Here is a 114486-nt window from a genome sequence, read left to right as displayed (position 1 = left end):
AGAAAGAACGAATAATGACAGAAAAATAACTGGAAACATTTCAACCCACCACATTCCAATGGATAAATATGTAATTCCGTTGCCGTTAATATACATTAATGTACCAAGATTAACCAGCAAAAAATTGCTTGTATAAATACCAAAAAATAAAATTAAATTAATAATTGCATACATTGTTCCAATATCTGAAAATATATATGGAATCAATTTTTTAAAGACATATTTTATTAAATATATTAAATTTCCCTCAGGTCTTTTAAGATTAATCAGGCGCCTGATATAAAATGGAAACCATGAAATTCCTGCACCTATTATTATGCCATAAATTGACGGTCTTATAATGTACATTAATATTAATATGAACACCATATAAGGCATGCTGAATAGGGATAAATTAAAGAGTCCTATTATTTTACTATAAATCCTATTTCTTAAATAATAACCGGGGAAGGAAATTATAAATCCTATTAAAAGGGCAAGAAAAACCGAGGAAAATGTTAAGGTTAAATCCAGTTTTAGCGTGGCCAGCATTGCCGGAAGTAAATTTATTCCAAATATTGAGGTACCAAAATAATAGTGCCATCCATCAGAAAATTTTGGCGGGCTTGGAAATAAAGTTTTATTGTAACTAAATTCAATAAGGCTGTATATACTTTTAACACCAAGATAATAGGGATATAATTCATCAAGAATGTAAAAAATAATATAAAGTAAGAATACTGCAAGAAATACAATAAGTTCAAGGTTCCAGTTTCTAATATTCCTCTGCATTTTTTGTGCCCCCAAGTATCATTATATCCATCATTAAATTAAAGACAATAACCATTGAAGAGAATATGAAAGCTGAACCAAGCATGCCCATCAATCCCGAAGGAAAATCAATTATTGAATATATAAAAAATTCACCAAGGTTCATGTATGAAAAAATGTATGTAACTATTATAATTCCACTTAAATAAATTCCGAAGATTGTTTTGTACTCATGAAGCATAATATACCTTATATTTCTCTTAATATGATAAATAAAATTATCATCATCAACATTTTTTAAAATTCTGATCCTAACATATTTTTTTTTGTATTCAATTGTTGTAAGCCTCTTAATAAATATGGTAAGATACAATGCCACCGGTATAATAATTGAGACAAATGGCATTACAAACCTTAATAAATAATAGTAAAGGAATCCTAATGATCCATGTATAATCGCATCAAAAAGTATAATATCTGTTGGCCTTGTTATTATTATACCGTTGTTTGCATAGATAACCCATGAATATTTTGCTGCATAGTATTCAGGCATTATATATCTGTATGGTAATATTCTATATACCCCAGAAAGTATACCTATAAAAACTATTGGTAAAATAAAATATAAAACAGTTACAGGAAAAATATTTATATCAAGTCTCTGATCTTTCATGGATCTGAATCCAAGGAAGAAGCCTATTTTATATGAAATTACAAGTATAACAATAAATGCCAGAATTATTAAAAAAAGTGTTTCAGGCAGCATTTCCATTATACCTGTATGGGTACTCCCAGAATATATCAAATTGGATGTATTTCCGAGCCTTAATGTTATTAAATCATATATAAAATAGAAATACTGTATAAAAAGAGGTTTGTTTAATCCAAGAATGTTATTTGCGCTGGACAATGAGTTATAATCTGCATAGATATATGAAGACGGAATTAATTTTTCAATAATAAAAAGCACAAGAGTAACGCCTATAAAAACTGAAAGATATTTTATTAACAGTGTTTTACAGGCTTTTTTCCACATAAAATGCGCAATACAAAAACCACATTTAAATTTTTATGTTTTTCAGGATGCCATCAATTTTCATTCAGCGTATCGGTAAAAAAGGTCATTAATACATCATCAACGTATTTATTGTCTATTATAAACTGATGTTTTCTGACACCCTCGTATTCAAATCCGATTTTTCTGTAGGCCTTTATGGCATTTACATTTGTTGAAAATACCTCCAGATTTACCTTTTTTATGCCCTCCTTTTTTGCCCATTTCAGTGCCTCAAGAATTAACCTTGTACCTATCTTCATATGCCTGTATCCAGATCTAATTGCTATGCCCAGATTGGCGGTATGCCTGTTTTTTTTATAAAGCCCCCTCTGCAATGTTAAAACACCAATGACCATTGAGCCATTGAGGCATATTAATGTTAACTCATCGGGATTTTTTAGCCTTTCCTGCTCCCCCCTTTCAGTTAAAAGATAATACTCGCTTACAAGGTATACCTTTTCATCCATAACGCTCTGCATGCAGTTTATTATTCCACGAGCATCTGCCGGTGTTGCCCTTCTAATCTCAAGATCATTCTTTTGGGATTTTTTCCATAACATCATTATTTACTCTCCAGAATATTTTTTATATCGTTATATATAGATTCTATTTTATCTATAACATCCCTGCCGTATTTTAATATTTCATCACGCCGGTCGAGAAACGTTGAGGTAAGTATTGCCCCCTCCCTTGATGCCTCTATAATCCCATCACGTTCAAGTATCCTTAATGAATATCTTATTTTATGTTCTGGTATGCCTGTCTGCTGGGATATTTTAATTATCCCCAAAGGCTGCTCATGCAGCAATGTTTTAATTATCAAAACATGCCTGTTAAGCGTATCTGCGTCTTCATTTATTTCCTTGAAAATAGAGTAATCCTCCATGGTTAATGTATGACAAGGCTTTATATATTATTATCTAAATTTTATCATTATCAATTGAATACAGAATCTTATCGTCTTCCTTTATTGTAAATCTTGATGTTGTGCCCAGAAGTTCCTTTAATTTTTCTATTCTTTCATTTATATACTCATCATATTTTGATGGGTCATTTGAATTTTCTCTTATCTTTAATGTGTTTTTTAACAGTGCTATCTGCAGCTTTATCTCAAATTTCTTTCTATCGCTAAATGAATCTATATTAAAGGTTTTTGACATTTAACCTGTATCCCATTATTATTTTATTAACTTTTTCTAAAGAATTATCTTTTATGATTAAATACACATGTATGTTTAATCTTAAAAAAATCAGTGAATTCGCCTACGAACTGCCAGAGGACCAAAGTATGAAAGTTCCTGGTATAATTTATATAAATGATACACTTTTAAAAAATTTTACAAATGATGAGCCAATAAAACAGGTTAGAAATGTGGCATCGCTGCCCGGGATAGTCAAGGCATCAATAGCCATGCCGGATATACATATGGGTTATGGCTTTCCTATAGGCGGGGTTGCAGCCTTTGATTATGATAACGGCATCGTATCTCCCGGCGGCGTCGGTTATGATATAAACTGTGGGGTAACCCTAATTAAAACAAATTTAAAATATCAGGAAGTAAGAAATAAAATTGCTGATATTATTGAAAATCTTTATAAATCAATACCTGCAGGGATAGATCATAAGTCAAGCCTTAGATTGAACCAGCAATCATTAAGCAATATACTTTCTGAGGGCATTTACTGGGCGTTGGAAAATGGATATGCAACAGAAAATGATATGTTAAATACTGAGGAATCCGGAAAAATTGAATGTGATGCATCCTATGTAAGTGAAAAGGCAATGGCCCGCGGTATTAATGAACTTGGTACTCTCGGGGGTGGAAATCATTTTCTTGAGATACAGCGCGTCAGTTCAATTATGGATGATAAAACATCCAAAATGTTTGGAATGGAACCCGATCAGGTCACCATTATGGTACACACAGGTTCACGTGGACTTGGTCATCAGGTGGCAACTGATTTTATAACTGAGATCTTGAATTCTGGGGAAGGTATAAAAAATGAAAATGATAAACAGTTAACATCAGTGTACATATCATCAAAAATAGGGCAGCGTTATATAAACTCCATGAATGCAGCTGCCAATTTCGGCTTTGTTAACAGGCAGATAATTACATATAAAATAAGAAAGGTTTTTGAGGAAACATTCAAAAGAGATTATGAATCACTCGGTATGGATATACTCTACAGCCTTGCACACAATATGGCAAAGCAGGAATATCATATTATAGAAAATACCAAGAGGAAGCTGCTTGTTCATAGGAAGGGTGCCACAAGGGCATTTCCGGCAGGTGTTGCAGAAGGAAAATTTTCAAGTACAGGATATCCTGTTATAATTCCAGGTGATATGGGCACAGCCTCCTATGTTCTTGTTGGTACCCAGGAAAATATGAAAAATTCATTTGGAAGCTCATGCCATGGTGCAGGAAGGGTCTTAAGCAGAAAGGCATCCAATGAAAAATTCACACCGGAATCTGTTCTAAGGGAACTCAATGATAGGGGCATATATATAAGGGCAGCAACAAAAAAGGTTATAACCGAGGAATCACCAGAAAGCTATAAGGATATTGATGAGGTTATAAAGGTTGTTAATGGGGCTAACATCGCAAGGCCTGTACTGAAATTAACGCCGCTTGCAGTCATGAAAGGATAATTTATATTATATTTTTTCTCGTAATTTCTGTTATTCTTTTAATTTTATCATAAAGTTCCATGAATTCTGGAACTGTTAGCTGCTGTGCAGCATCACTTAAAGCCTCCTTTGGATTTGGGTGAACCTCTATTATCAGCCCATCAGCACCAGCCGCAGTACCCGCCATGGCCAGTGGTTCCACGTATCTGTTTATGCCTGCCGGATGGCTTGGGTCTATTAAAACAGGGTATTCTGTTTTTTCATGCAGAACCGGAACTGCAGATACATCAAGTGTAAACCTTGTGGAGGTCTCGAATGTCCTTATACCTCTTTCAACCAGCATTATTTTTTTATTACCGCCAAGTGCAAGGTATTTTGAAGACCCTATCAGCTCATCAATTGTATTTCCGAAGCCTCTTTTAAGAAGTACTGGCTTATTATATTTACTAACTGCCTTAAGAAGAGAAAAATTCTGTGAATTTCTGGAACCTATCTGTATTATATCTGCATATTCCTCAACAAGTGGCAGGTTTTCCTCATCCATAACCTCGGTAATTATTGCCATGCCTGTTTCCTCCCTTGCCCTTGCCAGAAGCTTCAATCCCTCCTCACCAAGTCCCTGGAAGGATTCCGGCTGCGTTCTTGGCTTGAATGTACCCCCTCTGAGAACATTCACACCGATTTTTTTGAGGTCCCTGGCAACGCCAAGTATCTGCTCCTCACTTTCCACTGAACACGGTCCGGCGATCATGAGGAATTTATCATCTGTTAATTCCAACTCGTCATTTATTTTTATGTCAATCATTTTTACCACTAGCTATTTTATTTATTAAACCTTCACCTGAAAGCAGTGCTGTTCCTATAAGAAGCCCGTCATATTTCTTTATTGGCAGGGCCTCCACATTTTCCAGGGAAATACCGCTTTCAAGGACCAGTGGCAAACCAAATTTTTTTAGGAAGTCATATGCATTTTCTGATTCATCTTCTATTTTTAATGTTTCAAGATTTCTTCTATTGTAGCCAAGCAATACATTTTCATCTGGGTATATATTGCCAATTTTTTTCATATCATGTATTTCAAGGAGCACCTCCATATTTAATGAGGCCCCGTACCTTATAAATTCCCTTATTTTATTGTAGTCAAGGAAATCTGCTATCAGCAGGAACACATCTCCACCGATCATGTAGGATGATTTTATCATATCCGTGCTAGATATGAAATCTTTAATTAATATTGGTTTGCTATAGCATTGCACGGATACAGCATCTAACTGATTCCCATTGAAATAATGGGGCTCCGTTAAAATACTGAATCCTGCAACGCTTTCCTTAATCTTATTATAGTATTTAAATATATCATTATTAACAATATTGTTGAAACCTGATGGTGATTTCCTTTTATACTCAGCTATAATTCCTGGTTTTATTTTAGAACTTTTTAATGAATCCTTTAGGCTCAATGTATTTCTAATGCGTTTATTGTCCATAATTAATTCTCTACTGTAATTCTCCCTGTAAATATCATCCACTATCATACTGCATCAATAAAATTTTTTAAGACCCTATATCCATCATTTGTATAGTAACTCTCGGGATGGAACTGGACTCCAAAAAAGTGGTTATCGCGTGAATGGAAACCCATTATCTCGCCATCAGTTATGGATACCGCATCAACTATAATGTTGCTGTTTTCAGTAACGACTAGGGAATGATACCTTATTGCATTAAACGTTTCTGGTATACCATTATAAATGATGCCTTCTGAGTGTTTAATGGCATCTATCTGCCCATGCATAATTCTTTTTGATAGCCTGATATCTGAACCAAGATAATAGGCTAGTGTTTGATGCCCAAAGCATATTCCAAGGAATTTCTTATGCCTGTTATTATCTATAAATTCGTACAGTTTTCCACGGTCCTCTATATTTTTTGGATTGCCTGGGCCCGGGGATATTATTATGCCATCATAATCTGATTTTTCAGGGCTTATCATGTCATTTTCCAAAATTTTTACATCAACCCCCATGGATGCAACATACTGGTATATATTATACACAAAGGAATCGTAATTATCAATTATTAATATCCTTTTCATATAAACCACCTATAACAGTTAATGCCTTGGAATACATTTCATGAATTTCATTTTCTGGGATAGAATCCTTAACAATACCTGCACCTGCCTGTATATATGAACCATCTTTATTTTTATATAAACTCCTTATTAGGAGTGCCATATCAGCATAATTCTTGCCGACAATCCCAAGTGTACCGGCATAAGGCCCTCTGGGCTTTTCCTCGTATAAATTTATGAGCTGCATGGCACGCTTCTTTGGTGCTCCGCTTACAGTGCCTGCAGGAAAAACTGCCCCAAGTATATCACCAAGTTTTTCTGTTTTTAATTTGCCGGTAACCTGGCTAACTATGTGCTGTACTGTTGAAAATTTTTCTATGGTCATGGATTTTACCACCCTTACTGAACCAGGTATGCATATCTTTCCAAGATCATTCCTTGCCAGATCAACAAGCATCCTGTGCTCCAGAAGCTCCTTTTCATCACTTAATAGTTCTTTTTCAAGTCTTAAATCCTCGATTTCGTCATTACCTCTTTTTCTTGTTCCAGCAATTGGGTCTATCATTATTTCATTTCCATTTAATGTAAACAGGTTTTCCGGTGAGCTACCTATTATTTCCATATCACCAAATTTGTAGTAATAAACATACATTGATTTATCATATTCCAGAAAATTCCTGAGCAGGCTGATCGCATTAAAACCATCAACATCAAATCTCTTTGATATTACCATCTGCAGAAGTTCACCATTTTTTATTCTATTTATTATCTCAGAAACAATTTTTTCCATATTATTATCCATTATGCTCTCATTTTTTATTTTTTTAGTACTGTTATTTCTCACAATTTTTCCTGTATAAACCTTTTCAGGGATAAGCATGGCCACAGATGGCCATGATGATTTTTTAATCCCTATATCCGGATATATTGAATCAACAAAATCATATGTAACAAACATTGGTACCATGGAAGAATTTTTTAAATATTCATCAATGCAATTTAACTTATCAATTGCATTTTCATTTATCATGATGGGATTCTTATTAGATACAAATAAATATTCAGTACCATTTATTCTGTCCGCATCAAACCTAACAAAGTATGCAAAATTTTTATCAATACATTTTTTAATACTGTTTAAGAGCATTTTTTTCACCTAGTTTTATGAAAAGTTCATCTATCCTTTTTTCCGATTTTTTACCTATTTCACTTTCAAGCGAACTGCTTAAATCTATAAACTCCGGATTTAATGATAAAATATTAGAAACATTTTCAGGGCTTATTTTCCCTGCAAGTCCAATACCTGTAAGATCAATATTTCTTAGATCATCCATGCGATTTACTATACCTGATCTATCCTCTAAGAGTATATAATCGGATCCTGCCTTTTTATATTCATCTATTCTTTCTAAATAATCATTTTTTGAAATGTCTATTACCGAAATTACATTCTTTTTAAGAACATTTTTTATATATTTAACATCTCCCGGAGAGTGATCAAAATGAAGCTGTATAATATCCTCATTGATTTCATTTGCATCAGGCATTGATGTATATACGCCAACCACGCCGGTTTTCTTAATATTTTTAATCTCTTTTATTAGATCCTCTGTACCATGCCTTTTAACAGAATAATCAAGAATGACCCCTATAAATTCAGCCCCTTTTTTAATTGAGTATTCAGCATCATGCACATTTGTAATTCCACATATTTTTACCTTCAATTAAACACCTCCTTTATTTTATTCTTTACAGATCCAGAGCTGATATGATCAAGCACAATTGAATATGCCTCATCCATGGTACCGGCATAATTATTTATTATAAGTGCAGGAGCAGCATTTATGGCTATAAATTCAGACACCTTTTTGTTTTTACCAAGCATGCCATCCACTGCCATTCTAAAGCTTTTTTCCGGATCCACTGAAATAATATCATCATAGGCTATTTCCATATCAAAAAAATTCCGGGGCCTTATTTTATATGACTTTATATACCCATCAATGATGTAAAGTATTGAATCATCAAATGGGGATATCTCATCCATTCCATCCATTCCAAAAACAACCACCCCCTTCTTATGGTCATGAAGAATTACATTCGCATACATATCTGCTATTTTCTCATCATATGCACCTAAAACCAGATTATGTGGGTTAAGGGGATTTGTTAGGGGTCCTAGTATATTAAATACAGTCCTGAATCCAAGACTTTTCCTCACCGAGGCAAATTTTGCAAAGTTCTCATTGTACTCCGGTGCAAGTATGTAAACATAATTTTTTGCATTAAGATTATTGATTATTTCACCCTCATCCATTTTAAATTTATAACCTAAATATTTCATAAGATCGGCACTTCCGTGGCTTCCTGTGGCGCCAAAATTACCATGCTTGGCTATTTTTATGCCGATCGATGCAAGTACAATACTGGCAGCAGTACTTACATTAACGGTATTTTTTTTATCACCTCCAGTACCAACTATATCTGTTAAATTACTGTATTTGATATTTATTCTGGCCATAGATCTTAGAGCATCTGCAAATCCTGAAATTTCCTCAGGAGTTTCGCCCTTATTGTGCATAAATGTTAGAAACTGCGCCTTGAATTCATCGGGCATGTTTAGGGCCCTTATTAACAGTTCTCTTGCCTCATCAAATGTTAGATTTTTATAATTTTCAAAATTAAAATCATCATTCATCATCCAGTACACCCCTTATTTTATTTATATAATCTAAAAATCCCTTCTTATCATTCTTTTCCAGCATTTTTTCTATGTAACTTCCTATGGCAACTCCCGATCCACCGTTTTTCATCAACTGTTTTATATCATCCTCAGTTTTTATTCCAAAGCCATACGTAATCTCCCTGCCGGGCAAAAGCTGATTTATCCTTTCTGTTGTATAATCTATTTCATATGGTATATCTATACCTGTGGATGGCTGAAGTCCATAATAAATCCATGAACTTGTCATTTCTGCTATTTTCTTAATTATATGATCGGGCGTTGATGGTGAAAAAAAGGGTATGTATTCAAAATTTTTATTATTTAAATACGATATTTTCTCCTCGGCCTCTGAATAATAATCTATGATAAGGTCTGGAATTATGATTCCGGAAAAACCTCTTGATATTAAATAGGATATAAAATCCTCAAATTTTGGCCCTATATCAGAATAATATGATAGTGAATACATCTTAATACCGTTGCTTTTAAAATACTGGAATATTGGTTTATAAAACCCATCATTGAAATTCTGATTTCCAACCCTGTGTGTTATCCTTATTGTTGGCCCATCATATCTGGGGTCGTCTGATGGGAATCCAAACTCAATATAGTTTATTTTATTCACTGGCATTGCCATTAAAAAATCTTTTAATGTATTGTTATCCGGATATCCAAGTGTGAAATATGGTATTAGATTTTTCATATTACCTCACTGGAAAATGGATAAATCCAAAAGGCCATGCCCGCTCACATTCACAACTATTGTTTTCTTCTCATTTTTATGAGCTTTTACATAATTTAGCATTGTTGCTATTGCGTGACCAGATTCAGGTGCTGCTATTATTCCCTGCGTATTCGCAAATGTTCTTATGGCATTTTTTACCTCTTCCTGATTTACCTCATCACTTTTAATTCTGCCCTTATTTATTAAAAGGGATAATGAGGGTGATGCACCATGGTATCTTAAACCACCCGCATATATTGTGGGTGGAACAAAATCTGCACCAAGTGAATACATCCTAACCTCCGGCAGAACCCCGGCAGAGTCCATCAGATCATATTTATAATCTCCCTTGGAAAATTTGGGGACCTCATCTGCTGTTGTGGCAATTATCTCAGTATCTGGATGGTCAGGTATAAATGGAAATGTAAAACCTCCAAAATTACTGCCACCACCAACGCATCCTATTAAAACATCTGCATGCTCTCCAACAAGTTCAAGCTGTTTTTTGGTTTCAAGCCCAATTACGCTCTGGTGTGTAAGTGCACTATTCATTACACTTGCGACCATGTACCTGTAATCGTGATCAAGGGCATATTCCACAGCCTCACTTATACCTATTCCAAGGGTTCCCGGATGGTCAGGGTTCTCACTTAATATTTTTCTACCGTATTCGGTCAGGTTTGAGGGGCTTGGAACAACGTTGCCGTTATAAAGGTTCATGACTATTTTTCTAAGTGGCTTCTGTATAAAGCTGACCTTAACCATAAATATCTGCGCTGGAAGCTTATATAATGATGCAGCCAGGGCTGTTGCCGATCCCCACTGCCCGGCACCTGTTTCTGTTGTTACACCATTAACCCCCTCGTTTTTTGCATAGTATGCCTGTGCAATGGCTGTATTTATCTTATGTGAACCTGTGGCTGTGGCGCCCTCAAATTTGTAAAATATCTTCCCGCCATAATCCAGATACTTTTCCAGGTTTTTTGCCCTTATTAACGGTGTGGGCCTTCCTATTTGCTCGTACTGTTCTATTACCTCATCCGGTATTTTTTCATATCTTTTAAATGTAAATTCCTGCCTTAAAACCTCCTTTGGCAGTATTTTATTAAGCAGATTTATGGATGAAAATTCCGCCTTTGAATCCTTTGGTGGCGGAAGTGGTTCTGGCAGGTCCGGAATTACATTGTACCAGTTTTCTGGTATTATCTCACTATTAATTGCTGATATCATGAATGGTATATTTATACATAATATATAATCATTATTGAATATTATTTATGTATAAATATTTAAATTTTGATGCTGGTATGTATTACAATGGACCCGGATAAAAAACTCCTTATGTTGATAATCCTAAATCCATGTTTTTTGAGTAATTCTGACACCTGATTTGGTGAATAAAATTCTCTTATAGATTCTGAAAAATATGAGAATGCATCAGTTTTTGTTAATGCGTCTCCAATCTTTCTTAGTATTTTATGAAGATAAAAATCAAATAAAAACCTGAAATACATGTTATCAGGCTCATATATTTCCATTATAATAAAAAAGCCCTGTTTCTTTAAAATTCTGTGTGTTTCATAAAAATAATTATTTATTTTATCCTTAAGGGGCCTTATTAAAAATGCTGATGCGGCCAGATCAAAATAGTTATCGGGAAAATCTGTTTCAGTAGCATCAGCCCGTAATTTTATTAACCTTTTATTTTTAATCTGGTCTAGCATTTTTTGACTTATATCAATGGAATAAATTCTGCCATCCCTAAATTTTGATGTAAGAACATTGCTTAATTTTCCCGTACCAGCCCCGGCGTCGAGTATGAATGAATTTTTTGGAAGCCTTATTTTTTTTACCATAGCATTTCTCCAGTACATATCCATGCCCAGGGTTTCAATGGTTGTAATCCTGTCATAATTTATGCTAATATTTTCAAAGTTGTACATTATTAAACAATAATTATAAGGCATATTATTATATTTACAATAATTATATACCAATACATGGAACCAGAAATATTTGTAAATTTTAAGCATTACGAAAATGCTGTTGGTAAATCATGCGAGGAACTATTAAAGGATTTTAACACACTTAAAAATAAAAATATCTATTATTGTCTGTCCCCAATAGATTTAAGATTGAAGACTGAATTTACCGGCCTTAATATATTCTCTCAGACAGTTGATGCCAATGGTTATGGCGCTTATACAGGTTCTATTTCAATGGAATCATTAATCGATATAGGAGTAAATGGCTCATTATTAAACCATTCAGAGAGACGAATGGCAAAATCAGATATAATTAAAATAATAGAAAAATCAAAAAAGCTTGATTTCAAAATTGTTCTTTGTGTGGAGAGCCTTGATGAGGTTAGAGAGTATTCAAAATACGATCCCGAGTATATAGCATATGAGCCACCGGAATTAATAGGTGGTGATATTTCTGTTTCAAATGCCAAACCTGGCATAATAAAAAACGCATCCGAAATATGCAATGATAGGAATATTAAACTCCTTGTCGGTGCTGGTGTTAAAACATATGAGGATGTAAAAAACTCAATGAATCTTGGGGCTTATGGAGTTTTAATTGCATCTGGTATAATCAAAAATCCGAAACCAATAAATAAGTTAATTTCATTAGGCAATTTATAATACTGGTGAAGTCATGGCAAATCCAAAGAAAGATGAACCAATTTTCGTTGAACCACCGTTCGATAAAAAAGGTTACCTGAAATATGAAAGGGAAAGGGCAAAGGCCATTATATTTGTCTTTTTAATAGGTTTGGTTGTTGGTATATTATCTGCATTTTTTGAAATATACGGTTTCTGGTATCTTGGCGTCCTTTTGCTAATAGCAATTTTATATTTTTTAAACAGAATTATCAAATTTTTGAAAATAGGTTTGCCAAAACAGACCTCACATAAAATATATATGTACGGTGAATTAATAATAACATGGTTTATATTCTGGATAATCGCATTAAATCCCCCAGTGCACCTAATTTCAGGCCCAGAAATAGTAAACTTGCAGTTTGAAAATAACAATCACTGGACAAATTTAACAGAGGTGAGTGGAAAATATGACATACCATTTAATGGTACAACAACGGATCACCTGAGGTATCATACAGACTACAAATATCCAATAACAGCAATATACATAAATGAAACCAGTTCGGGGATAACCAGGCCTGTTAACTATACTGAATCAAATAATGATGTATACTTTAATTTAACTTCTGTAAGCCCTGGAAGCACATATTATGTTCATATTACAGAAAAATCTTCATACAAGAGTACCAGTGAGACATTTAAATTCTTTATAACCTCATAATAATAGAAAAATAAATAATCTTAATTGTAATTATGAAACTGCGCAGGTGTGGTGTAGCCTGGTAGCACGGAAGCCTTCCAAGCTTTCGACCCGGGTTCAAATCCCGGCACCTGCATAAATATAAAAGTTTGGTTCTGTACCATATTTTGTGTAAATATAAACCCCGGTTAATAATGAAATATTCACAATATACTTTCTTGTTTTCGGAAGGTTTCTTAACGATGAAAATAAATACCATCTCAGGCTTTATGCATATAAAAATTATCTAATTTTTATATTTATTGCATTTTCAATAACCATGATACTATTATCTATGGAATTGTATTGCTCAATTTTTACCTTTATAATACCAACGATAATTTTGGATTATTCATTGAATTATCTTATGGCCTTTTATTATATAAAATACCAGGAGATCCTAAAAACTAACCTTATTTTTTCATCTCATCCCCGAACTTCTTTAACAATTCCTGGTCCTTTAGTATCTCCTCTAAAACATTCTCTATTACTTTAGATTTAAATGATTTCGGTGCAGCCTCAATTATCTTCTTTGCAATTCCTTGTATTGCCTCGGATGGCAGTATTTAGCATCCTCAGGATTTAATGCATTGCACCTTGGGCACTTCTTTGGCATCGGCTCAATGATTTTATTCTCATCTATTTTAATGCCATAGGCCTTTAATATTGCATTGTCCTGGTCCCTCATTGATAAATGTATATATGTTCTTGTCTGCCTTGACCCATGAACCCATCCCATCTGTGATTCCAATGGTGCCTCTGCAACCTTTGATGCCAGAATCTCCCTAGCATTAGGTAGCTCACCCACAAACTTTAAGAATAAAATATGTGATAACCTCATTAAGTATCATATAATATTATAAAAAAGGCAATCCCTGAAGCATTTGCCAACGGGATAGAGGGTATTGGGGTGTATCCAGGAAGTTTAAGCATCAAAGAGATGATAACTTCCAAAGGTGTATGTTAACATGGTTAACAGAAACTGTAACCTACATAGTATGAATGGAGATCATAAAATGATAAAATTAAAAAGAATTTACTTGCCATATTCGCAGGATGATGGATTTAGAATACTTGTGGAACGTCTATGGCCGCGTGGTATTAAAAAATCAGAGGCACACATAGATTTATGGCTAAGTGACATAGCGCCATCAAACGATTTAAGGAAATGGTTTAACCATGAGGATTCAAAATGGGATGAATTTAATAAAAAATATTACGAGGAGCTCTCAAAAAATAATGCAACAGAAACCCTAAAAGATATAATTAGGGATCATCATGTTGTAACATTTTTGTATTCCTCAAGAAATGAGATGCATAATAATGCGGTTTCACTTAAATATTATGTTGAAAAATACTTATAGCTGCAAATATGCATATCCCATAAGCTGTTTTTCAACAATTTCCTGGACACCAGCATCAACTATGCCGATTCCAATATCTGTCGCTATCAAGTCCTCATCAATATTCTGTTCTTTCAATGAATTTCTGCATGCATTTATTTTTATATTCATATCTAAGAGTTCCTTTATCCTGTTAAGTTCCGGATAATCTTTTAATAGCGATTTTACCGCATTTCTTGTAAATACAACCTCTATAAATGCATCGGGCATTGCCTTCCGTAAATTTTTAATCTGCTTTATTATGGCGTTTATATTATTTATATCATTGCCGTTTACTATAATATTCTGCATGGTTAACATTATTATAAAATCATATTTTTATATTTTTATGCACCAAAGTCTTTATAATTAAAAATAAATTAATATATGCGTTAAAAATGCATAGAGGATGAATTCTAATATTACTGCCAGGATTGAAAAGGGCCAGAGGTATTCAGATATTATTTCTGATAGGGCAAAGCATTTAATAATTGCTGCAAAACAGAATGGCGTTTTACATGACCTTGATGATACAGCCAGCGAATCAGGAGAAGTTGAATTAATTAATATATACTCCGATGATGGTCTAAAAATATTAAGGCATAGCACCGCCCATTTGCTTGCAAACGCTATTGTTGATTTATATCCTGGTGCAAAGCCCAATACAAGCAATGAGGATTCTGATGTATTCTATTACGATTTTGATATGCCACCAATATCAGTGGATGATTTCCCAAAAATAGAGGAAAAAATGAGGGAAATTGCATCAAAAAATTTAAAAATAGAAAAAATAAGGCAGGATAAAAATGCAATGCTTGAGATATTTAAGGATAACCCTTATAAAATAGATAAAATAAATGAAAACCTTAAGGATGGTGAAATATCCAATATTTACAGACAGGGCAATTACATTGAATTCTGCCGTGGCCCGCATGTGCCGTCAACAGGGTATATAAAAGCCTTTAAACTTTTGTCTGTTGCAAGCACCAATTATGAGGGTGATATAAACAAGCAAAAAATGGTGAGAATTTATGGCACATCATTCCCTGATCAGAAAATGTTAAAAGATTTCCTTCAAAGAAGGGAAGAGGCAATGAAAAGGGATCACAGAAAAATTGGCCAGGAAATGGACTTATTTTTATTTGATGAACGTGCCCCTGGCTTTCCATTTTACACGCCAAATGGCGCAATCATAAGGAATGAACTAATAAATTACATGAGGGAACTTAATGAAAAAAATGGCTGGGAGGATGTCTGGACACCGCATGCATACCGTGACATCATATGGAAGGAATCAGGTCATTACGATAAGTACAAAAACGATATGTTTCTGTTTAAATTGAGCAACGGGGACGATTATGGTCTTAAACCCATGAACTGCCCCGGGCATATAGCAATATACCAGCGTTCTGTTCACAGTTACCGTGAAATGCCCATTAAATATTCTGAGGCCGGCACAGTTTACCGTTATGAAAAATCTGGTGAGATGGGTGGTCTTACAAGGCCAAGGGCATTTACCATAGATGATGGTCATGGATTTTTAAGACCGGATCAAATTTTTGATGAGGTATCATCTCTCATAAAAATAATCCCTGATGTTTTTAGGACAATAATGGGGGAATCTGAAATATCATACGATTTAAGCACTATAGATAAATCAAACCCACAGAATTACCTGCTATCATACATTTGCAGGGATTGTGGTGAAAAATTTGAAATGAGGGCTGCATCAGGTGTATTAAAATGCCCTAAATGCGGTTCAACAAATCTGGAGGTTGATTTCTCAATGTGGGATAATGCCACAGATAATCTTAGAAGCGCACTGGAAGATCTAAATTTAAAATACAAGGAAAATCCAGGGGATGCCGCATTTTACGGCCCAAAAATTGACATACATGTTAAGGATGCCCTTGGAAGATTCTGGCAGCTTTCAACAATACAGCTGGATTTCTTCATGCCCATAAACTTTGATTTAACATATGTGGATTCAGATGGCAAAAAATCAAGGCCGGTTATACTTCACAGGGCCATTTATGGAAGCTACGAAAGATTTATTGCAATCCTTTTAGAGCACTTCAACGGAAAGATGCCGACATGGCTTTCCCCTGTGCAGACCTATGTGGTTCCTGTATCTGAGAATTATAACGATTATGCCTCGTATGTCCACAGTGAGCTTGTTAAAAATCATATAAGATCCAAACTCGACCTTTCTGGAAATACCATATCTAAGAAAATAAAACTTATAAGACCAATGAGGGTTTCATATATTATAGTTGTTGGTGAAAAGGAAAAAATAAGCAATACAGTCTCTGTTAGAAACCGCAAGGATAAAACAAGGTCATATAACCTTCAGGATTTTATTTCTGAAATTAACATGGAAATAAAAAACCGCAGCATTGATCAATTATTTTAAATATAAAATATATTTTATACATATTTAATATATACATTTATGTCAAGAATACCGGAGGAGTTAAAATACACAAAAACACATGAATGGTTCAGTGTGGATGCAGGTGTGGCAACCATAGGCATAAGTGATTATGCACAGCAGCAGCTTACAGACATAGTATATATTGATATGCCAAAGCCTGGAGACGACAAAAAAATTGGGGATGTGCTTTTAACAATTGAATCCGTAAAATCTGCAGAGGATGTTTATTCACCAGTTAACGGCAAGGTTATAGAGATTAATATGGAACTCGAAAAGTCACCTGAACTTGTAAACGAGGACCCATACAAAAACTGGATAGTGAAAATAAAACTTGACGATGAAAAGTATAATTTCCTAACAGCAGAGGAATACAAAAAATATATAGGAGAATAAAAGAAATTATTATGAACAGAAAGGATAAATATTATATAAAGGCTAAAAAGGATAATTTACGCAGCAGGGCAGCATTTAAATTAATGGAGATACAGGAAAAATTCAATGTTATATCAGAAAATTCAAACGTCCTTGAGATTGGTGCATCACCCGGTGGCTGGACCCAGGTCATCAGAACAATAACCGGAAGGCCAGTAATCTCTGTTGATATAAACAGGATGAAACCAATAGATGGTGTTATATTTATTCAGGGAGATATAAAGGACCCTGATATAATAAATATTATACAAAAAACTATGGAAGGGGAGGGAATTGAAAAAATAGATGTTATACTATCAGATGCCATGGTAAAAACCAGTGGAATTGGGGAGCGGGATCATTATGAATCCTACCTGCTTGGTACTGCGGTAATGGAGATGGCATTAAAATTGCTTTCACAGCATGGTAATGTTGTTATAAAACAGTTCCAGGGAGATGAAACGGGTAATTTTATAAATAAATGGAAGCAGTATTATTCGTTTAATAAAATTACAAAGCCAAGGGCATCCAGATCTGAATCGCGTGAGATATACATAGTTTTCAAGGACAGGATTTAATTCCGGTTCCTGTTTTTAAAATATTTAACAAGGTCTTTATAAAAATCGTAATCGGATATGCACATCTTTAACTCATTATTTTTTTCATTTAAAATTTCATTTATACGTTTTTCAATATATACCAGGCGTTCCTCATTTAGTTTTTTAAATCCGTTTATATCAACCATTTTATTCCATTCATCAACATATTCTTCAGGCGTCTTGTTATTAAATGCTGTCCTGCTTATCCTTTTTTTCCTTATTGAGTGCCTTATAAGGTCAAGGGTTTTAACATCTCTTGAATATGCCCTCTGATATTCATCCTCATTCATATCAAGTCCTATAAGCTCAATGTTATTATCAATTGAATATCTTGCAGCCTCTATGTACACTGGTGATGGCGTCATAACCTCGCCGTATTTCGAGAGATTAACACCATATATAATTTCATAATCCGAAAGCGTCATTTCAAAGGGATTCTCAATAAAATATTTTATGCCCTTAACCTCCTCCGGTGATATGGTAATCATCATAATTTCTGGTTTGACAAAATACAGCTGCCTTTTTAATTCATCGCCATCACGTATTAAACCCTTTATTCCACCAAATATATAGAAATTATCATTTATTTTTTCCATCATAGCCTTTCAACTAAAATTTTTTTAAATGTATCCCTATCATTTATATTCATTAAATCCCTGATATTTACGACGGGGCATCCATATATATTCTCTCTTGTTGAATATGTCCTATTAATAATTACTGGTATATCACCAAGAACATCACTTATTTTTTTTATGGACATTATTTTTTCAGAATTTTCCTCGGCATTGTTAAAGGCTCCTATCATAAGGAATGATTGAACATCATATGAAAGGCCATTAAATGGATTCCTGCTTATGTATTCAGATATGTAACCAAAGCTGTTTATTATTTTAAAAACTTCTTTTATAAATACATCATTTATATCCTCTTCCTCTACATTTATATTTTCTTTAAGTGTGGAAATATCCACCTCCCTGCTTATATCATCACCAAGTATGTTTTCAAGCTTTAGATATATATCTATTGTTGCAGAGCTTCCAGATTCGTAAAGAGATATGGACCTTCTGGAAACACCCAATTTCTGGGAAATATATCCTATTGAAAAATTCTTGCTATTTCTTATCTCTCTCATCTTTTCTCCATCTATTTTAACATAGAAGCCGCCGGGAGCAGAATATATATAGGGTTTCTGTCCATTAATATATTCCTTAAATGTTTGGAATGAAAATATTGGGAGGCCGTGCCTGAAATATAACACACCATCTTCTAATGCTCCAGTTCCAGTTTTTTCTCCAATAATTACTGCTATGGATCCGGTTATTTTTTCCATTTTTAATAATGATGAAACACTCAGTTTGCTAAACGTGTCAATATTATAAAGAACCTTAATTATATATTTTTCATTATCTCTTCTGCAAACTATATCAAATGTAACGAGGCCATATAGATCCGGCTCAGATACATTAAATCCGTTCTGTTTTAAGAACTCGTATATTTTTTTAATAAGTTCTTTCCTAACATCCACGTTCTAATATTATTAATATCGTATAAAAACTTTTTTAAACAATATAAAACTTATTTCATTTAAGTCTTAAAAATCAACAATCAAATAATCTTAATAAAAAATTTCTTTCAAAATTAAGATGTCGGATATTTTTATAAGATGTCAGTTTTGCTTAATTCAGATGATATCTTATGCGGGCAGATTTTAATCTCGCACTTGTTACATATTATGTTTAATTTTACCGGTGAATTGATAACTATTCTATTTATTCCGGGTATCTCGTCTATTTCCCTGAATATATTTTTATCTATTTCACTATAAAAAATAATTCTTATAAAATTAGATTCAAGATCAGAATTCATGGAATACATTTCCTTAATATAAGAAGAATATTTTTTAATCAGGCACATTACCTCCCATAATACCTTTGGAAATGATCCTATATTTATATAGATTGTTACTATCTCATAGCCCATTAACAGCGATATTTTTGATATATCCGGTATAACCGATATATTTTCCATTATGGTTCTAACCACATCATTTTTATTAATAAACTTAATTGTTTCATATAACGTTCTCCTATTTACATTAAGTGCGTTTGCAAGGCTGCTTATTGAAACCTCAACATTATTTAAAAAAAGTTTGTCTCCCTTAACGGATATACCATTATTGTAAAGTGCCTGAACTATCTTTTTTTTTACGGGGTATTCCTTTAGGTATTCGTTTAAGACCAGCAGCATAAATATCATAAAGATTGAATGATATATATACTTATATAATTTTAATCTTAAGACTACAATCAGCGCGTTTGTTAATACTCTTATTATTTATCCAGATTTGAATATTGTATCTTAATTATATGAGGATATTAAATTATCGGCAATCTGTACCTTAATATAATTCAGGAAATTCATTACCATCATAAATTCAGTGGTTTAATTTCTGGTATATTTATTTATAAAAGGCTAATAACGAATAGATTATATACATTTTAAACATAACATTATAAATGATAATTGATATTATCATAATATAATCAATCAAATAAATAACAACGGTGATAATAGTGAATGTCGATCCAAATATAACCAAATACCTAATTAAGGCTAAAATAATAACTGATGGTGTTGTTGAAAAACCTGATGTGGTTGGTGCAATCTTTGGCCAAACCGAGGGTTTACTTGGTGATGAATTAGATTTAAGGGACCTTCAGAAGAGTGGAAAGATTGGCAGAATAGAGGTAGAAATTGATACCAAGAAGGGCAGAACTGAGGGGTTTGTGTTAATTCCCTCCGGCCTTGATCAAGTTGAAAGTTCCATACTTGCCGCAGCCCTGGAAACTATAGACAGAATAGGTCCATGCAAGGCCAAGGTTGAAATAGAGGATGTTGAGGATGTAAGAATTAACAAGCGTGACAGGGTAATCCAGAGGGCAGAGGAATTATATAAAAAAATGGGTGAGAATGGTAAGAGCCTTAGCGAGAGCATAATTCAATCTGTCAGAGAGGAGGTTGAGAAAAAGGAAATAATATCATATGGTGAAGAACATCTGCCTGCAGGTCCTGCAATTAACAATTCCGACTCAATAATAGTTGTTGAGGGCAGAAATGATGTTCTAAATCTGTTAAGATATGGTATAAAAAATACAATAGCAGTTCAGGGAACAAGTGTGCCTAAAACCGTCAAGGAACTCTCAAAATCCAGAACGGTAACATTATTTGTGGATGGAGACCATGGCGGGGATTTAATAATAAAAGAAATGCTTCAGGTGGCAGATGTTGACTTTATTGCCAGAGCCCCACCAGGAACAGAGGTTGAGGAACTTACATATAAACAGATAGTAAAGGCTTTAAAATATAAAACTCCAGTTGAACAGTATCTTGAATCACACGGCATGATAGAAGAGCTAAAAGAATTTACCGAAAAATCAAATATGGAAAAACAGAAGATTGAGGAAAACAATAAATTAGATCATCAGGAAAAACACTCCGAAAAGCCTGCAGAAAAAGAGGTAAAAGAATCCAGATCAGATTCAAGGGAAGAACATAAAAACGAAGATAAGACAAATCATAAAGAACAGGTTAAGGAAGTACAGGCCTCAGAAGCTACTGTCCAGGAAGTGGAGGAGATAAAGAACAATATAAATGACCCAAAATTTATAAAGAATAAACTGGAGGAATTATTTGAGGAAAAGAACATGGAAATATTTGATCAGGATTCAAATTCATTAGGGAAATACCCAGTATCAACTGGCGTTGATATGCTTGATGGTATTACCGGAGCAAATACATTAATCACAGGTGGAATAATTACACAGAGATTAATAGATACTGCATATACCATTGGAATCAAAAACATCTATGGCATGAAGATAGGCCATGTGACTAAAAAGCCTGAGAATATAAGGGTGGTTACATGGGATCATATGTAAATCTTAATGATTATCCAGATACCTCATATGTTAAAATTCCAACAAATCCACTTGATAGGGTTATAGGCCAGCCAGAAGCCGTTAGGCTTGCATTACTTGCCGCAAAACAGCGTAGAAATCTACTGCTTGTTGGTCCGCCAGGTGTTGGTAAATCCATGATAGCACAGGCCATGTCATTTTATATTGAAAGACCAAGGGAAGAGATCCGGGTTGTTCATAATCCTGCATATCCAGAGAGACCATTTATAGAGGTAAAAACTATAGATGAAATAGAGAAGGAAAAGAATGAGCTAAATTCTATAGAAGGCCAGATTATAGATCCAAAGGACGCACCCCAGAACGTTGCCGAGCGTTTAGGCTATCGCTGCCCGCACTGTGGATTTTATTCCCCACCAACTGAAAATATATGCCCAAACTGTAATAACAGTAAAATTATAAACAGTGCACAGGGTCCATTTAATGACGTTTTTAATGTGATAGGCGTTGCTTTTGGAGTTAATAACACAAACGACAGGGTAACACAAACAAGAAGAATAGGGGATAAAGAGGAAATAGTTGTTTACGAAAAATTTGGGGATAAAATAAGGGTCCTTGATGAGAAAACACTTGAAAAAAGAAGAAAAATGGAGAAAAAAAGTCCAAGCAAGGTAATAGTTCCAATAGATAGAAATCCCTTTGTACTTGCAACAGGTGCAAGTGAAACTGAACTTTTAGGGGATGTTAGGCACGATCCCTATGGTGGTCATCCACAGCTTGGGACGTTACCATATGAAAGGGTTGTTGCCGGTGCAGTACATATGGCCCATGAAGGTGTTCTTTTTATTGATGAAATCACACATTTAGGAAATCTTCAGAGATTTATATTAACTGCAATGCAGGAAAGAAAATTCCCGATCATAGGCAGGAATCCACAGAGCGCAGGTGCAAGTGTAAGGGTTGACGATGTTCCAACCGATTTTATACTTGTTGCAGCATGTAACATACAGGATTTACAGTACATATTAAGTCCATTAAGGTCAAGAATTATCGGTAATGGTTATGAAATACTTATGGAAATAGCAATGCCAGATAATCCCCAGAATAGACTAAAATACCTGCAGTTTATAGCCCAGGAAATAAATATAGACGGAAAAATACCACACATGACCATGGATGCTGCCAGAATAATTATAGACGAGGGCAGGCGCAGGGCAAAGGAAGATCATAAGGAAAACTCACTTACATTAAGACTTAGGGAACTGGGCGGTCTTATAAGGGCCGCAGGAGACATGGCAGTGGAAAAGCAGCACAAGCTCATAGAAAAAGATGATGTTAAGGAGGCGCTTTCACTTTACATACCGGTTGAGGAGAAAATAAAGAAGTACTATGGAAGCATGTATAATGCCATGAATCAGGAGGCTACAGGATCTCAGAAGAGTGAATATAATACCTATTATAATTATAATGATGACAGAACATATCAATAAATTTATCTTTAATTATAAAACAATTTTTATACTCACAAAATAATTAATATTTGTTAAGCATCCTGATTAAAATGACATTGATTATTACATTTGTTACAGTATACGTGGCATTATTTGCCATAATGAATCCGATAGGCGCAGTGCCGGTTTTAATATCCCTAACAGACGGATACACAATAAAAGAAAGGAAGGATGTAATAAGAAAGGCTGTTTACACAGCATCAGGAATGATTTTTGGATTTATGTTTCTTGGAATATACATTTTTGACATTCTTGGAATTAATTTGTATGATTTTGAGATAGCAGGAGGCGCACTTCTGTTTAAGGTTGGTTTTGATATGCTTCAGGGAAAAATATCACAGACCAAAATGACGCAGGCAGAAAAGGAGGAGTCCTCTGAAAGGGAGGCAATTGCCATAGCACCCCTTGGCACCCCACTTCTTGCAGGCCCTGGTTCAATAACCACTGCTATTATATTTTTCAATGAAGAGAATATTGCATTAACATCCAGATTCATAACTATAATAGCAATAGTGCTTGTTCTTATTTCATCTTTTATTATTCTTAAATATTCAGTTAAGATATTTGAAAAAATTGGAAAAACAGGGTCTATAGTAATTTCCAGAATAATGGGATTGTTACTTACAGCAATAGCTGTCGATCTAATAGCAAACGGGATAATACATATATTTAATGTTTAAGTATTTCAAAAATTTCATTATAATTATCTAAAGTTAACTGTCCTGGCGCTGTGCTTTCTTTAAATTTTGCATAGCCAATATCTGAAACTGTCATTAAAGAAAATATCCTTAAAAAGCTATTTTTATCTCCCATTGGTATAAAGGCCATTTCCTTATTGGTTCTTTTTTTGAAATCCATTATTATTAAAAGGTCCCTGAGGAATTTTTCATAATCATTATAATTTAAGGCTATCTTGTAAATATCAGGATTATATATCTCCATTTTTTTTAATATATTTTTTACATCATCGTTATTATTACCATGATATGATAGCATCAACCTAGATTTCTGAAAATCATCTCTTTTAAAATAAAAGTTGGAAATATCAATATCTATTATTGGTGCCCTGTTAAATGCATATGAATATACTTTTATTATATCTGCTATTTTGCTACCACGGTATGTAAATATGTAATTTATTTTGTTTTCATTCATGTAAGAAATAATATTCTCTGGGTTTTTATCATTTAATTCAAAAAGATCGAATCTTATTTCATAATTATTATTTTTTTTTAAAATACCCGAGTCAAAAGCATTTTTAAGTTCATTAAAGGATTTAAAATATATGGATATGTATATATTATGCAGGTTATTAATATCAGCCGTCATCCAATGTTATAATAATACCACAATAATAAATGTTATTCTTTGAGTTTAGATAAGGTTTTAACTAAAAAAAGAATATACATTTATGGATATGATAGAAATTAAGAAAGGATCTAAGTACAGGGTTATATCCGGCAGCGGTGATGATAAACCAATGATTACTGATGGGGAGTACGTTGGTTATGCAATACTTGGTGAGGAGGGCGCTCTTGGTTTTCGTGTTCAGGATAACAATTCACAAAAAATTCGCCTTATACCAATTAACTCAATAGCATACATAGAGTTCGATGAGGAAAACCTTGTTATAAAAAATAAGGATGAGGAAAAGGATAAAACAAACTATATAGTTTAAAAAATTTTATTTTAACATTGCACAGCACATCTCTTCATATATCCTTTTACCATTAAATATACTGTTATAGAGGCATACCCTGTCAATTTTTATCTCGCAGTTTATTTTTATTTCTGGCAGTTCTAATTTTCTTTTAAATCTATAAATTGTAATATGTGGTTTAAAATTATTATTTTTAACCCCCAAACTATTAATTATGTTATAATAAATTTTATCGAGGTCATTGCCTGTAATGTCTAGATATCCAATATTTGCACCTTCCTTTTTGGGAAAGCCGCTTAATCCCTTAATATGTATTTTTACTGCACCTTCATCGATATTTTTTATAATATCACATACCATTTTTGCATATTTTTTATCTATATTCCCAAGGAAGTAATATGTAATATGAAGCAGATTTAAATCAACCTTCTTTCCCGGAAGTTGTATTCCATTGTATAATTCCTGGCTTAAAGTTACCGGCGATGCAATAAAACACCTCATCCTATCATTTTTGTTAATCATTTTATATTGTAAAACCATGTCAGAATAAAAAAATTTTGACATCTTAATAATCAAATTATTAGCATATATTTTTAACACTTTATAACAAAATATTAATACAGATTTTTGCTTAGAGTTCTAATGTTATATCCGCATTATCTCCAATCATTTGCACCGTACATAACTTTATTATTGCTATTTTTGGATGGTTATATATTTGGCTTTATAGCTAAAAAATCAGTTTTAGCAGTTATATTATTACTAATAGCACTAATTATTGGTATTTTTCTCGGTATGGTTTTAATAGGCGTGCCATCATTGGCCACCATAATTTCATTTACCACGCATTATCTATCAAATTTTGCTCCCGTATTTCATCTTGGTTCAAATACCGTAATTTTATTTGTGCTAATTTTTATAATAGGTCTTGCCCTAGGGATATGGAAATCATAAAAAAATTTGGATAAATATAATTTAAAGCCATCGGAGGGTTTCGATCCCCCGACCTGCTGATTACAAATCAGCTGCTCTACCAACTGAGCTACGATGGCAGTAATACCATTATTAAAACGCATTATTTAAAATTTTTACTTTTAGTTTTTATTTCAAGATTAAAATTTAAAAAATTTATAATTAAATAATTATTTTTATTCTTCGTGGTTATATGCTTCCATTACATATTCCGCAAACTGGTCGTCAGGATATGCCCCAACAAAAGTAACATCATCATTTATCACTATATGCGGTACTGCAGAAACACCAACATCTGAAGCTTCCTGATCGAACTCAAGAGATTCTATCATCTCTCCTTTTATGTTTTTGTTAAGCAGCGCAAATTTATGTGCTGTTCCAACGGCCCTTGGGCAGTACTGGCATGTTGGTGTTACATAAACCTTTATTGTGATTGGTTTATCCACCTTTGAAATCAGTTCAACAGCCTTTTTGGACACGTCAGCATCACCTATTGAAACGTTTTCTAGATCCTCTATTAATGATCCGAATTCATATCCTGAGGGAATACCGTAATAAACTATCCTGCCATCCACGACACCTTTTGGGGCCACTATGGTAGCTGGATACTTTTCAACACCGTACTTTTCAACAAGATCTTTATCGGTCTCATATACATATTTTACCAGATTTATCTTGTCGCTTAATGTGGCAACCTCCTCGGCAAGCTGTACTGTTTCCTTGCAGTATTTGCAGTCTGTATTATTGGATGTAAATACAACCAGATCCACAGGGTTTTTTAGCTTTTTTGCAAATTCATCCATTAGGTATTTTTTATCTTCATCTCTTATCAATGCCATATTTATCGATTAAGTATTTTAAACTACTATTTAAAGATTTCTGCACAAATTTGTGTACTATATTTATTATATGATTACATTAATATATAATCTTGCCATATTTTAAAGAATGACCGAAAAGCTATATTATACAGATATGTATGGAACTGAGTTTGATGCAAAAGTTGTTTCTGTTGATGGAAATAAGTTTATATTAGATCGAACTTTATTTTATCCAACCAGTGGTGGTCAGCCAAATGATACCGGTACGGTTAATCAGGATGGCACAACATACAACGTTATAGATGTTTATAAGGAGGGCGATGATATTATTCATGTTTTAGATCCCAATTCATCGTTAACCCCAGGAGCCCATGTGCATGGAAAAATAGACTGGGATAGAAGATACATACACATGCGGTATCACACAGCTGTGCATATAATTGATGGTGTTGTTAATAATAATTACAGTGATGAAGGTCTTATCACCGGGGGTCAGATTTATGAGGATCATGCAAGGGTTGATTTCGATTTTAAAGAGATTGATAGGGAAAAAATATCTAAAATCATAGATGAGGCCAATGATATAGTGAATAAGGGCCTAAAAGTTTTTCAGAGGGATATATCCCGTGATGAGGCTCTAAATATTCCCGGTCTTGCCAGAACAGAGCCAGGAAGAGAATTAATAAAGAAACTTGATCATGTACGTATAATTGAAATAGAGAATTTTGATTTTCAGGCTGACGGTGGAACACATGTTAAAAATACCAGAGAAGTTGGAAAAATAATAATGGGAAAAATAGAAAACAAGGGAAAGGGCCATAAAAGATTAAATTTCAGTTTAGAATAAAAAGTTCTTAAACTTAATTTTTCATATATATTTAAACAGTTTATCAATTATGGTGTCATTTATCAATATTTGAAATGTTTTAGGTTTATGATAATGTTTATTTGTATATTTTTTTTATATAATCATTCATTAAGATTGATAAAATAAATAACTTTATTAACCACTTGTATATATCAATGTGATAAACATGGAAAATAAAATGCCTTTGATAGGTGAGAAATTTCCGGAGATGGATGTTATAACCACGCAAGGTGCCAAGAAGCTTCCTGACGATTATTCAGGAAAGTGGTTTGTATTATTCAGCCACCCTGGCGACTTTACACCGGTATGTACAACAGAATTTTTTTCATTTGCACAGAGAAGCGATGAATTTAAGAAATTAAATACAGAACTGATAGGATTAAGCGTTGATTCAAAGATATCACACATGGAATGGATAAATTGGATTCATGATAATTTAAAAATAGATATAAAATTCCCAATAATAGCAGACCCTATGGGAAATGTTGCAAGGAATCTCGGCATGATACATGCAGAATCAGCAACATCAACAGTAAGGGCGGTGTTCATAGTCGATAATAAATCAACTGTTCGGGCAATATTATATTATCCACTTGAAATAGGAAGAAACATATCTGAAATACTGAGAATGATAAAGGCATTGCAAATGGTTGATAAATTTAAAATAGCAACACCTGCAAACTGGCCAAATAATGAACTAATAAAATCAGCGTTTATAAATCCTCCACCAGCAACAATGAATGATATACCTGAAAGAATGAAAAAATACCGCGGCTATGCATGGTGGCTCACATACCAGGATGCTCCCGAGGAGGAAGTAAAGGAGGCCAAGAATTTATCAAAAACGGAGTGAGAAATATGCCAGTTTATGAATCAGAAGGCAGTCTGGATGAAAGGACAAAGGACCTTTCAAGGGCAAGGCAGTCACTAATAGAGGAAATGCAGGCAATAATGTTCTATGATGAACGGGCGTATGCAACAAAGGATAAAAATCTTAGGGATGTAATAGAGCATAACCGTGATGATGAGAAGGAGCATTTTTCATTATTACTTGAATACCTTAGAAGAAATGACCCGCAGCTTGACAGGGAATTGAGGGAGATACTGTTTTCAAATAAGGAATTAAAGGACTTGGGGGACTAAAAAAATTTAATTTAATATAAAATTTAATTATAATATAATTATAAACTTATGCTAGGTTCATTTCCTTGTAAAGGTATTCTGGAAGTCTTGTCTCCTTTGGTATATCATTCTCGTCAATTGTTTCATTAATATTGCTTAAAGAAAAATATGCATCAAGGAATTTTTTGATATAAACATCATTTATCATGCCCATGGTTCCAATTCTAATTGTATTTCCCGATATCATTCCCATGCCCTTGGCAACAACTATATTTTTTTCTGCAAGTAATTTAATCTTTTCACTATTATTATTATCATAAAAGCACACCACAGTACTTGAATATGTATCTGAATTTCCAAATATCTGTATATTATTCTGATTAAGCATTTTTCTTATAAACTCAGAGGATGCAGCTATGCGTTTTGCCCTTTTTTCTATGGTTTCATCCTTTAATATTTTTAATGCAACGTTAAGCGCATTAAATATCCCTGTAGCAGGTGTATATGCCGTTTCATTTTTTTCAAGGAATTTTAATGATGTTTTTAAATCAAGATAAAATGGGACACCTGACATATCCATTTCCATTACATCATTGTATGCATCCTTGGATAGGAATATTATTGCTATTCCAGGAACACATGCTATATTCTTCTGGCTGCCAGTGGCCATTGCATATATACCATCCATATTTAAATTGTATCCTGCATATCCTGAAACATCATCTATTAAGAGTTTGGCATTTTTTGATTTTACTATTTTTACAATTTCCTTTATATTATACAATGCTGTGCCGTTTGAAGTTTCATTATGCACCAAAAATAAATAATCGTAGTCTCTTGATTGTATATCTTTAATAAGGCTTTCCGGATCCAATTCATTATAATTTACAAACTCTGCATTTTTTGTTTTTCTTTTTATTGAATCTATAAGGCGCTCTCCAAAATTTCCATAACTTATTGAAAGAACCTTTTTGTTTGTATCTATAAGTGAAAATACCATTGATTCAACAGCAAGTGTTCCTGATCCTGTTACCATGACAGTTTTATATGCACCTGATAGATAATTAAGCATCTCCTCATTTTCCGCCATTATCTCCCGGAATTTCGAGGATCTGTGATTATCAAGATATGTGGCAGCATCGAGAACAGATATCGGTACCTCAACCGGTCCAGGTATTAATAACATTTTTACCACTCTTTTAGAATATTTTCTGCGGTCATTATTGCAATTCTTTTTTGAGCCTCTACACTCTGGGCCCCAAGATGTGGGGTTATAAGCACATTCGGCATCTTTAACATTTCAAATTCATAATCCTCCCTTGCAGGCTCATGCCAGAAAACGTCAGAAACAAATGATTTTATTGTGCCATCCCTGAGATACTTAAGCATATCCCTGCCATTTATTGCATTTGCCCTCGATGTATTAACAATAATAACCCCTTTTTTTAACATTGATAATTCCGGATCATTTAATATATATGGTGAATCCTTTCTCATTGTTACATTTATGGATAAAACATCAGAATTTTTTAGCAAATCCTCGAGAGTAACCTTTTTAACAAAGTCCTGGTATTCAACCGGATATGGGTCATATGCAATAAAATTCATGTTAAATGCCCTGGCGGCATCTGCTATTGCATGGCCAATTCTTCCATATCCAAGAATGCCAAGGGTTTTACCTGCAAGCTCAAAGCCTTTTAACTTTGTAAAATCATTTTTTCTGGTGTTTTCAATGCCCTTAACAAGATCCCTGGCGCCCATAACCATCATTGCCAGTGTAATCTCCACAACGCTTTCGGTTGAGGAACCTGGAGCGTAAACAATCTTTATATTTTTCGCCTCTGCATAATCTGTATCTATGTTATCTACGCCAATGCCAGCCCTGGCGATTATTTTTAAATTTTTTCCCCTGTCAATAATATCTCTATCTATTTTTGTTCTGCTTCTCACAACAACAACATTATAATCATTAATAATTGATAGAAGCTTATCACGGTTAATTTCGGGCTGATATTCAACATTAAATTTTGATTTTAGTTTTTCTATAAGCACATTATCCACAGGGTCACATATAAGAACTTTTCCTTCCATGACAGGGTATAGCATTATTGCTTATAAAAATTTGTTTAAACGTTATAAATTTTAGAAAAATTTAAAATTTTTAAGTCTATCAGAAATAAAATATTACCAATAAGTATATTTTTGAATATTTTTTACAGCTTAAAATAAATTTATAAATTATCTGGTCATTAAATTGATTACAAAAATTAAAATAATGTTAATTAATTAATTATAGAATGATTAAATTTGGTGTGGCTGGTATACCCCTAACCAGTAAAGGTAGAACATATGTTGATTCTATAGAGGATACTGCTAATTTGGGTTTAAATTCACTGGAAGTTCAGCTTTTAAGGGTTAATGTAAGTGAGGACCCGGCAATGGATTATGCAGGCATGTATCCGAAGGATGTTGAGGACTCAATAATAGTTGATGTGTTACGGCCAGACGAATCGGGAAATTATAACAGCGTTGGTACTGATACAGTTATAGAGGAAGACGACATTATTCAGGAACTATTCTGGAATATGGCCAGAAATTATGACGACCTAAATATTGGAAAACAGGTTGCAGAAGAGCTTGACATAGATATATCCATGCATTCACCTTACTATATGGACCTTTTAAATGGTGGTGAGATTGCAGATAAGTCTTTTAATCATTTAAAATGGTCATTAATAATTGGCAGGGCAATGGGTGCCAAAAGAATAATAACACATACTGGATTTTATTGCAAAACAAAAAATTGCAGTTCTAAGAAGGCATATGAAATATATTCAGAACTTGCAAGGCTATTCCCGCATGAGAAGGGATATCCTTATATAGGTGTGGAAGCCTCAGGGAAAAAGGACATCTTTGGGACGCAGAAGGATTTATTTACACTGGCAGACAAAATAAGTGACGTTGAACCAATACTAAATTTTCCGCACATACATGCCTTAAATAACGGGTCATTAATAGAAACAAAAGATTTTGACCATGTAATATCTGCATTTTCAAAGTATGCTAAGGGGGATCTTTATACAGAATTCGCTGGAGTGGAATATGATAATGGCAATGAAACCAAAATTACTGCAATAAAGCACGGAGACCTTAAATTTGAAACCCTTGCAGAGGTTCTTATTAACCTTGACCAGGACGTTACCATAATTTCCATGTCCCCACTCCTTGAACACGATGCTCAGTATATGGAACTAATGTACTGGCGTGCCTTGTTAAAAAAATATCAGAAAAAACTGGCCAAAAAGGCATAATGGTGGTTAAATATGGTTAGAGATTATCCTGTAAAAAAAGGAATTAAAATGGATAATGATTATATAAAATCAATTTTACAAGAGTTTGCTGGAGGCATAAAGGAGGAAGGTGGACATATAATATCCAATTTCCCTGGACTTAAAAGAATAGAATTATGGACTGACGGCAAAAAATTATTTGCCATAACAGAAACAGATACAAGCTATGAAAAACCTCAGGAAACCATAAAGAATTACAATGCATTAATAGAGAAGCTTACGGGTTACACAGCAAAAGAGAGGAAAAAACTTTTATCAAAATGAATAAAATTAAAGTACAAAGGAGCATAATGTAAATATGGCAAAAGATAAATTATTTATTTTATTCACAATAATTTCCGTGGTTTCTATTATATTTTTTATAGCATCTTTAAACGGTTTGGTATTCCAAAACCCATCAGTAACCAGATTAATAAATATAAGCAAATTGGGTAGCTGGCAGTACTGGATTTTGGTGGCATCATTTATTATATTCATATATTTTGTGTATGAAACCTCAGCTTATGTAAATGATATATTCAAGTTTAAAAAAATGATAAATACTGAAAGCAAAAAAATATTTCTAAAAAATTTGCCTGAACTTGAAAAAATCTCTAAAAAATTTGGTGGCAGTTATAAAATCAAACTTAATGAGGTTAAAAAAAGGTGGAATATAAAAACAAAAAATTAGTCAATCAATTTTTTAACAAATTCTGGAAGTTTAAAGCAGCCATTAAGCACATCTTCGTTAAAATATTTACCAAAGGATTTTTTTTCATCCCTTATGGACATATCTTTATTAGAACCCATGGTAAATGACCAGAGTCCACTTGGATATGTCGGTATGAATGCAATATATGTTAGTACATTATTAAAAATCGATTTCATTCCCTTATTTGCCATGGATAGTGCCTCAGGCTGATAATATGGTGACCCTGATTGTGTCACCACTATACCGCCATCTGATAAGTGATCGGATACATTCTTGTAAAAATCTTTGGAAAAAAGACCCTCTGCTGGTCCCACAGGGTCTGTTGAATCTATTATTATTCTATCGAATTTTTCATTTGAATTTTCCATATATTTAATACCGTCCCCTATTATTAATTCCACCCTATTATTATCAAAAGATTTGGCTATTTCAGGGAAATATTTTTTGGAAACATCAACAACGTTTCTGTCTATTTCTACATTTACTATCCTTTCAAAATTTAAATCAACCAATCTTTTAGCCGCACCCCCATCCCCGCCTCCAATAATCAGGGCTGATTTGGGTCTTTTATTAAAATAAAAAGGCACCATGGTGATCATTTCATGGTAAATATATTCATCCTTTTCAGTTAGCTGTACAGTTCCATCTATAGATAAAAGCTTGCCAAAATCATAAGTTTCAAAAAGATCTATTCTCTGATAATCGGTTTTGATTGAAAGAAGCTGATCCTTTACCCTGAATGAAAGCTGCAAGTTTTCTGAATATCTCTCTGAAAACCAGTTCTCTATTAATCTCATGGTAGTGTATGGTTATACAATATATAATTCTTAGCAGATGTTTTTATTTTATTTTTTTTATTATATTTTTGGAATATTCCAGAACTTCGATTTTTCAATAACATAATAAAATTGTAAACGAAAGATTTTAATATGTCTATGTATATAATGGTATTGGTGAAATAATGGTAGGGATAAGTGAGCTTTCAAAAAGCATAGCAAAGAAAACCGGAATAACACAGAAAAAAACAGCAGAAATAATTAACGAATTCCTTAAGGAGACAGTTGAGCAGGTAAATAACGGGGCAAAAATAAACCTGGCCGGTTTTGGAATTTTTGAAAGGAAAAAGCAGAGCGCAAGAACAGCAAGAAACCCACAGACAAAGGCAGAAATACAGGTTCCAGCTAAAGACAAGTTTGTATTTAGGGCCTCTTCAAAAATAAAATACAAAGAATAAATTTCATATTTTTTATTTTAATATTTATCATTTTGATATTTATAAATTTAAGTTAAAATATTAAAATGTAATTATAATCAAATGATAGTTCTTGGTATAGAGGGTACAGCACATACGATTAGCGCTGGTATAGTTGATGACTCAAGAATTCTCGCAAATGCATCATCAACATACATACCTGATCATGGCGGCATACATCCAAGAGAGGCTGCAATACACCATGCAGATAAAATAATGGATGTTATGCATAAGGCCTTTGAGGAGGCTAAAATAGAACCAGATAAAGTAGACCTTGTGTCGTTTTCTCAGGGTCCTGGACTTGGCCCATGCCTGAGAATAGCTGCTGTTGCCGCCAGATCATTTTCATTAAAATATAATATACCGATACTTGGTGTTAATCATCCTCTTGGGCATGTAGAAATAGGTAGAAAACTTTCAGGTGCCATAGATCCCATAATGTTATACATATCAGGCGGAAATACCCAGATTATTGCACATGAGGCAGGAAGATACAGGGTTCTGGGTGAAACAATGGATATAGGTCTTGGTAATTTACTTGATAAGTTTGCCCGTGATTCTGGAATTCCATTTCCTGGTGGGCCCGTTATAGAAAGGCTTGCATTAAAAGGTAGGAAGCTGTTGGACCTACCCTATTCTGTAAAGGGCATGGATACCTCATTTTCAGGCATATATACTGCCTCAAAAAGGTATCTGGAGACAGGTGAGAGGCTTGAAGATATATGCTTTAGCATACAGGAAACATCATTTGCAATGGTTATTGAGGTGCTTGAACGTGCACTTTATTATACCAGTAAAAATGAAATTCTCCTTGCCGGTGGTGTTGCAAGAAACGATAGACTTAGAAGCATGATTTTAGAAATGGCAGAAAGTTCGGGCTATAAGGCATACCTGACGGATAAAAAATACTGCATGGATAATGGTGCCATGATAGCACAGGCAGGTCTTTTAATGTATAAAAATGGTGCCAGGCAGCAAATTATGGAAACACGGGTAAATCAAAGATTCAGAATAGACGAGGTTGAGGTTCCATGGATAAAATCAGTAAAAATTGAGGCATGTGTAAATCGTGGTGCAGAATCCAAAATAACCAGAAAGGATTTCTATGGGCGCGATGTGATAATGAAGGAGCGGTTAATTAAATCGTACCGTAACAAAAAGCTGGATGAAAAAATCAGAAATGAAAGAACTAGAAATGAATTTATGATACTTTATAAGCTCCAATCAGCAGGCATAAAATCACCTATGGTTTATGATTATGATAAATATCAAAATATATTAACTATACAGTATATCCCTGGCATTACACTTAATCAGGCACTAAATGATAACCATGATAAGGAATTCTATTTGGATTTGATGGATAAGCTTGGAAATACAATAGCATTAATGCATAATAATAAGATTTCACACGGAGACTTAAATCCAAATAATATTATAATAAATGGAACACAGATATATTTAATAGACCCAAGCATGGGAAAATACCTTGCAAAGGATGAAGATCTGGCAGATGATATATTCTTATTTACCGAATCATTAAAAAATCTCTATGAAAATGGGAAAACTTTAGAAAAATTATTCATTGATTCATATAAAAAATATTACAAGAATCCAGAAGATGTGCTTGCACTTGTAAAAGAAATAGCAGATAGAAGGCGCTATGTTTGAAAATTTAGCCTGAATACATAAATATTATTTCCTGCAATAAATAACCAAAGTAATTAAACAATATTAATATTAGGATTTATGATTTATTTTGTTACCCATAATAAAAACAAATATATTGAGGCATATAAAGAATTTAAAGAAAATGGTATAGATATCTCATGGATAGAAATGGAATATCCAGAAGTACAGGGAAATGACAATGAATTTATTTCCCGCTGGAGCTGTGAAAGCCTGGTAGGCCAGGTAAATGAACCATTCTTTATTGATGATACCGGCCTTTATATTGAAAACCTTAATGGTTTTCCTGGTCCATATGCATCCTATGTCCATGATACGCTTGGAAATTCTCTGATAGTTAGACTTGCATCAGGGTCCAGAGCATATTTTAAGACAGTTATATCATTTTATTATAAGAATAATATCTACCAGTTTTCAGGAATTTTAAAAGGTATAATAGCAGATGTGGAACATGGTGGACATGCATTTGGATATGATCCAATATTTGTACCAGAAAACTCTAATAAAACACTGTCTGAACTTAGCATTGAGGAAAAAAATAAAATATCACACCGTGGTAAGGCCATAAAGAAATTCATGGCATTTTTAAAGGATAATAGTATTGTTTAAACTTTGATTTAAAAATCTATAATTTTATTAATAAGCATATAATAGGGAATAAATCAAAAAATTATGGTGAAATATTATGGCAGTTGCAGTTATTGCTGATAAAAAAACCGGGAAAACGTACAAAAAAGAATTTTCAGACGATGTTCTGGGTTCTCTAACAGGCAGAAGGCTCGGTGAGGAAATAGATGGCATATTTTTTGATATGCCTGGGTACAAAATGAAAATTACGGGTGGAAGCGCAAAGGACGGTTTCCCCATGAGAAAGGACCTTCCAATCATGGGTAAAAAAAGATTATTAATAACCTATGAAAGGGGAGAAAAGGCAAAAAAGGGAATAAGGAAAAGGGTCACATTCAGGGGCAATGTTATAGGGTCCGATATAGCCCAGCTTAATTTGGTTATTACACAGTATGGCCCAAAACCACTAGAAGAAAATAATACTACTGAGGGAGAACAGTAAAAATGCAACAGCCTTCGGTAAATATAGGAATGGTTGGTCATGTTGACCATGGGAAAAGTACGCTTACATATGCATTAACCGGCAAAAAAACAGATGTGCATTCAGAGGAAGTTAAGCGTGGCATATCAATTAAACTTGGTTATGCAGATACACCAATATATAAATGCGTTAATGCTGAAGGCAAGGTCTTTTATAGCAATAAAAAAATTAATGATTCGTGTGAACTTTCAAGGGTTATATCAATAGTTGATGCTCCTGGCCATGAAACATTAATGGCAACAATGCTTGCAGGATCATCAATAATGAATGGTGCCATTCTTGTTATAGCTGCAAATGAAAAATGCCCCCAGCCACAGACACGGGAGCATCTTACTGCCTTGGAAATAATGGGCATAAAGGAAATTATTGTTGTTCAGAATAAAATAGACCTTGTGACCAGGGAAAGGGCAATAGAAAGTTATAATGAGATAAAGGCATTTTTGAAAGGGAGTATAGCTGAAAATGCACCAATAATTCCTGTTAGTGCATATCATAACACAAATATAGATGTCGTTCTGGAGGCTATTGAAAATATAATAAAAACACCGAAATTTAATGAGAATGATGATCCAATAATGTATGTTGCAAGGTCATTTGATGTAAATAAACCGGGAACAAAAATAAAAGACCTTAAAGGCGGAGTTCTTGGCGGCTCATTAATACGTGGCATGCTCAGTGTTGGTGATGAAATAGAAATATCACCAGGTATACAGATTAACCGTGGCAATAAAACGGTTTGGGAAAATATGACCACCAGAATAGTATCATTAATGGCAGGATCTGAATCATATGACAGAATATATCCCGGAGGCCTTGCGGCTGTTGGAACAACACTTGATCCCTTTTTAACAAAGGGGGATTCCTTTACAGGTAGGGTAATAGGAAGGATTGGGAAGGTACCAAAAACAATTTTCAATCTCTCCATGGATTCACACCTGCTCAAAAGGGTTGTCGGTTTTGATGAGGAGCAGAAGGTTGAACCATTAAAAATTAATGAAATGATAATGCTTACAGTGGGAACTGCAAATACCATCGGCGTTATAACCTCTATTAAAGATGGAAATGTTGAGGTTTCATTAAAATATCCGGTTGCGGCAAGTATTGGGGATAGAATCGCAATAGGTAGAAGAATTTCAAATAGATGGCGTTTAATCGGTTATGGTTCAATAAAAAATATATAAAATGATTTCTGGATTATTACAATGCATTTTTATTGCTTCTATATTTTTCACATGACATGGATAAAACAAATGCGATTGGTATTATTGCAAAGTGCATAATTAATGCAGATATTGTGCCATTCATAAATTTATCAGCTATGTTGCAACCAGTTTACAGTTTCTGCTAACAATGTTAACATTTACCTTTGTAAGCTATTTTCTCATTAATGCTTAACCTTCCTGTATAAAACCCAATAACCTATATTCCGTTAAATTATTCAGAAATTGCCTTTTTTATAATATATCACTTGTATAAATGGTTATCAGTATTATTGATAATATGTATGGTAACTGATTTATATACTAAATTTTTATTCGTATAACGTAATAAGTTATTAAATATTAATATTTAAAAACTATTTGGTGATAAAATATATAAGAAAAAATAATACTTTCTATTGGATTAAAGGTCATGGAGTTAGAAAATCGCGTTAAAAAATATTTTGCTATTGAGGAAGAGGCCCTAAAAAAGGTCAAAATATCAGTTCCAAAGGAGTCGCATTTATACCAAATAGCATCGGATCACCTTGAAATGGTAAAAAATTATTACAACGATGCACGATATTTTTATGAAAAAAATGATTTAATTAATGCTTTTGCAGCATTGAATTATTCATATGGCTGGCTTGATTCCGGGATTAGGCTGGGAATATTTACAGGTGGTCCGGACTACCGGTTATTTACTCAGTTTAGATGATTAACCTCATCAGCATTATTTTCAACGCTATATATATTAAGGTTTTTATCTTCTTTGGGTATCTCTGTTTTTATTAGTTTTTCAATTACAGGCTCAAGTCTTGAATTTAAATATTTTGATGCCTTATTAAAGGATTCAACAGTTTTATTTATGTTTCTTGATAAATCATTCAATGCACCTGTAAAATCATCCAGCTGTTTATAAAATTCCTTTACATCAGCAATAAGCGAATTAAAATTATTGTATGTGTTAACATCCCTCCATCCCATATGTATTGTTAATAAAAGCGATATTAGGGTTATGGGTGTTGCAATGATAACCTTTTTTGATATAGCATCCTCTATTATACTGCTTGAATTTTCCATTATTATACCAAGAAGTGATTCCAAAGGTATAAACATTATAACAAAATCTACAGAATTATTGAATTTTTCCCAGTATTTTTTATTTGAAAGCTCTCTAACGTGGTTATTAAAGGCGGATACATACCTGGCCAGTTGATCCTTATTTTCTGGATTTTCTAAGTACTCAAAATATCCTGTCATTGGAACTTTGGAATCTATTATTACCCGCCTATTATTTGGCATTCTTATTATCATATCTGGTTTTGCCTCACTGTCATTAGATGCTGTTTGTTCTGAAAAATCACAGTAGGGAGACATTCCGGCCATTTCAACTATCCTCCTTAAAGTTATTTCTCCCCATTTCCCCCTTATGGATGGATTTTTTAATGCATATACAAGCTTATTCGTATCTGTTTCAAGGGAGTTTATCTTTTTATATAAATTTTCAATATTGTTATTAAGTGACCCAAGTTCCATTTTTCTGCTTTTTTCTGCACTTTCTAAATATTCATTATAGCTCTTTAAAGATTCTTTTAATGGCTCAATTATACTGCTTATTTTTAAAAGATTTTTCTCATTTTCCTGCCTTTCAGTTTCAATGGCGTTTTTAAATACCATTGAACCAGTATTAATTAAATTACTGTTCTGATCATTTATATATTTATTAATGACATCCTTAAAATTCATATTAAGTTTTTCAAGCATTGAATTCATAGTTTTTCTGGAAATAACGTAATAAATTAAAATGCCTGAAATAATACCGGCACCCATGCCTGAAAGAAACCACTGAAGATTTATATTTAGCATGGTTATAGGATTTAATATAATAATTTAATCTTTGTCATACCTAGTCCAACAAATACTGTAAATTTATTAAATAGTTAAGCATGATATACTTAAAATTATAATTTAGAAAATTAATTAAATAAAATATATAATCTGCCTTATAAAAATATTAATTTTTAAATCACGCTATAAATTTAAGCGGGTCCGAAGGGATTTGAACCCTTGACCGATGGATTAAGAGTCCATCGCTCTACCTAGCTGAGCTACGGACCCACACCTATGTATAACAAAATAGTATTTTAACTTTTAATAATTATAATCCTCTGTTTAATACATTTAAAATAATAACTTTTAATATTAGTATTGAATATAACCCGTAAATGGTAAGGTATATACCAATTGGCAATGGAAAATTGCTTGTTAGCTTTAATAATGATTATAATCTTACGGATATATATTTTTCAAGAGAAATGGCTGAGAATCATAGTGGTGGTAGGCCGTTTAAATATGGTATTTCAGTGGATAATAATTTTGTCTGGATGAACAAAAATTTCCTTATTTCCAAAGATTATTTTGATCATACAATGATTGGAATTGCAAAATATAAAATTTCAGACGTATATTTTGAGGATCAAAATTTTGTTGATATCTATGAGGATATCTTTGTAAGAAAGGTTAAGATTTTGAATACAACTGATACACCTAAAAAAATTAAATTATTTTTCCACCAGAATTTTTCAATATACGGAAATAATATTGGTGATACAGCTTTTTATTACCCATACAACAATTCTATAATACATTACAAGGGAAGGAGATATTTTATGATATCCACCCTGGATGGTAATACCTCCTTTGATCAATATTCTGTGGGAATAAAAGATTTTAATGGTCTGGCAGGCACATGGAAGGATGCAGAGGATGGTGAGCTTGCAATGAATACAATTGCAACCGGATCCGTTGATTCAATAATTAGGCATACAATTTCCATAGACCCAAAAGCATCATTTGAACTGTATTATTATATACTGGCAGCCAGAGATTTAAAATCACTTCTTGAAACATCAAAGGAGATAACTGTTGAAAACCTGGAAAGAATGCTTAAGAGAACTGAAAATTTTTGGGAATTATGGGTGTCAAAATTTCAGGTTAACCTTGACAATTCATTGAATGAAATGTTTAAAAAATCGTTATTTATCATAAGGTCACATATTAATGATAAGGGCGCGGTTCTGGCATCAAGCGATAGCGAAATCCTTAGAAGCAATATGGACTCATATTACTATTCATGGCCTAGAGACGCGGCATATGCAGCTATTTCAATGATTATGTCTGATCACGGAGACCCTGCAAAATTATTTTTTGATTTTTGTATATCCACAATATCCGATGATGGTTATTTTTATCATAAATACAATCCTGATGGTAAAATAGCAAGTAGCTGGCTTCCATATTACATGAATGGAAAAAGAATACTACCAATACAGGAGGATGAATCCGCCCTTGTCATTATAGCCATTTATTATTATTATTCTGTTTATAAGGATATAGAATATATATCCTATCTTTATGAAAAATTGATAAAAAAAATAGCAGATTTTCTATATGGATTTACATACGAAAACGGTCTTCCCAGGGAATCTTTTGATTTGTGGGAAGAAAGATTCGGAATTAACACATATACCGTGGCCACCGTGTATTCTGCACTTAAATATGCCTCAGCTTTTGCACAGATATTCAATGACATAGATCTCTCAAAAAAATATATGGATAAGGCTGATTTAATGCTAAAGACATTTAAGTCAACATTTTATTCTGATCTAACTGGTTATTATGGCAGAACAATGAATAATGGGAAGATTGACTTTACTCCAGATTCCTCGGTCCTATCACTTATAAACCTTGATGTGCTGCCCCCAGATGACCCGACAATAAAATCAACTGTTAATAATATTGTCTCCAGATTATGGGTTCCTGACACAGGTGGCCTGGCAAGATATGAAAAAGATTTTTATCAGAGACGGGATAACAGATATGATATTCCAGGAAATCCATGGATCATTACGACGCTATGGCTTGCGGACTACTATATCAAGATCAAAAATTTTGATAAGGCCAGAGATTTAATTTCATGGGTTGTGAATCATAGTGAGGCCTCAGGTATATTGTCTGAGCAAATAGACCCTATAACAGGTCAGCCTCTTTCAGTATCCCCATTAACATGGTCACATGCACAGTTTGTAATTACATTAATTAATTATAAAAATGCCATAAATCAAAAATAAAAATTTACAATTGTTTTTATTTAAAATAAAATATTTGAAGTAAAATCTCATATTATAAAACAATAGAACGTGTGATATCTAAATCAAATGTAATTCAATATAACAAAGTTAATAAATATTAAATTAATAACCTTAAAAAAACCATACACATTTGGGCAATGCATTTATGCATCCCGGTTTATCAGAAGTTCTTTCTGATATGGCAGGTGTAACGGTTGGTGATAAAAGATGGCAACTCCGCATCATTCCCGTAGGGGATCAATGGCGTACTATCCCAGGGTACGCGCTAAAAAAATTGGGGCTGATATTCGCTCTTGGCCTGAAATTGAGGGTAAGGCGAAAATTCAGGCATTCGCTGGCTATAAAGTTGGAATGACACATATACAGATGACAGACTATAGAAAAAATAGCGTTACAGCAGGTAAGACAATAATGGCTCCTGTCACCGTTGTTGAGGTTCCTCCGCTTAATGTCATAGCCATTCGTTATTATGAGGAAGGAGACAATGGTCTGCAGGTATTTGCAGAGGAACGTGCAGAAAATATAGATAAATCTGTATTTAGGAGAATACCAGAAATTAAAAATAAAAAGGAATTAAAGGTTGAGATTAAGGACGTTGCAGATGTAAGATTAATAGTCCATACAAACCCAAAAATGGTTCCAAGCATACCCTCAAAAACTCCAGAAATATTTGAGATAAGGATAGGTGGTTCAACAATAGAAGATAGAATAAAGCTTGCAAAGGAAAAACTTGGAAAGGAATTAATATTCAGTGATTTTGCATCTGCCGGTTCGTTTATTGATGTTATATCTGTAACAAAAGGAAAAGGATTCCAGGGCGTTGTAAAGAGATTTGGAGTCAAACTTCTTCCAAGGAAAAACAGAAAGCATAGAAGGATGATTGGTACACTTGGTCCATGGCATCCAGACTGGGTCAGGAATACTGTTCCCCAGGCAGGCCAGGTTGGATTTCATCAGAGAACACTTCATAATATAAGGGTTGTTAAAGTTGATACAAAAGATCATGTTGATGATATAAACGTTAAAGGAGGTTTTCTTAATTATGGCCTGGTTAAAAATGATTATGTCCTGCTTTATGGTTCAATATCCGGACCAGCCAAAAGGTTAATTAAACTAAGAGACCCGGCAAGACAGACAAGGCCAAATGTCGAAAATATAGATATAACCTATATATCAAAGGAATCAAAACAGGGTGATTAAACTTGAAGGTTAATGTATATAATATTGATGGTGAGGTCGAAAAACAGATAGATTTGCCTACTGTATTCGAAATTATGCCCCGGGAAGACCTTATACATAAGGCATTTAAGGCCATTACATTGTCTTTAAGGCAGCCATATGGGTCAAGCCCGGCTGCGGGAACACGCAGAGTTGGCCATAATCTGGGCCCAAACCATGGAATATCAAGAATACCAAGAATCGCTGGCGGTTCACGTGGAGTACTTCTGGCAAGCATGGTTGGTGGTAGGAGTGCCCACTCACCCAGAAGTGATAAGGTCTTATATAAGAAAATTAATAGCAAAGAATTAAAATATGCAAGGTTAAGTGCAATAGCATTAACTGCCAGTAAGGAACATATAATAAAGAGAGGGCACAGGCTTGATGAGGATACAACATCAAATCTAACATTTCCAATAGTGGTTGATAATGACATTGAATCAATAAATAAGGCCAAGGATGCTATGAAATTCCTACAAAATCTTGGTCTTCTGGATGATGTTATTAGGGCAAAAAACGGTGTTAAGATAAGGCCAGGAAGGGGAAAAATGAGAAACAGGCCATATAAACATCCAAAAAGTGTTCTTGTTGTTGGATCATCACAGGAAAAACTTAGGGCATTTGCAGGCTTGCCGGGCGTTGATGTTGCCACAATAAACAGCCTTAGCATAAGGAAACTTGCCCCAGGAGGCAACCCCGGCAGGCTTACAGTTTATACCGAAAATGTAATTGAGCAGTTAAGAGGTGTTTATTAATGGATTATATAATTACTCCTATAATTACAGAAAAAACCACACTAATGATGGAAAAGGAAAATAAACTTACATTTCTTGTTGACCGTAGAGGTAAAAAGGATCAGATTAAAAAAGAGGTAGAGGAAAGATTCAATGTTAAGGTTAAATCTATAAATATTATGATAACAAAGAAGGGCAAAAAAGCCATAGTTAAATTAACCGATGACTTTTCTGCTGAAGAAATAGGGGGGAGAATAGGAATATTCTGAGGTGAAAATAAATGGGAAAACATATAATTGCACAGAGAAGGGGGCACGGGTCACTTACTTACCGTAGCCCTAGCTTCAGGCACGTTTCCGAAATTAAACATTTAGGCGATGGTAATTATAAAATTGAGGATATAATACAGGCACCGGGCAGAAATGCACCTGTACTTGTATTAAAAAATGAAAATAATGAAAAAAAATATATGCTTGCATTCAACGGAGCATATGTGGGTCAGGAAATTACGGTTGGTAATGCTGAATCAACATCCGTTGGTTCCACAAATTTTCTTTCAAAAATAGATGACGGTGCCCTTGTATTTAATATAGAGAGCAGGCCAGGGGATGGGGGAAAATTCTGTAGAACTGCCGGATCCTATGGACTTGTTATAAGCCATGGGGAAAGTGTTTCGGTAAAGCTTCCATCTGGCAGAATTAAAGAGTTTAATCCGGGATGCCGTGCCACAGTTGGTGTTGTTGCCGGTTCTGGAGCACGTGATATACCTATATTAAAGGCCGGAACCCACATTAAATATCTGCAGAGCAAGGCAAAGAAGCCATATACAGTTAGAGGTGTTGCAATGAATGCTGTAAATCATCCACATGGTGGAGGTAATCATCAGCATGTCGGCGGCCCAAGCACTGTAGGGCGTGGTGCACCACCAGGAGCAAAGGTTGGAAGATTATCACCTAAAAGGAGGAATAAATCATGGTAGTTAGAAAACAGGCATCTGTAAAATCAATTAAGAGAAGATCACGAAAGGCGCAGAAGGCCATAACAGGGAGGGCAAAGGAATTCCTTTACCGTGGCCATACACTTGAGGAGCTTCAGGGTATGGAACTGGATGAGCTTTTACCGCTACTTCCTGCTAGGGCAAGAAGATCATACAGCAGAGAAATGAATCACGAACAAAAGAAGTTATTTGAAGATCTGCTCAGTGATAAGCAGGATATAAAAACACATGTAAGGGATATAATCATACTGCCACAGTTCGTGGGAAAAACCATAGAACTATATAATGGTCATAGCTATTTGAAGTTTGATATTAAGGGAGAAATGATCGGCCATTACCTTGGAGAGTTTGCCCCCACAAGAAAGGAGGTAAAGCATTCTGGTCCAGGTGTTGGTGCCACAAGGTCATCGAAGTTCCTTCCACTGAAGTGATATTATGAGAGGATACAGCATAAAAAATTTACCGGAAAAATATGCGCTTGCAAGGCTTAAGGAAGAAGACATCTCACTTAAGGATGCAGTTAACATAGCACATTTCTTAAAGGGCAAAAAACTAGAATCCGCAAAAAATATACTTGATGGTGTTATAGAAAAAAAGATACCTGTACCCTATTTTAGGTATCTTGACTCAGTATCACATAGAAAGGGCATCGGCCCCGGCAGATATCCGGTTAAGGCTGCCAAGGCCTTCAAAAGGCTGCTTAACGATGTGTCAGCAAATGCTGAATTTAAGGGTCTTTCAGAAAATCTTTTAATATATTCCATAGCTGCATCAAAGGGCAGGGTAATAAAAAAATACACTCCAAAGGCCTATGGAAGGGCAGGCGCATTTTACAAGGAGCTTATTAACGTTGATGTTGTTGTAACTGAGGAGGGTCAGCAATGAAAGAGAAAAAATTTGTCAGTGACAATATAAGAAAGCTACTTGTTAGTGAATACCTAAGAAGGGAAAACGATAGCGCCGGCTTTGGTGGCATGGAAATGAAGAGAACACCATTTGGTACAAACATAACGCTTTATGTAAACAGGCCTGGGCTTGTTATAGGCCGGCATGGAACCAAGATAAAGGACATGACGGAGGAGCTGGAGAAAAAATATAAACTTGAGTCCCCACAGATAGAGGTAAAGGAGGTGGATAATCCAGATTTAAATCCACAGATTATATCAAAGAAGATAGCCCTATCTCTTGAAAAAGGCTGGAATTACAGAAAGGCAGGGAATACAACATTAAGGCGCGTTATAGATCAGCATGCACGTGGCGTATTAATAAGGATCGGCGGTAAAATATCAGGCGAAAGGGCAAGAACGCAGAAGTTTATGTATGGAGAAATTAAATACTCCGGGGAGCCTGCAAGGGCAGGAGTTGATGGCGGCTTCTCAGTTGCAATGCTTAAAACTGGTGTCATAGGCGTATATGTAAAACTGTTAAAATCTGATTACAGGCTTCCTGATGAGATTGGCATTAAACAAAACCCTGTACAGCCTGTAAATGAATCGCCTGAAAATAATGAGGTGGAGGATAATGGAACTGAAGAGTAAGGATTTAAGATCCATGAGCAATGAGGAGTTAAATCAAAAACTCAAATCCCTTAAGGATTCATTGCTAAGGGAAAGGGCATCTGTTGCAATGGGTGGTGCCCCATCAAGCCCTGGCAAGATGAGATCCATAAGGAGGCAGATAGCCAGAGTGTTAACAATAATGGAGGAAAAAGAAGAATGAAAGATAAAGATTTTACCGGGATGCCGAAGGAGCTGCAGCCATGGGAGGGCTTTAACAGGAATAATGAGGTAGTTAGAATAAGCGTAGATAAAAGACGGTACGGAAAAACAGTTACTGTTATTGAGGGAATAGACCCAAAATCCGAAAACCTCAACGATATTGCCAAGGTATTAAAGAAGAAGGCTGCCTCCGGAGGAACAGTTAAGGACGGTAAATCTATAGAACTTCAGGGAGACCATAGGGAAACCATTAAAAAAGAACTAGAAAATATGGGATTTAAGGTTCAATTAGTATGATAAATAATGATATATATCTTCAGGAATTCATCGGAAACTATATAGAAGTCATATCCTCATCAAATAACAACAACATTGGCCTGCATGGATATGTGGTTGATGAAACAAAGAATACATTGATTATAGATCATTCAGGCAAACAAAAGGTCGTACCTAAGGCATATTCAAAATTTCGAATATGGATATCAGGAAATCCGTATGATCTGGAAGGTTCATTAATAATAATGAAGCCTGAAGATAGGACAAAAGAAAAAAAGAAGATATTTAAAAAATTAAGGAGAAATGATTAAGATGAAAAACATAGGCATTGATGTTAAACTGCCGGAGAAGGAATGCACTGACGTTAACTGTCCATTTCACGGGCATTTGACAGTAAGAGGGCAGATAATAGTAGGTACTGTTGTATCCAATAAAATGAATAAGAGCATAGTTGTCAGAAAGGAATCCAAGGAGCTTATAAAAAAGTATGAGAGGTATGCAACGAAATTCTCCAAATATCATGCACATCTGCCGGATTGCATCGATGTAAAGCCCGGTGATAAAGTAAAAATTGCTGAATGCAGAAAGCTTGCAAAAACCATTAGTTTCGTTGTAATAGAAAAGGTGGATTAAATGAAGGGTATATCTGGGAATGAAGCAAGAGGTTTACCACTGGGTGCTGTTATCCCATGTGCGGACAATACCGGTGCAAAATTGGTTAGCCTTATAGGTGTAAAGGCACTTCATACAGTAGCAAGAAGAATACCTGCAGCCGGTGTTGGAGATTTATTAATAGCTAGTGTTAAGAAGGGCACACCAGAAATGCGAGCCAAGGTTGTATATGCAGTTGTGGTAAGGCAGAAACGCCCATACCGCCGTGCAGATGGTAACCTTATACAGTTTGAGGATAATGCTGTTGTTCTTGTTACCCCTGATGGCGAGGTTAGGGGCTCTGAGATAAAGGGACCTGTAGCAAGGGAGGCTGCTGAAAGGTGGCCCAGGATTGCTGCTATAGCTTCAACAATAGTGTGAGGTAAAATTATGATAAACAATAAAATAAATGTATCATTAAGTAAAGATTTAAGGAAAAAATATGGGATAAGGCGTTTCCCAATTTCTAAGGGCGATGTTGTAACCATAATATCAGGGTCAAGAAAAGGCGAGGGTGGCAAGGTAATTGATGTTAACCATAAAAATAAGAAGATATCAATTGAGGGCATAACAATAGCGAAGGCAGACGGTAAGCAGGTTGCATACTATGTGGATCATAGCAATCTGCAGATAACAAGGCTTGATCTATCAAGGACAGACAGACAGGCCAAACTTAGAGAGATAACTGCAGCCAGGAATCTGCCACCTCCAGAACCGGAAGAAATTAAACAGGAGGAAACCACAGAGACTGTAACAGAAGGCGGAGAGTCAGAAAAAACGGCAGAAGATGAAGGTAGTGAAGAGGAAATTAATGATGAAAATAATAAAGATGTAATAAAAGAAAATGGTGATAATAATGAAAACTAAAATAATGATGGCCTCAAATAGATTAAAAATACCCAGAAAAACCCATTTCTGGTCTGTTACACCATCTCCGGGTACCCATAAAAAGGAAGACGCACTACCATTATTAATTGCCTTAAGAGATTATCTGAAGCTTGGTGACAAGGAAAGGGAAATAACAAGAATACTTGCAAATGGAGATGTAATGGTAGACAACAAGGTTGTAAAGGATAGGAGATTTCCGGTTGGATTCATGGATACAATATCCATTAAGACCATAAATCAGGATTTTCTCGTACTTTATGATAAGAAGGGTAAAATAATAATTACAAAAAACCCCGAGGAAAATAAGGGAATGAAACTATTGCAGGTAAAAACAAAAACAGTAATTGGCAAGGATAAATATCAGATAGGGTTCCATAATGGCTTTTCAATAATAACGGATAAAAATGACCTAAATACATATGATGTTGTACTTGTAAAAATGCCAAAGGTTGAGATACAGGAGGTTATGAGATTAATACCTGGCAATAAAGCGTTTATTATCGGTGGATCACACGTTGGCGAAATAGGCACAATAAAATCTGTTGAGGTTAATAAATCCTCCGGAAGCAATTTTGTGCATTTCAATGAGGGATTTACAACCGTTAAAAACTATGTGTTTGTTATTGGCAATCCAAAATACACATTTAAAATACCAGAAAACGAGGTGATGGCATATGATGAGTGAACAGAAAACAAACCCCATGAGTGCAATTGTTATAGACAAGGTCGTTATAAATATCGGTGTTGGGGCTGCTGGAGAGCGCCTAAATAAGGCTGCAAAGGTTATAGAACTGTTAACACACCACAAACCAGTGTTTACCAAGGCAGAAAAAACAATAAGGGATTTCAATATAAGAAAGGGACTTAGTATTGGTGCCAAGGTAACATTAAGAAAAGATGATGCATACAAGTTTTTAAAGGAAGCATTTTATGCCAAGGATTATAAAATACCCGTATATTCATTTGATAGGCAGGGTAATGCATATTTTGGAATAACAGATTATACAGATTTTAAGGGAATGAAATATGATCCCGATATAGGTATATTTGGCATGGATATAGCAATAGTTTTTAGAAGGCTCGGAGGATACAGAATATCAAAAAGAAGAATAAATCCAAAGCACATACCCAATAAAATAAGAATAACCAAGGAAGAGTCCATGAAATTTTTAGAGGATAATTTTAATGTAAAAATAGTGAGGTGAACATAAATGAGTCAAATAAAGCTTCAACCAAAGAAAAATTTCGGGCATGTAAACGGCTGTGTGAGGTGTGGCAGAAAACGCGGTATTGTAAGAAGATATGGAATCAATATGTGCAGGCAGTGCTTTAGGGAAACTGCAGGGAAAATTGGATTTAGAAAATACAGCTGAGGTGATATTAATATGAAAAGTGATCCATTAAATGATGTAATAAATTCAATAAAAATGGCTTCAAGAATAGGAAAGAATGAAATATATCTATCACCAGCATCGGTAGTCATAGGACGTGTGCTAAAGGTTATGCAGGATTATAACTATATAAAAAGCTTTGAGGTGGTGGATGAAGAAAGAGGAGGAAAATTTAAGGTGGTTTTAAGCGACACAATAAATAACTGTGGTGTAATAAAGCCCAGATTATCTGTAAAAAAATCCAATATAGAAAAATACGAGGCAAGATACCTCCCAGCCCAGGACTTTGGTATTATAATACTTACAACCACGAAGGGCATTATGAGCCATCTTGAGGCCAGAAAATATGGTATTGGTGGGAAACTAATGGCCTATGTTTATTAAAATAAATGGTGTTTAAAATGATAAAGTGGGAAGAAAAATCAAGAATAAAAATTCCTGGAGACGTTCAGGTTTCAATGGATGGAACCATCCTTAAGGTTAAGGGTAAGCTTGGGGAAACATCCAGAAACTTTAGGGATAAATATGTAAGGGTATCAATATCAGAAAATAATGTAATTATTGAGGCAAGCAAGGAAAACAAGTTCATAAAGGGCATAGTTGGAACATGGGTGTCTGAAACCAATGCAATGTTTGAGGGTGTCACAAAAGGCTATAAATATGAAATGAAAATAGATTTCACACACTTCCCAATGAGGGTCTCAGTACGTGGTGATAGCCTGTATGTTGAGAATTTCCTTGGTGGAAAGTCCCCAAGAATAGCAAAAATTCTTAAAAACTGCAAAGTTTCAGTCAAGGGTGACAGGGTAATAATTGAGGGCATAGACAAACGCGACATTGGTGATACTGCAGCCAACATAGAAAAGGCAACATACATTAAGCACTTTGATTCAAGAGTATTTCAGGACGGCATTTATTTATTAAAGGGGGTGAATCCTGATGAGTTATAAACCCGCACTATCTAAGGAACAAAAGAGATTATTGAAGAAGAAGAATGAGGATAACAGAAGGCGTGTTGAATTCCACAGGCAGGAATGGTTCAGGTATAAGAAGCTTGGTGATTCATGGAGAAGGCCAAGAGGCAAGCATTCAAAGATGGCAAACCATGTTGGTTACCGTCCTCCTGTAGTAAAACCAGGATACAGAACGCCAAAAATAGTGCGTGGTCTGCACCCCTCAGGATTTAAGGAAGTTCTTGTCCATAACGTTGCTGAACTTAAAAAACTTAATCCGGATCTTGAAGGTGCAAGGGTGGCATCAGCCGTTGGATATAAGAAAAGGATTGAAATAGAAAGCGAGGCTGAAAACCTTGGAATTCATGTGTTCAATAAGGTGGTAAGATGAAAATGGAAAGCGTTAAGGCTATAGCTGCTGAGGAACTCAAGGTTGGAAAATCAAGGGTATGGGTGGATACAAATAACCTTGATAAGGTGCTTGATACAACATCAAGGGATGATGTTAGAAAGCTTATAGACCTTCATATAATACAGAAAAAAAATAAAAAAGGCAATTCAAATTACAGGTTAAAGAAGAGGATTTCCCAGCTTCAAAAGGGAAGGAGAAGAGGACCAGGTTCCGTTAGAGGAACAAAATATGCTAGATATCCACGTAAAAGAAGATGGATCACATTAATAAGGGCTCTTAGATCAGAATTAAGAACCTTAAAGGCTGAAAACAAAATAGATCAAAAAGTATACCGCAGATATTATAGAATAATCAAAAGCGGAACTTTTACCTCAAGGGCCCAGCTGGTTTCACATCTAAAATCTTCATCAAATATGGCAGGTGATAAAAATGAAAACAATACCAGTTCTTAAGAGAAGAAAGGAAGGAATTACAGATTATTATAAAAGATACAAACTTCTGAAGGCCGGGGCAACCAGGGCTGTTGTAAGGCCGAGCAATAAGGGCTTTACAATACAGTTTACAGATTATTCCCCAGACGGGGACAGAATTTTACTTACAGTTACAGATAAAACACTAAAAAAGATATACAATCTTAAGGGAAATAACATTCAGATGTATTACCTTGGCGGTTATCTAGCAGGTAAAATGGCAAAGCAGAAGGATATAAGCGAGGCCGTTCTGGATACCGGCAGGTATAAGTTCATGCATGGTGGGCGTTTTGCCGCAGCATTGAAGGGTATGATAGACGCCGGTATTGACATACCTGCTGATGAATCAGTGTTTCCATCTGAAGAAAGATTAAACGGTGGACATTTAAAAAATGCAATAAATCTTGAAGAATATAAAAATAAGGGTGTATAAATATGGATGAGGAATGGGTTCCAAAAACAGAACTAGGAAGACTTGTGGCAAACGGCCAGATCAATACAATAGGTGAGGCACTTCATACTAAATTACCATTGAAGGAATACCAGATAGTTGACTATCTTGTTCCTGATCTTAAGGATGAAATTATAAATATTGAAAGGGCTCAGAGAATGACCGATTCCGGTAGGAGAATGAATTATTCCATAACAGCTGTTGTCGGCAATGGCAATGGTTATGTTGGTATTGGCATGGGAAAGGCAAAGGAGGCTGCACCTGCCATAAGGAAGGCAATAAACAATGCAAAAACCAATATAATAGAAATAAAAAGGGGATGTGGCTCATGGGAATGTGGTTGCGGAAGGCCACACTCATTACCATTTTACATTGTTGGAAAATCCGGATCGGTTACAGTAAAATTGAAGCCTGCGCCACAGGGAGTTGGTCTTGCTGTAGGTGATGTGGCAAAGGTTATACTTAAAATGGCAGGAATAGAAGATGCATGGGGATTTGCATCAGGCCATACAAAAACAACAGTCAATTATGCGCTTGCCACTTTTGATGCGTTAAAGAAAACGGTATCTATGAAAATAAATCCAAAGATTACGCTTTCAACGCCAATTTATGTAGGGGGTATAGGAAATGATAGCAATAATAAGGATTAGAGGAAGCACAGGCATAAAACCAGGTATAGAAAAAACATTAGAACTTTTGAACCTTCACAGCATTAATCATATGGTAGTTTATGATGAGACGCCAAGCATTAAGGGCATGCTTCAAATAGCCAAAGATTATCTAACATGGGGAGAGGTTGATGCAGATACACTTGAATTATTACTTGAAAACCGTATATTACTGAGAGGCAGGAAAAAAATAGACGATGAGCATCTTAAGGCCATGGGATTCTCATCATATAGGGATCTTGCTGATGCAATTATATCAGGAAAAGTTAAATTAAATAAATCTAATGATATAATTCCTGTAATAAGGCTTAATCCTCCCAAAGGTGGATATGAGGCAATACAGAAGCAGTATAAACAGGGCGGATCTGCAGGTTATCGCGGGAAAAATATTAATGAATTAATTAAAAGAATGATTGTATCTGGGGTTGATTTAAATGGTCAGAACGAGAACTAAAAAGCTAAGAGGTGGCCATTACGGCCGAGGAATGAAAGCCGGTAGAGGCAAGGGTAAGAAAGGAGGAAATGGAATGGCCGGCCTTGGTGGCCATAGAAAGATCTGGCTCCTTAAGAACGATAAAAATCATTATGGTGTTCATGGTTTTCACTCACATGCACAAAAATATGAAAATTCAATTACATTAAATCAGCTGATGAATATCTATGATGATCTTAAGGCAGATGGGTATGTCAATGATGATGTAATAGATTTAAAATCAGCAGGATATACAAAGCTCCTTGGTACCGGTAATTTTAACATTAAGTCAAAAATAATTATAGACAATGCAACCGAAAAGGCTATTAATAAGCTTTCCAATTACGGTATTACGATAGAAAATGACAGAGATTCACAGGAATAAAGGGGCTGCCATTCCAGTTATATTCGTATTTGCAATAATACTTGTTATATTTTATTATTTTGATCATTATACAGGCCTGAAGCTCGCAATTGCGGGAATTCTTGTTGCACCCGTTTTCTATATAGCATATCTTTTGTTAAGCTATACAGGGCCAAAGAAAAGCCGGTTATACGGTCTGGAAAACCTAACTGCAAAACTTCCTGCAATAAAAAAGCCATCCGGGCATGTGGAATTCAAGTATAAGATGTTATGGACAGTCCTGATTGTCCTGCTTTATTTTGTTTTAACAAATGTTTACATATATGGTTTAAATACAAAGGATACAATAGATGTATTTGCATCTTTTAGGGCAATATTCGCAGGCGCTTCAGGATCATTAATGGATTTAGGTATTGGCCCCATAGTTACTGCAAGTATTGTTATGCAGTTATTTGCCGGGGCCAAGATTTTCAATTTAGACCTTACAAATGCCGAGGATAAGGCCATTTATCAGGGTGTTCAAAAGCTGCTTGTTATTATCATGATATTTGTTGAGGCAATACCCCAGGCCTTTGGTTTCCTGGTTCCGGATGCCTCTCTTGTTTCAAACCTTAATGCGGCTGCTCCTGGCTATGGAGAATTTCTTGCACAGTCAATTATAGTTTTGCAGCTTTTCTTTGGATCATACCTTGTATTTTTAATGGATGAGGTTGTTTCCAAATATGGTATAGGTTCAGGTATTTCATTATTCATCGCTGCAGGTGTATCACAACAATTATTTACAGGTACATTTAACTGGGTGCCATCCACAATTACAGCCCCATTATCGGTAAGCAACCCACCTGCAGGTGCAATACCCAAGGCAATATACCTATTTTTAAACAGTCCGGCCAGTTTAACAAATACCGGCATGGAGCAGATACTATTTGCGCAGCCAAATCCCATGATAGCATTAGTCGGCACCCTGTTAATATTCTTTATTGTTGCATATTTCCAGAGCAGCAAAATAGAATTGCCAATATCACATGAAAGGGTAAGGGGTGCAAGGGGAAGGTACCCGCTTCAATTATTATACGCATCAAATATACCGGTCATACTTGCCACAGCACTTCTGGCCAATATATCAATGTGGACATTATTATTCTGGAGCAGTCCTGTGCTAAGCAAGATACCCATACTTGGTCATAATAAACTTCTTGGTGGCTATCCATCAGCAACACAGGTAACCGCATTGGGAATATCAAATACAACCCCAACCAGCGGTCTAGCATACTACTTATACACACCAAATGGGCTATCGGATTGGCTGTTCCCTATACTCGAACCAAAAGTTTCCCAGAATGTACTGTTAGGGCACACACCAATAGAGGAGGTTATACACGTCATTGTATTTATGGCATTTCTCGTTGGTTTCAGTATTTTATTCGCTAAATTCTGGATAGAAACTACAAACATGGGTGCAGGTGCCGTTGCCAGGCAGATAAGGTCAAGCGGCATGCAGATACCTGGTTTTAGAAGGGATCCGAGGGTAATGGAAAAGGTTTTAAGCAAGTACATACCTGCAATCACAATATTTAGCGGCGCCATAGTTGGTTTGCTGGCCGGTGGTGCAGATTTAATAGGAACCGTTGGTGATACCAGTGGTACCGGCCTTTTACTTGCTGTTGGTATAGTAATTCAGTTCTACGAGGCAATGGGAAGGGAGCAGTTAATGGAAATGCATCCCATGATAAGACAGTTTTTCATTGGTGGATAAATGAGGGTAATAGTTTCTGGTATTCCGGGGGTTGGCAAGTCCACTGTTATCGATCTGGTTTCGCAGAGATCCAATTATAGTGTTAAGAACTTTGGCACAATAATGTTTGAAACTGCAAGAACAATGTATCAAATTAATAACAGGGATGAAATGAGGAAGCTGGACATAAAGGCCCAGATAGAACTTCAGAGAAATGCGGCCATTGAACTTGGAAAGATGGATAATATAATTATAGACACACATATGTCAATTAAATCACCATCAGGATATCTTCCAGGACTTCCTGAATGGGTTCTCAAGGAGCTAAATATATCATCATATTTTCTAATTGAGGCGGATCCTGATAAAATACTAACTCATAGATTGAATGATCCCACAAGGATTAGGGATAATGACACAGAAAAAGATATAAAAGAACATCAGGAAATAAACAGGTATTATGCCGTTGCCTATTCAGTTTATTCGGGTGCTACAGTTAACTTTATATATAATCCAGAAAATCATCCAGAGGAAGCAGCAGAAAATATTTTGAGGAGGTTATAAAAATGCAACAGGCAAATAAACCCGCAGCCCAGCAGCAGATGCAAAAGTTTTTGATGATAGAGTTTATATTCATGTTCGCTGGTCTTGGGTTAATATTTATTATTAGCGATCCAGCAATAAGGAATCCCATAGGATACGATATGAACAAGGTATTTATGCCAATACTTGGATTTCATTATCAGTACCCTATCTTAACCATAATGCTTACAGGTATTATATTAGGTTTAATATCATCGATACCAAGGTATTTTTTCACTGACTGGATTAAAATGGGTAAGGCTCAAACAGTCAGCAGGGCATATCAGCAGGCGATGAGGCAGGCAATGCGGGATGGTGATAGGGTAAAAGTTCAGAAACTGCAAAAAATGTCCATGGAGAGACAGATGGATCAGGCTGCAATATCAATGAATACAATGAAACCTCTATTTGTTACAGAGGTTTTTTTCTTTTTGATCTTTATCTGGCTTTATGTATTCATACTGACATTAAATTATCAGGTTGTTGCAATGCCATGGGATTTTGATCTTAACATAGTAACCACAAAGGTTTATATAATACCATTATGGATGGCCCTTTATACACTTGGAAACTTGGCTGTCGGTTATTTTGTAACAATGATCATGAAATATGTTGATTTTACATACAAAATAAAGAAAATTGAGGAGGAGGAAGCCTCTTCACTATGATAGTTACAATAAGTGGTGAATCAGGATCAGGTAAAACAACGGTTGGAAAATTACTGGCAGATAAATTAAATTATAGATTTTATTCTGGTGGTTATTTTTTTAGAAAGAAGGCTGAAGAGTACCACATGAGCCTGATTGAGTTTAGCAAATACGCAGAGGAAAATAAAAATATAGATATGGAGGAGGACAATTCAATTCTTAATTTTATGAGGGAAAATGACAATATAATAATAGAATCAAGGTTGTGTGGATATCTTTCAAAACATAATAATATAGATGCCTTAAGAATTTTTCTGGAGGCTGATGAAGAGACACGTATATCAAGGATATATTCACGTGATAATAATGCCGGGAGGTCATCAATAATATGCCGTGAGAGGTCTGAATTAAGAAGATATATGACATTTTATGGTATTGATTATCGAAATTACATATATTATGATTATATAATTAAAACAGAACTGTACCAGCCGGAGGATATTGTTAATTATATTTATTCTATTATCAATAAATAACATGGAAAATATTAAGTGCATAATCTCAATAAAGCTGTAACTTATGGAAAATATTGAAAACAGTATAAATGGATTCATTGTACTAGATAAACCGGCAGGTCCAACAAGCCATCAGGTGGATTCGTGGGTAAGGGATATTACAGGTGAAAAAAAGGTTGGCCATATAGGCACTCTTGATCCAAATGTTTCTGGGGTTCTTGTCATGGCCCTGGGCAAGGCCACAAAGCTAATTGACATAGTGCATGAAAGGCCAAAGGAATATGTTGCAGTTATGAGATTTTATAAAGAACTTCAAGAAAAAGATATAAGATCAGTATTCTCCCAATTTACTGGAAAGATATACCAGCTTCCACCAGTAAGGTCGGCCGTAAGCAGGGAATTAAGGGTAAGGGAAATATATTCATTGGATGTACTTGAAATAAAGGATAAGCTTGTTTTATTTAAGGTGAAATGCGAATCCGGTACTTACATAAGAACATTATGCACTGATATAGGTTATGTTGCAGGCCCAGGTGGACAGATGGCAGATTTAAGGCGGTTATCGACTGGAGATTTCACAGAGAATATGGCACACACCCTGCAGGATTTGAGTGATGCTGTTATTTTGTCAAAACTTGGTAAGCCCGAATACCTTAATAATATGATTATAGGTATGGACTTTATTTTTAAGAACACACCAAAAATTATAATTAAAAAGAGTGCCATTAAGAACATTCTTAAGGGATCAGATATATTCCCACCCGGCATTAAAACTGTGCTGGGGAACCCCAGAAAGGGGGACAGGGTGGCAGTGTATTCAGAGGAAAATGAATTAATAGCCTATGGAACAATGCTTGTGGATACACTTAATGACCTAAAGGCTGTTGACATAGATGGGCTTCTTGTGGAGAGTGATAACGGTGGAAAAGATAATGTGGTACGGAGTGGTGAGGAACGGAAAAATATACCGGTTTATAAACCTGGAAAAAGATTACATAAAAATACTGAACATGCTAAGGAGCGGAATAATACCGGAAACGGAAAAAAACCCATCAGAAACCATACCGGATTTAAGGGAAATAATTCTTTCTTACGAAAAGGAAAGAATAAATGAGGAATTCTCAGGAGATCAGTACATTATAAAAATATATTCGGTTAAAAGGGAACTTGATGAGATTATAAATTTATATCTTGAAAAATTACTGTCAATTTATATGATTATGGACATAAACTACGGTAACGATCCATGTGCATATTTTAATAAATTATTAAATTCCGATGTAAATGATATAGACCGGCTAATAGCAAATATGGGCATTGAGTTATGCCAGTTCAGGGAGAAAATAAGCGATTATCTTTATTCAAAATTAAACAATTACATGCCAAATACAGTAAAATTAATAGGGTATGATTTATGCCTGGAATTTCTCTGGAAAAGTGGTGGTTTAAAAAATCTTGTTAAGTACCCTGCAAGTACATTACAAATTCTGGGTGCTGAAAAGTCATTTTTTAAGCATATGCGTACAGGGTCACCATCACCAAAATATGGCATACTTTTTAATTATCCCGGCCTTTCCTCACTTCCGGTAAAAAAGCGTGGAAAGATAGCAAGAATAATTGCCAATAAGATGGCCATAACCATAAAAATGGATTATTTTGGGAGGTCAGGAGATGTGCAATCCATGAGGGATTATATACTTGAAAAAATGAAAAATTAGGTATAATTTGGCTTTGCAAATGGTGGGATCTCCTCAGGATATCTGCCTGTCAGGCAGCCAGTACACAGATTTGATATGCCTATGGCCTTTTTAAGCCCGTTTATTGAGAGATACCCCAGTGAATCCGCACCTATCTCATTTTTAATGTTCTCCACTGTCTTTTCGTTTGCAATAAATTCATCCTTAGTTTTCATATCCACACCAAAATAGCAGGGTGCAATAATTGGAGGTGACCCTATCCTTACATGAATTTTTCCCGCGCCATCCTTTTTAAGCAGGCTAATAATGAATTTCATTGTATTTCCACGAACAATACTATCATCTATAAGAACAATATCCTTACCTGATATCTCCGATTTTATGGGGTTAAGTTTTAATTTTATTGCATTATACCTGCTTTGCTGATCAGGCATGATAAAGGTTCTATCAGAATATCTATTCTTGATCAGGCCCTCACTGTACGGTATTCCAAGCTGCACTGCATATCCCAGGGCCTGCGACCTTCCAGAATCAGGTACAGGTATTACAACATCAGCCACTGCAGGTTCTTCTATTGCAAGTATTTTCCCCAGATTATACCTGACATTAAAAACCTCCCTGCCATCTATAATGCTATCAGGCCTGGCAAAATAGACATACTCAAACATACAGTGGGAATGCTGCCATTCGATGGTAAATATGCTTTTAATTACACCATTGTTTATCTCAACAAGCTCACCTGGTTTAACATCCCGTATCAATTCACCTGAAACTGTGTCTATTGCAGCGCTCTCTGAGGCTATCATGATGCCATCAGAATTCTTTCCTATTACCAAAGGCCTGTATCCCCTGGGGTCTCTTAAAGCATATAATGTATTATTAATTAGTATGGCCGCTGCATATGAACCTTTAAGTTTAAACATGGCCTTTTTAATTCCATCATATATTCCATATTTATTTATCTCACTGGCCATTAAAATGAGCATTACCTCAGTATCGCTGGAGCTTGTGAATATATATCCATTTTTTTTAAGTTCCTCCCTGAGATCATGTGCATTGGTTATCTCACCATTGTGTGATATCCCTATATAACCAAGAGAACTGGAAATAACAAAAGGACCAGCATTTTCAATTCCCTTGGAACCTGAGGTAGAATACCTGTTATGGCCTATTCCTATATTGCCCGGCAAAGACGACGATTTAAAAACCTCTGATACAAGTCCCATGCCCTTGTTTATATGTATACTTCCATCATAGGTGGCCATTCCTGAACTTTCCTGGCCTCTATGCTGAAGGGCCTTTAATCCAAACAAAATATTTATAAAGGCATTATTACCGTAGTATCCAACCACGGCACATTCTTCACTTGGCTTTTGCCCAGTTGTAGTGTCTGATTCTGGGTGATGGGAATCCACAGTAGGAACACCTTTTTTGCCTTATATTATAACTGTTATGGCCGCACCTTCTGCAACGTATGTGCATTTTTTTATTATTCATTTTTCCCATTGCTGCTGTACCATTGCTCATTTTAATCTCCTCCTGATGGTGATATAAATATTATATTGTCACCTCTTAAAAGCATCTTATCAAACACACCCTTATTCTCTCCATTAATTGTTTCTGATACATTTTTAAGTACCAAGTTCATGTATATATCATACCCTTCAAGTATCCCTGAATAGCTTCTGGATCCCTTAACATCTATCATAATGTTTTTCTCAAGTGAATTTTTTAATGTATCCATGGGTCTCGCAATGAATCCTGGTTTATTATTTGCCATTATTTTCACCATCCAAATTATTAATTACAACGTAATATAGAAATGATATAATAACTTTTATGAAACTTATATAATTTATGTTTAATTATATATATTATTGGTTATCTATTTTAAAAAATCTATTGGGTTTTTTTAATATTTTGTCTTGATATTATAAAGCTTGAAAATGAAAGTGCCACAATTAAAACTGAAATTGATATAATCTCATTAAATTCTATTGCGGAAGAAAATTTGGCCTGAAAAATTATTAATAATATTTCCCTTGCTGAAAACGAGATGGCTGCATTTAAGATATACTGTACTGTTTTGCCTGTACCATCAAAAAAGTCTGATACACTTTCATATATCTCAAAAATAACAACCGCTAAAAGGGAATTTTCAACTATTATATCTATGAATGTATATAAAATGTTCTCCCCGCTGCCTTTATAATACAAAACACTGTTATATATTGCAATGATCATGTAAACTATTACAGCAATAAATGCTGCCAGAAGAAGAATTTTTAACAAAACTGTAATCGCATTAATAAGCTTTTTATCCAGATTTTCAAATCTATAGGTCATGTAAAATTGCATCATATAGATTTATTTAATTATTTTTCTAAATCAATTTAGTAAAAATATGTAGGGAATTTTTAATTGAAAAATTCTAAATTCTTAAAAGGTATTAACAATAATGAATTCTGAGGAATTATTTAAGGAGGCACAAACCTTATTTCCAATGGGTGTCAATTCACCGGTGCGTTACTATAAGCCAGTCCCTGTAATATTTAAACGCGGATATGGGTCCAAAATTTATGATGTTGAAAATCACGAATATATTGACTATTCCCTTGCATTTGGCCCCATGATACTTGGCCATGCCAACGAGACCGTTGCAGAAAAGATAAAAAATCAGGTGGATTCAGGCATACTTTTTGGCTCACTTACCGAAAATGAGGTAAAGCTTGGAGAGATTATACGGAATGCGGTAGGATCGATAAAAATGATGAGGTTTACCAACTCTGGAACAGAGGCAACAATGCATGCTATAAGGCTTGCCAGGGGGTTTACCGGCAGAAAGCTTATAGTAAAGATGGAGGGTGGATATCATGGTGCACATGATTATGCATTGATTAAATCTGGAAGTGGAAATATAACATTCGGTGTCCCATCATCTGCCGGCGTTCCAGAAGAGGTTTCAAAGACTGTTCTGGTTGGACAGTATAACGATATTGAAAGTATAGAGACATTATTTAAACAGTACGGCAATGATATAGCATGTGTTATAACAGAACCGGTACTTGGAAACATAGGCGTTGTAAGTCCAAAAAATGACTTTTTAAAATCTCTGAGGGAAATCACAGAAAAATATTCTTCCCTTTTGATTTTTGATGAGGTTATTACTGGATTCAGATTCGCCTTTAAGGGTTATCAGGACATTATTGGCATAAAACCTGATCTTACAACCATGGGTAAAATTATAGGTGGTGGAGCCCCAATAGGTCTTTTCGGAGGCCGTGAGGACATCATGGAAAAGATCAGCCCAAGCGGGGATGTCTATGAGGCTGGAACATTTTCAGGAAATCCATTATCAACCGCTGCAGGGATAGCCACACTGGAAATTTTAAGAAATAAGGATTATAACTACATTAATAACTATGCCAGCATGCTGGGGAAGGCTCTGGAAGAAATTACATCAGAACTGCATATGGATGTCCAAATAAATGTTGCATATTCAATGCTCCAAATGTTTTTCAATAAAACTCCTGTTGTTGATTACAGAACTGCTATTTCATCAGATGCAAATAAGTTTAGGAGGCTCTTTATGGAATTATTAAAACTTGGCATATATGTACCCCCAAGCCAATTTGAAACACAGTTCATAAGCTTTGCACATACAGATTCAGATCTAAATAAAACGGTGGATGCGTACACAAAGGCCCTGGAAAGCATCAGAGATTAATATAAGTGATATATAAACAAATTATGGCTAAATTTTTTAGTTATTAAAATTTTTCATTTACCAACTAATTTATATAATTTCAAATTATTAAGATTAGACACGTATGTCCCTAATAGACCTAGTTTCCTGGAATTATAAGGATACACCAGAAGAGTTTAATAAACAGGTTAGAAATGGGTACGAATATTTTGAGGATTTAATGATTAAAAATTCAATAGATAACTTTGTAATTCTAATAACATGTAACAGAATAGAGATATATTTTGAAAATAAGTTGCAAAAAGAAATACCTGCTGATGGTGCAATAAAACTTTCGTATCCAGAATCGGTTTTTCATTTATTTAATGTATCCTCCGGTCTTGAATCAATGGTTGTTGGTGAAAATGATATACTAAGGCAGATTAAGGACGCAGCGGATTTATCAAGAAAAAGGATGCATATGAGCAAGATTTTGGATTTTACATTTCAGAAGGCACTATCTATTGGAAAGCTTGTAAGAACCCAAACGAATATAGCACATGGAAAAACCTCAATGGCAGCCATTGCCACCGATATTATAGAAAATAAATATAATTCTTATCATAATTTATGTATAATAGGTACTGGCAAAATGGCAGAATCACTTTTAAATTATTTAAAGGGTAATAATGGTATTAAAATAACAGTTGCTGGAAGAAATATAGAGCATGCAAAAGATCTTGCCATAAGATATGGATGTTATTATTCAGATTTAAGCGATATAAATGGTATTGTAAATAAAAATGATATTATAATCACGGCCACATCATCAAAAAAATACATAATAGATTCTGGGATTCTGGCAGGAATTAATGATAAAAGAATCTTAATTGATCTTTCAAACCCTCCCAATATAGAAAAAATTGGCAGGAAAAATATCGAAATTTATTCATTTGAAGATATTGGGAAAATATCTGAAGAAACCAGAAAACAGAGGGACATAGAGATAAGAAAGGCAAGAAGTATAATAGAAGATGAATTTAAATTATATGAGTATAAAATTAACCAGATAAGATCAGATGATATAATAGCAATATTTTATAAATTTGCTGAAAAAGTAAAGGAAGATGAAGTAAATGAACTTACAAAAAAGGTTGACCTTAACGAGGTTCAGTTAAAATACATTAATTTGATGATGAATTCATTTACAAATAAGATATTATCACCATACACAAACAGCGTTAAAACATTTATTAAAAATAATGAAAGGTATTCATATATACTCAATGAGTATGAAAAAATGCTTAATGAACGCCTTGGCAGCAATTTAAAAAAGTTATTGGAGGAAAATTAACTTCCATAGATGATATTATATTATTATAACATTGATTTTTAATAATTACCCGGAATCGTATAATTAAATTAATTTAAATGGGTGAATTTTCAATATGGTTAATATTAGGCTAATTAGAAATATGAATGTTAAATATGGTGCAGTATAAATAAACAGTCTAAATGAAGAATTTTTATCATTATTTTTAATAAATAAATATGAATAATAAATGACAGGTATTGATAATATTAAAACTATAATAAGATAGATATAATTGAATATCCCTATAAAATAAGGTATAATTGAGAATACTATCAAAAGTATTGATGAGAATGATATGGCAATTGCTGTTGTTTTATCTGAATAAACTACAGGAAGCATCGGGACATTTGCCTTTTTATAATCGTCCTTATACCTGAAGGCAAGGCTCCACACATGAACAGGAATCCATATCATAACAAGTATGAACAGTATCCAGGGAAGCCATGAAAATGAGTTTGTAATTGAATACCAGCCAATTAAAACAGGAAAAGCGCCGGAAAAGCCACCAAATATTATGCTAAATGGTGATATCTTTTTAAGCCAGTAACTGTAAATCACAACGTTATCAAAGATTCCAAGAAGCATAAATAATGCTGAAATAAATTTTAAAAAAATTATTAAAATTACTATTGAGGATATTGACAGTATGTAACCGAATAAAAGTGCCCCTTTCTTTGATATCTCTCCCCTTGGTAATGGCCTGCCCTTTGTTCTTTCCATAACAGAATCCATGTTATAATCTATGTAATTTGTAAGGCTCTCTGCACCCATTGACCCAAGCATAACTGAAACTGTTGCTATAATGATATATATTATATTTTCAACACTATAATCTTTAACTGCCAAAATTGCACCTGCAAATCCTGTAAAAACCAGTAACCACCATACTCTTGGCTTTGTATATTTAATGTAAATCGAAATTTTATTTGACATCCATACGCCTTGATATTAACCAGATATTTAACTTAAATAAATAACTTTATTGATTTTAAATGAAATAATGTGTAATTGAAATGACGGTATGTTATACTCAGGCTTCATAATAAATATAAAAAGTAAAATATACGTAAAATAAAAAATTCAGTATTGGGCTTTAAAAGTAGTGTTTTGGGGTTATATTATTTTTCAATAATTAAAATATGAAAAATTTATAAATAAGTTAACAATAGATATGTATGTCACAGTCAGATAATATTAATAAAATAATTAACAGGACAAGATTAAACAACTCATTAAGAGATTTACCATCGGTCCTTGTTCCAGTATGGCAGATAAAGATAAGGGAAAGATTTGGCATTAATGTTGATAGGGAAATAGCAGAATATATAGTCCTGGCAGCTCATGAGAGTGGAACGTGGAAGAGGCAGAGGGCCATTAGAAAGATAGAGAAGCTTCTTATCGAAAGGGGCGGAGATAAAACCGAATCATATAATATTGCAAAAAATATAGTGGAGATGGCAGTTGGTAACCCACAGCAATAACATTTCCAGGAAAAGCCTTGAAATATTTCTTCAGAATATTGAAAAAATTTCATCTTATAAAATAAATTTAGAGCAGTATCCCACTGATTCCTATACTGCATCATTTATTTTGTGGAATGCCTATTTCGATGGGAACATAGCACAAAAAAATGTAATAGACCTTGGAACTGGAAATGGCATCCTTGCCATGGGATCAGTATATCTTGGGGCTGCAAGTGTAACCGCTGTAGATATAGACCCTGAGGCAATAGAAATTGCAAGGCGCAACTCCATTGAGAATGGCCTAAATATAAATTTTAAAAACTGCGATGTTTCAGACATTTCAGGTGAATATGACACTGTTATTATGAACCCTCCATATGGGTCAGTAAACCGGCATGCAGATCTGCCTTTTATTAAAAAAGCATTTGAAATAGGTTATTATATATATTCAATACATAATTTTAAATCTCTTGATTTTGTAAGAAAATTATATGAAGAGTGTGGGGAAATAATAAGAATGAATGAAATTGAAATTGCCGTTCCGCATATTTATCAGCATCATAAAAAAGATTTGTACTATATAAAATCAGTGCTCATTTATGCAAAATCCAAAAAACATGAAAAAATTATATAGCTAAAAGTAATATTAAGCAAAACCTGATCCAGTATGGTTTTATAATGGCCGGGGTGGGGTAATGGATATCCTTGGGGACTGTGGATCCCCGGACCCGGGTTCGATTCCCGGTCCCGGCCCTCTTTTTATATAATGCAAAAATTAACCATAGTTTATCTGGTATTAATATTGTAATATTAAAATATTTTAAAATTAAAATCCACGTAAAGAGACTTAATTATATTTTTATATTTATTTTATATATTGTTATATGGCAGATCAAATAAACAGAGATGAGCTATTAAAAGACCCGGTTAAAGATGAGCATATTAATAAAAATACAACCCTTGGAGAATTAATTAATATTTTTGCCAAGAGTGGTGGATTTACCTCCAAAAAAATTTATGAGGGGTATGAAATACTAAAAGAAGAATTTACAAGTGATGAAACCACATTTCTGTCCTTTCCTGCAGATATTATATCAACAGGAACAAGAGGTATTATAAATCAGCTTGTAAAAAATAAACTGGTGGATGTTATAATTACAACAAACGGTACACTAGACCATGATATAGCCAGAACATATACAAATTATTATGCAGGTACATTCAATTTCGGTGATACCTTATTAAGGGATTTAAGAATCAACAGGCTTGGTAATGTGTTTGTACCGGACGAAAGTTACGGTGAAATTATAGAAAAAAAGGTAATGCCAGTACTCGAGGAGCTTTATAAGGTCAAGAAGGAATGGGCAGGCTGGGAACTCATAAGGGAAATAGGGCTTAAAATGCACGATGACAACTCAATATTGTACAACGCGGCAAAAAATGATATACCCATATTTGTTCCCGGCATTACTGATGGTTCTGTTGGTTCACAGCTCTGGTCATTTTATGAAATGAACCATGACTTTAAAATAAATTTATTGGAGGATGAGCATAAATTATCTGACATAATATTTGATGCAAAAAAAACAGGTGCATTAATGATAGGTGGCGGCATATCAAAGCACCATACAATATGGTGGAACCAGTTCAGGGATGGTCTGGATGAGGCGGTTTATGTAACAACAGCCCAGGAGTATGATGGGTCATTATCTGGTGCAAAACTTGAGGAGGCAATAACCTGGAAAAAGGTTAAGGAAAATGCAAAATTTGTAAATATTTATGGAGACGCTACAGTTATATTGCCAATACTTCTTGGACCATTCCTGTAAATTTAATTTATTTTTAATAAATTATTATCATTTGTTCTGATATTTATTTAAATTTTTACGTAAGGGATTTATTTTTTGTTTCAGGTGCGTATTTAATTGTAATTATAAGTCCTATTAACTCGAATACTGCGAAGTATATTACTATTGTTTTTAAACCATACAATGCATCAATAATTGGAAATGAAAAAACTGCAAGTATGGAACCAAGTCTTGATACAGATGTTGCAAAGCCCATTGCTGTTCCCCTTATACGTGTTGGGAAAATCTCTACAGGATATGCATATGTCATTGGGCTTGGCCCCAGATTATGGAAGAAATGTACAATACCAAATGCACTGAAGGTCATAATTAACCCAACAACCATGTATATATTCATGAAAAAGAATATAATAAGTGCAATGAACGATCCTAAAAATCCAATTATTAGGAGAGATTTTCTGCCTATTTTATCCACATAGTATATTGCTATTAAAAATCCTATAAATACTGGTATGGATTCTGCCATACCTGTAAACACTATATAAAGGTCTGCATAATAGGATGTGATCTCTGTTGAAAATATCAGGGGTGAATATGTCCATATGCCATAGCTAACAATGTCATAGGAAAACCATGCAACTGAAATAAAAATGGAATAGACAAGATATTTCCCCTTTAAAACGTCCCTGATTTTAGAACCACCAACCTCAAGTTCAGGGATTTTATTTATTCTGTATCCTGTATATTTTTCCATTTCAAGCCTTGCCCTCTCACCAGCATTTTTACCAAATTTGTGCTGTATCCAGTATGGGCTCTCTGGCATTTTTTTCCTAGAATATAATACCAAAATGGGGAATATTGCACCGATTATATACATAAATCTCCATGCATTTACACCAGTAAAAAGCACCAATGGAACAGCGACAAATAAAAAAATTATTGATCCAATTGAAAATGAAAAAATGTTAATTAAAAGGTATTTTCCCCTTACCTTTTTTGGAGAAAATTCGGCCTGTATTGATGAGCTTATTGGATAATCAGCACCAATACCCAACCCCACAAGAAATTGAAAAATTGAAAAGTTTACGTAATTTGTTGAAAATCCAGTTAAAAAAATAAATATGGAAACTGCTATTAAATCGTAGACATAAATATATCTCCTGCCATAAATGTCTGCCATTTTACCAAAAATAATGCTGCCAGCAAAAACTCCCAGAATTGATGAAATACCCATAATTGAAATCTCATAGCTTGTTAATGCCATTACCTTTATTAAATATAGAAGGGCATATGAGAATACAGTAAGTGTGTATCCATCCATCATTATACCCATGGAGGATAGAATTGTTATTTTCCTTAACATGGGGGTTTGTGGTATGTCCTCAATAGTGTTATATGCCATCATTAAATGTTAATTACAGGTAAATATATAAAAATTTTTGTAATTACTCATATATAAGTAATATTGTACATCCATTACCGCGAAAATATTATATACCGGCATGTAATTTCTATTAGACGACGGCCATAACATCGGGGAAATACCAGGTCTCTTTCCGAACCCGACGGTGAAGCCCGGTGTGTTTCATACTGTACTATCTTCCGCGAGGGGATGGGAACTATGTTTCGCTGTCGTTATTTATATTTAACAAAATTAATTAACCCTCTTATTATTACCTTTTATGATTAACCCTTGGAGTTCAAAACAATATTTTGATTATGAAAAATTAAAAAAGGATTTTGGAATAGAAAATACAGATAATTTTTTTAATCATTACCTTTTTACAAGGAAATTAATCTTTGGTCAGAGATCCATAAGTTATATAGAGTTTGCAATAAAGAATAAAATGCCTTTTAATGCCGTTACAGGGCTAATGCCATCTGGAGAAATGCATCTGGGGAATAAGATTACCATAGATCAGATGATGTATTTTCAAAGCCTTGGTGCCAGGGTTACAATAGCAGTTGCTGACCTTGAATCATATGCAACAAGGGGCATATCATTTGAAAAGGCAAGAAATATTGCAATAAATAATTATATTGTTAATTACATATCTATGGGATTAAAACCCTGCAATATATACTTTCAATCAGAAAATTATGATATGCAGAAAACTGCATATGTTTTATCAAACGAAACAAACATGTCTGAACTGAAGGCAATATATGGCCTGGAGGATTCATCATCCATTTTACATGTAAATGCCCCAATAATACAGGCATCAGACGTACTTCATGTGCAGTTAGGAAAATACGGTGGCCCTGCTCCAACAATTGTTCCTGTAGGAGTTGATCAGGACCCTCATATAAGATTAATGCGCGATCTTGCCCAGCGGTACAGAATATACAATGTAAAGAAGGAAAATACTGGAATATCAGTATATATCAGGGGAAAAAATGACCCGCATGAGTTTATTGATAGGGCTGTTGAAATCCTTTCAAAGAATTTATACAAAACCGAAATTAATTATGAATACAGATCAATAAAAATATCAAATTCAGCCCCGGAGGATGATATTAAAATCGATATCATTCTGGCAAACCTTGAAAAGGACTTTAATGATATGACATTTATAGGGCCATCTGCAACATTCCAGAAGCTTGAAACCGGTCTAAAGGGCGGAAAAATGTCCTCATCTGTACCAGATTCATTGATATCACTCAATGATGATCCAAAGGAGGCTGAAAGGAAAATAAAAAATGCGGTTACCGGCGGAAAAAAAACTATTGAGGAACAGAAACAGTTTGGCGGCAATCCAGATATATGCCCGGTCTTTGAACTTTATGCCTACCATAATCCTGATAATGAATATGTTACAAGGGTGTACGATGAGTGCAAGGGTGGTGCAAGAATGTGTGGCTCATGCAAGGCCGAGGCTGCTGAAAATATATCAAAATTCTTAAAAGATTTAAAAGAAAAAAGGGATGAATCCATGACAAAGATTAATGATTATCTCATGAATAAATCCCTTTGAATCATGGAATACAGATTCTTTAGCTCCTCTGGTTTAAATAAACCATATTCAGTTATAAAGGCGGTTACATATTCATGTGGGGTAACATCGAATGCAGGATTTCTTGCATGGCTTTCTGCCGGGCCCAAATGTTTATCATTTACAATTAGAACCTCATTTTCATCACGCTCTTCTATGGGTATCTCATCACCTGATTTGATTGAAAAATCAAATGTGCTTCCTGGAGCAGCAACATAAAATGGTATGTTGTTTACCTTCGCCAGGACTGCCTTTTCATATGTGCCTATTTTATTTGCAAAGTCACCATTGGCCGCTATTCTATCGGCCCCAACTATTACAAGATTTACATCCTTATTTTTCATGAAATATCCAGCCGCATTGTCTGCTATGATTGAATGTTCTATTCCCTCCTGCTGAAGTTCCCATGCAGTAAGCCTGGCCCCCTGCAATCTGGGCCTGGTCTCGTCAACGTAAACAAAAATATTTTTGCCGCTATCGTGTGCAATTCTCATCGGTGCCAGTGCAGTACCCCAGTCAACCACGGCCAAAGCTCCAGCATTGCAGTGTGTTAGTATCTTATCACCAGACTTTATTAATTCATTGCCGTATTCCCCTATTTTTTTTGATCTGGCTGTAATTTCCATTGCATACCTCCTTGCTGCCGATTCTGCAAATTTATTATTTTTCATATAATCAATAGCCTTAAAGAGATCATATGCTGTCGGCCTAGATGATGCAATGCGCTTAACAGCCTCATCCATATTTTCCTTATTCTTACTGGCCATGGCAAGACCATATGCGGCTGTTACGCCAATTGCGGGGGCACCCCTAACCACCATGTTTTTAATTGCATAATATATATCATCACTATTTTTAGCGGTAAAAATTTCAATTTTATCTGGTATCAATCTTTGGTCTATCAGCTTTACCTCTCCATTTTCATACCAAACAGCAAGCAGTGTTTTTGTTTCACCATCAATATTAACTTTCATGTTTAGATAATATCAAATCAAATATTAAATTTGCCCATTATCTTAATTTATTGCAAAATAATCTGGTTTATCAATTTTATTTAGGTTATTATCTAAAAAATTAAAACCTGAATTGACCAACAAATTTTCAGAATACTAATATGATAAAATATCTATAATATTCATTGGTGTAATAAATAAGTGTATTAAAATTAAAAATAATAGATAACCGGTGAAAAATCAACATAAAAAAGTAAAAATTTAAAATACTATTTCGTGATATGGTTAAATACACAAAAAGTTATATCCATAAATAATATATTATAGCGAGCTACTTTGTATGGGTCCGTAGCTCAGCTAGGTAGAGCGTCTGGCTTTTAACCAGGCGGTCAGGGGTTCAAACCCCCTCGGACCCGTTTGGTGATAAAATGAGTAAGTTTAATGTGCTTGAGCACGAGATAGTGCCTGAACACCATTTGGTGCCTGTTGAAGAGGAATATAAAGTTTTAAAAATGCTGAATGTTACAAAGGAAAACCTCCCAAGGATAAGCATTAATGATCCTGCCGTTAAGGCACTGGAGGAAATCCATGGAAAGTTAGAGCCTGGGAGAATAATTAAAATTATACGGAAGAGTCCGACTGCAGGCTACTATGAATATTATAGAGTAATTGTGAAGAGTGTGATATAAATGAACCCAATTTTGGATGCTTTTTTTAAATCGGAAAGTGTTGTAAACTATCAGATTGACTCCATGAATTATTTTTATGCATCAAAAACAAACCCGGATAATATAATGCAGCAGATTGTTGATGAGACAAAAATATCTGATGATGCCACACCAGGTGTTATAGAACTTGACACAGCAAAAACCCATGGCCGTGAAATTAAAATCTATTTTGGCAGGGAAAGGGATGAGAATGGAAAACCTGTGGGTGACCCAACAATATGGGTTGATAAACCTGAAATTAAGGAGGCCTCAGGTGCATCAAATCAAATAACACCGCAAGAGGCAAGATTAAGGGACCTAAATTATATGGCCCCTATTATACTTCGCTTAAAGGTTGTCGAAGATGGAGTTGAAAAGGATACAAGCACAATAAAAATTGGTGAAATACCAGTCATGGTAAGATCAAAAATATGCACGCTGTCCGATCAAAATCTTGATTTATATATAGAAAAAAATAACGGCCCTATTGACGGAACAAGGGAGGAGAAATTAAAATATGTTGATGAGGACCCAACAGACCCCGGGGGATATTTCATTATAAAGGGAACAGAAAAGGTCATTGTCTCACTTGAGGATCTTGCACCAAACAAGATACTTGTTGAATATGAGGAGAAATACGATTCCAAGGTTGAGGTTGCCAAGGTTTTCTCACAGAAAGGCGGATTCAGGGCATTAATATCAATGGAAAAGGGCAATGATGGAATTATTAATGTATCAATACCCACAGTTGCAGGCAGCGTTCCACTTGTTATTTTAATGAAGGCTCTTGGAATAGAGAAGGATGTTGATATACACAATGCCATATATTCTGATATAAGAATGGATCCATTAATTTATGCAAACATAGAAGATGCAAAGAATCCAAAAATATTACCACCAAATGGTGTCAATACAAAGGATGATGCCATATCATACCTGGAAAAAAGATTTGCAGCGGGCCAGGCCAAGGAATTCAGGGATAAAAAAATCGTACAGATGCTTGACCGTGCGCTATTGCCACATCTTGGTGGAGATGTTTCAGACAGGCTTAAAAAGGGCATATACCTTGGAAGAATGGCAAGATCACTTTTGGAATTAAATCTTGGTATAAGAAATGTTGATGATAAGGATCATTATGCAAATAAAAGGATAAAATTATCAGGAGATTTACTGGATGAGCTTTTTAGAAATGCATTTCAATCTGTAATGAAGGATCTAAAATATCAGCTTGAAAAAACCTATAATAAAAAGAGGGGAATAAGGCTTAGACCTGCTGTTAGGCAGGATCTATTAACACAAAAAATCCTTCATTCAATGGCCACAGGAAACTGGATAGGCGGTAGAACTGGTGTTTCACAGCTTCTTGATAGAACATCCAATATGGCCACGCTAAGCCATCTTAGAAGGATTATATCGCCATTAACCAGATCACAGCCGCATTTTGAGGCGAGGGATTTGCATCCAACACAGTGGGGAAGAATATGCCCCAATGAAACACCCGAGGGCCAGAATTGTGGACTGGTTAAAAATGCCTCATTAATAATCAATGTAACCCAGGGTATTGATCCTGATATAGTTTATAATGAACTGAAAAATATGGATATTTATGAAATAACACAGGAGGAATTCTCAGGCAGGGTATATTTAAACGGAGACTTTATAGGTTATCATGACGACCCTGCAACATTAACAGAAACAATAAGGAATTTAAGGAGATCCGGAAAGATATCCAATGAGGTTAATGTAAAATATGATAGAAATACAAACGAGGTTATTATAAACTGCGATCGTGGAAGATTAAGAAGGCCACTGCTTGTGGTTAAGGATGGCAAAACAGTCCTTAACGAGGACATGCTTGAAAAATTAAGGATGGGTGACTATACAGTCAATGATCTGGTAAAGCTTGGGGCTATTGAATGGCTTGATGCAGAGGAGGAGGAAAATGCATACATTGCAGTTTATCCATTTAGCTTCCCGGAAAAATGTCCAAACTGTGGCGAGGTTCTGTATAGAAATTCAGTAACATGGGTAAATCCTGGCGAGGATAATGTTGTTCTTGAATGCGATAAATGTCATGCAAGGTTTAAGGGCACAAATCTTCTAGAAAAGGATCATACACACTGTGAAATTGACGCATCAATGATCCTTGGTGTTGTTGCATCCTTAATACCATATCCTGAGCATAATTCATCTCCAAGAATTACAATAGCCTCTGCAATGATTAAGCAATCCATAGGGCTTCCCGCCGCAAATTACAGGATAAGAACAGATACGAGAGGTCACCTGTTGCACTACCCACAGGTACCACTGGTAACAACAAAGGTTATGGACTTTATAAAATATTACAGAAAGCCTGCAGGCCAGAATTTTGTTGTCGCAATATTATCATATCATGGTTATAACATGCAGGATGCCATAATAATGAATAAGGCATCAATAGAAAGGGGCCTCGGAAGAAGTGCATTCTTTAGAACATACACAGCAGAGGAAAAGAGGTATCCAGGAGGCCAGGAGGATAAATTTGAGATACCGAGCCATGATGTAATAGGCGCCAGGGCAGAAGAATTTTATAAAAATCTGGATGAGGATGGTATAATAGAGCCAGAATCCAGGGTTGAAGGTTCCGATGTTCTTGTTGGAAAGACATCACCACCAAGATTTCTAGAGGAGGAAAATGCCGACAAGCTTGGGCCTTTAAGGAGGAGGGAATCCTCTGTTACGGTAAGACCAAATGAGTCAGGTTATGTTGACAATGTATTCCTTACGGTTTCAGAAAGCAACAGCAAGATAGTTAAGGTGAAGGTCAGGAGCGACAGGATACCTCAGCCAGGAGATAAATTTGCCTCAAGGCATGGACAGAAGGGTGTAATCGGCCATGTTGTTCCTCAGGAGGATATGCCATTTACCGAGGATGGCATAATCCCGGATTTATTATTTAATCCTCATTCAGTGCCTTCAAGAATGACCCTTGGACATGTGCTTGAGATGATGGGCGCAAAGGTTGCAACCATGAGTGGAGAGAATATAGATTCAACAATATTCGATGGCCAGCCTGAAAAGAGTCTAAGAGAGGAACTTAAAAGATACGGTTTCAGGGAATCAGGTAATGAGGTAATGTATGATGGTATAACTGGCAGAAAATTTAAGGTTGATATATTCATAGGGGTTATTTATTATCAGAAGCTTCATCACATGGTGGCAAGCAAATTCCATGCCAGATCCAGAGGGCCAATACAGATATTAACAAGACAGCCCACAGAGGGCAGATCAAGACAGGGAGGTCTCAGATTTGGTGAGATGGAAAGGGATACATTAATTGCCCACGGTGCATCAATGGTTATAAAGGATAGGCTGCTGGACCAGAGTGATGGAACAATACTTTATGTTTGCGGCAACCCCTCATGCGGCCATATAGCAATATATGATTTCAGAAAGGGTACATTAAGATGCCCTGTATGCGGTAATACAGGAAATATATATCCAATAGAGACCAGTTATGCATTTAAATTAATGAGAGATGAATTAAGCTCCATGGGAATTGTCATGAGGCTTGAACTGGGTGATATGAAATGAGTTTTAATAATGTTTCTAAAAGAATTGAAAAAATAAAATTTGCATTACTTTCACCTGAGGAGATTAGAAAAATGTCCCAGGTTAGGGTTATTACACCAGATACCTACGATGATGATGGTTACCCAATAGAAAAAGGGTTAATGGATCTTCACATGGGTGTTATTGAACCAGGACTTAAATGTGCCACATGTGGTGGCAGGGTAGATGAATGTCCCGGTCATTTCGGGCATATCGAACTTGCCATGCCTGTTGTACATATTGGCTTTGTTAAGGAAATTAAAAACATGCTTGATTCTGCATGCAAATCATGTGGGAGAATTAAATTAACAGATGAGGAAATAGAAACATATAAAAAGCAGTTAAGTGCAATAAATTATGAAACAGAGGATCCTGAAATAATAGATCTAACATTAAAGAAGATCCTTGACGTTGCAGCACAGAGGGTAAAATGCCCTCACTGCGGTGCTGACAGCCCAAAGGTAATACTGGATAAGCCAACAACATTCAGGGAGGGTGGAATAAAAATAACACCCAAGGAAATAAGGGAAAGGCTTGAAAAAATACCGGATGATGACCTTATATTTTACGGTCTAAATAAGGATGCAGCAAGGCCGGAATGGATGGTTTTGACCGTATTGCCAGTTCCACCAATTGATGTAAGGCCATCAATAACATTGGAAACAGGAGAGAGAAGTGAGGATGATCTTACACATAAGCTTGTTGATATAATAAGAATATCCCAGCGGCTTAGGGAAAGCAGGGATAATGGATCACCACAGTTGATTATAGAGGATTTGTGGGACCTCCTTCAGTACCATATAACAACATATTTTGACAATCAGACTGCTGGAATACCGCCTGCAAGGCACAGGTCTGGCAGGGCATTAAAAACCCTTGTTCAGAGATTAAAGGGTAAGGAGGGTAGATTCAGGGCAAATCTATCAGGTAAAAGGGTAAACTTTTCATCGAGAACTGTTATATCACCCGAGCCATTCCTATCAATTAATGAGGTGGGAATACCTGAAATAGCAGCCAGGGAGCTTACAGTTCCTGTAATAATAAACTCATTCAATATAGACAAAATGAAGGAATGGATAAAAAGGGGGACATCACCAAGAACGCCTGACGGCAAGTACATTGCCGGAGTCAATTATCTTATCAGGCCAGATGGGCGCAGAATAAAGATTACAGATCAGAATGCTGAAATTAACAGTGAAAGGGCCGACATAGGATGGACAGTGGAACGCCAGATGACCGAGGGCGATATAGTCCTGTTTAACAGGCAGCCATCACTTCACAGAATGTCAATGATGGCCCATACAGTGAGGGTACTTCCTGGAATGACATTTAGATTTAATCTTGCTGTTTGCACACCTTACAACGCAGATTTTGACGGGGACGAGATGAACCTCCATGTTATCCAGAGTGAGGAGGCCAGGGCAGAGGCAAGAATAATAATGAAGGTTCAGGAACAGATTTTATCCCCAAGATTTGGAGGGCCAATTATAGGGGCAATACACGATCATATAACAGCCCTTTTCCTCCTAACACATAATAACCCATTATTCTCAGAGGAGGAATTTATACACATAACATCCTACTTAAATATAGATAAAATGCCTGATCCTGTTATAAAGGATGGCAAAAAATATTATCACGGCAGGGATATTTTCTCACTTATACTGCCAGAGGGCATAAATATGAAATTTAAGAGCCATCTCTGTGCCGGTTCCAAGGATAAATGCGAGTATGAAAATGACCCTGAGGATACATACGTTGTCATAACCAACGGAAAATTAATACATGGTACAATAGATGATGAGGCTGTTGGCCCATTCTCCGGTGTAATTGTAGATAGAATATTTAGAAAGTTTGGACCTGACGCTGCCGCCAAATTTGTTGATAATGTAACACGCCTTGCCGTTGGGTTCCTGAGTTTTAATGGATTCTCAACCGGAATTAAGGATTATGATATACCTGCAGATGCAATTGCAAGGATAGAGGAAATATCAAACGAGACCATAGAAAAGATAGACAAGCTAGTTGAGGCTTTCAGGGCAGGACAATTACAGCCAATGCCTGGAAGATCAATTGAGGATACACTTGAGGTTGAAATACTTGGTGAAACTGGTTCAGTAAGGGATGAATCAGGTAAAATAGCATCATCGTACCTTGGTCTAAATGACCCATCAGTTATTATGGCAAGATCAGGTGCCAGGGCAAAAATGCTGAACATTGCAGAGGTTGCGGGTATGGTTGGCCAGCAATCAGTTAGAGGTGGAAGGCTTAATAGAGGTTATGCAAACAGAACCCTGCCGCACTTCAAGGAGAATGATCTTGGTGCCTATGCGAGAGGATTTATTAAATCATCCTACAGGGCAGGGTTGAGTCCCACAGAGTATTTCTTCCACAGTATAGGAGGAAGGGAAGGCCTGGTGGATATCGCCGTACGTACTTCAAGGAGTGGATATATGCAGAGAAGATTAATTAATGCATTTGAAGATCTTAAGGTAGATCCAGAAAGAAGGGTTGAGGATACTGTTGGGTCAATAGTACAGTTTAAGTACGGTGAGGATGGCATAGATCCAACACGCAGTGATGAGGGCAAAACCATTGATATTGATTATATAGCATACGATGAGCTGGGTGATGAACAATGAATGTAATTCTATGGAAGGATACAAAAAAGAATATTTCAGATATAGAAAAAAAGGCTCCATGTTATTATGCCATAGATTTTGATATACCCGCAGATATAACAAAGGGATACATAACCACAGATAAAAAGAATTTTGAGTATGAAACATCAATTTCTGAGATAAAAAAGTATGATGAAAACACAGATAAGGATTTATTATTCAAAAAGAAGCCCGCATCTGTTACTGTTATAAAAATTGATTCAATTAAAAAGATAGATAAAAAACCAATTTCAGATTTTAAACTTAATGATAACAAATCAGAGATTGATTCATTTGCAGTAGGGGAGGAATTTACAGTTGAATATAAGGAAAAATCTGAATATAAGATTCCAGAGAAGGATGAGGATGTTATTGCGGATCTTAAGGCACGTGGATATAACTTTCCATTATCTGTTGTTGATAAGCTGGCAAAGTATAAAAAGGAACTACCACCAGATAAGTATGAAAAACTATTAAAAAGGGTTAATTTGGAAATAGAAAAACGTGAGGTCGACCCATATGAGGCTGTTGGCATTATCGCAGCCCAGAGCATAGGTGAACCCGGAACACAGATGACTATGAGGACATTCCACTTTGCAGGTGTGGTGGAAATGAACGTTACCCTCGGCCTTCCAAGATTAATCGAAATAGTCGATGCAAGAAGGATACCAAGCACACCGTCAATGACAATTTATCTTACCAAGGAATACAAAAATGATGGTGAGAAGGTAAAGCAGCTCATAAAAAATCTTGAAAATACAGCCATAATCGATGTTGCGGATATTATTACAGATGTTGGAGACATGTCCCTTACAATTAAACTTGATGCATATAAAAGTAAGGACAGGCTTGTAAATATTTCTGATGTAATTAACGCCCTTGATAAGATAAAGGGGATAATATACAATCAGGTAGATAATGAGAGAATTTTAATAAAATTACAGCAGGAATCATTTAAGAGGTTATACCAGCTACAGGAGCAGTTAAAGGTTACACCGATAAAGGGCGTGCCAAAAATAAAGAGGGCAATAGCAAGATACGATAATTCCAGCAATGAGTGGATATTATACACGCAGGGTTCCAATCTAAAGGATGTATTAAATATAGAAGGCGTTGATCCAACAAGGACATATACAAATGATATAATAGAGATAGAAAACGTTCTTGGAATAGAGGCTGCAAGGAATGCAATATACCATGAGGCTGAAAACACATTAAGCGAGCAGGGACTTGACGTGGATAAACGGCATTTAATGCTTGTATCTGATATGATGACCTTCTCAGGTGCTGTAAGGGCAGTTGGAAGGCAGGGAATATCTGGAAGAAAAAGCAGTGTACTTGCCAGGGCCGCATTTGAAATTACATCAAAGCATCTGCTTAAGGCGGGCCTTCTTGGAGAAATTGACCCATTAAGTGGTGTGGCGGAAAACATTATTGTTGGACAGCCCATAACACTTGGTACCGGTGCAATAGATCTTGTCTATAAGGGGCAGAAAAAATAAATGGTAGGGTAATTTATATGAATGAAATAACTCTTGATAATACAACGCTTGGTTATATTAAGCTATTTGAAAGCTACACAAAAACAAATGTTTATGAATGCCTTGAAAATGAGGAGATGGTATTATTCGTAGTTGGGGAGCGAAAGCTGGCAGAGATATTTAAAAAACATGAAAAAATTATAACAGACCTAAAGGATAAAATAAATAAAAGAATACTCATGGCCGAATATTCTCCAGACCTTCTTACATTTGTGCATAACCTGTTTTTTAGGTACGATGTCAAGGAAATAGATCTGATCTGGAAGGATAATGCAACCAATGTGTTTGTGTCAATTGCACCTGAAAATATCGGAAGGGCTATAGGAAAGGAGAGCAGAAATGTAAAATTAATGAGGGATGCCATTGCCAGATATTTTAAGATTAAAAATGTGATTATAAAGCAAAGATAAATATATATTTTAATATATTTTGATTAATTATTCTAAAAATTAAAAAATAATAAAAATTATCCGTTGGTTTCAATGATTTATTTTTTCAATAATATTAATCATGAATATTAAGGTATAAAATTATCATAAAAATAAAGTTGCTACTATTTTATATTAAAATTTATTATAAAATAATAAAAAATTTATTTTGCTCCGCCTGATGTTGTTTCCTCCTCTTCCTGTATGTACTGTGTGCCTGATTCTATTATGTCTGAAATTTCCTCGGTCTTATATCCAGAATGTACTGATAGCAGATAGAATATTATTGCAACAAGTATCACTATAATAAAGTCATATGGATACGGGAATGTGTTGGTCCCTCCATAATCAGCCTCGCCAAGGTATGACAGTGCGTCAAGTACAAGTATGTATAATGGTACCCAGTATCCTGCCTTTATATTCTCTTTTGTGAATACATTTACAACCTTTTTCGTTGCCAGCATAACCAGATAAACAGCTATGCCAAGGAATATTCCTATGGAAAGTATTCCAACCGTTGGCCAGCCAGACCAGTAAACTATAAGTGTTGCACCTATGAAGGCTATTGGTGCCAGAACCTTTGCATATGGTAATTTAAATGGCCTTTTAAGTTCATCTGCCTCCCTTCTAAATACCATCAGGGCCGATCCGCCCACTATGTATGTAAATGCTGTGGCACCTGTGATTAAACCAACAAGGGCATACCAGCTGGGGAAAGGTGCTAAAAATATTAACCCTATTATTACTGAAACTATAATTGGTATTATTGGCACCCTTGTTTTTTTGCTTACCCTTGATAATGCGGCCGGAAAGTATCCGTTTTCAGCAAGGCCAAATAATGTTCTTGTGGATGTGCCGGCGTAAACGTTTAATGTTCCTGCAGGTGAAACGTAAGCATCAGCATAAAGTATGTATGTAAGTATTACAAGTGCAAGTATTCCACTTGATTTTGCAAGGAATGCAAATGGTGCTGCAGATACGGCCTTGGCATATGCAGTCGGGTGATTGGCCACAAGTCCAAACCATCCACCGGCATTTGCCAGATCTGATGGGTTAACCGCACCTATAAATACGACCTGTAAAAGCACATATACAAGTATCCCTGTTAAAACTGAGAATACTGTGGCTATTGGTATTGACCTCTGTGGTGTTTTTGCCTCACCGCCATAGTCAAGGGCCTGCCTGAAACCAAGGAATGAGAAAACTATACCATCAGTTGAAACTGCCTCAAATATTAATGATGTGTTCCCTGTTGGTAAAAATCCACCCAGTGCAGGATTGGTGAAATTGGAGGAATGGAATACCAGAAATCCAAGCATAATTATGGTTACTGTTGGTATTATTAATTTCCACCATGTCATTCCTGTATTTGTCTTTCCCATTAATTTTACCCCTGCATAATTAAGACCAAAGAAACCAATTATCAATATTGCGGCAAGAACTATGCCAAGGCCACTTAATAATGTAACCGTTGCGGATGGATTAAGTGGGTTTGGGGCGCTGTATGCTAGGCTTGGTATATAGGAACTTGCATATGTTATTACTGCCTCAGCCTCTATGGTTGGAACTGATACTGCAGACAGAAAATAGGTCCATCCAAAGAACAAACCTGCAACCCCACCATGGGAATAATGGCCATACCTGCTAATTGCACCTGTACGCGGTATCATTGAACCAAGTTCCGCATAAACCAGTGCAATAAATAAGACAAGTATTCCACCTATCAGCCATGATAATGTTGCTGCAGGGCCTGTGGTACCCGCAGAGGCGGCGGCTGCAAACAACCATCCGGAACCTATAATACCACCAAGACTAAGGAAATACAAATCCCATGTATTTAAAGCTTTCCTTAATCTTTTATCCTGCTTCATACTATTTGCTATGACATTTTCTTCAGCTTTTGACTCAGCCATGTGAGAACATATAGCATTTATATATAAATTTTTCTTAATGCATATCGATTATTTGACTAAATTTTTTAAAAATGAATAAAAATTATGCAATTAAAATAGATTACTATAAATACAAAATTCTGGTTTCTACCATTGTTAAAATTGATTATATTTATATTGATGTAACCAATTATGTATTTATATATGAATGATGAAGAGAATAATGATGAAAATATAACAAGGGTAATTACGCCGAATAAGAAAAAAGGGGAAATATACGGAATTGTTGAGAAACTTTCAGGGGCATCAAGATTAACAGTAATGTGTGAGGATGGGCTTTCAAGAAATTGCAGAATACCTGGAAAAATGAAGAAAAGGATGTGGATTCGTGAGGGAGATCTTGTTATTGTAAAACCCTGGGATTTCCAAAACGAAAAGGGGGACATAGTTTATAGATATACAAGAACACAGGCTGCATATTTAAGCAGAAATAGGATGCTTCCTGAAATAATAGATGTATTCAATGAGCGATAAATCTGCACTTGAACAGTTAATAGATAACGACGAGTTTTCTAACAGGTTAAACCTGGATAGAAAAACATACGGATTGGTATTTGATAGAAGAACATTAAATGCTGTATACTATCTTATTAAGAAATATTCAATAGATTATGTTGATTTCCCAATATCCAGTGGCAAGGAATCTTTAATATTTAAGGTAGTTGGCATGAATAAAAAATCATATGCATTAAAAATATACAAAATGTCAACATTAAAGTTTTCAAATACCATGGATTATATAAAAGGCGATTATAGATTTGAAAAAGAGCGAATAAACAGAACCAATTTAGTATATATATGGGCACAAAAGGAGTATACAAATTTAAAGGATATGAAAAAATCAGGGATAAAAGTGCCTATTCCATATGGCTATTATAAAAACGCACTACTTATATCATATATAGGTACAAGAACAGAACCTGCAAAGCAAATAAAAAATATAGAAACAGATTTTAATGCACTTTATGAAAAAATAAAAACATTCATGCGGAAAATGTATAAAGATGCGCATCTTGTGCACGCAGATTTAAGCGAGTATAACATTCTATTTTACAGAAACAATCCTTACATCATTGATGTTGGGCAGTCAGTATCTGTGAAGCACCCAATGGCCCTGGAATTTTTGAGAAGGGATATAAAGAATATAAATAACTTTTTTTCAAGGAAAAATGTTAAATGTGATGATGAATATTTATTTAATTACATAACAGGTGATGTTAATGATTGAGGCAGGGAGTATAAAAGTCCCTGAAAATAGAGTTGCCGTCATAATTGGCAAGAATGGTTCGGTAAGAAATCAAATAGAACAAATGGGAGATGTGAAAATATTTATAGACAGCGAAAATAATACTGTAACTGTATATCAAAAAAAGGACCCGCTTAAGGCACTTCTGGCATTTAATGTTGTTCAGGCCATAGCCCGCGGATTTAATCCAGAAAAGGCAATGATACTCTTTGAGGAAAATATGCAGTTCATGGTTATTTCAATAAAAGAGTTTACAAATGGAAATACAAAAAGGGCAACAGAACTTAAGGGGAGAATTATAGGCAGGGAGGGCAGAACCAGGGATATAATAGAAACCCTCACAGGAACCTATATTTCTGTAATGGGCAACACTGTTTCAATAATAGGTGATTACATATCAATTCAGTACAGCAGGGAAGCAATAAATATGCTCCTTCAGGGTAGAAAGCACAAAACTGTTTACTCATATCTTGAAAAAAATGCGGGTGAATTAAAATTCAGAAAGATGGAAGAATCATTTTAATTAAAATTATTAAAGTTTATATTCCTTGCTGAAATAATGTAACAAAGCGGGGTGGGGTAGTCAGGAGATCCCGACGGGCTCATAACCCGTAGATCAATGGTTCAAATCCATTCCCCGCTATTCTATTCCAGTTTTTTTGAGTCTATGTAATTTATTATTTCCTTTATATCTGATTCAATTCCAGTTGTGCATGTTTTTATTCCATGTTTTTTTAATGTATCATCCGTTACCTTTCCTATTGGATAAATTTTAATTTTTGGGTTCGGGCAAACTTTTAAAAAAATTTCTGCCTCTAGCGATGAGGTTAATACTATGCCATCACAGTTTTCCATCCCGCAGTAGGAAGCAATATTATTCTCAATTATTCTCAGTGAATATATAAAAAATTCGGAGAAATTATAATGGTTTTCTCTTAAGAAATTGTAAATTATTTTATTTGATGCCGTGCTTCTAAAGAGGCCTATATATTTGTCCCTGTAATTTTTTAAAAGATTAATAATACCATATGAATCCCTTTCTTCAGGAATAATGGGATTGAAACCTTTATTTCTTATTTCCGCTGCGGTGCTGTTACCAATGGCAATGAATACTGGATCAATCTTGAAATAGATCATATAATATTTAAAAAAAACATCCGCCCCAAAGGAGCTTGTTAATACCACCACATCTGGGGGCATCTTTTTTATCCTCTCAGCAGTACTATAATCAGGTAAAATTGGATGCATTTCAGTTAAGGGTATATTAATTACATCAATGTTTTTTGTATTATAATTAACAACCTTGTTCTCCGGGCGTGTCGTAATTATGAATTTACGCGTAACCATATTCTTTTAGCACCTCCCTGATTTCATTATATCCTATGTTATTGTTAATGTAAAAAAAATCCCTGTAATCAGAATTTCTTAATGAATAGAACCTCATAAATATCTTGCCATTCTTTGATAGGATTCCTGCCGGTATTGAGCACCCCAAATTTAAATTCCTGACTATATCCCTTTCTATTAAAAAATTATTATATGTTTCCCCATCGTTTATTTCCCTGATTATATCAGAAAATACAGAGTCCTTCTTTGATACAACTGCTATAATTCCCTGATTTGCAGCAGGCACAAATTTATCCTCACTTAGCATAAAATAATTCTCATTAAGTCCTAGGCGATCATAGGCGGCCTTTGCAATAATAATGCCATCATAATCACCGTTTCTGTACTTTTTAATCCTTGTATCTATATTGCCTCTTATGTCTTTTATTGATAAACAGCCCTTAACTGCCTGTATTTCCTTTATTCTCCGCATACTTGATGTTCCGATAACTGATCCACATGGCATGGATTCCAGCGGTAGTTTTGATATGAATATATCATGGTAATCATCTCTTCTTAGGACACCACTTATTTCAAGATTTGGGTCTATTATGGATGGTATATCCTTGGCGCTGTGAACCGCAATATCGATTTTACCATCAAGTATTAAATTGTTAAGCTCATCAACGAAAACACCTGTAGTTGAGCTTCTATAGAGCGGTGTATCTGTATTTAGGTCACCCTTTGATGTGTAACCAAAAATTTCAACATCATGCCCTAGAGCCTCAAGCTGATTTTTCACCATTTCAGCCTGAATCATTGCAAGTTTACTTTTTCTTGTGCCCAGTCTTATGTTCATTTATATCCCTTTTTTATATCTTACAATATAATTTACAATTACTGTATTATTAATCATAATGACAATCTGTTAACAAGATAAGGTAATGATTTTTCATACCTCTTGCTGTTTCCAAAATGTCCTCCATTAAATTCTTCAAAGATATGATTTACACCATATTTCTCCATTTTTTTATGCAGAACATTCATACCTATAAATAGGCTGTACTCATCCTTGATTCCAACGTCCAGATAAATCGCATCCAGCTTTTTTAACTCTGATATATAATTATCAACATTCTTGGATGGATCGAATTTTAGCCACCTCTGCCATACATCATTGTTAAATCCTCCAGTTTCCAGATCAAATGGTAGTTCAAGTTTTAAATCTGTATTTTCATTATATGAATAAAATGCCGACATTCCAATAATATTTAATGTTCTAATATCATTATCGGTTAAATCATCTTTTAAACTTACCTCTTTTATGTATTCATTAAGTTTTTTATTTCTTAATTCCTTAAATGCAATTGGTATATCTGGAATGTAAACATATTCAAAACAGCTGTCACCAAAATGATTCGCAAATCCGCTTATTATGTCAGGATGCCTCACAGCAAGTGTATATGCACCAAAACCACCTGATGATTTTCCAAAAAGTGCCACCTTCCCTGTGTGAAACATATCAGAAATCTGTGGTATAAGGTCATTAATTATAAAATCCTCGTAATTACCAACTGCAGGTGAATTTATATACTGATTTACATGATATTTTGTTGAAAAATTTGGGTTAATTATTATTGAATTTCCAAGCAAATTTTTTTTATATAGTGAGTTTAATATTTCTGAAAAACGGTTGTGTAGTTTAGGCGTGCCGTTTAACCCTGCAAGTTCTATTAAAAGTGGTGCGCCATCAACAATTTTATCCGGATAAAATACCAGAACATCTCTATCGATATCATCATTTAGGTAATTGCCCTTCAGTGAGTCTCCATGCACCGTAACCATTTTTTGATTAAGCAACATATTTTCAATATTACTAAAAAATATTAGAACTATGTGATTTCAATGTAATAGTATTTTATTTTAAATATAATACTGTTTTTAATGAAAGAATGGTGTATAAAAGTTGATAAAAACAGCGCTGGCAAAATTATAAAAAAATTAAGGTCTGTTAATCTCATTTTAGATGAATGCATTATAGATCATGATGAGCAGTTTGTCTATATACCAGTAAAGAAGGATACAGGCAATTGCATTAAGCACGATTTTAAATTAAAGAATACACCTGAGAATATTATAAGGTCAAACCTGGGTTTAAGGGTTAACAATACCCCTAAATTTATAAAACTTGGTGATTCAATTATTTTTAATAAAAATCAACGTGTGAATAAAAGAATTGCAGAGGTATACTGCAATGCATATCATGCAAAAAACGCCTATATTTTTACCGGTAAGATTAAGGGGAAAATGCGAATACCCTCAATTAAATTTTTATGCGGGAAGAATGAGGATACCATTATAGTTGAAAATGGTGTTAAATATGCATTAAACCCGGCAAAAGTAATGTTTTCACCTGGAAACATAAATATAAGAACAGAGATGGGCAAAATTGATTTTAAAGATAAAACTGTTATTGATATGTTCTGTGGCATTGGTTATTTTTCAATGCCTGTACTCAAATACGGCAATCCAAAGAGATTGATTGCATGTGATATTAATCCCGATTCAATAGAATATTTTAAGAGAAATCTAAAACTGAATCGTATTATTTATGAACCTGAAATATTTTTAGGTGATTCCCGGGCAAAATGTCCTGATGTGAGTGCCGATTATATAATAATGGGAAATTTTGAATCACCAAAATTTTTAGCGCAGGCTTTAATCCATAGCCATAAGGGCACATTACTATCCATGCATTTTTTGGAAAGGAGAGAAAAAATAAAAAGACCAGAAGAAATAATTAAAAATGCAAGAAGGCTAGGATATATAATATCCGTGAAAAATATAAAAATAGTTAAATCTGTTTCTCACGAACTTGTGCATGTTAATTCATTATTTCAGGTATATAATTGTTTATGATTTTTTATAATCTAAGCAGGTATAAATACAAATCATCACTTAAAGTTTTGATAGAATGAATTCTAATGAATATCTATACCGCTTCCGGCCATTAATGATATGTTAAAATTAAGAAATAATAACATAAAAGACTGAATAAATTTTTTGTTAAACATTATGGCATATACTTCATCAAAACCTATTTATATACTTATTAAATTCTATATATGGGCTTGGTGAACCAATGCTAAATATAGATATTTAAAAATGTTTAGCCAATATCTATTCATGGTCATTTAAGAAGCAACTTAAGCCTAACATATAAAATATAAAATAAATATAAGCTGGAGGAATGAATAATGGTTGATTCAGATATAGCACTTCCCGGAGACATCATAGCTAAAGAGGAGGAATACCTCCCCGGGAAGAACACAGAACCATACGATGGCAACATTGTTGCTACCAAGCTGGGGAGAATAGTTAGGGATGACAAAAACCTTACAATATCGGTTGTTGGCAGTAATAAAAAGACACCCATTGGCGTTGGAAGCATTGTGTATGGCAAGGTTATAAAAATAAATGGTAAGGACGCAATTATACAGCTTTATGCTATTAACGAGGGGGGGAAATTGCACCCAGTGGATCATGAGGCAAAATTAATGCTTCCTGTGCAGGGCAAATCCGGATATACACATATAATCTCCCTTGGAGACATAGTTAGGGCAAAGGTAACATCTGTTAAACCCATTTATGTTACAATTTTTAATACCGATCTTGGAGTTTTAAAAACAAGATGCCTGATATGCCGCAATGAACTTATATTGAAAAATAATGTGCTTTACTGTACCAACTGCCAGAGAATAGAAACAAGAAAGATAGCCAGTGATTATGGAAATATAAATATAAGTGGTGATAATTGTGAAAGAAGTTGAGAAGGTAAAAAATATGCAGGAGTTAACGAAAGAGGTCACTGACATGAGGAAGGAGCTTGAAAGCTTAAAGGAGGTCCTTAGCGGACTGATACAGGTTATGATGGATCATAATGATCAATTTAATGATGAAGATGAGTATAATTGAGGTGAAAAATTATGGCACTATTACCAATGAAAATGCTTGAGGAGAGTCTGAACAAAAAGGTATCGCTATTGCTAAAAGACAACAGAACACTTGAGGGTATTCTGACAGGTTATGATGAATACATGAACATGACACTGGACGACGCTGAAGAAAATGGAGAGACCCAGAGAAAAATTGGAAAGGTTGTTATCCGAGGCAGCAATGTTGTAAGGATAACAACAAAATAATTTTTTAAAAAGATTATATAATTTATTTTAATAGGTGTGCATGCCTAAAAAAATAGAGGATAATCATTATATTTTCGGATTTGCACATGCAGGATTTTACAAAGATATTAAATTTCCCGCACTTATTGAGACCACATCTGATGAATTTAAATCCAATTCAGATTACATTGAGGTACTTGGGGAAAGAATGGATAAAAAAATATACTATCCCTCATTTCTTGAAAAATCTTCTGAAATAGTTACCGGCAATATAATAACAGCCATAAACGGAATAGAACTTCTTCAGAGGCCTTCGAAGTTTGCTGATTATATAATCAATTTAAGGGAGAAATATGGTTACAGCAAATTAATATACCTTCAGGGCGTGTCAGATCCATATTTAATACCTGTTTTGGTTTACATGGGAATTAATATTTTTGACGACATCTACATTAGAATGGAGAGTCTTGATGGAATAAAATATTCAATGACAGGAAAGTCCAGGGTTGATTATGATCCTTTGAAAGATAACATTGTATTTGTTAAAAGTATGCTTGAATCATTATTTGATTCAATACGGGATGGAACATTAAGGGAGGTTGTTGAAAAAATTCAAATATCAAGTCTTGCCCTTGAATTGCTAAGGATAATGGACGAAAAATATTATAAAAATATGGAAAATATATTTCCCACGATAACACCATATATTAAGGCCAACAGTATTGAATCACTGACAAGGCCAGATATAGTTAGATACAGAAATAATATAGAAAATTATGAAAAACCTGCTGGTAGAAATATAGCATTAATATTGCCATGCTCTGCAAAAAAACCATACTCATTATCAAAAACCCATCAAAAAATCATACAGAAAATATCAAAATTTAGAAAATATTTGCACGAATTAATTGTAACCTCACCGGTTGGGCTTGTCCCAAGAGAACTTGAAAACAGTTATCCTGCAAGGTTTTATGATATACCTGTTATAGGTTTATGGTATGAGGATGAGAAATTAATGATGAAAAACCTATTAAAAAATTATCTTAAAAAAAATCAATATGATTACATAATTGGATATTACCCAGATGACCTTAATTTTATCTCGGACATTCTGCCAGAAAATTCAACTGTAATAAATGGAAGGGTAACAGATGATTCTAATCTCGATAGACTTTATATTGAACTGGAAAAAATAACAAAGACATCAGAAACAAGGGGAAATGTATTCAATGATTATATCTCTGTATTAAAATATCAGTTTGGTGGCTGGATATATGATTATGTTAAAAATCTTAAACTTGTCAATAATTTTCACCAGGATATGCTTGTAAACAACGGTAAGGTTTATTTTGTTTTTAATCAGCAGTCAGGTAAATTCACAATTACAAAAAATTCTGCACCATTTTTTTTAAATGCCAATAAGTTCATTGTAAGCATAGAAGATTTTAAACCCACATCATACGTTTATTCTATGGGGATAAATAATGCAACCGATGATATAAAACCATATGATGAGGTTGTCCTTGTTCATAACAATGAAATACGTGGTGTGGGAACGGCATTAATGCCAGCAAGCGCCATGATTAATCTTAATGAGGGTATGGCAGTAAAGGTTAGAGGCTAAAAATTATAATATATTTTAATATAGACTGTCATGGATATACTCATTAAAAATGGTATAATAATAACACAGGACGACGAACGAAAAATATTCAAAGGAAATATAGCAATAAATGGAAATTTAATAACATATGTTGGAAAAGAAATGCCCAGTGGGAATTTCGATAGTATTATAGATGCAACAGATAAACTGGTTTTGCCGGGGTTTATTAACACCCATACACATGTAGCCATGACAGGATTTAAGGGGCTACTTGATGATATGGAACTTAATGAGTTTCTAAATAAAACATCGGAACTTGATTCAAAAAGGACAGACGATGGGATATTTAACTCATCATTGCTTGGAATATATGAAATGATTAATGGTGGCATAACCTCATTCCTTGATTTATATTACTCAGAGGACATCATAGAAAGTGCTGTTAAAAAAACAGGAATAAGGGCCTATCTTGCATGGGCAACACTCGACAGGGAATTTACAACGCAGAAGGGGGAACCTGTAAATAATGCAGAAAATTTTATTAAGCAAACCCACGCAGACACCGTAAAGCCACTAATAGGCGTTCAGGGGATTTATGTATCATCTGATGAAAATTATTACCGCGTAAAGGACATATCAAAAAAATATGGGGTAAAAATTCATACACATCTTTCAGAAACCCGGCAGGAAGTTTATGATTTTGTTAAAAAAAATGGGGAAAGGCCTGTGGAGCATCTTTATAAAATAAACTTTCTTGACGATAATGTTATAGCAGCCCACACGGTTTGGGTAACATTAAATGAAATTAAAATGCTGGCAAAAAGTGGAACAAAGGTATCATGGAATGCAGTAAGCAATGCAAAGCTCGCATCCGGTGGTACAATGCCTGTACCTGAAATGATTGCCAATAATGTAAATATATCCCTTGGAACAGACAGTTCAGGAAGCAATAATTCATTGAATATGTTTGAGGAAATGAAATTTTCATCTCTGATGATTAATAATGATAGATGGAATGCAGACACTGTTAAATCGCAACAGATACTTGATATGGCTACCAGAAATGCTGGTAAGGCCCTTGGTGAAAATATAGGCATATTAAAGCCCGGATATCTTGCAGATTTAATAATAATCGATGGGCGTGCAGTTAATATGATCCCATCCAATGAAAATAACGCAATTAATAATATCATATTTTCTGCGACACCTGAAAATGTTAGGTTTGTCATTGTCAATGGCAGGATTTTAAAACATGATGGGAATATACCCGGATTTGATCCAGAAAAATTTGCAAGGCTTAATTATTTATAAATTTTTTATGGGCTTTAAATATAACAAAAATCAGTTTTTATATTCAAAAGTAAAATATAAAAATATATAAAGGCTTAAAATATTAACCTGTGATTAATTATGAGTTGGACTGAAGCTGAAGTACGTGAATTAAAAGTAGGAAGATACATGTTAATTGATGATTCACCCTGCAGAATAGTTGATATTACAATGTCTAAGCCAGGAAAGCATGGTGAGGCTAAAGGGCGAATTGTTGCAATTGGCGTTTTTGATGGACAAAAACACAGTGTAGTTTATCCGGTTAAGCATAAGGTAAAGGTTCCAATAATTGTCAAGAAGAACGCGCAGGTGCTATCGATAACAAATAATGAGGCACAGCTTATGGACACAGAAACATTCGAGACCTTTATTATACCGCTTGATCCTGAGGACATTGATAAGGTAAAACCAGGAATGGAGGTGCCATATTGGGAGGCAATGGGAAAGAGAAAAATCATGCTGCAGAATTGAGCAACCATTTTTCTCATCTTAAAATTGCAGATGCAATAGAAAATTACGAGGATTCAAAATATGTTATTTTTGGGGTTCCCTTTGATAATACATCAAGCTACAGACGTGGTTCTAGACTTGCACCGAATTCCATAAGAATTGCATATGATAACCTTGAATCGTTTGAGCCAAATTATGGTATAGATTTAACACAGTGTAAAATCTCTGACCTTGGGGACCTTCCTGTTTACGAGGATGTTTCCTATGTACTTAGTGAGGTTGAGGATGTAACAAGAATTATTTTTAATGATAGAAAAATACCTGTAATGATTGGCGGTGAACATTCAATTACCGTTGGTGCACTAAGGAATCTTAAGGATGTATCAATGGTAATAATTGATGCGCATTCAGATTTTCGTGACTCCTATTTTGATAATAAATATAATCATGCATGTGTAACAAGGCGTGCCCTTGAAATACTGGGCCCAAATAAAATAATTTCTGTCGGTACAAGATCCACCTCGCTTGAGGAAATCACATCGCCTGACTATAAAAATGTAAGATTTATAACAGCAAATGAGGTGCGCGAATCTGGAATATCAAATGTTATAAGCGAAATTAAAAACAGCATATCTGATAGTGTTTATTTCTCAATAGATATGGATGGCATAGACCCTGCATATGCACCAGGCGTGGGAACACCTGAACCATACGGTCTTTCCTCAGTGGATGTGAGGTCGATATTAACATCAATTTCAGATAAAATTATAGGTTTTGATATTAATGAAATGACACCACTGTATGACAATGGAAACACCTCAATGCTTGCCGCCAAGCTTATACAGGATTTTATTGCAAGCAGGGAAAAAGCAATTCTAAATAAAAATATTAAATAAATTTTTACACAATGCCTATCCTTGGCCATTGAAATAAAAATATGATTTTTATCTTTATAATGTAAATTATTATAAAAATTAATGCCAAAAATTTTGAATTATTTATATGCCAAGTTTACCTGAGAGCTCCTTGCCCTTGGTAATAACAACATGGCATGGTGTGGGCAGCTTTATGGAAGCCTTTTTTAAAGCCTCCTTTAATAATTTTGCATTTGCAGCATCAACCCTTGCAACCATAATTATCTCTCCAGGGTGAACCCTTGCGGCAGTACCAACTGGCCTTCCAAAGGCAAGCCTCATACCGCTTGATATCCTATCTGCACCAGCACCTGTGGCCATTTTATGCTCTCTTATGACCTGATGTGGGTATGGTCTTATATGGAGGAAATATCCGGATGCACCAACAGCATCCAAAAGCTTTCTGTTTACCGATATCCTTGCAGCCTCAAGGGCTGTATGCCTTATCTGGCATGCCTCATCTGCAATTAGCTGCATTTCTATATCAAAGTCCTTTTTCTGGTTTCCCTGCACAAATGTTGTTATCTTGGGATATGGAACCCCACCCATAAACTCTTTTCTCGTGTATGCTGGACCGGAAATTTTTGAATACATTCTTGCTGGTTTAGTTACCATAATAATCCATTCATAAATTCAAATAAATATAAAAACATTTATAGTATTTAAAAAAGTTATCTTTTGACATTTCCGTACTGATTTATCACTATGTTATATGGACCATCCGCATCAGCAGGAATTACATTGCCGCATTTAACACATTCAAGTGAAAAATCATCATTTATTTTAAATTCAACACCGCCACAGTTGCTGCACGCACTCCTTACCCATAGTTTTTCAGGATTCATTGAATTAAGCCTTCTTAATATTTCCGCATTCTGCGGATTTTCATTAATATTATTGATGGTGTTATTTTCCGCATCAATATTCTTATCATTACCGTTCCTGGAATTTTCCTCTGCCATTTTTTTATTCCTTTCCTCAATGGTTTTTGCATACAGCATGGTTATGCTATACAGACCAAGAAATGCCCATATCAGGAGGAAAAAGGCAATTATATAAGAAATCACATTGTTGGAACCAAAAAACGATTCTGCCAGTTCCAGTCCTGATGAGGTAAAGCTTACCAGCAATGCCCTGAGCATGCCAAATCTCAAATAAATATAGGTAAGTATGAGTGTATTAATATATATTAGAGTTGTTTCATATATATTATAATTGGTAATAAATACCGAAATACCTGCAGCAATTATCATGATTACAGGAATTAAGGGTTTCACGTTTTTATACGGAAATAAAAATGAATTAACACTTAATTTTTTTGATATTATCATATAAATAATTAAAATAATGGAAACCGGTATTATTTCAAGAAATATGATTTGAAAAACAGAGCTTACTGAAAATATAAAATTCTGGACTCCAAAACTGTATTTATAAACTGCAGAACTTGAAATTTTTGGGTATATGGTTTCTATTATAAGCGAAGAAAACATTAAAATCATGATGTAAACTGAAAAAAATATGTAGAAATTTTTATTAATGTCTGCATCAAAGCTCGATGATATATTTAACTTTAAAAAAATCGTGGAGAGAGATGCAAATATGAGTATAATGGATATTATAAGAATAATATAAACATCTATTGTGCTCACCCTTCCATAGAGGTAATAGTAAGCAGGTGATATGTGGCTTATTGAATGTGCACTTAAAAATGTTTGAGGCATAAGAAAAAGAAAGAATCCAAAGGCTATCACTATGCCTATCCAGGCAAAGGCCCTGTTAATTCTGTCTATTATTGTTATTTCATCCATTTATATCCAAATAAATATAATTAATAATTATTTCAATGTTATTGTGAGCCTTTTGTCAAGTTTTCCCTTAACCATTGAAGTCTTAAATTCCACGGTCCCTATTTCTCCAGTTGACTTGACATGCAGGCCATAATCAGCCTGCAATGGAAGTCCGGATATATTAACCACACGCAACTTTTCATCCTGAGGAATACTTCCTGTTGAGAATCCAAACATTTGTTTATCTATTGAAAACTCATTATTGTCTGCATACTTAATTTCAACCGGAAGATTTTGCTTAATTATCCTATTTGTTTCATCAATAAGCCTGTCAATTATGTCCTGCTTTATATTATCTATGTATATATCTATCCATGCATAGTTTTCATAGGTCTGGCTGATGCGTGATTTTGCATTATAAAATTTAAAGGCCAGGCCACCTATAATAAATAATGCAGTTCTGTACCTCATGTGGTTATATCTTATATTCCAGTCTATGCTTTGATGTATATTTACTCCATCAAGATTTTGTGGATATGTATCTAGTGAAATAAGGTGCACCAGCTGTCCATCCTCCCAGACATCCACTATGGAATATTTCTTTCCCTCTATTTCTATTTCTCCCTTGTCATTCTGCTGGCCATATGATGTGGGATAAAAAACTGTTTTATCCACTGTCAGATCAGTAAACTCAACAGTAACGGCCTTACTGTCGCATTCTTTTAAGTATGAATCTTTTAAAAATAATTTCTCAGTTTCCATTATTACTTAAGGGCATTTTTATATATAATATTATTTTTCATTTTCTTTATTGGAATTTATAAAGAATTCTGGAATATATCACTCTATTTACGTTTATATCTGTTAACTTTTTCCTAATCTTTCCATCCAGATAGGATGAATTGAAATCACTAAATGTTATATTTTCATAAAATATGTCCATTAAAATTAATCTTTCAGGGCTTGCGAGAAAAACGCTGTTGATTTTAAATGCAAATGGATCCAAATCCATTTCATAGTATCTCATCGCAAAACCCATTATCGCCCTGATCTGGTGCCATATAAAACTCCTGGCATAAAAATTAATGATAAAAAAACCATTGTGCTGGTAGTAATCTATTTTTTTTATTGTTCTTACAGTGTTTCTGTAGTCTTTTCTGGAGAAATTTCTAAAATCATGTGTGCCCTCAAATTTTCTTAGCATTACCATAAATTTTTCAATATCATAGTCCCCATCCAATACGTATGAATATTTTTTTAATGTGCAGTATCTGGGATTAAAATATTCACTGAGTCCTGCATACTGGTAAAAATACATGTCTTTTATCTGCGAATTTAAAATTTTTAAAATTTTAATTATATCAATTTTGGATTCTATGAGAAAAACATTGCCCGCCGCGGATACATATTTGTCTGTTCTTGCCGCACTTTCCATGTTATCCGAAATATTATGCGATTTTAATACGTTAATTATGGTGTTTTCCACGCTATTTTCCCCATTATTTCTCTGAAAGCCGCAAAATTTTTTTCCATCATATCCATATTTTATTAAATAATACATTGTATGATAATTATTTTTATTTAATTATATTTTTTAATTTTTAATTATTAAAAAATTATTGTGAAAATTAAATTAACATTTTAAGAATCCATTCATGGAATTAGGAAAACTTTATATTATGGCTTAATTTAATCTACACAATGGCTGTTCCTTACAGAATCACAATTAGGGTTTCCGAAGATCTGGTAAAAAAACTTCAGGATATAGTTAACCGTGGTAAATATGACACAATTTCAGATGCCATTCGGGAGGCTATAAATGACTTCATAAAAAAGAATGAAGAAAATCCTGTAAGTGATGTGGATGTAAAATTACCTGGAAAAATCTATTCAATTTTAGAGGAAGAGGTTAAAAGTGGAAATGCAGTTTCAGTTGAGGATTTAATAAGATTTATTTTAAGGGAATATGCAAAAAGTAAAACCAAAAATTAAATAAAATATTAGTATTCCAAAGCAGTATGGTTGTAATAAGGGAATCAGAAAATGAACTTTTAAGCATTCTTGGGGAGACTTATAAAAATAAGCTTTTTGATTATGCAAATATTATTGGCTATTCTATAGAGGAAGATGGTAATGAGATCAGAATAGAATTTAATCCAGACCGCCCTGATCTATTCTCCTTTTTTGCACTTAAGGAAAATATGAAAATTTATTATGATAATAATTTTAGGATAAAGGGGATACTTGGCCAATCCGACATAAAATTAATACCAGACAATAATGTATTAAAGGTTAGGCCATATGTTCTTGCCTTTGTGGCCTCGGGTGGTAAAATTGGTAAAAATGTCAGCCATATTATAGAATATCAGGAGAGGCTTCATGAGACCATAGGCAAATCAAGGAAAAAGGTGGCCATAGGCATACATGATCTTAATAAAATAAAGCCCAATTTTAAATATACTATTATTGATTCTAATAAAATTAAGTTTACAACATACGATGGTTTTACCGGTACGGCAGATGAAATAATAAAAAATCATGAAAAGGGAACAGAATTCTCAGGCCTGCTTCCGGATAAATCAAAGGTTCCTTTAATATTGGATTCTGAAAATGATGTAATGTCAATGCCACCTATAATTAACGGCATAAAATCAAAAATAACAGAGGATACTGAAAGGTTCTTTTTTGATATAACAGGAACCGATTATAATGCTGTTAGAAATGCATTCTTCCTTTTAGCCTATGAAATGTCATACCTTGGTTACCGCATTTATAGCTGTGATTCAGGCATGGGAACTAAAAAAATGCAGGAGCTTCATAATTTTGATTTCAGGGAAATAAAAATAAAAAGTAAGGACATCAAAAATGTAATGGGTTTTATACCAGAAGACCCAATAATACTGCTGAGGAAAATGGGCTATCGCTGTGAAATCTCAGCAGATGGTTATAAAATAAATGTTCCAGGCAACAGAATTGATGTGATGGGGCCTGCCGATATTGTTGAGGATATTGCAAAGTCATATGGATATGATAACATTAAGGAAACAAAACTAAAAACATGTGGTATTGGAAATCCATATGCTGAAAACGAAAATCTTGATCTCATCAGGGAAATAATGACATCCATTAATTATCAGGAAATAAAAACATTTGTCATTAATTCAAAATCGTTCTATGAATCCTTTGGATACCATGGCGGTGTCTATGTCCAGAACCCAAAAAGCCTGGATTTTTCTGTAGTAAGGGATAGGCTGCTTCCTGGGATGATGGATTTTTTGGTAATTAATAAGAGGAGAAAGCTGCCATTTAAGATTTTTGAAATAGGTGAGGTTATTGATAATATCTTTCAGCACACGCATTTATGCACTGTTTATGTTAACACCACGGCATCATATTCTGATATTTTTCAGGTTATAAATTATTTAAACAAACGTGTAAATAATTATAAATTAACAGTAAAACAGTACAGCACAGGAGAAATAATACCGGGACGCGGGGGGCAGGTCTTTATAAACAATGAATATGTTGGACTTATTGGGGAATTAAATCCGGATATAATTACAAGATTTGGTTTGAGTGTACCAGTATCATTTTTTGAAATAGATATTGGAAAAATGCTTAGTTTGTGATCACATCATTTTGAAAATTTTTTTTATTTTTTCTTCAGACAATAAAATTCCCATGCTGTTTGCATAATCCTTTAACTGGTCTATGTCAAATTTTATGCTGTAATTATATCTATGAATGGATTTTATTACATTATCATAATCTATTGATGTTTCCCTGCTTATAATTTTAACTGCACGCCCATCTATATTTTCATTGGATTTATAGGCATTCATTATGGATTCTAAAATTTGATTATTCTTGGAATAAAATTCTTTGCCTGCTGAAATAAGGCAGCATGGCCTGTCGTCCAGCAGATCATGGTAATCTTTTTCCCTTTTTCTGCCTTTACATTCTATAAAACTGGCAAATGGTTCCCATATAGCAATATACCTGAATTTAAATTTTAAAAAATCTAACATCCCAGTTTTAGGATTTTTATAAAATGATATATTATTATATTTATTCAACATCATGAAATTTCTGGATAATAGCATCATAGAAGATATGTCAGAGGTTTTTATCTGGTCAGAATCAAATTTATCATTTGAGAATATGCATGAACCACCTGATGCAACAGGGCCTATTATAAAATAATTATCCTTTGTTATGGCATATATTATCTGGGAAACTGCTGGAGATAGCGATATTTCAAGCGCATTATTCTCCATAGCATTCATCATATCGACAGTGTTGTTAAAGGAGATAACCTGTATATTTAAGTTAAGGGAATCAGCAACTGAAAAAGCCGCAGAGAGGAATTTTACATACTCTGAGGATTTTAAAATACCAATTCTTATATAATTCTCTATATGCCCGGGATAATATGCCTTTAACCAGATTTTTTTAATCAGTTTTCCACAATTTTTTTTGATGATTATATTTTTTGAAATCATCTCTGACAGTGTTTCGGAGATATGTGATTTTGAAAAATTAAAAAGGGTTTCCATCTCATACTGCGCCATACCGTTGTATTTTCTTTTTTTAAGTTCGGATATTATGATTTTTTTGAGACCTTTATCCATTAATAAAAATTATTTTTTTAAATTTAAATTTATTGAAACTTTATGTATAAAAAATCAATATGGTGCCATGGGAGATATTAATTTGCCAGAGGCTGTAATGCAATCATTCACATCAATAGGGCCCATGCTGGATTTTATAGCATTATTTTCTGTTATTGCAGTGTATTCAGGAACCCTGCTTCCATTTGTTATATTATTCTCATTCCTTTTATCATATTTTACATTATATACGGTATATTCATTATCCGGGTTATTTATAACCAACGGAGGTTATTATTCCTATGTAGGTCATATACTTGGCAAGGATTGGGGAATTTTTATTTTCCTGATTTATTTTGGTTACTCTGTTTTGACGGTTCCCAACATAGCAAACTTTATATCTGGTTTTGCCTCAAATATACTGTCAATATATAATTTCAATAACAATCATTTTATTTATATATTAATTTTAATATTTATATTACTGGTTTACATAACTGTTGGAAGCGGTATAAAAAAATCGATAAAATATACATTTATTGCCGGCATTCTGGAAATATCATTTATAATACTTTTAAGCATCATATTTATATTAACAGGAAGAAACAGTATAGGCGATTATAAAATTAATTTCCATTTAAACCAGTTTTTCTTTGGAATAATTTTCGGAATTCTGGCATTTTCAGGTGGTGGTTCAAGCATATTTTTATCTGAAAAAACAAACAATGCGAGGAGAAACACACCAAAATCACTTTTTATCTCATTTACAATTTCAGGGATTATTATGACAATATCCGCATTTTCTCTTTTATATGCCATTGGCAATCATGGTATTTTGGAATATTCTATAAATTCCTTTTATATTGTATCGTTTATTAAAGAAAGATATGGACCTATTTTTTTAATGATATTCTCATTTTTTGGTATTTTAAGCGGTTTCAATTTAAGCGTTTCCTATCTTAATGCATTTGTCCACATGTTCCCTAGATTTCAGTCGGATTTTGGCTTTAATAAATATATGGGTGAAAAAAAATTATTATTTATTATGTTTATTATAACATCAGTAATATCAATATCAACAACATACATTGCCGGGCCATTTACCTCATTTGTAATAATAGCAGGAGTTATAAGCTTTTTTTATATAATTATTCATATAATATCAAACATATCGCTTTATAAGGCCAGAAGAAAAAATATGATAATTCCAATGATTTCTTCAATATTGCTAACAATTGCATTCATAATAAGCTTTATAAGCAACACGGGTTTTTTCATTGTAATAAATTATGCTGTTTTGGTTTATCTATTAATTTCTGTAATTTCAATAATATATATTAAGCGTATGAAAAATACAATTTACAAGAAAATAAAGTTTGAACATCTTAAGGTATAAAGTGTATAAGTAAATTTTTATATAAAGATTTGATTGGAGGATACTGATTATGGCTATTAAAAATAAAATTAAACAGAAGATTATAGAGCATCCCGAGTTTCCAGTTCTAGCTATACTGCTTGCCATCTACCTTTTTATGGCAAATTATTTTGCCTATCCGGTTGCCTTTGATTACCCATTCTTAAACACATCAGGTGGTAGCGACCCGTACTTTAATTATTATGTTATTAATTATATATTAACCTACCATAAGCAATTGATTTATACAAAAATTATAAACTATCCGGTAGGTACATACAATTACAGGCCTCCATTTTATATGTGGAGCGTTGTATTTGCATCATATATATTCTCTCCATTTGTGGGTCTCAGTAAGGCCGCATATTTTGCATTTTCAGAATCCGATGCCTTCTATGCAGCCTTATTAATAATTCCGGTATATTTAATCACCAAGGAAATATTTGGGAAAAAGGCCGGATTAATAGCTGCATTCCTGTACACAATAATGCCAAGCAATCTTACAGCCGGCATACTTACTGATGACAGGGCACATACACCAGAACTCATATTTGCATTCCTTGCAATTTACTTTTTTGAGATGGCTGTGAAAACTGCTGGAAAATATAATATTATAAATAGACTGACAGATTTTAAATCATATATCCCATCCATTAAAAAATATTTTATGGAAAATCAGCTGGCAACAGTTTATTCATTGCTGGCTGCTGTATCTCTTGGTGCATTGATCAACTTCTGGCAGGGTTTTCCATATATAGAGGTTATAATACTTATTTATGTGGCAGTACAGTTAATATTTAATTTATTTACCAAAAGACCAACAGGATATTTAACATATCTGACAATATTTTTCATAGCATTTTCATTCCCGTTTGGATATTATTACTATGATATGACCCACATGCTTATGCCATGGTTTTATCCGCCACTTATTATGGGCATACTTATAATAGGTTTTGGTTTTGTAATTAATATTATTGGTAGAAAACCATGGATAATCACAATACCATCAATTATTATTGCAAGTGCCCTTGGCCTTCTTATTTTAGCCAAGGTTAATCCTGTTATTCTAAAGGAATTAATTACCGGTGATGGTTATTTTGTCAAATCAAGGCTGTACTCAACAATTGCCGAGGCTGCAGCACCTCCGCTTGGATTCTACATAGCAGGCTTTGGACCAGGTGTATTTCTCCTTGGCATAGCAGGAATACCGTATATTTTATATAAATTTATTAAGACCAAAAGCGATGCGATGCTTTCAATTATAATATTTTCTATATTCTCAATTTTCATGAGTTTTGAGGCTGCAAGATTTAACATAACAGCAGCACCGGCATATGCCATTCTTGGTGGTGGGGCATTAATTTATTTTGAGGGCCTTTTAAAGGCAGGGGAAAACCAGGCAAAGGCCAGACACAATTCAATGAGAAAGAGGATAAAAACAAATATAACATGGTTGCAGGCCTCATTTGTGGTTATAGTTATACTTGTTTTAATAATACCTTCTGGAATGGGCGCAGTTTCAGCAGCGGTGCCTGACAATACAGCGTCACAGTATAATAGTAATATAAATTCATCCATCCCGTCATTTCTGAGACCAAATTCAACAGATTATTTTGGTAACTATGGTTTTGGCGTTGTTAATTCAACGTCTCCATTATCAGAATCATTCATCTGGCTTGCATCACAGGATTCCAATTTACCGGCAAATGAGAGGCCAGCATATTTATCATGGTGGGATTATGGTTTCCAGGAGGCCCTTCAGGGAAAACATCCTGCTGTGGCAGATGATTTTCAGCAGGGATATGTTTCTGCAGGGCAGGTCCTTTTAGCACAGAATCAGAGTGATATAGTGGCATTATTTATAGCACGCGATCTGGAAACTCCAGGTGCATTTACCAGCGGGCATTTTAATAGTACTGTTTATTCAACATTAAAATCATATTTTGGCACATCTGAGGCCAATAATATAACATACATTTATAAAACTGTAAGGATAGATAATAAAATACCATCAAATTATACCAAGCTACTTTCAGAGCCTGCATATGGAGGGCATCAGGTAAATGTTACAAATCCTGACAACGCTTATCATGCATTGATTATGGGTGAGCTGGCAAGCAAATATTCATTAAATAAACTTGTTAATGCATATGCGACACTTGAATTGGATACCGGATCCAAAATATCATATATACAGATAGACCACGGTTTATTCCCATTTAGTGGTTCTGATCCCGGCATATTCTATGCGCCTGCGTATCTTACAGACACCCCAACATATGATGCCCTTGGAGAAATAGTGCCAACAAATTACTATAATATATTTGCAGTTACAAGCAGCGGTACATATCCACTTAATAAACTGCCACAGGGTGCATCAGTAATAACATACGATATTTCATACGCACCTGCATTTTACAATTCCACAATATACCGTGCCTTTATAGGATACTCACCATCAGATGTGGGTGAGGTAAATGGCATACCAGGTATAAATTATGGTACGGGTGCCAGTGCTAAACCTGCATTTAATATGAGTCATTTTGAACTTGTTTATTATGCCTCATTATGGAGCCCGTATAAAAATTCAACAAAGGACCTTCAGTTCATACCAATACAGGAGGCATACCAGTACAAGCAGGAACATAAGGGTACCGTTTACCTGCTTCCACCTATTAGCGATGTTTATAATGTGGAGGACCCAATAATAGAGTACTTCCCCGGGGCAAATATAACAGGTAATATTCTTGGATACTCCGGGTCAGCCTCCGGGATACATGTAACACTTCTGGATCAGTATGGAATACCACATGAGGTTGTTACAACAAACAGTTCAGGGACATATAATCTTGTTGGCCTGCCGGGAAATGATACCCTGGTCTTCAGTACAGGGTCAATAAACAATTATACACTTGAGGGTTCAAACATAATTGCGGAAAAAACTGTAAATGTTACAATGCAGGAGGCTGAAGACCCATATACAATAAATCTGGGCAGTTTTAATATAACGCATAATGATATAAGTGGAAGTGTATCTGTTAAAAATGTAACAGGAACACAGAAAATAACAAGTGGCGTACTTTATTTCAATAATTCAGCACATAAATACTCACAAAAGGTATACATATCAAATGGGAAATACAATGTTACAGATTTAAGGAATTATACATACAATGTAAGCGTAACTAATAATTCCACAAAAATTACATATACGAACTTTACATCGTTTACACCCCCACTGGCCAAAAACATTACAAAGGATTTTACTGTGAATATGGACAATCTCACTGTTTTTGTAAATTCTGGTGGTTATGGTCTTTCCAATTTTACCATAGATGTTTATAATAAAACTGGAAATAAAATTTATACCAATTATACGGATAAAAATGGAGAGTTGAGTATAGGCTTAATGCCAGGTAATTATACAGTTAAGGCAAGTGAAAAAGAGAATGGAATATATGCCAATAACACCAGTTATTATAATACCACATCATGGGATAATTTCAAAATCTTAAACATGGTTCCTGAAATAAATAATATGGTTAAGGGTAATTACACTGCAAATATTAATCTAATTGGAAATCTGAGTAGCTTAAACAATGTTAACGTCACACTGGAAGGGTCCAATGGCAGGTATTATAATTTAACCTCCAATAATGAAGTAAATATAACATTACCGTCAGGTATATACCGTATATCAGCATATTCATCAGGCTATTATATAAACCCTTATAATAATACAATAATATTAAATGGCACATCAGAATTCAACATTACCTATACAGACATTAAAAAGATTTATAATTATACATTATACCCTGTAAATGGAACTGATTATGCCATGATAAATGGATCATATTACGTTGTTCCATTTTATCTCAACAATACAGGAAATACAAATATAACTGTAAATGTAAATATTTCAAACAGTAATGTGCTTAATAAAACAGATAAAATAATGGCAACATTTGCAAACGGCAAAAATTATACAACTATAAACATACCAGAAAAAACAAATATGACATTATATGTGTATTTAAAACCCGCATCGGGAATTAAAATACAAACATACGATAAAATAGATATAAACAGTTATTATGATGATAAAATAATGCATAATGCAACCGTATCGCCTGAAGTCCAGAACATTACGGCCAGCGGTGTTGGTTCATCTGGCCATGGTGTTTTAAATAACTATACAAAAAACCCTGTTGACACATTGTATATTGGAATTGGGATTATACTTGGGGCCATGCTTATAGGTCTAATTGGATCAACAGTAAGATCTAGAAGGGGGAAGAAATAATGAAATTCAAAATTTTGGCCATTGCAATAGTTATTATTTTGATTGTCTCCGGACTGTTAGTTGCCCCATATGGAAATAATAATAACCAGAAATCACAAAGCCCATCATCCCTATCATTTAAAAATATTAGTTACCCAACATATGTTTACCAAAGCCAGAATTTTAACATATATATAAACGAAACATCAGGTTTTACAAATTATTCAGTTAATGCATTTTTTGGCGTGCAAAATAATAGCGATAATACTGTACCGTCAGACTATTATAAAAACTCATCAAATCCTGACTTTGTAATACCAATAGTGGCGCCAAATACAACTGAAAACATATATGTTTATGTTGAGGCCACAGCATTTAATGGTAATTCTAAGGAAAGTGCATATACAAACTTTTCAATTAACGTTAGCCAGCCCGTGCATCTAAATGCAACGCTTACAAATACTGCTTCCGCACCTGCATATAATATAACCGTTAATTTTCTGGTAAATGGCATAACTGTTAAAACATCCATGATAGGTAAAATTAATGCAAAGTCTAATTACACTGCATCTGTTATTGTGCCAAGAGCGGAATTGCCACCAGGCAGGGATTTACTTACCATAAGCACAAATAATCCCAATATAGGTGTTCCAAAGGGCGTATATTTCTATAATGGCCACCCACCAAACTATGACTGGATATACTACATAGCTGCAGTAACAGTTGCATTTGCAATATTTCTAATAGTTATATCCGGCAGAAGGAATACAGTTAAGGTTCCAAAATGGAAACGTGCCGGCAAAAAAACATCAAAATCCACGAAAAACACAAAATAAAGGTATTACGAAATTAATGATTTTAATGTAATAAATTCCTTTTCATAAACATTTTTCCTTGAGAATTTTTCTGGGACCCTCGTAACATCATATTTATCCTCGATTAATGATATTCTGGCCGCAGAAAGGGCATTGTCATGGATCTTATGTGGTGTGCTTGTATTTTCCTCATTAACTATCATCAACGGTGCTATGTTCTTTAATTCCTTTATTATCATATCACGGTTTGGTCTATCGCCATTTCCAATTTTTATTGTTATATACTTATATATATAACTTTTGGATATATTCAAAACCTCTGTTTTTATTATCTGAATATTCGGGCACTCGTAAGCCTCCATTAGAACATTATCGGCCATCACCGCTATACCTGGTCTGGGGCCTGGATCTATTCCTATGATAACATTTTCAAACTTATCCTTAAATAAAAGGGTCGCAAGGCTCATCCTAATGGCTTCAATGGATGAATCGGCCTTTATCTGATTCGGGAGTTTAAATGTATCCCTGCTGGAACTAAGTATAACCTTTATATCCTTTGGGATGTTGTATAAATCAGTTATACTAAAAAAGGGTATATGCCATTTTTTTAAATCTCTTATAATGTCATGGTAAAATCTAAAATCATGAGTATAAATTCCTACCCTGCTCATCTGCTTTAATAATAATATCATTATTTATAAATTTTTATATTAAATTTATCACTATTTTTCTTTCGCTAACAAATAAAAAAAATAAATATAAAAACGCAATAGGGTAATACTGGATAGGTGGCAGAGAGGTCATGCGTGGGACTGCAGATCCCATTTACTTGGGTTCAAATCCCAACCTATCCTTACCGTCCAAATCATTTTGCTTTTGGCCATTTTCAAATAATTTTATTTTAGAAACTTCGTAAATTGCATCCTCCTGCGATGCATGGAGGTAGATCTGGGTCGATGATAAATCCTCGTGGCCAAGCAATCTGGCAACGTAGAAAACAGATAATCCCTTTTTTAACAATTCAGTTGCATATGTGTGCCTTGCCATGTGCGGATGGAACTTTACTCCGGAATTCATTGAGACCCTCTTGCATATCTTCCTGAAATAATTATATGACATTTTTTTACCGATTTTGGTTGTGAATAAATAATCCTTGTCGGATGATGTTTTCCCCGGAACCCTTTCAATTAAATAATCGTCTATTGCATTTTTAACCTCGCTAGGTAAATATATCTCCCTTTCTTTTTGTCCCTTTCCCGTCACAAATATCCTGTCATTTTTTACATCCTTTAATTTTAGGTTTACAGCCTCCCCGAGCCTTATTCCGGTTCCAAATAAAAGGTAGAATATGGCCCTCTCCCTGGAACCTTCCCTGGATGCCTCCATTAATAATTTGTTCTTTTCCTCCTCTGTGCATGTCTTAACAGTGTATGTCTCATATTCCTTAAAATATTTCAACGGTTTTTCATTTTTGTATAATAACCACCTGTTTATTATTTTAATATACTCATTTGCAGTTTTATTGCTCCTTGTATTCCATATATTCCTAACAAGTTCCTGAAGGTCCTCCCTATCCATGGATTTGGATTTATTTTCTATATATGGCATCCTCCTTAATGTATCATTTACCGTTGATGGCGAGAGCCTTAATTCATCTATTAAATAATTTTTAAAATCCCTGTAATCCATTTATAACACCTAATAATCCCTTAATTTGATTATCTCCAGAACTATAATGTCGCCCTTTTCTATTCCGAATCTTCTTCTTATTATAACCGGAATCACTATTCTGCCTATATCCTGGACTTTTGCCTGAAATATTGCTGTTGTATAATGATCATTAAATAAAACTAAAAGAATCTATTAAGCTTATATTATAATTATTATTTCAAGTGAAAGCTTTATTTTACGAATTTTTTTGATTTGTATAACCAGCAATATTTTTATATTATCCCTATCTTTATTCAAATTTATATTTAAGGGATAAAAAATTTTTAGAAAATGAATTTTTAAATTTTATATTAAACTGAATATTTAATTTAAAAGAACCTTAAATAAACATTTGATTAAATACAATAATTATCTATATTTATATTTTATATGCATTCTTTATATATATTTAAGTTTGTTTTAACATAAAATGACCATAACCATAAGAAATTCATTAAAATCAAATAATGAGGTAGAAAAAATGAATAAACAAGAAGGATGGTAAAAGTAATATCATCATTCCCTGATTATGACTCACAATGAATATATTCTATTTAAAATCATTAGATTTCAATTCAAAACACGCATTCAGAAAGATGAACGGATACTATAAATGCAATAATGATGAGATTAAAGAGATGTTCAATAAGAGGTACGCTTTATAAATATACAGAATATGGTACACAACAGAAAACTCTGGGAATTATATAAAATATATGCCATTATATTGGATTTTATATATTATATGGATTTCAATTAAATATCCATAAAATATATTTAAATATGGCTTATAATGCTTTAGATAATGCAAAAATGAACTCACTGCATAGAAAAATAACTGCGCTTTCTGTTGGTGGTACATTTTTAGATGGATATGATATTTCAATTATATCTGTTGCGTTAATAGTAATGTCCAAAACAGCCTTTGATCTTGATACCGATTTTGGAAAGGCAATGATTGCCGCGTCAACTACCATTGGTATGTTTCTTGGGGCAATTATTTTTGGATACATTACAGATCTTTATGGTAGAAGAACAATGTACATGTACGACATGGCATTATTTATCGTTTTAACAGCAATGTCTGCTTTTTCATGGAATTTTATATCTTTGTTTTCAATAAGATTTATACTCGGCCTTGGTCTCGGGGCAGATTATGCAATTGGTACCACAATTATCAGTGAGTTTTCTCCAGTTAAATACCGTGGCAAGCTCCTGGTTACAAATGTGCTTTCATGGTTCCTGGGAGCCGCTGTTGCTGCTCTTACCGGTTATTTCCTACTTTATCTTGGAAACCAGTCATGGAGATATATGTTTTTAATTGGTATTATCCCTGCTGCAATTATACTTGTTCTCAGGAGGGATGTTCCAGAATCCCCAAGATGGCTTAACAATAAGGGTAAAACTGAGGAAGCATCTGCAATTGAAAAAAAATTAACTGGAACATCTGATAATCTGGAAAAAATATCAAAAGATAGGACAAATCCCTTAAAAGAGCTGCTAAGCAAAAAATACATCAAAAGTTTAGCATTTATTGGGATATTCTGGTTTACCTTCGATGCCTCATTCTATGGCATAAGTATATTCAGCCCAACAATACTTGAACTGCTTGGATTAAAAGCCAGACTTGCTGTGCTTGGATCTGCTGTGTTTGATACCTTTGCCATTCTTGGAAGTCTAATAGCAATATTATTAATAGATAAAATTGGAAGAAAGGGTATAACAATAATAGGTTTCTCGGGCATGGCTATCTCACTGGGATTGCTGGGAATTATAACATTTTACATGCCAAATAAATCGGCATTCATAAGTGCTGGAATACCAATATTTGTTCTGTTCCTGGTATTTTATATCACAGAGGCAATAGGGCCTGGATCAACCGATTTTGTTTATCCAGTGGAACTTTTTCCAACAGAGGATAGGGCAACAGCCCAGGGGTTTGGAACATCTGTAAGCAGGATAGGTGCTATACTTGGTATAACTACATTTCCATTTATAGTGACAGCATATGGTTTCAGTGCAAGTCTTTTCTTCTTTACCAGTTTATCAATTATAGGATTAATGGCAACGATATTTCTTGGAACAGAAACCATGGGGAAATCCCTGGAGGAAATCAATAAAGAGGAGGTTAAGGAATCCATACTTGAGGCGGGGGCAAAATAAACTCATTTTTATAATAATAAATATTATATCAAATTTTATTCCTCTATTTTTAAAATTAACTATAAAAATTTCCTCATTAAAAATGTAATTTAAATTTTTCAACTCCCGGCAATTATGTACAATCACCAAAAAAAGATTTTACCGACCTATTATATGTAATAAACTATTTTTTATTTTAGTTTTTCAATAAAAAATTAGAATTTAACGTTATTAATAAAACACACATAAGTTTATTTTATTTAAATTAATAAAATATACATATCATCATTGCCCTGATAAAATAATATCATCGAATGGCATGATCATCTTTTCATCCCTTTTTTCATTAAGCAACGACAATGTACCATCTGTTAGATGCACAGGCACCAGTTTTTTAGCGCCACTTTCATTAAAAGCCCTCATTACCGAGGAATATGTTGAGTGCTTCCAGAAGCTTGCCGTTTCAGATTCAGAATCAGTATATGTCATTTCATGTAATAATAAATCGGCGCCCTCTGCTGCCAGTGATATTTGATCATTATACGCTGTATCACCTGTATATGTTATTATATTACCCTGATACTCTATTCTGTACATATTGTCCGGTATAACATGATTGCCTTGAAAAGCAACTATATAATCATATTCTGATTTTTCTATAAATCTTGATTTTATTTCATAAACCTCCTTACCATTATTTATCTCAACGTATTTTGATGTAATCCTAAATCGTTCATTATCTGGTGTGTTGTATATCTGCAGAATCCTCTCAGTATTTTTTTTAATACCGGGAGGCCCCATGATTATTAGCTCATCCTTAACATTTAAAGCACCACGGTACCAGAGTATTTCGGCCAGACCACCAAAATGATCCAGATGCATGTGGCTAATTAAAATCTTATCTATATTGGCCGGATTAATGCCATTTTCAAGCATGGACTCAATTGTATGGGGACCACATTCTATTAAAATATGATTATCTATTATCATTGAAACATTGCGTTTTCCAAATTCTATATGTGAGGACCAGTTTCCAAGAAATTTCAATCTCATCGTTTCACCACTATAAACTTTAATTCAAAGTTTATTTTCTATAATTTTAAAATAATTAATTATTTGCCATATATTTAAAATATATCTATATATTTTACATAAAAAATTTGCTTATTATTCGATTATTTTTTAAATCCCGTGACATTTGCTGCATAATCACCTATATAAGGTATAAAAATATCCTTGTTTATCGACGCCTCGTACCCTACATAGATGCCATAGAGCCAGACAATAGCTATCAGCAGATCAAATATATATAATAGTGGTAAAAATAAAGGCACCAAAAAATATGAAATAATATCAATTATGAATATCGCAATGCCGAGGAGTATTGCCTGCACACCGTGGAATTTCATCCTGTTATCATTTCCATACATAACATAAATGAGCACACCTGTTAAAACCGGAACCAGATATGCTATCAGGTACATTATTGAATTTTTATTTTCGTCTGACATTGTACGTTATTATAAGTCATATATATAAATTTTTATCCAAATTGACATCCACATGAATAATATTAATAATTAATTTATATTATATCATAGGTCAATTAACATGTATCAGCAACAAAGGAATAAAAACGAGGATTTTTTGAGAAAATCCAATGCTATATCAACAGTTTCACTTTTTATTCTATTTCTTGTTTACATCATATTATCAGAATTTAAATTTTCAGTATACACTGTAATAATAATGGTAGTTATAACAGCAATAAATATCATATTATTTACCTATTTTAAGTATAAAATACACATAGGATATAAGGAGGAAAATATAAATATAATGGATTATGTATCAAGTGATTTAAGCTGGAGATATTTAATATATTTATCACTTTTCTTTGTTGGTATGGTTCTGGTTGAAAATTTTGTTCTTATAATAAGGGAATACTCGTATATGATTGTTTTAAATGCCTTTATATTTTTCATATGGGCTTTATCATTAAACAATCCAATGGTTACATTATTAATTAAAAAATCGGTTCAGTTAAAAGATATTTTTATAGTGCATGAGGTCTCAGAATTATCACTCGAAATGGGTATAGAAACACTATCAATATATATTCTAAATACAGGCAACAGGATAGCAAATGCATTTGAAATTAACAGCAGGGAGGCATATGTTTTTATAACCAGTTATTTAATGAATATACTTGATTATAATGAGATAATAGCCGTACTTGCCCATGAATTATCCCATATAAAACTAAAGCATAACAGAAAAACAGCACTGATTAATTTCGGTGTATATATTATAGTAATAAATGTTGCGGCACTTGGATTTGTATTTAATATAGGAATACTTCTTGCACTTTCTCCATTCTTTTTTATATCCCTTATTGTATTCCTTTTTCTGATCATTCCTGCAATTAAAAGGAGAAATGAGGTGGCTGCAGATTTAAACGCAGTAAGGTATGTTAAAAAGGAATACCTTGAAAGTGCATTGATTAAAATATCAAACATTGAAAACATACCAGAAAATGTGATGAAATCATTAAGTCTGGATCATCCGGCCACATCAAAAAGAATTGAAATTATAGAAAAAAGTAAATCTTAATCGGCAATTATCCAGTTATGTTAAATCTTGTTGTTGCAGATGCGGAACTGCAGTTAATACCCGAACAAATGTTGGATGATCCAGCAATAAAGAAAATTGCAGCCAAAAACCATAAAAAACCATCAGAAATGTTACTTGACTCAAATTACATGCATACCTCCATAGATAAATATTTTCCGGGCAGGTCCACCAGAATGGGGCGCCCTGATATAATATATATATTTCTGGAGGTAGCCATGGAATCAATACTTAATAAAAGGGGGCTCCTAAGAATTTACATACATACAAAGGAAAATAAAATTATAGTAATAAATCCTGACGTGAGTCTTCCAAAATCATACAATAGGTTTACAGGCTTAATTGAGGATTTATTCAGGAAAAAGGAAATAAAGGTGGGCGGAAAGACATTATTATCCATGGAAAATGAGGATATAATAAGTTTCTTAAATAACACAGGAAAAAATACTGTGGTGCTCTCACCGCATGGTAAGTTTTCCAATCCATCTGATATAATAAACATGGATAATATCAATGTTGTTATAGGGGGATTTTCAGAAGGTGATTATGTTACAAATTTATATGACCATTTTAATTCATATTCCATATTTAAGGATGAATTAACCATATGGTCAGTGGGTATGGAGATAATTGCACAGTTTGAAAGATTTATCAAAGTTCTATAATAAATTTTATATGTAAAAATTAAAAAATATATCAGTTAGTTTATTATAAAAAACAAAAAAGATAAATTTATAGTTATAATACCGTTACAGATTATTATGGCACGAATGCATACACGTAAGAGAGGAAAATCCGGATCAAAAAGATTACAGCTTACCGAAAGGCCATCATGGCTGGTAACGGACGATGAAATTAAGGATCAAGTTTTGAAGATGAAAAAGGACGGGCTTTCAAAGTCAATGATAGGAATCAGGTTAAGAGATCAGTATGCAGTACCCGGTGTAAGACCTGTAATGCATAAGAAGATGTCCCAGATACTGGCAGAGAACGGTATTAAGGAGGATATACCTGAGGATTTATCATTCCTTATAAAGCGTTATAAAAATGTATCAAAGCACCTGCTTTTAAACAAAAAGGATATAAGCAACAGGCGTGGCAGGGATCTTATCATGTCCAAAATGCTTAGGCTTATAAGGTACTATAAAAGGACAGGAAGGCTTTCAAAGGACTGGTCTCTTGATAGAGTTCTGTGATGATAGAGGAAATCCTGGATAAAAAATTATACGATAATATCAATAAAGCGTGTGAAAAGGTTAGGGGCGAATCATATGTACGGGTGCTTGCACATAATGATGGGGATGGTGTAAGCTCCGCAATTATATTATTAAACGCACTTAAGAAATTAAATATAAAGTTTCATTTAAGTTTTGTTAAGAGCCTTGATAATGAGGGCTTCAGGCAGCTTTTTGAAGAGGAAAAGAACCCATTAACAATTGTTGTTGATGCAGGGTCATCACAGATTCCTGGTATAATAGATTATGATAATTATATCATCCTAGACCATCATTTTTATAATCCTGTGGATGGTATAAGGGGAATTAACATAAATATAAGGGATTACGGCATAAATGGCACAAGGGAGGCAT

133 protein-coding genes, 7 tRNA genes, 1 rRNA gene and 1 pseudogene (2 of these 142 running past the window's edge) are annotated in these 114486 nt (G+C 34.3%); 94 read left to right on the top strand and 48 right to left on the bottom strand.

The window, feature by feature from the left end; genetic code table 11:
• The 5 genes in view from QXW15_RS01025 to QXW15_RS01005 are tightly spaced (at most 53 nt apart) and all read right to left on the bottom strand, a layout consistent with a single transcriptional unit that may run on beyond the window.
• Positions 1-771 carry the 5' portion of a hypothetical protein gene (locus QXW15_RS01025; protein ID WP_342789769.1) on the bottom strand. The gene continues 54 nt to the left of window position 1, outside the view, so 771 of the gene's 825 nt are visible here — the first part of the coding sequence; the start codon lies at positions 769-771; its stop codon lies beyond the left edge, outside the window.
• Positions 755-1786, bottom strand: coding sequence for a hypothetical protein (locus QXW15_RS01020; RefSeq protein ID WP_048102140.1), 1032 nt, complete (start codon positions 1784-1786; stop codon positions 755-757). Before QXW15_RS01020 ends, QXW15_RS01025 begins: the two co-directional genes overlap by 17 nt.
• A gap of 53 nt (positions 1787-1839) precedes the next feature.
• Positions 1840-2370, bottom strand: coding sequence for a GNAT family N-acetyltransferase (locus QXW15_RS01015; protein ID WP_342789768.1), 531 nt, complete (start codon positions 2368-2370; stop codon positions 1840-1842).
• Positions 2370-2693: a transcriptional regulator gene (locus QXW15_RS01010; RefSeq protein ID WP_048102142.1), complete on the bottom strand. Its 324-nt coding sequence runs from the start codon at positions 2691-2693 to the stop codon at positions 2370-2372. Before QXW15_RS01010 ends, QXW15_RS01015 begins: the two co-directional genes overlap by 1 nt.
• 34 nt (positions 2694-2727) lie before the next feature.
• Entirely contained in the window at positions 2728-2967 is a 240-nt protein-coding gene (locus QXW15_RS01005; RefSeq protein ID WP_048102143.1) for a hypothetical protein, read from the bottom strand.
• 71 nt (positions 2968-3038) lie between these two features.
• Here QXW15_RS01005 and QXW15_RS01000 point away from each other — a divergent pair, with 71 nt between their 5' ends.
• The gene (locus QXW15_RS01000; protein WP_287950591.1) at positions 3039-4463 is read left to right on the top strand and encodes an RtcB family protein; all 1425 of its coding nucleotides are present in this window, start codon (positions 3039-3041) and stop codon (positions 4461-4463) included.
• 1 nt (position 4464) lies between these two features.
• Here QXW15_RS01000 and aroF read toward each other — a convergent pair whose 3' ends face one another.
• Genes aroF through QXW15_RS00955 form a run of 9 tightly spaced genes read right to left on the bottom strand, consistent with a single transcriptional unit; the run spans position 4465 to position 11908 of the window.
• Entirely contained in the window at positions 4465-5247 is a 783-nt protein-coding gene (aroF, locus tag QXW15_RS00995) for a 3-deoxy-7-phosphoheptulonate synthase (protein WP_052656839.1), read from the bottom strand.
• Complete coding sequence (locus QXW15_RS00990; protein WP_048102145.1) at positions 5240-5977, bottom strand: indole-3-glycerol-phosphate synthase; 738 nt, start codon at positions 5975-5977, stop codon at positions 5240-5242. Before QXW15_RS00990 ends, aroF begins: the two co-directional genes overlap by 8 nt.
• On the bottom strand, positions 5974-6537 hold the full coding sequence (locus tag QXW15_RS00985) for an aminodeoxychorismate/anthranilate synthase component II (RefSeq protein ID WP_048102146.1): 564 nt from the start codon (positions 6535-6537) through the stop codon (positions 5974-5976). Before QXW15_RS00985 ends, QXW15_RS00990 begins: the two co-directional genes overlap by 4 nt.
• Positions 6515-7663 (bottom strand): anthranilate synthase component I, encoded by a 1149-nt coding sequence (locus QXW15_RS00980; RefSeq protein ID WP_048102201.1) that lies wholly within the window; start codon positions 7661-7663, stop codon positions 6515-6517. Before QXW15_RS00980 ends, QXW15_RS00985 begins: the two co-directional genes overlap by 23 nt.
• Positions 7644-8240 carry a phosphoribosylanthranilate isomerase gene (locus QXW15_RS00975; RefSeq protein WP_048102147.1) on the bottom strand — a complete coding sequence of 199 codons (597 nt, stop codon included), beginning with the start codon at positions 8238-8240 and terminating at the stop codon, positions 7644-7646. Before QXW15_RS00975 ends, QXW15_RS00980 begins: the two co-directional genes overlap by 20 nt.
• Positions 8237-9217, bottom strand: a complete 981-nt coding sequence (gene trpD / locus QXW15_RS00970) for an anthranilate phosphoribosyltransferase (protein ID WP_342789767.1) — start codon at positions 9215-9217, stop codon at positions 8237-8239. Before trpD ends, QXW15_RS00975 begins: the two co-directional genes overlap by 4 nt.
• Positions 9207-9944 carry a tryptophan synthase subunit alpha gene (locus tag QXW15_RS00965; RefSeq protein WP_342789766.1) on the bottom strand — a complete coding sequence of 246 codons (738 nt, stop codon included), beginning with the start codon at positions 9942-9944 and terminating at the stop codon, positions 9207-9209. The genes trpD and QXW15_RS00965 overlap by 11 nt, the downstream gene beginning before the upstream one ends.
• A 6-nt stretch (positions 9945-9950) precedes the next feature.
• Positions 9951-11195: a TrpB-like pyridoxal phosphate-dependent enzyme gene (locus QXW15_RS00960; protein ID WP_342789765.1), complete on the bottom strand. Its 1245-nt coding sequence runs from the start codon at positions 11193-11195 to the stop codon at positions 9951-9953.
• Positions 11196-11254: 59 nt separating this feature from the next.
• On the bottom strand, positions 11255-11908 hold the full coding sequence (locus QXW15_RS00955) for a class I SAM-dependent methyltransferase (RefSeq protein ID WP_342789764.1): 654 nt from the start codon (positions 11906-11908) through the stop codon (positions 11255-11257).
• Positions 11909-11965: 57 nt separating this feature from the next.
• Here QXW15_RS00955 and QXW15_RS00950 point away from each other — a divergent pair, with 57 nt between their 5' ends.
• From QXW15_RS00950 to QXW15_RS00940, 3 genes are all read left to right on the top strand, one after another.
• On the top strand, positions 11966-12613 hold the full coding sequence (locus QXW15_RS00950) for a triose-phosphate isomerase (RefSeq protein ID WP_287950585.1): 648 nt from the start codon (positions 11966-11968) through the stop codon (positions 12611-12613).
• Positions 12614-12626: 13 nt separating this feature from the next.
• Positions 12627-13295: a hypothetical protein gene (locus tag QXW15_RS00945; protein WP_342789763.1), complete on the top strand. Its 669-nt coding sequence runs from the start codon at positions 12627-12629 to the stop codon at positions 13293-13295.
• 42 nt (positions 13296-13337) lie between these two features.
• Positions 13338-13410: transfer RNA gene (locus QXW15_RS00940), tRNA-Gly, on the top strand.
• 426 nt (positions 13411-13836) lie between these two features.
• Here the strand turns inward: QXW15_RS00940 and QXW15_RS00935 are convergent.
• The gene (locus QXW15_RS00935; protein ID WP_342789762.1) at positions 13837-14121 is read right to left on the bottom strand and encodes a hypothetical protein; all 285 of its coding nucleotides are present in this window, start codon (positions 14119-14121) and stop codon (positions 13837-13839) included.
• Positions 14122-14329: 208 nt separating this feature from the next.
• Here QXW15_RS00935 and QXW15_RS00930 point away from each other — a divergent pair, with 208 nt between their 5' ends.
• Positions 14330-14677, top strand: coding sequence for a DUF488 domain-containing protein (locus QXW15_RS00930; protein WP_342789761.1), 348 nt, complete (start codon positions 14330-14332; stop codon positions 14675-14677).
• On the opposite strand, the gene QXW15_RS00925 is transcribed toward QXW15_RS00930, so the two are convergent.
• Positions 14672-15007 (bottom strand): DsrE family protein, encoded by a 336-nt coding sequence (locus QXW15_RS00925; protein WP_342789760.1) that lies wholly within the window; start codon positions 15005-15007, stop codon positions 14672-14674. The two genes, QXW15_RS00930 and QXW15_RS00925, sit on opposite strands and share 6 nt — an antisense overlap.
• Before the next feature lie 97 nt (positions 15008-15104).
• On the opposite strand from QXW15_RS00925, the gene QXW15_RS00920 reads away from it, so the two are divergent.
• Genes QXW15_RS00920 through QXW15_RS00910 form a run of 3 tightly spaced genes read left to right on the top strand, consistent with a single transcriptional unit; the run spans position 15105 to position 18118 of the window.
• On the top strand, positions 15105-17108 hold the full coding sequence (locus QXW15_RS00920) for an aminoacyl--tRNA ligase-related protein (RefSeq protein WP_342789759.1): 2004 nt from the start codon (positions 15105-15107) through the stop codon (positions 17106-17108).
• 39 nt (positions 17109-17147) lie between these two features.
• On the top strand, positions 17148-17522 hold the full coding sequence (gene gcvH, locus QXW15_RS00915) for a glycine cleavage system protein GcvH (protein ID WP_048101800.1): 375 nt from the start codon (positions 17148-17150) through the stop codon (positions 17520-17522).
• Between the two features lie 11 nt (positions 17523-17533).
• The gene (locus tag QXW15_RS00910; protein ID WP_342789758.1) at positions 17534-18118 is read left to right on the top strand and encodes an RlmE family RNA methyltransferase; all 585 of its coding nucleotides are present in this window, start codon (positions 17534-17536) and stop codon (positions 18116-18118) included.
• Here QXW15_RS00910 and QXW15_RS00905 read toward each other — a convergent pair.
• The 3 genes from QXW15_RS00905 to QXW15_RS00895 all read right to left on the bottom strand — a co-directional run bounded on the left by QXW15_RS00905 (position 18115) and on the right by QXW15_RS00895 (position 20398).
• Positions 18115-18735: a hypothetical protein gene (locus QXW15_RS00905; RefSeq protein WP_342789757.1), complete on the bottom strand. Its 621-nt coding sequence runs from the start codon at positions 18733-18735 to the stop codon at positions 18115-18117. The genes QXW15_RS00910 and QXW15_RS00905 overlap by 4 nt on opposite strands.
• The gene (locus tag QXW15_RS00900) at positions 18735-19667 is read right to left on the bottom strand and encodes a transcriptional regulator (RefSeq protein WP_342789756.1); all 933 of its coding nucleotides are present in this window, start codon (positions 19665-19667) and stop codon (positions 18735-18737) included. The genes QXW15_RS00905 and QXW15_RS00900 overlap by 1 nt, the downstream gene beginning before the upstream one ends.
• Positions 19668-19798: 131 nt before the next feature.
• Positions 19799-20398, bottom strand: a complete 600-nt coding sequence (locus tag QXW15_RS00895) for a hypothetical protein (RefSeq protein WP_052656782.1) — start codon at positions 20396-20398, stop codon at positions 19799-19801.
• 317 nt (positions 20399-20715) lie between these two features.
• Between QXW15_RS00895 and dnaG the strand changes: the two genes are divergently transcribed.
• The 3 genes from dnaG to QXW15_RS00880 all read left to right on the top strand — a co-directional run bounded on the left by dnaG (position 20716) and on the right by QXW15_RS00880 (position 24247).
• Complete coding sequence (gene dnaG, locus QXW15_RS00890; protein ID WP_342789755.1) at positions 20716-22080, top strand: DNA primase DnaG; 1365 nt, start codon at positions 20716-20718, stop codon at positions 22078-22080.
• Positions 22065-23546 (top strand): ATP-binding protein, encoded by a 1482-nt coding sequence (locus tag QXW15_RS00885; protein ID WP_342789754.1) that lies wholly within the window; start codon positions 22065-22067, stop codon positions 23544-23546. Before dnaG ends, QXW15_RS00885 begins: the two co-directional genes overlap by 16 nt.
• A 71-nt stretch (positions 23547-23617) precedes the next feature.
• Positions 23618-24247 carry a MarC family protein gene (locus QXW15_RS00880; protein WP_054963971.1) on the top strand — a complete coding sequence of 210 codons (630 nt, stop codon included), beginning with the start codon at positions 23618-23620 and terminating at the stop codon, positions 24245-24247.
• On the opposite strand, the gene QXW15_RS00875 is transcribed toward QXW15_RS00880, so the two are convergent.
• Positions 24237-24896: a type I 3-dehydroquinate dehydratase gene (locus QXW15_RS00875; RefSeq protein WP_342789752.1), complete on the bottom strand. Its 660-nt coding sequence runs from the start codon at positions 24894-24896 to the stop codon at positions 24237-24239. The two genes, QXW15_RS00880 and QXW15_RS00875, sit on opposite strands and share 11 nt — an antisense overlap.
• An 82-nt stretch (positions 24897-24978) precedes the next feature.
• On the opposite strand from QXW15_RS00875, the gene QXW15_RS00870 reads away from it, so the two are divergent.
• A complete protein-coding gene (locus tag QXW15_RS00870) occupies positions 24979-25245 on the top strand; it encodes a hypothetical protein (RefSeq protein ID WP_048101789.1) in 267 nt (88 codons plus the stop codon).
• A gap of 6 nt (positions 25246-25251) precedes the next feature.
• Here QXW15_RS00870 and QXW15_RS00865 read toward each other — a convergent pair whose 3' ends face one another.
• Positions 25252-25749, bottom strand: a complete 498-nt coding sequence (locus tag QXW15_RS00865) for a 2'-5' RNA ligase family protein (RefSeq protein WP_342789751.1) — start codon at positions 25747-25749, stop codon at positions 25252-25254.
• 120 nt (positions 25750-25869) lie between these two features.
• On the opposite strand from QXW15_RS00865, the gene QXW15_RS00860 reads away from it, so the two are divergent.
• Positions 25870-26181 carry a hypothetical protein gene (locus QXW15_RS00860; protein ID WP_342789749.1) on the top strand — a complete coding sequence of 104 codons (312 nt, stop codon included), beginning with the start codon at positions 25870-25872 and terminating at the stop codon, positions 26179-26181.
• 25 nt (positions 26182-26206) lie between these two features.
• Here the strand turns inward: QXW15_RS00860 and QXW15_RS00855 are convergent.
• A tRNA-Thr gene (locus tag QXW15_RS00855) sits at positions 26207-26279 on the bottom strand.
• A gap of 96 nt (positions 26280-26375) precedes the next feature.
• The gene (gene pdo, locus QXW15_RS00850) at positions 26376-27038 is read right to left on the bottom strand and encodes a protein disulfide oxidoreductase (RefSeq protein ID WP_048101786.1); all 663 of its coding nucleotides are present in this window, start codon (positions 27036-27038) and stop codon (positions 26376-26378) included.
• A 109-nt stretch (positions 27039-27147) separates the two neighbouring features.
• Here pdo and alaXM point away from each other — a divergent pair, with 109 nt between their 5' ends.
• The 3 genes from alaXM (at position 27148) to QXW15_RS00835 (ending at position 29031) form a co-directional block, all read left to right on the top strand.
• The gene (gene alaXM / locus QXW15_RS00845) at positions 27148-27867 is read left to right on the top strand and encodes an alanyl-tRNA editing protein AlaXM (RefSeq protein WP_048101785.1); all 720 of its coding nucleotides are present in this window, start codon (positions 27148-27150) and stop codon (positions 27865-27867) included.
• A 187-nt stretch (positions 27868-28054) separates the two neighbouring features.
• A complete protein-coding gene (locus QXW15_RS00840; RefSeq protein ID WP_048101784.1) occupies positions 28055-28741 on the top strand; it encodes a peroxiredoxin in 687 nt (228 codons plus the stop codon).
• 5 nt (positions 28742-28746) lie between these two features.
• Positions 28747-29031 carry a ferritin gene (locus tag QXW15_RS00835; protein ID WP_048101859.1) on the top strand — a complete coding sequence of 95 codons (285 nt, stop codon included), beginning with the start codon at positions 28747-28749 and terminating at the stop codon, positions 29029-29031.
• 46 nt (positions 29032-29077) lie between these two features.
• On the opposite strand, the gene QXW15_RS00830 is transcribed toward QXW15_RS00835, so the two are convergent.
• Together QXW15_RS00830 and QXW15_RS00825 are read right to left on the bottom strand one after the other, a co-directional pair.
• A complete protein-coding gene (locus QXW15_RS00830) occupies positions 29078-30196 on the bottom strand; it encodes an alanine--glyoxylate aminotransferase family protein (RefSeq protein ID WP_054964256.1) in 1119 nt (372 codons plus the stop codon).
• A gap of 2 nt (positions 30197-30198) precedes the next feature.
• Positions 30199-31101, bottom strand: a complete 903-nt coding sequence (locus QXW15_RS00825; protein WP_342789748.1) for an NAD(P)-dependent oxidoreductase — start codon at positions 31099-31101, stop codon at positions 30199-30201.
• Between the two features lie 206 nt (positions 31102-31307).
• Here QXW15_RS00825 and QXW15_RS00820 point away from each other — a divergent pair, with 206 nt between their 5' ends.
• The 3 genes from QXW15_RS00820 to QXW15_RS00810 are packed head-to-tail and all read left to right on the top strand — an operon-like array spanning position 31308 to position 33030.
• A complete protein-coding gene (locus QXW15_RS00820; protein ID WP_054964273.1) occupies positions 31308-32321 on the top strand; it encodes a TIM barrel protein in 1014 nt (337 codons plus the stop codon).
• Positions 32322-32333: 12 nt separating this feature from the next.
• Complete coding sequence (locus QXW15_RS00815) at positions 32334-32624, top strand: DUF5611 family protein (protein ID WP_048101781.1); 291 nt, start codon at positions 32334-32336, stop codon at positions 32622-32624.
• Positions 32625-32658: 34 nt separating this feature from the next.
• The gene (locus tag QXW15_RS00810) at positions 32659-33030 is read left to right on the top strand and encodes a DUF3198 domain-containing protein (RefSeq protein ID WP_048101780.1); all 372 of its coding nucleotides are present in this window, start codon (positions 32659-32661) and stop codon (positions 33028-33030) included.
• Here QXW15_RS00810 and speE read toward each other — a convergent pair.
• The gene (gene speE / locus QXW15_RS00805) at positions 33027-33848 is read right to left on the bottom strand and encodes a polyamine aminopropyltransferase (protein ID WP_342789746.1); all 822 of its coding nucleotides are present in this window, start codon (positions 33846-33848) and stop codon (positions 33027-33029) included. The genes QXW15_RS00810 and speE overlap by 4 nt on opposite strands.
• Before the next feature lie 164 nt (positions 33849-34012).
• Here speE and QXW15_RS00800 point away from each other — a divergent pair, with 164 nt between their 5' ends.
• From QXW15_RS00800 to QXW15_RS00775, 6 genes are all read left to right on the top strand, one after another.
• The gene (locus QXW15_RS00800; RefSeq protein ID WP_048101779.1) at positions 34013-34285 is read left to right on the top strand and encodes an HU family DNA-binding protein; all 273 of its coding nucleotides are present in this window, start codon (positions 34013-34015) and stop codon (positions 34283-34285) included.
• A gap of 81 nt (positions 34286-34366) precedes the next feature.
• Entirely contained in the window at positions 34367-35974 is a 1608-nt protein-coding gene (locus tag QXW15_RS00795; protein WP_342789744.1) for a bifunctional N(6)-L-threonylcarbamoyladenine synthase/serine/threonine protein kinase, read from the top strand.
• Between the two features lie 78 nt (positions 35975-36052).
• On the top strand, positions 36053-36601 hold the full coding sequence (gene rdgB, locus QXW15_RS00790; protein ID WP_048101777.1) for an RdgB/HAM1 family non-canonical purine NTP pyrophosphatase: 549 nt from the start codon (positions 36053-36055) through the stop codon (positions 36599-36601).
• Between the two features lie 76 nt (positions 36602-36677).
• On the top strand, positions 36678-37061 hold the full coding sequence (locus QXW15_RS00785) for a 30S ribosomal protein S6e (RefSeq protein ID WP_048101776.1): 384 nt from the start codon (positions 36678-36680) through the stop codon (positions 37059-37061).
• Positions 37062-37063: 2 nt separating this feature from the next.
• The gene (gene eif2g / locus QXW15_RS00780; RefSeq protein ID WP_048101775.1) at positions 37064-38281 is read left to right on the top strand and encodes a translation initiation factor IF-2 subunit gamma; all 1218 of its coding nucleotides are present in this window, start codon (positions 37064-37066) and stop codon (positions 38279-38281) included.
• 451 nt (positions 38282-38732) lie between these two features.
• Complete coding sequence (locus QXW15_RS00775) at positions 38733-39017, top strand: DUF357 domain-containing protein (RefSeq protein ID WP_048101774.1); 285 nt, start codon at positions 38733-38735, stop codon at positions 39015-39017.
• Here the strand turns inward: QXW15_RS00775 and QXW15_RS00770 are convergent.
• Together QXW15_RS00770 and QXW15_RS00765 are read right to left on the bottom strand one after the other, a co-directional pair.
• Entirely contained in the window at positions 39005-40168 is a 1164-nt protein-coding gene (locus QXW15_RS00770; protein ID WP_342789742.1) for a DNA recombination protein RmuC, read from the bottom strand. The genes QXW15_RS00775 and QXW15_RS00770 overlap by 13 nt on opposite strands.
• A 178-nt stretch (positions 40169-40346) precedes the next feature.
• Positions 40347-40420, bottom strand: a tRNA-Lys gene (locus tag QXW15_RS00765).
• A 107-nt stretch (positions 40421-40527) separates the two neighbouring features.
• Here QXW15_RS00765 and QXW15_RS00760 point away from each other — a divergent pair.
• The 31 genes from QXW15_RS00760 to QXW15_RS00610 all read left to right on the top strand — a co-directional run bounded on the left by QXW15_RS00760 (position 40528) and on the right by QXW15_RS00610 (position 59313).
• On the top strand, positions 40528-42432 hold the full coding sequence (locus QXW15_RS00760) for a glycoside hydrolase family 15 protein (RefSeq protein WP_342789740.1): 1905 nt from the start codon (positions 40528-40530) through the stop codon (positions 42430-42432).
• 228 nt (positions 42433-42660) lie between these two features.
• Positions 42661-43653 carry a 50S ribosomal protein L3 gene (gene rpl3p / locus QXW15_RS00755; RefSeq protein WP_048101771.1) on the top strand — a complete coding sequence of 331 codons (993 nt, stop codon included), beginning with the start codon at positions 42661-42663 and terminating at the stop codon, positions 43651-43653.
• Positions 43654-43655: 2 nt separating this feature from the next.
• Positions 43656-44426 (top strand): 50S ribosomal protein L4, encoded by a 771-nt coding sequence (gene rpl4p / locus QXW15_RS00750; RefSeq protein WP_055040912.1) that lies wholly within the window; start codon positions 43656-43658, stop codon positions 44424-44426.
• Positions 44426-44674, top strand: a complete 249-nt coding sequence (locus QXW15_RS00745; RefSeq protein WP_048101769.1) for a 50S ribosomal protein L23 — start codon at positions 44426-44428, stop codon at positions 44672-44674. Before rpl4p ends, QXW15_RS00745 begins: the two co-directional genes overlap by 1 nt.
• An 11-nt stretch (positions 44675-44685) precedes the next feature.
• Positions 44686-45384, top strand: coding sequence for a 50S ribosomal protein L2 (locus tag QXW15_RS00740; RefSeq protein WP_048101768.1), 699 nt, complete (start codon positions 44686-44688; stop codon positions 45382-45384).
• Complete coding sequence (locus QXW15_RS00735) at positions 45378-45833, top strand: 30S ribosomal protein S19 (protein WP_048101767.1); 456 nt, start codon at positions 45378-45380, stop codon at positions 45831-45833. Before QXW15_RS00740 ends, QXW15_RS00735 begins: the two co-directional genes overlap by 7 nt.
• Before the next feature lie 4 nt (positions 45834-45837).
• Entirely contained in the window at positions 45838-46287 is a 450-nt protein-coding gene (locus tag QXW15_RS00730; protein WP_342789736.1) for a 50S ribosomal protein L22, read from the top strand.
• The gene (locus QXW15_RS00725) at positions 46284-46940 is read left to right on the top strand and encodes a 30S ribosomal protein S3 (RefSeq protein ID WP_048101765.1); all 657 of its coding nucleotides are present in this window, start codon (positions 46284-46286) and stop codon (positions 46938-46940) included. The genes QXW15_RS00730 and QXW15_RS00725 overlap by 4 nt, the downstream gene beginning before the upstream one ends.
• A complete protein-coding gene (gene rpmC / locus QXW15_RS00720) occupies positions 46924-47121 on the top strand; it encodes a 50S ribosomal protein L29 (RefSeq protein ID WP_048101764.1) in 198 nt (65 codons plus the stop codon). Before QXW15_RS00725 ends, rpmC begins: the two co-directional genes overlap by 17 nt.
• Positions 47118-47417 carry a translation initiation factor gene (locus QXW15_RS00715; protein WP_048101763.1) on the top strand — a complete coding sequence of 100 codons (300 nt, stop codon included), beginning with the start codon at positions 47118-47120 and terminating at the stop codon, positions 47415-47417. Before rpmC ends, QXW15_RS00715 begins: the two co-directional genes overlap by 4 nt.
• The gene (locus tag QXW15_RS00710) at positions 47414-47707 is read left to right on the top strand and encodes a ribonuclease P protein subunit (RefSeq protein ID WP_048101762.1); all 294 of its coding nucleotides are present in this window, start codon (positions 47414-47416) and stop codon (positions 47705-47707) included. The genes QXW15_RS00715 and QXW15_RS00710 overlap by 4 nt, the downstream gene beginning before the upstream one ends.
• Before the next feature lies 1 nt (position 47708).
• Positions 47709-48029 carry a 30S ribosomal protein S17 gene (locus tag QXW15_RS00705; protein WP_048101761.1) on the top strand — a complete coding sequence of 107 codons (321 nt, stop codon included), beginning with the start codon at positions 47709-47711 and terminating at the stop codon, positions 48027-48029.
• Positions 48030-48428, top strand: coding sequence for a 50S ribosomal protein L14 (gene rpl14p, locus QXW15_RS00700; protein ID WP_048101760.1), 399 nt, complete (start codon positions 48030-48032; stop codon positions 48426-48428).
• A 9-nt stretch (positions 48429-48437) separates the two neighbouring features.
• Positions 48438-48914 carry a 50S ribosomal protein L24 gene (rplX, locus tag QXW15_RS00695; protein ID WP_048101759.1) on the top strand — a complete coding sequence of 159 codons (477 nt, stop codon included), beginning with the start codon at positions 48438-48440 and terminating at the stop codon, positions 48912-48914.
• A complete protein-coding gene (locus QXW15_RS00690; RefSeq protein ID WP_048101856.1) occupies positions 48904-49620 on the top strand; it encodes a 30S ribosomal protein S4e in 717 nt (238 codons plus the stop codon). Before rplX ends, QXW15_RS00690 begins: the two co-directional genes overlap by 11 nt.
• Positions 49610-50140 (top strand): 50S ribosomal protein L5, encoded by a 531-nt coding sequence (locus tag QXW15_RS00685; RefSeq protein ID WP_156150319.1) that lies wholly within the window; start codon positions 49610-49612, stop codon positions 50138-50140. The genes QXW15_RS00690 and QXW15_RS00685 overlap by 11 nt, the downstream gene beginning before the upstream one ends.
• 6 nt (positions 50141-50146) lie before the next feature.
• A complete protein-coding gene (locus tag QXW15_RS00680; RefSeq protein WP_048101758.1) occupies positions 50147-50308 on the top strand; it encodes a 30S ribosomal protein S14 in 162 nt (53 codons plus the stop codon).
• Between the two features lie 12 nt (positions 50309-50320).
• Positions 50321-50710 carry a 30S ribosomal protein S8 gene (locus QXW15_RS00675; protein ID WP_048101757.1) on the top strand — a complete coding sequence of 130 codons (390 nt, stop codon included), beginning with the start codon at positions 50321-50323 and terminating at the stop codon, positions 50708-50710.
• Between the two features lie 17 nt (positions 50711-50727).
• Positions 50728-51276: a 50S ribosomal protein L6 gene (locus QXW15_RS00670; RefSeq protein ID WP_048101854.1), complete on the top strand. Its 549-nt coding sequence runs from the start codon at positions 50728-50730 to the stop codon at positions 51274-51276.
• Entirely contained in the window at positions 51266-51670 is a 405-nt protein-coding gene (locus tag QXW15_RS00665) for a 50S ribosomal protein L32e (RefSeq protein ID WP_048101756.1), read from the top strand. The genes QXW15_RS00670 and QXW15_RS00665 overlap by 11 nt, the downstream gene beginning before the upstream one ends.
• Positions 51667-52143, top strand: a complete 477-nt coding sequence (locus tag QXW15_RS00660; RefSeq protein ID WP_048101755.1) for a 50S ribosomal protein L19e — start codon at positions 51667-51669, stop codon at positions 52141-52143. The genes QXW15_RS00665 and QXW15_RS00660 overlap by 4 nt, the downstream gene beginning before the upstream one ends.
• Positions 52121-52594: a 50S ribosomal protein L18 gene (locus QXW15_RS00655; protein WP_048101754.1), complete on the top strand. Its 474-nt coding sequence runs from the start codon at positions 52121-52123 to the stop codon at positions 52592-52594. The genes QXW15_RS00660 and QXW15_RS00655 overlap by 23 nt, the downstream gene beginning before the upstream one ends.
• Before the next feature lie 2 nt (positions 52595-52596).
• The gene (locus QXW15_RS00650; protein WP_048101753.1) at positions 52597-53262 is read left to right on the top strand and encodes a 30S ribosomal protein S5; all 666 of its coding nucleotides are present in this window, start codon (positions 52597-52599) and stop codon (positions 53260-53262) included.
• Entirely contained in the window at positions 53240-53734 is a 495-nt protein-coding gene (locus QXW15_RS00645; protein ID WP_048101752.1) for a 50S ribosomal protein L30, read from the top strand. The genes QXW15_RS00650 and QXW15_RS00645 overlap by 23 nt, the downstream gene beginning before the upstream one ends.
• Complete coding sequence (locus QXW15_RS00640; protein WP_342789732.1) at positions 53715-54137, top strand: uL15m family ribosomal protein; 423 nt, start codon at positions 53715-53717, stop codon at positions 54135-54137. Before QXW15_RS00645 ends, QXW15_RS00640 begins: the two co-directional genes overlap by 20 nt.
• A complete protein-coding gene (secY, locus tag QXW15_RS00635) occupies positions 54115-55872 on the top strand; it encodes a preprotein translocase subunit SecY (protein WP_342789729.1) in 1758 nt (585 codons plus the stop codon). The genes QXW15_RS00640 and secY overlap by 23 nt, the downstream gene beginning before the upstream one ends.
• Positions 55873-56415 (top strand): adenylate kinase, encoded by a 543-nt coding sequence (locus tag QXW15_RS00630; RefSeq protein ID WP_342789727.1) that lies wholly within the window; start codon positions 55873-55875, stop codon positions 56413-56415.
• A gap of 2 nt (positions 56416-56417) precedes the next feature.
• The gene (locus QXW15_RS00625) at positions 56418-57101 is read left to right on the top strand and encodes a DUF106 domain-containing protein (RefSeq protein WP_048101748.1); all 684 of its coding nucleotides are present in this window, start codon (positions 56418-56420) and stop codon (positions 57099-57101) included.
• Positions 57098-57616 (top strand): (d)CMP kinase, encoded by a 519-nt coding sequence (cmk, locus tag QXW15_RS00620; RefSeq protein WP_342789726.1) that lies wholly within the window; start codon positions 57098-57100, stop codon positions 57614-57616. The genes QXW15_RS00625 and cmk overlap by 4 nt, the downstream gene beginning before the upstream one ends.
• A 43-nt stretch (positions 57617-57659) precedes the next feature.
• On the top strand, positions 57660-58709 hold the full coding sequence (locus QXW15_RS00615) for an RNA-guided pseudouridylation complex pseudouridine synthase subunit Cbf5 (protein WP_342789724.1): 1050 nt from the start codon (positions 57660-57662) through the stop codon (positions 58707-58709).
• On the top strand, positions 58606-59313 hold the full coding sequence (locus tag QXW15_RS00610; protein ID WP_052656779.1) for a hypothetical protein: 708 nt from the start codon (positions 58606-58608) through the stop codon (positions 59311-59313). The genes QXW15_RS00615 and QXW15_RS00610 overlap by 104 nt, the downstream gene beginning before the upstream one ends.
• Here QXW15_RS00610 and purF read toward each other — a convergent pair.
• The 4 genes from purF to QXW15_RS00590 form a co-directional block, all read right to left on the bottom strand.
• Entirely contained in the window at positions 59310-60707 is a 1398-nt protein-coding gene (purF, locus tag QXW15_RS00605) for an amidophosphoribosyltransferase (protein WP_048101745.1), read from the bottom strand. The two genes, QXW15_RS00610 and purF, sit on opposite strands and share 4 nt — an antisense overlap.
• Complete coding sequence (locus tag QXW15_RS00600; protein ID WP_048101744.1) at positions 60655-60819, bottom strand: 50S ribosomal protein L37e; 165 nt, start codon at positions 60817-60819, stop codon at positions 60655-60657. Before QXW15_RS00600 ends, purF begins: the two co-directional genes overlap by 53 nt.
• A 1-nt stretch (position 60820) precedes the next feature.
• Positions 60821-61072 (bottom strand): LSM domain-containing protein, encoded by a 252-nt coding sequence (locus tag QXW15_RS00595; protein WP_048101852.1) that lies wholly within the window; start codon positions 61070-61072, stop codon positions 60821-60823.
• Between the two features lie 119 nt (positions 61073-61191).
• Complete coding sequence (locus QXW15_RS00590; RefSeq protein ID WP_342789720.1) at positions 61192-61638, bottom strand: phosphate-starvation-inducible PsiE family protein; 447 nt, start codon at positions 61636-61638, stop codon at positions 61192-61194.
• A 112-nt stretch (positions 61639-61750) separates the two neighbouring features.
• Here QXW15_RS00590 and hemL point away from each other — a divergent pair, with 112 nt between their 5' ends.
• Positions 61751-63019: a glutamate-1-semialdehyde 2,1-aminomutase gene (gene hemL, locus QXW15_RS00585; protein WP_342789718.1), complete on the top strand. Its 1269-nt coding sequence runs from the start codon at positions 61751-61753 to the stop codon at positions 63017-63019.
• 103 nt (positions 63020-63122) lie between these two features.
• Positions 63123-64331, top strand: coding sequence for a glutamyl-tRNA reductase (gene hemA / locus QXW15_RS00580; protein WP_048101741.1), 1209 nt, complete (start codon positions 63123-63125; stop codon positions 64329-64331).
• Between the two features lie 63 nt (positions 64332-64394).
• Here the strand turns inward: hemA and QXW15_RS00575 are convergent, their stop codons facing one another.
• Entirely contained in the window at positions 64395-65285 is an 891-nt protein-coding gene (locus QXW15_RS00575; RefSeq protein WP_342789716.1) for a heme o synthase, read from the bottom strand.
• Positions 65286-65527: 242 nt separating this feature from the next.
• Here QXW15_RS00575 and QXW15_RS00570 point away from each other — a divergent pair, with 242 nt between their 5' ends.
• The 4 genes from QXW15_RS00570 to QXW15_RS00555 all read left to right on the top strand — a co-directional run bounded on the left by QXW15_RS00570 (position 65528) and on the right by QXW15_RS00555 (position 67644).
• Positions 65528-65833, top strand: a complete 306-nt coding sequence (locus tag QXW15_RS00570; RefSeq protein WP_342789714.1) for a hypothetical protein — start codon at positions 65528-65530, stop codon at positions 65831-65833.
• Positions 65814-66449, top strand: coding sequence for an METTL5 family protein (locus QXW15_RS00565; RefSeq protein ID WP_342789712.1), 636 nt, complete (start codon positions 65814-65816; stop codon positions 66447-66449). Before QXW15_RS00570 ends, QXW15_RS00565 begins: the two co-directional genes overlap by 20 nt.
• A gap of 47 nt (positions 66450-66496) precedes the next feature.
• Positions 66497-66568, top strand: a tRNA-His gene (locus QXW15_RS00560).
• Positions 66569-66699: 131 nt separating this feature from the next.
• Positions 66700-67644, top strand: a complete 945-nt coding sequence (locus tag QXW15_RS00555) for a deoxyhypusine synthase (protein ID WP_048101738.1) — start codon at positions 66700-66702, stop codon at positions 67642-67644.
• Positions 67645-67699: 55 nt separating this feature from the next.
• Here the strand turns inward: QXW15_RS00555 and QXW15_RS00550 are convergent, their stop codons facing one another.
• Positions 67700-69028: an MFS transporter gene (locus QXW15_RS00550; protein WP_342789710.1), complete on the bottom strand. Its 1329-nt coding sequence runs from the start codon at positions 69026-69028 to the stop codon at positions 67700-67702.
• A gap of 112 nt (positions 69029-69140) precedes the next feature.
• Here QXW15_RS00550 and rrf point away from each other — a divergent pair.
• Both rrf and QXW15_RS00540 read left to right on the top strand, forming a co-directional pair.
• A 5S ribosomal RNA gene (gene rrf, locus QXW15_RS00545) occupies positions 69141-69261 on the top strand.
• Positions 69262-69305: 44 nt separating this feature from the next.
• The gene (locus QXW15_RS00540) at positions 69306-70598 is read left to right on the top strand and encodes a tryptophan--tRNA ligase (RefSeq protein WP_342789708.1); all 1293 of its coding nucleotides are present in this window, start codon (positions 69306-69308) and stop codon (positions 70596-70598) included.
• Here the strand turns inward: QXW15_RS00540 and mtnA are convergent.
• Positions 70574-71590, bottom strand: a complete 1017-nt coding sequence (gene mtnA, locus QXW15_RS00535; RefSeq protein WP_287961394.1) for an S-methyl-5-thioribose-1-phosphate isomerase — start codon at positions 71588-71590, stop codon at positions 70574-70576. The genes QXW15_RS00540 and mtnA overlap by 25 nt on opposite strands.
• A gap of 321 nt (positions 71591-71911) precedes the next feature.
• On the opposite strand from mtnA, the gene QXW15_RS00530 reads away from it, so the two are divergent.
• The 6 genes from QXW15_RS00530 (at position 71912) to QXW15_RS00505 (ending at position 80478) form a co-directional block, all read left to right on the top strand.
• Positions 71912-71985: transfer RNA gene (locus QXW15_RS00530), tRNA-Lys, on the top strand.
• A gap of 12 nt (positions 71986-71997) precedes the next feature.
• Positions 71998-72258 carry a DNA-directed RNA polymerase subunit H gene (locus tag QXW15_RS00525; protein WP_054963859.1) on the top strand — a complete coding sequence of 87 codons (261 nt, stop codon included), beginning with the start codon at positions 71998-72000 and terminating at the stop codon, positions 72256-72258.
• A complete protein-coding gene (locus QXW15_RS00520; protein ID WP_048101735.1) occupies positions 72259-75849 on the top strand; it encodes a DNA-directed RNA polymerase subunit B in 3591 nt (1196 codons plus the stop codon).
• The gene (rpoA1, locus tag QXW15_RS00515) at positions 75846-78509 is read left to right on the top strand and encodes a DNA-directed RNA polymerase subunit A' (protein ID WP_048101734.1); all 2664 of its coding nucleotides are present in this window, start codon (positions 75846-75848) and stop codon (positions 78507-78509) included. The genes QXW15_RS00520 and rpoA1 overlap by 4 nt, the downstream gene beginning before the upstream one ends.
• Complete coding sequence (rpoA2, locus tag QXW15_RS00510) at positions 78506-80029, top strand: DNA-directed RNA polymerase subunit A'' (protein WP_287950384.1); 1524 nt, start codon at positions 78506-78508, stop codon at positions 80027-80029. Before rpoA1 ends, rpoA2 begins: the two co-directional genes overlap by 4 nt.
• A 17-nt stretch (positions 80030-80046) precedes the next feature.
• The gene (locus QXW15_RS00505) at positions 80047-80478 is read left to right on the top strand and encodes a NusA-like transcription termination signal-binding factor (RefSeq protein WP_048101732.1); all 432 of its coding nucleotides are present in this window, start codon (positions 80047-80049) and stop codon (positions 80476-80478) included.
• 182 nt (positions 80479-80660) lie between these two features.
• Here QXW15_RS00505 and QXW15_RS00500 read toward each other — a convergent pair whose 3' ends face one another.
• Complete coding sequence (locus tag QXW15_RS00500) at positions 80661-82409, bottom strand: APC family permease (protein ID WP_054964417.1); 1749 nt, start codon at positions 82407-82409, stop codon at positions 80661-80663.
• Between the two features lie 183 nt (positions 82410-82592).
• Between QXW15_RS00500 and eif1A the strand changes: the two genes are divergently transcribed.
• The 4 genes from eif1A (at position 82593) to QXW15_RS00480 (ending at position 84337) form a co-directional block, all read left to right on the top strand.
• Complete coding sequence (gene eif1A / locus QXW15_RS00495; RefSeq protein WP_048101847.1) at positions 82593-82922, top strand: translation initiation factor eIF-1A; 330 nt, start codon at positions 82593-82595, stop codon at positions 82920-82922.
• Positions 82912-83676 carry a serine protein kinase RIO gene (locus QXW15_RS00490; RefSeq protein ID WP_231563424.1) on the top strand — a complete coding sequence of 255 codons (765 nt, stop codon included), beginning with the start codon at positions 82912-82914 and terminating at the stop codon, positions 83674-83676. The genes eif1A and QXW15_RS00490 overlap by 11 nt, the downstream gene beginning before the upstream one ends.
• The gene (locus QXW15_RS00485) at positions 83669-84217 is read left to right on the top strand and encodes a pre-rRNA-processing protein PNO1 (RefSeq protein WP_048101730.1); all 549 of its coding nucleotides are present in this window, start codon (positions 83669-83671) and stop codon (positions 84215-84217) included. Before QXW15_RS00490 ends, QXW15_RS00485 begins: the two co-directional genes overlap by 8 nt.
• A 45-nt stretch (positions 84218-84262) precedes the next feature.
• Positions 84263-84337: transfer RNA gene (locus tag QXW15_RS00480), tRNA-Met, on the top strand.
• A 2-nt stretch (positions 84338-84339) separates the two neighbouring features.
• Here QXW15_RS00480 and QXW15_RS00475 read toward each other — a convergent pair.
• The 3 genes from QXW15_RS00475 to QXW15_RS00465 are packed head-to-tail and all read right to left on the bottom strand — an operon-like array spanning position 84340 to position 86883.
• Positions 84340-85041: a uroporphyrinogen-III synthase gene (locus QXW15_RS00475; RefSeq protein WP_048101729.1), complete on the bottom strand. Its 702-nt coding sequence runs from the start codon at positions 85039-85041 to the stop codon at positions 84340-84342.
• A complete protein-coding gene (hemC, locus tag QXW15_RS00470; protein ID WP_048101728.1) occupies positions 85028-85879 on the bottom strand; it encodes a hydroxymethylbilane synthase in 852 nt (283 codons plus the stop codon). Before hemC ends, QXW15_RS00475 begins: the two co-directional genes overlap by 14 nt.
• A 53-nt stretch (positions 85880-85932) precedes the next feature.
• Positions 85933-86883 (bottom strand): alpha/beta hydrolase-fold protein, encoded by a 951-nt coding sequence (locus QXW15_RS00465; protein WP_342789698.1) that lies wholly within the window; start codon positions 86881-86883, stop codon positions 85933-85935.
• Positions 86884-86964: 81 nt separating this feature from the next.
• Here QXW15_RS00465 and QXW15_RS00460 point away from each other — a divergent pair, with 81 nt between their 5' ends.
• From QXW15_RS00460 to speB, 8 genes are all read left to right on the top strand, one after another.
• Positions 86965-87939, top strand: coding sequence for a methyltransferase (locus QXW15_RS00460; protein ID WP_342789696.1), 975 nt, complete (start codon positions 86965-86967; stop codon positions 87937-87939).
• Positions 87940-88277: 338 nt separating this feature from the next.
• A complete protein-coding gene (locus QXW15_RS00455; protein WP_048101725.1) occupies positions 88278-88850 on the top strand; it encodes an exosome complex RNA-binding protein Csl4 in 573 nt (190 codons plus the stop codon).
• 13 nt (positions 88851-88863) lie between these two features.
• Positions 88864-88995, top strand: coding sequence for a hypothetical protein (locus QXW15_RS00450; RefSeq protein WP_255350864.1), 132 nt, complete (start codon positions 88864-88866; stop codon positions 88993-88995).
• A gap of 11 nt (positions 88996-89006) precedes the next feature.
• Entirely contained in the window at positions 89007-89222 is a 216-nt protein-coding gene (locus QXW15_RS00445) for an LSM domain-containing protein (RefSeq protein ID WP_048101724.1), read from the top strand.
• A 40-nt stretch (positions 89223-89262) separates the two neighbouring features.
• Entirely contained in the window at positions 89263-90825 is a 1563-nt protein-coding gene (locus QXW15_RS00440; RefSeq protein WP_342789692.1) for a DUF5591 domain-containing protein, read from the top strand.
• Positions 90826-90855: 30 nt separating this feature from the next.
• A complete protein-coding gene (locus tag QXW15_RS00435; RefSeq protein WP_048101722.1) occupies positions 90856-92115 on the top strand; it encodes an amidohydrolase family protein in 1260 nt (419 codons plus the stop codon).
• A 99-nt stretch (positions 92116-92214) separates the two neighbouring features.
• Positions 92215-92604, top strand: a complete 390-nt coding sequence (locus QXW15_RS00430) for a translation initiation factor IF-5A (protein WP_048101721.1) — start codon at positions 92215-92217, stop codon at positions 92602-92604.
• On the top strand, positions 92562-93479 hold the full coding sequence (speB, locus tag QXW15_RS00425; RefSeq protein ID WP_052656770.1) for an agmatinase: 918 nt from the start codon (positions 92562-92564) through the stop codon (positions 93477-93479). Before QXW15_RS00430 ends, speB begins: the two co-directional genes overlap by 43 nt.
• A gap of 102 nt (positions 93480-93581) precedes the next feature.
• Here speB and QXW15_RS00420 read toward each other — a convergent pair whose 3' ends face one another.
• The 4 genes from QXW15_RS00420 to QXW15_RS00405 are packed head-to-tail and all read right to left on the bottom strand — an operon-like array spanning position 93582 to position 96848.
• A complete protein-coding gene (locus QXW15_RS00420) occupies positions 93582-94112 on the bottom strand; it encodes a 50S ribosomal protein L16 (RefSeq protein WP_048101720.1) in 531 nt (176 codons plus the stop codon).
• 56 nt (positions 94113-94168) lie between these two features.
• On the bottom strand, positions 94169-95308 hold the full coding sequence (locus tag QXW15_RS00415) for a hypothetical protein (protein ID WP_287961316.1): 1140 nt from the start codon (positions 95306-95308) through the stop codon (positions 94169-94171).
• A gap of 27 nt (positions 95309-95335) precedes the next feature.
• The gene (locus QXW15_RS00410; protein ID WP_048101718.1) at positions 95336-96049 is read right to left on the bottom strand and encodes an alanyl-tRNA editing protein; all 714 of its coding nucleotides are present in this window, start codon (positions 96047-96049) and stop codon (positions 95336-95338) included.
• Between the two features lie 46 nt (positions 96050-96095).
• The gene (locus QXW15_RS00405; protein ID WP_342789684.1) at positions 96096-96848 is read right to left on the bottom strand and encodes a tRNA pseudouridine(38-40) synthase TruA; all 753 of its coding nucleotides are present in this window, start codon (positions 96846-96848) and stop codon (positions 96096-96098) included.
• A gap of 140 nt (positions 96849-96988) precedes the next feature.
• Between QXW15_RS00405 and QXW15_RS00400 the strand changes: the two genes are divergently transcribed.
• Both QXW15_RS00400 and pheT read left to right on the top strand, forming a co-directional pair.
• Entirely contained in the window at positions 96989-97279 is a 291-nt protein-coding gene (locus QXW15_RS00400) for a ribbon-helix-helix domain-containing protein (RefSeq protein WP_055032538.1), read from the top strand.
• Positions 97280-97305: 26 nt separating this feature from the next.
• Complete coding sequence (gene pheT, locus QXW15_RS00395; RefSeq protein WP_342789681.1) at positions 97306-98916, top strand: phenylalanine--tRNA ligase subunit beta; 1611 nt, start codon at positions 97306-97308, stop codon at positions 98914-98916.
• On the opposite strand, the gene QXW15_RS00390 is transcribed toward pheT, so the two are convergent.
• A complete protein-coding gene (locus QXW15_RS00390; RefSeq protein WP_054964287.1) occupies positions 98917-99918 on the bottom strand; it encodes a hypothetical protein in 1002 nt (333 codons plus the stop codon).
• A 67-nt stretch (positions 99919-99985) separates the two neighbouring features.
• On the opposite strand from QXW15_RS00390, the gene QXW15_RS00385 reads away from it, so the two are divergent.
• The 3 genes from QXW15_RS00385 to QXW15_RS00375 are packed head-to-tail and all read left to right on the top strand — an operon-like array spanning position 99986 to position 106435.
• On the top strand, positions 99986-101293 hold the full coding sequence (locus tag QXW15_RS00385; protein ID WP_054964290.1) for an amino acid permease: 1308 nt from the start codon (positions 99986-99988) through the stop codon (positions 101291-101293).
• Positions 101294-101342: 49 nt separating this feature from the next.
• Positions 101343-105620 (top strand): STT3 domain-containing protein, encoded by a 4278-nt coding sequence (locus QXW15_RS00380; RefSeq protein WP_342789678.1) that lies wholly within the window; start codon positions 101343-101345, stop codon positions 105618-105620.
• Entirely contained in the window at positions 105620-106435 is an 816-nt protein-coding gene (locus tag QXW15_RS00375; protein WP_054964289.1) for a hypothetical protein, read from the top strand. Before QXW15_RS00380 ends, QXW15_RS00375 begins: the two co-directional genes overlap by 1 nt.
• Before the next feature lie 5 nt (positions 106436-106440).
• Here the strand turns inward: QXW15_RS00375 and QXW15_RS00370 are convergent, their stop codons facing one another.
• The gene (locus QXW15_RS00370; protein WP_054964291.1) at positions 106441-107085 is read right to left on the bottom strand and encodes a hypothetical protein; all 645 of its coding nucleotides are present in this window, start codon (positions 107083-107085) and stop codon (positions 106441-106443) included.
• 111 nt (positions 107086-107196) lie between these two features.
• On the opposite strand from QXW15_RS00370, the gene QXW15_RS00365 reads away from it, so the two are divergent.
• Positions 107197-107268 (top strand) — tRNA-Cys (locus tag QXW15_RS00365).
• Here the strand turns inward: QXW15_RS00365 and QXW15_RS00360 are convergent.
• Entirely contained in the window at positions 107240-108103 is an 864-nt protein-coding gene (locus tag QXW15_RS00360; protein WP_082180456.1) for a tyrosine-type recombinase/integrase, read from the bottom strand. The genes QXW15_RS00365 and QXW15_RS00360 overlap by 29 nt on opposite strands.
• Positions 108104-108560: 457 nt before the next feature.
• On the opposite strand from QXW15_RS00360, the pseudogene QXW15_RS00355 reads away from it, so the two are divergent.
• A pseudogene (locus QXW15_RS00355) lies at positions 108561-108789 on the top strand (IS256 family transposase); the annotation flags it as partial.
• Between the two features lie 118 nt (positions 108790-108907).
• Complete coding sequence (locus QXW15_RS00350; RefSeq protein ID WP_048101712.1) at positions 108908-110287, top strand: MFS transporter; 1380 nt, start codon at positions 108908-108910, stop codon at positions 110285-110287.
• Between the two features lie 264 nt (positions 110288-110551).
• Here the strand turns inward: QXW15_RS00350 and QXW15_RS00345 are convergent, their stop codons facing one another.
• Positions 110552-111319 (bottom strand): MBL fold metallo-hydrolase, encoded by a 768-nt coding sequence (locus tag QXW15_RS00345; protein WP_048101711.1) that lies wholly within the window; start codon positions 111317-111319, stop codon positions 110552-110554.
• Positions 111320-111441: 122 nt separating this feature from the next.
• On the bottom strand, positions 111442-111777 hold the full coding sequence (locus QXW15_RS00340; RefSeq protein ID WP_048101710.1) for a hypothetical protein: 336 nt from the start codon (positions 111775-111777) through the stop codon (positions 111442-111444).
• A 100-nt stretch (positions 111778-111877) separates the two neighbouring features.
• Here QXW15_RS00340 and QXW15_RS00335 point away from each other — a divergent pair, with 100 nt between their 5' ends.
• The 4 genes from QXW15_RS00335 to QXW15_RS00320 form a co-directional block, all read left to right on the top strand.
• Positions 111878-112879, top strand: a complete 1002-nt coding sequence (locus QXW15_RS00335; RefSeq protein ID WP_342789673.1) for a M56 family metallopeptidase — start codon at positions 111878-111880, stop codon at positions 112877-112879.
• A 17-nt stretch (positions 112880-112896) separates the two neighbouring features.
• Positions 112897-113562: a 16S rRNA methyltransferase gene (locus tag QXW15_RS00330; protein ID WP_048101708.1), complete on the top strand. Its 666-nt coding sequence runs from the start codon at positions 112897-112899 to the stop codon at positions 113560-113562.
• Positions 113563-113658: 96 nt separating this feature from the next.
• Positions 113659-114093: a 30S ribosomal protein S15 gene (locus QXW15_RS00325; RefSeq protein ID WP_048101707.1), complete on the top strand. Its 435-nt coding sequence runs from the start codon at positions 113659-113661 to the stop codon at positions 114091-114093.
• Positions 114093-114486, top strand: partial view of a DHH family phosphoesterase gene (locus QXW15_RS00320; protein WP_048101706.1) — the beginning only. It continues 941 nt past the right edge of the window; the window shows 394 of its 1335 coding nt (coding positions 1-394); the start codon lies at positions 114093-114095; its stop codon lies off the right edge, out of view. Before QXW15_RS00325 ends, QXW15_RS00320 begins: the two co-directional genes overlap by 1 nt.

It is taken from the genome of Acidiplasma sp. (assembly GCF_038728925.1).
GTDB classification, from domain to species: domain Archaea; phylum Thermoplasmatota; class Thermoplasmata; order Thermoplasmatales; family Thermoplasmataceae; genus Acidiplasma; species Acidiplasma aeolicum.
This window is presented reverse-complemented; position numbering and strand designations above follow the sequence as displayed.

Bases quoted from the DNA above. Each gene is read 5' to 3' on its own strand.
- QXW15_RS01020 (WP_048102140.1), bottom strand. From the start codon at position 1,786: ATGTGGAAAAAAGCCTGTAAAACACTGTTAATAAAATATCTTTCAGTT.
- QXW15_RS01015 (WP_342789768.1), bottom strand. From the start codon at position 2,370: ATGATGTTATGGAAAAAATCCCAAAAGAATGATCTTGAGATTAGAAGG.
- QXW15_RS01010 (WP_048102142.1), bottom strand. From the start codon at position 2,693: ATGGAGGATTACTCTATTTTCAAGGAAATAAATGAAGACGCAGATACG.
- QXW15_RS01005 (WP_048102143.1), bottom strand. From the start codon at position 2,967: ATGTCAAAAACCTTTAATATAGATTCATTTAGCGATAGAAAGAAATTT.
- QXW15_RS01000 (WP_287950591.1), top strand. From the start codon at position 3,039: ATGTTTAATCTTAAAAAAATCAGTGAATTCGCCTACGAACTGCCAGAG.
- aroF (WP_052656839.1), bottom strand. From the start codon at position 5,247: ATGATTGACATAAAAATAAATGACGAGTTGGAATTAACAGATGATAAA.
- QXW15_RS00990 (WP_048102145.1), bottom strand. From the start codon at position 5,977: ATGATAGTGGATGATATTTACAGGGAGAATTACAGTAGAGAATTAATT.
- QXW15_RS00985 (WP_048102146.1), bottom strand. From the start codon at position 6,537: ATGAAAAGGATATTAATAATTGATAATTACGATTCCTTTGTGTATAAT.
- QXW15_RS00980 (WP_048102201.1), bottom strand. From the start codon at position 7,663: ATGCTCTTAAACAGTATTAAAAAATGTATTGATAAAAATTTTGCATAC.
- trpD (WP_342789767.1), bottom strand. From the start codon at position 9,217: ATGATGAATGATGATTTTAATTTTGAAAATTATAAAAATCTAACATTT.
- QXW15_RS00965 (WP_342789766.1), bottom strand. From the start codon at position 9,944: ATGAAAAATCTAATACCATATTTCACACTTGGATATCCGGATAACAAT.
- QXW15_RS00960 (WP_342789765.1), bottom strand. From the start codon at position 11,195: ATGATATCAGCAATTAATAGTGAGATAATACCAGAAAACTGGTACAAT.
- QXW15_RS00955 (WP_342789764.1), bottom strand. From the start codon at position 11,908: ATGTACAACTTTGAAAATATTAGCATAAATTATGACAGGATTACAACC.
- QXW15_RS00950 (WP_287950585.1), top strand. From the start codon at position 11,966: ATGGAACCAGAAATATTTGTAAATTTTAAGCATTACGAAAATGCTGTT.
- QXW15_RS00945 (WP_342789763.1), top strand. From the start codon at position 12,627: ATGGCAAATCCAAAGAAAGATGAACCAATTTTCGTTGAACCACCGTTC.
- QXW15_RS00930 (WP_342789761.1), top strand. From the start codon at position 14,330: ATGATAAAATTAAAAAGAATTTACTTGCCATATTCGCAGGATGATGGA.
- QXW15_RS00925 (WP_342789760.1), bottom strand. From the start codon at position 15,007: ATGCAGAATATTATAGTAAACGGCAATGATATAAATAATATAAACGCC.
- QXW15_RS00920 (WP_342789759.1), top strand. From the start codon at position 15,105: ATGAATTCTAATATTACTGCCAGGATTGAAAAGGGCCAGAGGTATTCA.
- gcvH (WP_048101800.1), top strand. From the start codon at position 17,148: ATGTCAAGAATACCGGAGGAGTTAAAATACACAAAAACACATGAATGG.
- QXW15_RS00910 (WP_342789758.1), top strand. From the start codon at position 17,534: ATGAACAGAAAGGATAAATATTATATAAAGGCTAAAAAGGATAATTTA.
- QXW15_RS00905 (WP_342789757.1), bottom strand. From the start codon at position 18,735: ATGGAAAAAATAAATGATAATTTCTATATATTTGGTGGAATAAAGGGT.
- QXW15_RS00895 (WP_052656782.1), bottom strand. From the start codon at position 20,398: ATGATATTTATGCTGCTGGTCTTAAACGAATACCTAAAGGAATACCCC.
- QXW15_RS00885 (WP_342789754.1), top strand. From the start codon at position 22,065: ATGGGATCATATGTAAATCTTAATGATTATCCAGATACCTCATATGTT.
- QXW15_RS00880 (WP_054963971.1), top strand. From the start codon at position 23,618: ATGACATTGATTATTACATTTGTTACAGTATACGTGGCATTATTTGCC.
- QXW15_RS00875 (WP_342789752.1), bottom strand. From the start codon at position 24,896: ATGACGGCTGATATTAATAACCTGCATAATATATACATATCCATATAT.
- QXW15_RS00870 (WP_048101789.1), top strand. From the start codon at position 24,979: ATGGATATGATAGAAATTAAGAAAGGATCTAAGTACAGGGTTATATCC.
- QXW15_RS00865 (WP_342789751.1), bottom strand. From the start codon at position 25,749: ATGATTAACAAAAATGATAGGATGAGGTGTTTTATTGCATCGCCGGTA.
- QXW15_RS00860 (WP_342789749.1), top strand. From the start codon at position 25,870: ATGTTATATCCGCATTATCTCCAATCATTTGCACCGTACATAACTTTA.
- pdo (WP_048101786.1), bottom strand. From the start codon at position 27,038: ATGGCATTGATAAGAGATGAAGATAAAAAATACCTAATGGATGAATTT.
- alaXM (WP_048101785.1), top strand. From the start codon at position 27,148: ATGACCGAAAAGCTATATTATACAGATATGTATGGAACTGAGTTTGAT.
- QXW15_RS00840 (WP_048101784.1), top strand. From the start codon at position 28,055: ATGGAAAATAAAATGCCTTTGATAGGTGAGAAATTTCCGGAGATGGAT.
- QXW15_RS00835 (WP_048101859.1), top strand. From the start codon at position 28,747: ATGCCAGTTTATGAATCAGAAGGCAGTCTGGATGAAAGGACAAAGGAC.
- QXW15_RS00830 (WP_054964256.1), bottom strand. From the start codon at position 30,196: ATGTTATTAATACCTGGACCGGTTGAGGTACCGATATCTGTTCTCGAT.
- QXW15_RS00825 (WP_342789748.1), bottom strand. From the start codon at position 31,101: ATGGAAGGAAAAGTTCTTATATGTGACCCTGTGGATAATGTGCTTATA.
- QXW15_RS00820 (WP_054964273.1), top strand. From the start codon at position 31,308: ATGATTAAATTTGGTGTGGCTGGTATACCCCTAACCAGTAAAGGTAGA.
- QXW15_RS00815 (WP_048101781.1), top strand. From the start codon at position 32,334: ATGGTTAGAGATTATCCTGTAAAAAAAGGAATTAAAATGGATAATGAT.
- QXW15_RS00810 (WP_048101780.1), top strand. From the start codon at position 32,659: ATGGCAAAAGATAAATTATTTATTTTATTCACAATAATTTCCGTGGTT.
- speE (WP_342789746.1), bottom strand. From the start codon at position 33,848: ATGAGATTAATAGAGAACTGGTTTTCAGAGAGATATTCAGAAAACTTG.
- QXW15_RS00800 (WP_048101779.1), top strand. From the start codon at position 34,013: ATGGTAGGGATAAGTGAGCTTTCAAAAAGCATAGCAAAGAAAACCGGA.
- QXW15_RS00795 (WP_342789744.1), top strand. From the start codon at position 34,367: ATGATAGTTCTTGGTATAGAGGGTACAGCACATACGATTAGCGCTGGT.
- rdgB (WP_048101777.1), top strand. From the start codon at position 36,053: ATGATTTATTTTGTTACCCATAATAAAAACAAATATATTGAGGCATAT.
- QXW15_RS00785 (WP_048101776.1), top strand. From the start codon at position 36,678: ATGGCAGTTGCAGTTATTGCTGATAAAAAAACCGGGAAAACGTACAAA.
- eif2g (WP_048101775.1), top strand. From the start codon at position 37,064: ATGCAACAGCCTTCGGTAAATATAGGAATGGTTGGTCATGTTGACCAT.
- QXW15_RS00775 (WP_048101774.1), top strand. From the start codon at position 38,733: ATGGAGTTAGAAAATCGCGTTAAAAAATATTTTGCTATTGAGGAAGAG.
- QXW15_RS00770 (WP_342789742.1), bottom strand. From the start codon at position 40,168: ATGCTAAATATAAATCTTCAGTGGTTTCTTTCAGGCATGGGTGCCGGT.
- QXW15_RS00760 (WP_342789740.1), top strand. From the start codon at position 40,528: ATGGTAAGGTATATACCAATTGGCAATGGAAAATTGCTTGTTAGCTTT.
- rpl3p (WP_048101771.1), top strand. From the start codon at position 42,661: ATGGCAACTCCGCATCATTCCCGTAGGGGATCAATGGCGTACTATCCC.
- QXW15_RS00745 (WP_048101769.1), top strand. From the start codon at position 44,426: ATGGATTATATAATTACTCCTATAATTACAGAAAAAACCACACTAATG.
- QXW15_RS00740 (WP_048101768.1), top strand. From the start codon at position 44,686: ATGGGAAAACATATAATTGCACAGAGAAGGGGGCACGGGTCACTTACT.
- QXW15_RS00735 (WP_048101767.1), top strand. From the start codon at position 45,378: ATGGTAGTTAGAAAACAGGCATCTGTAAAATCAATTAAGAGAAGATCA.
- QXW15_RS00730 (WP_342789736.1), top strand. From the start codon at position 45,838: ATGAGAGGATACAGCATAAAAAATTTACCGGAAAAATATGCGCTTGCA.
- QXW15_RS00725 (WP_048101765.1), top strand. From the start codon at position 46,284: ATGAAAGAGAAAAAATTTGTCAGTGACAATATAAGAAAGCTACTTGTT.
- rpmC (WP_048101764.1), top strand. From the start codon at position 46,924: ATGGAACTGAAGAGTAAGGATTTAAGATCCATGAGCAATGAGGAGTTA.
- QXW15_RS00715 (WP_048101763.1), top strand. From the start codon at position 47,118: ATGAAAGATAAAGATTTTACCGGGATGCCGAAGGAGCTGCAGCCATGG.
- QXW15_RS00710 (WP_048101762.1), top strand. From the start codon at position 47,414: ATGATAAATAATGATATATATCTTCAGGAATTCATCGGAAACTATATA.
- QXW15_RS00705 (WP_048101761.1), top strand. From the start codon at position 47,709: ATGAAAAACATAGGCATTGATGTTAAACTGCCGGAGAAGGAATGCACT.
- rpl14p (WP_048101760.1), top strand. From the start codon at position 48,030: ATGAAGGGTATATCTGGGAATGAAGCAAGAGGTTTACCACTGGGTGCT.
- rplX (WP_048101759.1), top strand. From the start codon at position 48,438: ATGATAAACAATAAAATAAATGTATCATTAAGTAAAGATTTAAGGAAA.
- QXW15_RS00690 (WP_048101856.1), top strand. From the start codon at position 48,904: ATGAAAACTAAAATAATGATGGCCTCAAATAGATTAAAAATACCCAGA.
- QXW15_RS00685 (WP_156150319.1), top strand. From the start codon at position 49,610: ATGATGAGTGAACAGAAAACAAACCCCATGAGTGCAATTGTTATAGAC.
- QXW15_RS00680 (WP_048101758.1), top strand. From the start codon at position 50,147: ATGAGTCAAATAAAGCTTCAACCAAAGAAAAATTTCGGGCATGTAAAC.
- QXW15_RS00675 (WP_048101757.1), top strand. From the start codon at position 50,321: ATGAAAAGTGATCCATTAAATGATGTAATAAATTCAATAAAAATGGCT.
- QXW15_RS00670 (WP_048101854.1), top strand. From the start codon at position 50,728: ATGATAAAGTGGGAAGAAAAATCAAGAATAAAAATTCCTGGAGACGTT.
- QXW15_RS00665 (WP_048101756.1), top strand. From the start codon at position 51,266: ATGAGTTATAAACCCGCACTATCTAAGGAACAAAAGAGATTATTGAAG.
- QXW15_RS00660 (WP_048101755.1), top strand. From the start codon at position 51,667: ATGAAAATGGAAAGCGTTAAGGCTATAGCTGCTGAGGAACTCAAGGTT.
- QXW15_RS00655 (WP_048101754.1), top strand. From the start codon at position 52,121: ATGAAAACAATACCAGTTCTTAAGAGAAGAAAGGAAGGAATTACAGAT.
- QXW15_RS00650 (WP_048101753.1), top strand. From the start codon at position 52,597: ATGGATGAGGAATGGGTTCCAAAAACAGAACTAGGAAGACTTGTGGCA.
- QXW15_RS00645 (WP_048101752.1), top strand. From the start codon at position 53,240: ATGATAGCAATAATAAGGATTAGAGGAAGCACAGGCATAAAACCAGGT.
- QXW15_RS00640 (WP_342789732.1), top strand. From the start codon at position 53,715: ATGGTCAGAACGAGAACTAAAAAGCTAAGAGGTGGCCATTACGGCCGA.
- secY (WP_342789729.1), top strand. From the start codon at position 54,115: ATGACAGAGATTCACAGGAATAAAGGGGCTGCCATTCCAGTTATATTC.
- QXW15_RS00630 (WP_342789727.1), top strand. From the start codon at position 55,873: ATGAGGGTAATAGTTTCTGGTATTCCGGGGGTTGGCAAGTCCACTGTT.
- QXW15_RS00625 (WP_048101748.1), top strand. From the start codon at position 56,418: ATGCAACAGGCAAATAAACCCGCAGCCCAGCAGCAGATGCAAAAGTTT.
- cmk (WP_342789726.1), top strand. From the start codon at position 57,098: ATGATAGTTACAATAAGTGGTGAATCAGGATCAGGTAAAACAACGGTT.
- QXW15_RS00615 (WP_342789724.1), top strand. From the start codon at position 57,660: ATGGAAAATATTGAAAACAGTATAAATGGATTCATTGTACTAGATAAA.
- QXW15_RS00610 (WP_052656779.1), top strand. From the start codon at position 58,606: ATGCTAAGGAGCGGAATAATACCGGAAACGGAAAAAAACCCATCAGAA.
- QXW15_RS00600 (WP_048101744.1), bottom strand. From the start codon at position 60,819: ATGAGCAATGGTACAGCAGCAATGGGAAAAATGAATAATAAAAAAATG.
- QXW15_RS00595 (WP_048101852.1), bottom strand. From the start codon at position 61,072: ATGGCAAATAATAAACCAGGATTCATTGCGAGACCCATGGATACATTA.
- QXW15_RS00590 (WP_342789720.1), bottom strand. From the start codon at position 61,638: ATGACCTATAGATTTGAAAATCTGGATAAAAAGCTTATTAATGCGATT.
- hemL (WP_342789718.1), top strand. From the start codon at position 61,751: ATGAATTCTGAGGAATTATTTAAGGAGGCACAAACCTTATTTCCAATG.
- hemA (WP_048101741.1), top strand. From the start codon at position 63,123: ATGTCCCTAATAGACCTAGTTTCCTGGAATTATAAGGATACACCAGAA.
- QXW15_RS00575 (WP_342789716.1), bottom strand. From the start codon at position 65,285: ATGTCAAATAAAATTTCGATTTACATTAAATATACAAAGCCAAGAGTA.
- QXW15_RS00570 (WP_342789714.1), top strand. From the start codon at position 65,528: ATGTCACAGTCAGATAATATTAATAAAATAATTAACAGGACAAGATTA.
- QXW15_RS00555 (WP_048101738.1), top strand. From the start codon at position 66,700: ATGGCAGATCAAATAAACAGAGATGAGCTATTAAAAGACCCGGTTAAA.
- QXW15_RS00550 (WP_342789710.1), bottom strand. From the start codon at position 69,028: ATGATGGCATATAACACTATTGAGGACATACCACAAACCCCCATGTTA.
- QXW15_RS00540 (WP_342789708.1), top strand. From the start codon at position 69,306: ATGATTAACCCTTGGAGTTCAAAACAATATTTTGATTATGAAAAATTA.
- mtnA (WP_287961394.1), bottom strand. From the start codon at position 71,590: ATGAAAGTTAATATTGATGGTGAAACAAAAACACTGCTTGCTGTTTGG.
- QXW15_RS00525 (WP_054963859.1), top strand. From the start codon at position 71,998: ATGAGTAAGTTTAATGTGCTTGAGCACGAGATAGTGCCTGAACACCAT.
- QXW15_RS00520 (WP_048101735.1), top strand. From the start codon at position 72,259: ATGAACCCAATTTTGGATGCTTTTTTTAAATCGGAAAGTGTTGTAAAC.
- rpoA1 (WP_048101734.1), top strand. From the start codon at position 75,846: ATGAGTTTTAATAATGTTTCTAAAAGAATTGAAAAAATAAAATTTGCA.
- rpoA2 (WP_287950384.1), top strand. From the start codon at position 78,506: ATGAATGTAATTCTATGGAAGGATACAAAAAAGAATATTTCAGATATA.
- QXW15_RS00505 (WP_048101732.1), top strand. From the start codon at position 80,047: ATGAATGAAATAACTCTTGATAATACAACGCTTGGTTATATTAAGCTA.
- QXW15_RS00500 (WP_054964417.1), bottom strand. From the start codon at position 82,409: ATGGCTGAGTCAAAAGCTGAAGAAAATGTCATAGCAAATAGTATGAAG.
- eif1A (WP_048101847.1), top strand. From the start codon at position 82,593: ATGAATGATGAAGAGAATAATGATGAAAATATAACAAGGGTAATTACG.
- QXW15_RS00490 (WP_231563424.1), top strand. From the start codon at position 82,912: ATGAGCGATAAATCTGCACTTGAACAGTTAATAGATAACGACGAGTTT.
- QXW15_RS00485 (WP_048101730.1), top strand. From the start codon at position 83,669: ATGATTGAGGCAGGGAGTATAAAAGTCCCTGAAAATAGAGTTGCCGTC.
- QXW15_RS00475 (WP_048101729.1), bottom strand. From the start codon at position 85,041: ATGGTTACGCGTAAATTCATAATTACGACACGCCCGGAGAACAAGGTT.
- hemC (WP_048101728.1), bottom strand. From the start codon at position 85,879: ATGAACATAAGACTGGGCACAAGAAAAAGTAAACTTGCAATGATTCAG.
- QXW15_RS00465 (WP_342789698.1), bottom strand. From the start codon at position 86,883: ATGTTGCTTAATCAAAAAATGGTTACGGTGCATGGAGACTCACTGAAG.
- QXW15_RS00460 (WP_342789696.1), top strand. From the start codon at position 86,965: ATGAAAGAATGGTGTATAAAAGTTGATAAAAACAGCGCTGGCAAAATT.
- QXW15_RS00455 (WP_048101725.1), top strand. From the start codon at position 88,278: ATGGTTGATTCAGATATAGCACTTCCCGGAGACATCATAGCTAAAGAG.
- QXW15_RS00450 (WP_255350864.1), top strand. From the start codon at position 88,864: ATGCAGGAGTTAACGAAAGAGGTCACTGACATGAGGAAGGAGCTTGAA.
- QXW15_RS00445 (WP_048101724.1), top strand. From the start codon at position 89,007: ATGGCACTATTACCAATGAAAATGCTTGAGGAGAGTCTGAACAAAAAG.
- QXW15_RS00440 (WP_342789692.1), top strand. From the start codon at position 89,263: ATGCCTAAAAAAATAGAGGATAATCATTATATTTTCGGATTTGCACAT.
- QXW15_RS00435 (WP_048101722.1), top strand. From the start codon at position 90,856: ATGGATATACTCATTAAAAATGGTATAATAATAACACAGGACGACGAA.
- QXW15_RS00430 (WP_048101721.1), top strand. From the start codon at position 92,215: ATGAGTTGGACTGAAGCTGAAGTACGTGAATTAAAAGTAGGAAGATAC.
- QXW15_RS00420 (WP_048101720.1), bottom strand. From the start codon at position 94,112: ATGGTAACTAAACCAGCAAGAATGTATTCAAAAATTTCCGGTCCAGCA.
- QXW15_RS00415 (WP_287961316.1), bottom strand. From the start codon at position 95,308: ATGGATGAAATAACAATAATAGACAGAATTAACAGGGCCTTTGCCTGG.
- QXW15_RS00410 (WP_048101718.1), bottom strand. From the start codon at position 96,049: ATGGAAACTGAGAAATTATTTTTAAAAGATTCATACTTAAAAGAATGC.
- QXW15_RS00405 (WP_342789684.1), bottom strand. From the start codon at position 96,848: ATGTATTATTTAATAAAATATGGATATGATGGAAAAAAATTTTGCGGC.
- QXW15_RS00400 (WP_055032538.1), top strand. From the start codon at position 96,989: ATGGCTGTTCCTTACAGAATCACAATTAGGGTTTCCGAAGATCTGGTA.
- pheT (WP_342789681.1), top strand. From the start codon at position 97,306: ATGGTTGTAATAAGGGAATCAGAAAATGAACTTTTAAGCATTCTTGGG.
- QXW15_RS00390 (WP_054964287.1), bottom strand. From the start codon at position 99,918: ATGGATAAAGGTCTCAAAAAAATCATAATATCCGAACTTAAAAAAAGA.
- QXW15_RS00385 (WP_054964290.1), top strand. From the start codon at position 99,986: ATGGGAGATATTAATTTGCCAGAGGCTGTAATGCAATCATTCACATCA.
- QXW15_RS00380 (WP_342789678.1), top strand. From the start codon at position 101,343: ATGGCTATTAAAAATAAAATTAAACAGAAGATTATAGAGCATCCCGAG.
- QXW15_RS00375 (WP_054964289.1), top strand. From the start codon at position 105,620: ATGAAATTCAAAATTTTGGCCATTGCAATAGTTATTATTTTGATTGTC.
- QXW15_RS00370 (WP_054964291.1), bottom strand. From the start codon at position 107,085: ATGAGCAGGGTAGGAATTTATACTCATGATTTTAGATTTTACCATGAC.
- QXW15_RS00360 (WP_082180456.1), bottom strand. From the start codon at position 108,103: ATGGATTACAGGGATTTTAAAAATTATTTAATAGATGAATTAAGGCTC.
- QXW15_RS00350 (WP_048101712.1), top strand. From the start codon at position 108,908: ATGGCTTATAATGCTTTAGATAATGCAAAAATGAACTCACTGCATAGA.
- QXW15_RS00345 (WP_048101711.1), bottom strand. From the start codon at position 111,319: ATGAGATTGAAATTTCTTGGAAACTGGTCCTCACATATAGAATTTGGA.
- QXW15_RS00340 (WP_048101710.1), bottom strand. From the start codon at position 111,777: ATGTCAGACGAAAATAAAAATTCAATAATGTACCTGATAGCATATCTG.
- QXW15_RS00335 (WP_342789673.1), top strand. From the start codon at position 111,878: ATGTATCAGCAACAAAGGAATAAAAACGAGGATTTTTTGAGAAAATCC.
- QXW15_RS00330 (WP_048101708.1), top strand. From the start codon at position 112,897: ATGTTAAATCTTGTTGTTGCAGATGCGGAACTGCAGTTAATACCCGAA.
- QXW15_RS00325 (WP_048101707.1), top strand. From the start codon at position 113,659: ATGGCACGAATGCATACACGTAAGAGAGGAAAATCCGGATCAAAAAGA.